At 50.4% G+C, this 104,006-nt stretch carries 89 protein-coding genes, 4 tRNA genes and 1 other annotated feature; of the genes, 70 read left to right on the forward strand and 23 right to left on the reverse strand.

Translation table 11 applies throughout. The features are described from left to right. The 3 genes from DW817_RS10705 to DW817_RS08200 all read right to left on the reverse strand — a co-directional run. Positions 1–188, reverse strand: a 188-nt coding sequence (locus tag DW817_RS10705; protein ID WP_207802115.1) for a hypothetical protein, incomplete at its 3' end; no start/stop codon positions are given. Between the two features lie 72 nt (positions 189–260). Then, the gene (locus DW817_RS08195; RefSeq protein ID WP_120112027.1) at positions 261–1,085 is read right to left on the reverse strand and encodes a MetQ/NlpA family ABC transporter substrate-binding protein; all 825 of its coding nucleotides are present in this window, start codon (positions 1,083–1,085) and stop codon (positions 261–263) included. 68 nt (positions 1,086–1,153) lie between these two features. Beyond that, entirely contained in the window at positions 1,154–2,272 is a 1,119-nt protein-coding gene (locus DW817_RS08200) for a 5-methyltetrahydropteroyltriglutamate--homocysteine S-methyltransferase (RefSeq protein ID WP_120112031.1), read from the reverse strand. 780 nt (positions 2,273–3,052) lie between these two features. Between DW817_RS08200 and DW817_RS08205 the strand changes: the two genes are divergently transcribed. The 4 genes from DW817_RS08205 to DW817_RS08220 all read left to right on the forward strand — a co-directional run bounded on the left by DW817_RS08205 (position 3,053) and on the right by DW817_RS08220 (position 5,639). Continuing rightward, the gene (locus DW817_RS08205) at positions 3,053–3,841 is read left to right on the forward strand and encodes a ParA family protein (protein WP_014129187.1); all 789 of its coding nucleotides are present in this window, start codon (positions 3,053–3,055) and stop codon (positions 3,839–3,841) included. Beyond that, positions 3,831–4,811, forward strand: a complete 981-nt coding sequence (locus DW817_RS08210; protein WP_009015011.1) for a ParB/RepB/Spo0J family partition protein — start codon at positions 3,831–3,833, stop codon at positions 4,809–4,811. Before DW817_RS08205 ends, DW817_RS08210 begins: the two co-directional genes overlap by 11 nt. A 72-nt stretch (positions 4,812–4,883) precedes the next feature. Next, positions 4,884–5,510, forward strand: a complete 627-nt coding sequence (locus DW817_RS08215) for a DUF554 domain-containing protein (RefSeq protein ID WP_243634105.1) — start codon at positions 4,884–4,886, stop codon at positions 5,508–5,510. Positions 5,511–5,562: 52 nt separating this feature from the next. Beyond that, a tRNA-Val gene (locus tag DW817_RS08220) sits at positions 5,563–5,639 on the forward strand. Positions 5,640–5,948: 309 nt separating this feature from the next. On the opposite strand, the gene DW817_RS08225 is transcribed toward DW817_RS08220, so the two are convergent. Further along, positions 5,949–6,548 (reverse strand): GNAT family N-acetyltransferase, encoded by a 600-nt coding sequence (locus DW817_RS08225; RefSeq protein WP_120112035.1) that lies wholly within the window; start codon positions 6,546–6,548, stop codon positions 5,949–5,951. A gap of 252 nt (positions 6,549–6,800) precedes the next feature. Here DW817_RS08225 and DW817_RS08230 point away from each other — a divergent pair, with 252 nt between their 5' ends. The 9 genes from DW817_RS08230 (at position 6,801) to DW817_RS08270 (ending at position 17,341) form a co-directional block, all read left to right on the forward strand. Beyond that, positions 6,801–8,072 (forward strand): S-layer homology domain-containing protein, encoded by a 1,272-nt coding sequence (locus DW817_RS08230; RefSeq protein WP_120112039.1) that lies wholly within the window; start codon positions 6,801–6,803, stop codon positions 8,070–8,072. A 364-nt stretch (positions 8,073–8,436) separates the two neighbouring features. Continuing rightward, positions 8,437–9,384 (forward strand): NAD-dependent epimerase/dehydratase family protein, encoded by a 948-nt coding sequence (locus DW817_RS08235; RefSeq protein WP_009015015.1) that lies wholly within the window; start codon positions 8,437–8,439, stop codon positions 9,382–9,384. After that, the gene (locus DW817_RS08240; RefSeq protein ID WP_009015016.1) at positions 9,381–10,862 is read left to right on the forward strand and encodes a glycosyltransferase family 39 protein; all 1,482 of its coding nucleotides are present in this window, start codon (positions 9,381–9,383) and stop codon (positions 10,860–10,862) included. The genes DW817_RS08235 and DW817_RS08240 overlap by 4 nt, the downstream gene beginning before the upstream one ends. Positions 10,863–10,953: 91 nt before the next feature. Next, entirely contained in the window at positions 10,954–12,441 is a 1,488-nt protein-coding gene (locus DW817_RS08245) for a cell wall metabolism sensor histidine kinase WalK (protein WP_014129184.1), read from the forward strand. Beyond that, entirely contained in the window at positions 12,438–13,127 is a 690-nt protein-coding gene (locus tag DW817_RS08250) for a response regulator transcription factor (protein ID WP_009015018.1), read from the forward strand. The genes DW817_RS08245 and DW817_RS08250 overlap by 4 nt, the downstream gene beginning before the upstream one ends. Before the next feature lie 283 nt (positions 13,128–13,410). Continuing rightward, positions 13,411–14,355, forward strand: coding sequence for a LysR family transcriptional regulator (locus DW817_RS08255; protein WP_014129182.1), 945 nt, complete (start codon positions 13,411–13,413; stop codon positions 14,353–14,355). A 129-nt stretch (positions 14,356–14,484) separates the two neighbouring features. Next, on the forward strand, positions 14,485–15,453 hold the full coding sequence (locus tag DW817_RS08260; protein WP_009015020.1) for a stalk domain-containing protein: 969 nt from the start codon (positions 14,485–14,487) through the stop codon (positions 15,451–15,453). Between the two features lie 216 nt (positions 15,454–15,669). Continuing rightward, positions 15,670–16,413 carry a DUF3824 domain-containing protein gene (locus DW817_RS08265; RefSeq protein WP_009015021.1) on the forward strand — a complete coding sequence of 248 codons (744 nt, stop codon included), beginning with the start codon at positions 15,670–15,672 and terminating at the stop codon, positions 16,411–16,413. Positions 16,414–16,570: 157 nt separating this feature from the next. Further along, positions 16,571–17,341: a carboxymuconolactone decarboxylase family protein gene (locus tag DW817_RS08270; protein ID WP_009015022.1), complete on the forward strand. Its 771-nt coding sequence runs from the start codon at positions 16,571–16,573 to the stop codon at positions 17,339–17,341. 210 nt (positions 17,342–17,551) lie between these two features. On the opposite strand, the gene DW817_RS08275 is transcribed toward DW817_RS08270, so the two are convergent. Next, the gene (locus DW817_RS08275) at positions 17,552–18,778 is read right to left on the reverse strand and encodes an aminotransferase class I/II-fold pyridoxal phosphate-dependent enzyme (RefSeq protein WP_009015023.1); all 1,227 of its coding nucleotides are present in this window, start codon (positions 18,776–18,778) and stop codon (positions 17,552–17,554) included. Positions 18,779–18,927: 149 nt separating this feature from the next. Beyond that, positions 18,928–19,941, reverse strand: coding sequence for an asparaginase (locus DW817_RS08280; RefSeq protein ID WP_009015024.1), 1,014 nt, complete (start codon positions 19,939–19,941; stop codon positions 18,928–18,930). A gap of 696 nt (positions 19,942–20,637) precedes the next feature. Between DW817_RS08280 and DW817_RS08285 the strand changes: the two genes are divergently transcribed. From DW817_RS08285 to DW817_RS08300, 4 genes are all read left to right on the forward strand, one after another. Beyond that, positions 20,638–21,108, forward strand: coding sequence for a hypothetical protein (locus DW817_RS08285; protein WP_016459871.1), 471 nt, complete (start codon positions 20,638–20,640; stop codon positions 21,106–21,108). 136 nt (positions 21,109–21,244) lie between these two features. After that, a complete protein-coding gene (locus tag DW817_RS08290) occupies positions 21,245–22,450 on the forward strand; it encodes a GTPase (protein WP_009015026.1) in 1,206 nt (401 codons plus the stop codon). Then, complete coding sequence (locus DW817_RS08295) at positions 22,434–23,477, forward strand: GTPase domain-containing protein (protein ID WP_009015027.1); 1,044 nt, start codon at positions 22,434–22,436, stop codon at positions 23,475–23,477. Before DW817_RS08290 ends, DW817_RS08295 begins: the two co-directional genes overlap by 17 nt. A gap of 20 nt (positions 23,478–23,497) precedes the next feature. Continuing rightward, positions 23,498–24,931, forward strand: coding sequence for an amidohydrolase (locus DW817_RS08300; RefSeq protein ID WP_014129179.1), 1,434 nt, complete (start codon positions 23,498–23,500; stop codon positions 24,929–24,931). Between the two features lie 52 nt (positions 24,932–24,983). Here the strand turns inward: DW817_RS08300 and DW817_RS08305 are convergent, their stop codons facing one another. Further along, the gene (locus DW817_RS08305) at positions 24,984–25,979 is read right to left on the reverse strand and encodes a LysR family transcriptional regulator (RefSeq protein ID WP_014129178.1); all 996 of its coding nucleotides are present in this window, start codon (positions 25,977–25,979) and stop codon (positions 24,984–24,986) included. Positions 25,980–26,144: 165 nt separating this feature from the next. Here DW817_RS08305 and DW817_RS08310 point away from each other — a divergent pair, with 165 nt between their 5' ends. The 12 genes from DW817_RS08310 to DW817_RS10630 all read left to right on the forward strand — a co-directional run bounded on the left by DW817_RS08310 (position 26,145) and on the right by DW817_RS10630 (position 38,093). Then, positions 26,145–27,482 carry a GntP family permease gene (locus DW817_RS08310; protein ID WP_009015030.1) on the forward strand — a complete coding sequence of 446 codons (1,338 nt, stop codon included), beginning with the start codon at positions 26,145–26,147 and terminating at the stop codon, positions 27,480–27,482. A 190-nt stretch (positions 27,483–27,672) separates the two neighbouring features. Then, entirely contained in the window at positions 27,673–28,626 is a 954-nt protein-coding gene (locus DW817_RS08315) for an L-lactate dehydrogenase (RefSeq protein ID WP_120112042.1), read from the forward strand. 120 nt (positions 28,627–28,746) lie between these two features. Then, entirely contained in the window at positions 28,747–29,547 is an 801-nt protein-coding gene (murI, locus tag DW817_RS08320) for a glutamate racemase (protein ID WP_021737252.1), read from the forward strand. A 65-nt stretch (positions 29,548–29,612) separates the two neighbouring features. Then, a tRNA-Thr gene (locus DW817_RS08325) sits at positions 29,613–29,688 on the forward strand. A 164-nt stretch (positions 29,689–29,852) separates the two neighbouring features. Further along, complete coding sequence (locus DW817_RS08330) at positions 29,853–30,794, forward strand: YybS family protein (protein WP_120112046.1); 942 nt, start codon at positions 29,853–29,855, stop codon at positions 30,792–30,794. Between the two features lie 11 nt (positions 30,795–30,805). Continuing rightward, entirely contained in the window at positions 30,806–32,854 is a 2,049-nt protein-coding gene (locus DW817_RS08335) for a DHH family phosphoesterase (RefSeq protein WP_009015034.1), read from the forward strand. Continuing rightward, entirely contained in the window at positions 32,814–33,266 is a 453-nt protein-coding gene (rplI, locus tag DW817_RS08340; protein WP_009015035.1) for a 50S ribosomal protein L9, read from the forward strand. Before DW817_RS08335 ends, rplI begins: the two co-directional genes overlap by 41 nt. A gap of 3 nt (positions 33,267–33,269) precedes the next feature. Next, positions 33,270–34,625 (forward strand): replicative DNA helicase, encoded by a 1,356-nt coding sequence (gene dnaB / locus DW817_RS08345; RefSeq protein WP_009015036.1) that lies wholly within the window; start codon positions 33,270–33,272, stop codon positions 34,623–34,625. 308 nt (positions 34,626–34,933) lie between these two features. Further along, positions 34,934–36,226 (forward strand): adenylosuccinate lyase, encoded by a 1,293-nt coding sequence (gene purB / locus DW817_RS08350; protein ID WP_009015037.1) that lies wholly within the window; start codon positions 34,934–34,936, stop codon positions 36,224–36,226. 21 nt (positions 36,227–36,247) lie between these two features. Continuing rightward, positions 36,248–37,543 carry an adenylosuccinate synthase gene (locus DW817_RS08355; protein ID WP_009015038.1) on the forward strand — a complete coding sequence of 432 codons (1,296 nt, stop codon included), beginning with the start codon at positions 36,248–36,250 and terminating at the stop codon, positions 37,541–37,543. A gap of 74 nt (positions 37,544–37,617) precedes the next feature. Continuing rightward, positions 37,618–37,693: transfer RNA gene (locus DW817_RS08360), tRNA-Lys, on the forward strand. Between the two features lie 253 nt (positions 37,694–37,946). Beyond that, complete coding sequence (locus DW817_RS10630; RefSeq protein WP_014129174.1) at positions 37,947–38,093, forward strand: hypothetical protein; 147 nt, start codon at positions 37,947–37,949, stop codon at positions 38,091–38,093. Positions 38,094–38,141: 48 nt separating this feature from the next. Here the strand turns inward: DW817_RS10630 and leuB are convergent, their stop codons facing one another. From leuB to fumC, 6 genes are all read right to left on the reverse strand, one after another. Continuing rightward, on the reverse strand, positions 38,142–39,212 hold the full coding sequence (gene leuB / locus DW817_RS08365; protein ID WP_009015039.1) for a 3-isopropylmalate dehydrogenase: 1,071 nt from the start codon (positions 39,210–39,212) through the stop codon (positions 38,142–38,144). Continuing rightward, positions 39,209–39,700: a 3-isopropylmalate dehydratase small subunit gene (locus DW817_RS08370; protein WP_009015040.1), complete on the reverse strand. Its 492-nt coding sequence runs from the start codon at positions 39,698–39,700 to the stop codon at positions 39,209–39,211. The genes leuB and DW817_RS08370 overlap by 4 nt, the downstream gene beginning before the upstream one ends. A 1-nt stretch (position 39,701) precedes the next feature. After that, the gene (gene leuC / locus DW817_RS08375) at positions 39,702–40,958 is read right to left on the reverse strand and encodes a 3-isopropylmalate dehydratase large subunit (RefSeq protein WP_009015041.1); all 1,257 of its coding nucleotides are present in this window, start codon (positions 40,956–40,958) and stop codon (positions 39,702–39,704) included. Between the two features lie 30 nt (positions 40,959–40,988). Next, on the reverse strand, positions 40,989–42,731 hold the full coding sequence (locus tag DW817_RS08380) for a 2-isopropylmalate synthase (protein WP_120112049.1): 1,743 nt from the start codon (positions 42,729–42,731) through the stop codon (positions 40,989–40,991). A gap of 47 nt (positions 42,732–42,778) precedes the next feature. After that, positions 42,779–43,038: a binding site (T-box leader), on the reverse strand. A gap of 194 nt (positions 43,039–43,232) precedes the next feature. Further along, on the reverse strand, positions 43,233–43,517 hold the full coding sequence (locus tag DW817_RS08385; RefSeq protein WP_009015043.1) for a TIGR04076 family protein: 285 nt from the start codon (positions 43,515–43,517) through the stop codon (positions 43,233–43,235). Between the two features lies 1 nt (position 43,518). Next, complete coding sequence (gene fumC / locus DW817_RS08390) at positions 43,519–44,913, reverse strand: class II fumarate hydratase (RefSeq protein WP_120112053.1); 1,395 nt, start codon at positions 44,911–44,913, stop codon at positions 43,519–43,521. 197 nt (positions 44,914–45,110) lie between these two features. Between fumC and DW817_RS08395 the strand changes: the two genes are divergently transcribed. After that, complete coding sequence (locus DW817_RS08395) at positions 45,111–45,704, forward strand: LysE family translocator (RefSeq protein WP_120112057.1); 594 nt, start codon at positions 45,111–45,113, stop codon at positions 45,702–45,704. On the opposite strand, the gene DW817_RS08400 is transcribed toward DW817_RS08395, so the two are convergent. The 4 genes from DW817_RS08400 to DW817_RS08420 all read right to left on the reverse strand — a co-directional run bounded on the left by DW817_RS08400 (position 45,701) and on the right by DW817_RS08420 (position 52,421). Continuing rightward, entirely contained in the window at positions 45,701–47,095 is a 1,395-nt protein-coding gene (locus DW817_RS08400) for an MATE family efflux transporter (RefSeq protein WP_021737247.1), read from the reverse strand. The two genes, DW817_RS08395 and DW817_RS08400, sit on opposite strands and share 4 nt — an antisense overlap. A 531-nt stretch (positions 47,096–47,626) precedes the next feature. Beyond that, the gene (locus DW817_RS08410) at positions 47,627–50,683 is read right to left on the reverse strand and encodes an efflux RND transporter permease subunit (protein WP_120112064.1); all 3,057 of its coding nucleotides are present in this window, start codon (positions 50,681–50,683) and stop codon (positions 47,627–47,629) included. Continuing rightward, positions 50,683–51,795 (reverse strand): efflux RND transporter periplasmic adaptor subunit, encoded by a 1,113-nt coding sequence (locus tag DW817_RS08415; RefSeq protein ID WP_009015335.1) that lies wholly within the window; start codon positions 51,793–51,795, stop codon positions 50,683–50,685. Before DW817_RS08415 ends, DW817_RS08410 begins: the two co-directional genes overlap by 1 nt. After that, positions 51,792–52,421, reverse strand: coding sequence for a TetR/AcrR family transcriptional regulator (locus DW817_RS08420; RefSeq protein WP_021737246.1), 630 nt, complete (start codon positions 52,419–52,421; stop codon positions 51,792–51,794). The genes DW817_RS08415 and DW817_RS08420 overlap by 4 nt, the downstream gene beginning before the upstream one ends. Positions 52,422–52,596: 175 nt before the next feature. On the opposite strand from DW817_RS08420, the gene DW817_RS08425 reads away from it, so the two are divergent. The 3 genes from DW817_RS08425 to serA all read left to right on the forward strand — a co-directional run bounded on the left by DW817_RS08425 (position 52,597) and on the right by serA (position 56,245). Further along, complete coding sequence (locus DW817_RS08425) at positions 52,597–53,367, forward strand: C39 family peptidase (RefSeq protein ID WP_009015333.1); 771 nt, start codon at positions 52,597–52,599, stop codon at positions 53,365–53,367. A gap of 1 nt (position 53,368) precedes the next feature. Then, positions 53,369–54,352, forward strand: a complete 984-nt coding sequence (locus DW817_RS08430; RefSeq protein ID WP_009015332.1) for a DNA recombination protein RmuC — start codon at positions 53,369–53,371, stop codon at positions 54,350–54,352. A gap of 303 nt (positions 54,353–54,655) precedes the next feature. After that, a complete protein-coding gene (gene serA / locus DW817_RS08435) occupies positions 54,656–56,245 on the forward strand; it encodes a phosphoglycerate dehydrogenase (protein WP_009015331.1) in 1,590 nt (529 codons plus the stop codon). A gap of 63 nt (positions 56,246–56,308) precedes the next feature. Here serA and DW817_RS08440 read toward each other — a convergent pair whose 3' ends face one another. Then, positions 56,309–57,256, reverse strand: coding sequence for a LysR family transcriptional regulator (locus DW817_RS08440; protein ID WP_009015330.1), 948 nt, complete (start codon positions 57,254–57,256; stop codon positions 56,309–56,311). Between the two features lie 206 nt (positions 57,257–57,462). On the opposite strand from DW817_RS08440, the gene DW817_RS08445 reads away from it, so the two are divergent. Continuing rightward, complete coding sequence (locus DW817_RS08445) at positions 57,463–58,869, forward strand: sodium:alanine symporter family protein (protein WP_009015329.1); 1,407 nt, start codon at positions 57,463–57,465, stop codon at positions 58,867–58,869. A gap of 26 nt (positions 58,870–58,895) precedes the next feature. Further along, positions 58,896–59,828, forward strand: a complete 933-nt coding sequence (glsA, locus tag DW817_RS08450) for a glutaminase A (RefSeq protein ID WP_009015328.1) — start codon at positions 58,896–58,898, stop codon at positions 59,826–59,828. Positions 59,829–59,894: 66 nt separating this feature from the next. Here the strand turns inward: glsA and DW817_RS08455 are convergent, their stop codons facing one another. After that, complete coding sequence (locus tag DW817_RS08455; RefSeq protein WP_120112067.1) at positions 59,895–60,128, reverse strand: helix-turn-helix domain-containing protein; 234 nt, start codon at positions 60,126–60,128, stop codon at positions 59,895–59,897. Positions 60,129–60,446: 318 nt separating this feature from the next. On the opposite strand from DW817_RS08455, the gene DW817_RS08460 reads away from it, so the two are divergent. From DW817_RS08460 to DW817_RS08485, 5 genes are all read left to right on the forward strand, one after another. Further along, positions 60,447–61,049, forward strand: coding sequence for a DNA-3-methyladenine glycosylase I (locus DW817_RS08460; RefSeq protein ID WP_021737273.1), 603 nt, complete (start codon positions 60,447–60,449; stop codon positions 61,047–61,049). Between the two features lie 23 nt (positions 61,050–61,072). Continuing rightward, a complete protein-coding gene (locus tag DW817_RS08465; protein WP_120112071.1) occupies positions 61,073–61,951 on the forward strand; it encodes a DMT family transporter in 879 nt (292 codons plus the stop codon). A 172-nt stretch (positions 61,952–62,123) separates the two neighbouring features. Next, complete coding sequence (locus DW817_RS08470; protein ID WP_009015324.1) at positions 62,124–63,419, forward strand: O-acetylhomoserine aminocarboxypropyltransferase/cysteine synthase family protein; 1,296 nt, start codon at positions 62,124–62,126, stop codon at positions 63,417–63,419. Between the two features lie 707 nt (positions 63,420–64,126). Next, on the forward strand, positions 64,127–65,536 hold the full coding sequence (locus DW817_RS08480) for a WG repeat-containing protein (protein ID WP_120112075.1): 1,410 nt from the start codon (positions 64,127–64,129) through the stop codon (positions 65,534–65,536). Between the two features lie 367 nt (positions 65,537–65,903). Then, the gene (locus tag DW817_RS08485) at positions 65,904–66,344 is read left to right on the forward strand and encodes an Hsp20/alpha crystallin family protein (RefSeq protein WP_009015322.1); all 441 of its coding nucleotides are present in this window, start codon (positions 65,904–65,906) and stop codon (positions 66,342–66,344) included. An 83-nt stretch (positions 66,345–66,427) separates the two neighbouring features. Here the strand turns inward: DW817_RS08485 and DW817_RS08490 are convergent, their stop codons facing one another. Beyond that, positions 66,428–70,696 carry an acyl-CoA dehydratase activase-related protein gene (locus DW817_RS08490; protein ID WP_009015321.1) on the reverse strand — a complete coding sequence of 1,423 codons (4,269 nt, stop codon included), beginning with the start codon at positions 70,694–70,696 and terminating at the stop codon, positions 66,428–66,430. A gap of 327 nt (positions 70,697–71,023) precedes the next feature. Here DW817_RS08490 and DW817_RS08495 point away from each other — a divergent pair, with 327 nt between their 5' ends. The 13 genes from DW817_RS08495 to DW817_RS08555 all read left to right on the forward strand — a co-directional run bounded on the left by DW817_RS08495 (position 71,024) and on the right by DW817_RS08555 (position 84,018). Further along, positions 71,024–72,634, forward strand: coding sequence for a polysaccharide biosynthesis protein (locus DW817_RS08495; protein ID WP_016459940.1), 1,611 nt, complete (start codon positions 71,024–71,026; stop codon positions 72,632–72,634). A 749-nt stretch (positions 72,635–73,383) separates the two neighbouring features. Next, positions 73,384–74,346: a M23 family metallopeptidase gene (locus DW817_RS08500; protein ID WP_009015315.1), complete on the forward strand. Its 963-nt coding sequence runs from the start codon at positions 73,384–73,386 to the stop codon at positions 74,344–74,346. Between the two features lie 124 nt (positions 74,347–74,470). After that, positions 74,471–75,322 (forward strand): NAD(P)/FAD-dependent oxidoreductase, encoded by an 852-nt coding sequence (locus tag DW817_RS08505; RefSeq protein WP_009015314.1) that lies wholly within the window; start codon positions 74,471–74,473, stop codon positions 75,320–75,322. Then, positions 75,322–76,311: a hypothetical protein gene (locus tag DW817_RS08510; protein ID WP_120112079.1), complete on the forward strand. Its 990-nt coding sequence runs from the start codon at positions 75,322–75,324 to the stop codon at positions 76,309–76,311. The genes DW817_RS08505 and DW817_RS08510 overlap by 1 nt, the downstream gene beginning before the upstream one ends. 51 nt (positions 76,312–76,362) lie before the next feature. Then, complete coding sequence (locus DW817_RS08515) at positions 76,363–76,830, forward strand: peptidylprolyl isomerase (RefSeq protein ID WP_009015312.1); 468 nt, start codon at positions 76,363–76,365, stop codon at positions 76,828–76,830. Further along, the gene (locus DW817_RS08520) at positions 76,830–77,120 is read left to right on the forward strand and encodes a GIY-YIG nuclease family protein (RefSeq protein ID WP_009015311.1); all 291 of its coding nucleotides are present in this window, start codon (positions 76,830–76,832) and stop codon (positions 77,118–77,120) included. Before DW817_RS08515 ends, DW817_RS08520 begins: the two co-directional genes overlap by 1 nt. Before the next feature lie 474 nt (positions 77,121–77,594). Next, positions 77,595–77,792 (forward strand): cold shock domain-containing protein, encoded by a 198-nt coding sequence (locus DW817_RS08525; protein ID WP_009015310.1) that lies wholly within the window; start codon positions 77,595–77,597, stop codon positions 77,790–77,792. A 90-nt stretch (positions 77,793–77,882) separates the two neighbouring features. Beyond that, the gene (locus DW817_RS08530; protein ID WP_021737257.1) at positions 77,883–78,638 is read left to right on the forward strand and encodes an SDR family NAD(P)-dependent oxidoreductase; all 756 of its coding nucleotides are present in this window, start codon (positions 77,883–77,885) and stop codon (positions 78,636–78,638) included. Between the two features lie 69 nt (positions 78,639–78,707). Beyond that, positions 78,708–80,063 carry a branched-chain amino acid transport system II carrier protein gene (gene brnQ / locus DW817_RS08535; RefSeq protein ID WP_009015308.1) on the forward strand — a complete coding sequence of 452 codons (1,356 nt, stop codon included), beginning with the start codon at positions 78,708–78,710 and terminating at the stop codon, positions 80,061–80,063. A gap of 155 nt (positions 80,064–80,218) precedes the next feature. Further along, positions 80,219–80,824, forward strand: a complete 606-nt coding sequence (locus DW817_RS08540; RefSeq protein WP_014129154.1) for an outer membrane beta-barrel protein — start codon at positions 80,219–80,221, stop codon at positions 80,822–80,824. Between the two features lie 121 nt (positions 80,825–80,945). Beyond that, positions 80,946–81,269 (forward strand): helix-turn-helix transcriptional regulator, encoded by a 324-nt coding sequence (locus DW817_RS08545; protein WP_120112083.1) that lies wholly within the window; start codon positions 80,946–80,948, stop codon positions 81,267–81,269. A 100-nt stretch (positions 81,270–81,369) separates the two neighbouring features. Then, positions 81,370–82,734, forward strand: coding sequence for an aldehyde dehydrogenase (locus DW817_RS08550; protein WP_120112086.1), 1,365 nt, complete (start codon positions 81,370–81,372; stop codon positions 82,732–82,734). A gap of 108 nt (positions 82,735–82,842) precedes the next feature. Further along, positions 82,843–84,018, forward strand: a complete 1,176-nt coding sequence (locus DW817_RS08555) for an iron-containing alcohol dehydrogenase (protein ID WP_009015304.1) — start codon at positions 82,843–82,845, stop codon at positions 84,016–84,018. A gap of 338 nt (positions 84,019–84,356) precedes the next feature. On the opposite strand, the gene DW817_RS08560 is transcribed toward DW817_RS08555, so the two are convergent. Together DW817_RS08560 and DW817_RS08565 are read right to left on the reverse strand one after the other, a co-directional pair. Beyond that, a tRNA-Arg gene (locus DW817_RS08560) sits at positions 84,357–84,433 on the reverse strand. A gap of 73 nt (positions 84,434–84,506) precedes the next feature. Continuing rightward, positions 84,507–85,025 (reverse strand): flavin reductase family protein, encoded by a 519-nt coding sequence (locus DW817_RS08565; RefSeq protein WP_009015303.1) that lies wholly within the window; start codon positions 85,023–85,025, stop codon positions 84,507–84,509. Between the two features lie 119 nt (positions 85,026–85,144). Here DW817_RS08565 and DW817_RS08570 point away from each other — a divergent pair, with 119 nt between their 5' ends. Further along, positions 85,145–85,570: a hypothetical protein gene (locus DW817_RS08570; protein ID WP_021737271.1), complete on the forward strand. Its 426-nt coding sequence runs from the start codon at positions 85,145–85,147 to the stop codon at positions 85,568–85,570. Between the two features lie 14 nt (positions 85,571–85,584). Beyond that, positions 85,585–86,541, forward strand: a complete 957-nt coding sequence (locus DW817_RS08575) for a CYTH domain-containing protein (protein WP_021737261.1) — start codon at positions 85,585–85,587, stop codon at positions 86,539–86,541. Positions 86,542–86,679: 138 nt separating this feature from the next. Here the strand turns inward: DW817_RS08575 and DW817_RS08580 are convergent, their stop codons facing one another. Continuing rightward, complete coding sequence (locus DW817_RS08580; protein ID WP_120112090.1) at positions 86,680–87,798, reverse strand: hypothetical protein; 1,119 nt, start codon at positions 87,796–87,798, stop codon at positions 86,680–86,682. A 217-nt stretch (positions 87,799–88,015) separates the two neighbouring features. On the opposite strand from DW817_RS08580, the gene clpB reads away from it, so the two are divergent. From clpB to DW817_RS08655, 15 genes are all read left to right on the forward strand, one after another. Then, positions 88,016–90,559, forward strand: coding sequence for an ATP-dependent chaperone ClpB (gene clpB / locus DW817_RS08585; RefSeq protein WP_165851882.1), 2,544 nt, complete (start codon positions 88,016–88,018; stop codon positions 90,557–90,559). Between the two features lie 158 nt (positions 90,560–90,717). After that, positions 90,718–91,284, forward strand: coding sequence for a hypothetical protein (locus DW817_RS08590; RefSeq protein ID WP_009015298.1), 567 nt, complete (start codon positions 90,718–90,720; stop codon positions 91,282–91,284). A gap of 935 nt (positions 91,285–92,219) precedes the next feature. Beyond that, positions 92,220–93,218 carry a hypothetical protein gene (locus tag DW817_RS08595; RefSeq protein WP_014129146.1) on the forward strand — a complete coding sequence of 333 codons (999 nt, stop codon included), beginning with the start codon at positions 92,220–92,222 and terminating at the stop codon, positions 93,216–93,218. 15 nt (positions 93,219–93,233) lie between these two features. Continuing rightward, positions 93,234–94,598: a phosphomannomutase/phosphoglucomutase gene (locus DW817_RS08600; RefSeq protein WP_009016323.1), complete on the forward strand. Its 1,365-nt coding sequence runs from the start codon at positions 93,234–93,236 to the stop codon at positions 94,596–94,598. A gap of 12 nt (positions 94,599–94,610) precedes the next feature. Next, on the forward strand, positions 94,611–95,597 hold the full coding sequence (galE, locus tag DW817_RS08605) for a UDP-glucose 4-epimerase GalE (RefSeq protein ID WP_021737258.1): 987 nt from the start codon (positions 94,611–94,613) through the stop codon (positions 95,595–95,597). Positions 95,598–95,602: 5 nt separating this feature from the next. After that, complete coding sequence (locus DW817_RS08610; RefSeq protein WP_009016325.1) at positions 95,603–97,537, forward strand: ABC-F family ATP-binding cassette domain-containing protein; 1,935 nt, start codon at positions 95,603–95,605, stop codon at positions 97,535–97,537. Further along, a complete protein-coding gene (locus tag DW817_RS08615) occupies positions 97,534–98,235 on the forward strand; it encodes a uracil-DNA glycosylase (RefSeq protein WP_009016326.1) in 702 nt (233 codons plus the stop codon). The genes DW817_RS08610 and DW817_RS08615 overlap by 4 nt, the downstream gene beginning before the upstream one ends. A 17-nt stretch (positions 98,236–98,252) precedes the next feature. After that, positions 98,253–99,017: a threonine/serine exporter ThrE family protein gene (locus DW817_RS08620; RefSeq protein ID WP_009016327.1), complete on the forward strand. Its 765-nt coding sequence runs from the start codon at positions 98,253–98,255 to the stop codon at positions 99,015–99,017. Between the two features lie 11 nt (positions 99,018–99,028). Continuing rightward, positions 99,029–99,514, forward strand: a complete 486-nt coding sequence (locus tag DW817_RS08625) for a threonine/serine exporter family protein (protein WP_009016328.1) — start codon at positions 99,029–99,031, stop codon at positions 99,512–99,514. Positions 99,515–99,768: 254 nt separating this feature from the next. Then, positions 99,769–100,113, forward strand: a complete 345-nt coding sequence (locus tag DW817_RS08630; protein WP_009016329.1) for a cupin domain-containing protein — start codon at positions 99,769–99,771, stop codon at positions 100,111–100,113. Between the two features lie 443 nt (positions 100,114–100,556). Further along, positions 100,557–100,811, forward strand: a complete 255-nt coding sequence (locus DW817_RS08635) for a ribosomal L7Ae/L30e/S12e/Gadd45 family protein (RefSeq protein WP_009016330.1) — start codon at positions 100,557–100,559, stop codon at positions 100,809–100,811. A 61-nt stretch (positions 100,812–100,872) separates the two neighbouring features. Beyond that, positions 100,873–101,256 carry a 30S ribosomal protein S12 gene (rpsL, locus tag DW817_RS08640; RefSeq protein WP_009016331.1) on the forward strand — a complete coding sequence of 128 codons (384 nt, stop codon included), beginning with the start codon at positions 100,873–100,875 and terminating at the stop codon, positions 101,254–101,256. A gap of 41 nt (positions 101,257–101,297) precedes the next feature. Continuing rightward, positions 101,298–101,768, forward strand: coding sequence for a 30S ribosomal protein S7 (rpsG, locus tag DW817_RS08645; RefSeq protein ID WP_009016332.1), 471 nt, complete (start codon positions 101,298–101,300; stop codon positions 101,766–101,768). Between the two features lie 35 nt (positions 101,769–101,803). Further along, a complete protein-coding gene (fusA, locus tag DW817_RS08650) occupies positions 101,804–103,888 on the forward strand; it encodes an elongation factor G (RefSeq protein WP_009016333.1) in 2,085 nt (694 codons plus the stop codon). A 26-nt stretch (positions 103,889–103,914) separates the two neighbouring features. Then, on the forward strand, positions 103,915–104,006 hold a 92-nt coding region (locus tag DW817_RS08655; RefSeq protein WP_018294844.1), incomplete at its 3' end, for a GTP-binding protein.

Here is a 104,006-nt window from a genome sequence, read left to right on the forward strand (position 1 = left end):
CGCATCTGGACGGTCACTTTAGCGCCCCAAAATAAATTATAGAACCTAAAAAGCGGCCTCTCCTTTGCCGGGTCGCTGCCTATTATGATGCCCTGCAAAGTACCAAACTTTCTCGAGAGGAATGGTACTGGCTCAATGAGGAAGCCATCCGCAGGCTGCAAGAAGAAGGTACAACAAAAATGGGCCAAAGGCCCCTCCCCTACGACAAAAAGAACCGACCAGAAGGAATAATCTTCTTTCTGATCGGTTCTTTTTTTACATTATTTTGCAGGAATGATGGTTCCTTTGAACTTTTCTCCAATGAATTTCTTTACTGCGTCGGAATGGAAAAGGTCCGCAATCTTTTTATAGGTCGGGTTGTCCTTATCTTTTTCGCGAGCAGCAAGGACCATGACTGCAAGGGGCTCATCATCCTTTTCCCAGAAAAGGCCCTGTTTCTTGACATCCATTCCGCTGCTCATGACATAGTTCATGGTAATGACGGCAAGGTCTACATCATCCAGACTGCGGGGCAGCTGAGCTGCTTCCAGTTCTTTGAATTTGAGGTGCTTTGGATTTTCTGCCACATCGGCTGCTGTTGCTTTGAAACCGACGCCTTCCTTTAGCTTGATGAGACCTGCTTTTTCAAGAAGGACGAGGCCACGCCCGCCGTTTGTTGGGTCATTGGGGATGGCCACGACGCTGCCGTCAGGAACGGCATTGATATCATGAATCTTGTTGGAATAGATGCCCATACGCATGAGAATGGTATTGCCAATAGGAACGAGCTTGGCATTGTTCTGCTTGGCAAAATTTGCCAGAAATGGTGCGTGCTGATAGCTGTTGAGGTCTAAATCACCTTCCGCCAAGGCTTTGTCCGGCGTAATATAATCAGAGAATTCGATGACTTCCACATTGATTCCCTGCTTTTTTGCTTCGTCAGCGACGGCGTGCACAACGTCGGCATGAGGACCGGCCGTCGCACCAATCTTGATGACCTTGTTCTGCGGCGTACTGGCTTCTTTCTTTTCACTGCTGCCGCAGCCGTTTACGAGAGCGAGCCCGAGAAGACTGACAGCAAGAAGGGTAAGAACGCGTTTTTGCATAGAAAAGACTTCCTTTCTGATTCGACTAGATGTTTCACGTGAAACATTGCTTTTAGGATAAGCGGAACTCAATCGGCATCGGGCCAGACTTCACGGGCAATGCTGCGGATAAGGGTGAGCTTCTTCCACTCGTCTTCTTCCGTGAGGAGATTGCCTTCTTCCGTGGAAGCAAAGCCGCATTGCGGGCTAAGGGCCAGCTGATCCAGGGGAACCAGAGCGCTTGCTTCCTTGATCCGTCTTTTGATGGCTTCCGAATTTTCAAGGTCTGCCGATTTTGAGGTAACAAGGCCCAGAACAACCTTTTGGTCCTTGATATGGTGGAGCGGATTGAAGTCCCCTGCCCTATCCGTATCGTATTCGAGAAAGAATCCATCGACAGGACAGTGCGCAAAGAGGGTCTTGGCAATGGGCCCATATCCGCCGGAAGAAAACCAGGTGGAACGGAAATTGCCGCGGCAGATATGCATGGTAATGACCATATCCTTGGGTTTAACGGCAAGGACCTTGTTGAGGACCTTGACATATTCTTTGGCAATATGGTCCAGGTCAAAACCGCGTTTGGCATAGGCTTCGCGTTTATCTTCATCACAGAATTCGCCCCAGGACGTATCGTCCAGCTGGAGATAACGGCAGCCTGCGTCGTAGAAGGCCAGGACCGCTTTTTGGTAGGCAGCGGCAATGTCTTCAAAAAGCACGGCTTCATCGCGATAGCGTTCAATCGGTGTGTAGGATTCCGTCCGCACGCAGGCGATGAGGTGAAGCATGGATGGAGAAGGAATGGTCATCTTGGCTAGGGTCTCCCCTGCTGCCTTTTTAAGAAAACGGAAATGATTCAGGAAGGGATGGTCCGTAAAATCAATTTTCCCTGTAATGGCGATGGTGGATGCTTTAGGCTGCGCACCCTTAAATGCAACGGACCAATGATCGGCATGGACTTCCGTGACACCATCAAGGGCAGCCAAAAAGTCCAGATGCCAGTAGCGGCGACGGAATTCGCCGTCTGTGACGGCTTTGAGGCCGCAGGCTTTTTCCTTTTCTACAAGGTCAAGGATGGCCTCATCTTCGGCTTTCGAGAGTGCTTCTAGGGAAAGGGTCCCTTCTTCAAAGGCTTTTCTTGCCGCTTTGAGAGAGGCCGGTCTCAGGAAGCTTCCAACAATATCGTAACGAAATGGTGCGGTGGCAGTCATTGTATCGTCCCCTTTTGCTCTAATATTCTGATTCATAGTATTGATGTAGGGTATTGTATCTCATCAAGGATTATTTGTATAATCCCAAAAAAGAATGAATGGATATAACTTTAACGCATAGCGAAATCAGCATACCTCAATTTATCATAAGAAAAAACGAATAATAGATGGGAAGAAACGGATGCGTCAATTATAGGAAATGTTGATGACAGTCGCACATCTGTCCATTTAGTTGTGGAAGCTGTTAAAAATAAAAGTGAAAGATTGTAATCTGGCAAAAGCATATAAGTGACCTTTTGGGTAACGGCATCAAATCGGAAGAATAGAAACGGGCTCATATGATTAGACCTGTTTCTGAGGATATAAATAAGTATCGGAGCAGAAGAAAAACTTCTTTGGTACGCCATTACTGTCTTAGTATCCATAGGAAGGAGGCTTTATGCGATCATACGCTGGGAAAAGCTCGATCCATGACCAAATGCTGATCTTCTGGGATGGCTCCAGAAGGGGGAATCCTATGGATACGAGGGAGGAATAGAAACGGGGAACGGTGGTGTCCCAATGGGAAGGCTTTTAAAACATGGGAATTAGGCGAATGTTTCACGTGAAACATTCGCCTAATTCTCCGAGACAGCTAAAAAATGGGAGACAGGCACCAAAAAGAATGGATTTAAGATTTTTTTTTGAATGTTTCACGTGAAACATTCAAAAAAATGGACAAGGTGAACAGGGATTTTTCCCCTTGATGATGTAATTTGTGATAGAATAGGACGTGAACCTATGAATAAGGAGAGAAAAAATGTCATGACGCAGATCATTGCCATCGCCAACCAAAAGGGGGGTGTCGGTAAGACAACAACAAGTATCAACCTTGCAGCCTGTCTTGCAAACACGAGAACGAGAGTCCTCCTTGTGGACCTTGATTCCCAAGGAAATGCAACAAGCGGCCTTGGAATCGATAAAAATACCCTTGAAAAAGATATGTATGATGTCCTCATCCATGGAATCCATATGGATAAGGTCGTTGTAGAAACAAAATGGAAAAATCTCAGCGTGGCTCCGGCTACAATGAACCTGGCCGGCGCGGAGATTGAATTGATTGAGAAGAAAAACCGGGCCTTAAGTCTAAAAAAACAGTTGGATAAGGTCAAGGAAAGTTATGACTATGTCCTAATTGACTGCCCGCCTTCCTTAAGCTTATTGACTATCAATGCCCTTACAGCGGCAGACTCAGTACTGATTCCCATCCAGTGTGAATTCTACGCCTTGGAAGGGGTCACCCAGCTCATCCAGACCGTTGATCGTATTCGGGAAACGAGCAACCCTAATCTTTCCGTAGAAGGAATTGTCATGACCATGGCGGATACGAGAACGAACCTTTCCAATGATGTTGTGACAGCCGTCCATGAGCATTTCCCAGATCTTCTTTATAAGACGATGATTCCTCGCAGTGTACGCCTTGGAGAAGCACCTAGCTACGGGGAACCCATCATTGCCTATGATCCGAAATGCAAGGCTTCTGATGCATATCGGGCTCTATCAAGGGAGGTGAAGCGCCGTGCCAAGTAAAAGAGGATTGGGGAAAAATGGTCTTGATGTGATGTTTGAACCGGTTAAGAAAGTGGTCAAAGAACGGCAGGCGGGTGAAAATGTAGGGGAATTGGCTGTTAAAAACTTAATTCCCAATCCCTACCAGCCGCGTCACACTTTTGATGAAAAGGCTTTGGAAGAACTTACCCAATCGGTTCAGGAAAGCGGCATTATCCAACCCCTTATTGTCCGCAAAAAGGGGAGAACCTATGAAATTGTTGCCGGAGAGCGCCGTTGGCGAGCTGCCAAGGCAGCGGGGCTCGTCAAGGTTCCTGTTGTCATCCGTGATTATGATGACGCCACTATGATGGAAGTCGCTCTTGTTGAAAACATGCAGCGCAGCGATCTTGACCCCATAGAAGAGGCTCGGGGCATCAAGAATATGATGGACGCTCTTAAGGTCACTCAAGAAGAAGCGGCCAAACGCCTTGGTATGAGCCGGGCTGCTTTGGCAAACAGTCTGCGGCTTTTAAAGCTTCCTGAAGGAGCGGCCCAACTGGTGACGGATAAAAAATTGACTGCGGGTCAAGTTCGTCCGCTCCTTAGTTTGACGGATCCCCAGCAAATTGATAAGCTCGCGCTTCGTGCAGCAGAAGAAGGTTGGTCTGCTCGTATGGTAGAAGAATACGTTACCAGTGAAAAGGAAGGCCTTTCTGAAAAGGAACAAGCTGAGAAACTGGAAGCCCAACAGACCGCTAAAAATGGGAAAAAAGCGAAGGATAAAGCAAGACGGTCTGTCAAGGAAAGTCAAAGCATCTATGTGAAGGCTATCCAAGAAGATCTAACCCAATATTTTGGGACAAAAGTCAAGGTCCAGCCTGATAAGAAGGAACATGGAGGCCGTATCGTCATTGAATACTATAATGAAGGCGATCTGGAACGGGTCATGGAACTTCTAAAAAAAGAAGGACCTGCTTTGCAAGAAGAAGGAAAACCGTTTACGGTGTAGGTGAAGCATCATGATGGGAACAGGTACGGTGGTCAATGCTGTGGCCATTGTGCAGGTGGAGCTCTGGGTCTTTTGGCGGGACGCGGCATCAAAGTTCGGTACCAGGAGACCGTTATCCATGGACTGAGTCTCTGTGTAATGGTCCTGGGACTCAAGATGGCTCTTGCTGGGCAGCATACCCTTTTTGTCATTTCTGGTCTCGTCCTGGGAATCCTCGTAGGGGAGGCGCTGAATATTGAGGGAAAACTGGAACAAGTAGGCCTTTATCTGGGAAAACGGTTTTCCCAAAAAGGGGAGACCGGAGCCTTTGCAAAAGGATTCTTAACGACAAGCCTTATTTATTGTGTTGGTGCCATGGCTATTGTTGGATCCATTCAAGATGGATTAAATGGGGATGCATCAACGCTGTATACAAAAGCGATGATTGATGGTCTGAGCGCCATCATGTATGGTGCCAATATGGGAGCGGGGGTTATGGCATCTGCTTTATCTGTCTTTTTTTATCAAGGGACACTGACACTTCTTTCCAGTTTCATTGGACCTTTTGTTACAGATGCAGTGGCCCAAGAGATTTCGGCAGCAGGGGGAATCCTTATTTTTGGTATCGGACTTACAATGTCAAAGATAATAGCGATGCGAGTAGGAAATATGATTCCTGGCCTATTTATTGTTGCCGTTATGACGTATTTTTTTGGATAGGAATGAAGACTTGTCAATTTCTTCTCTAAGGAGTATAATGGACGGGTACATCGGGGTTATAGCTCAGTTGGTTAGAGCGCATCGCTCACATCGATGAGGTCTACGGTTCGAACCCGCATAACCCCACCAATTGAATCCCTATAGGGCACGCGGAAGCGGCCCTTTTTTTATAAAGAAATGGGGCCCAGTGGATCAACCACTGGGCCCCATTTCTTTTCGCATGCTGGTAAAGGGGAAAATTAGTTGACAGGAATTTTTTAAAGAACTCTCATCTCAATACTTGCGTAAAAATCATTTCTCAATGGATTTTTCTTAAAATACGACTCAATCTATAAGGAAAACAATAAAAACGCTCAGAAAGGATTTTTGAAGGGATATGAGGAATCCCTCAAAAATAAGAAGATTCTTCTCTCCCTATTACCCCATCCATCATTTTGTTCATTTTGCAGATAGTTCAGGATAGGGAGTAAAGGGATGAGGCGATTTGTCATGGCGGCCAATCATCTTTTCCATCCAAATCATATCATAATAGCGACCGAATTTAAATCCACATTGATGAAAGCGGCCGACAACTGTATAGCCTAGGTGCTCATGGAAATGAGGACTATCTAGGCTTAAAAAGGGATCTGGTTTCTTTTCGTTAGATGGATAGGCGATGCAGGCATTTAGATTCAGGATTCCCATGGATTGAGCAGACTTTTCGAGAGCATGGTAAAGGGCTTTTCCTACTCCATGATGTCGCATATTCTTTTTTACGTAGATGCTGGTCTCTGCACAGTGGCGGTAAGCAGATCTGGGATTAAATGCGCTTAAGTAGGCATATCCTACGACTTCTTGGTTTTCTTCACAGACAAGGTAAGGATATTGCTGAAGGGTAAGGACGATTCGCTCTCGAAATTCCTTTAAAGAGGGAACCGTTTTTTCAAATGTTATGGCTGTTTCTTGGATATAAGGAGCATAAATCAAACGCAAAAGCGCAGCATCATCCGGACTTGCAGGACGGATGACAAGAGGAGGGAATGAAACAAAGGGCTTCATCGATTACATCTTCTTTCAGTATTAGATAAGAGTCATTATAGCACGCGGAAAAGCAATGGAACCCATATATTTTTTCTATCTAGGACGGAGCCGGATAGAAGGCCGTAAGGATAATAAAAAAGGGCTTGTCAAAAGCGGCAATGTCCGGTATACTAATCATGTTAGATTAAACTAACTAAAACAAAAAATAGTAAGCGAAGGAAACTTGGAAACTTTGCTTACTCCGTTCTTTTGGTGTAAAAGGAGGAAACAATGAAAAAACAATTTGTCACAGCCCTGGTTCTTGCCCTGGGAATCAGCGGCACGGCACTTGCAGCCAATCCTTTTTCTGACGTTCCCGCTGGTCATTGGGCTTATGCCGCGGTTGCCAAGCTGGCCGCGGCAGGGATTGTCGATGGTTATCCTGACGGCACCTATAAAGGCGACCGTACCATGACCCGTTATGAAATGGCCCAGATTGTTGCAAAGGCACTGGCTAAGGGAGCTATCGGTGCTGATGATAAGCTTGTTGGTGAATTTGCCGATGAGCTCGATAATCTTGGAGTTAGAGTAGCAAAACTCGAAAAGAATGCGGATCATGTTCGTGTGACTGGCGAGGTCCAGATGAGCTATGCAAGCAATAAAGGCGGTATATTCAAGGACGATGGGGAAAGCAATTCTGAATCGGACCTGAGGACCCGTCTTTGGTTCACTGGTGAAGTGAACGATAACTGGCACTATACGGCCATGCTTGAAAATCATCAGTATTTTCAGGGCAAGAATGAATCTGGTGACAGTGACACCGATTTCCAGCGAGCCTTCTTGGAAGGAAATATTGGAGTTGTCGGTATCAAAGCTGGCCGCTATGATGAATTCCTCGGCAATGGCAATATCTATGATAGCCAGGTCGACGCGGTTCGGGCGACCGTACCTTTCGGTAATGCCTATATCACGGCAGCCTATGGAAAAATGGCCAGTGAAAGTGATTTTGGCTGGAACGATGATACGGATGCTTCCGTTGCTGATACGTTCTACCAAGCGGAGTTGGGCGGGACTTGGGGCAACCTCAATCTGGCGGCTTCCTACCTTAAGGCCAAGGACGTTAAATTTGAAGATTTTGGCCTGAATGGTGACAATAAAATTTGGACGGTTGGCGCTGATTATACCGCTGGCAAGCTGAATCTTTCCGGTATGTACCTGAAAGGTGATAAAGATGTCCTTCTTTCCGAATATCGAGACGGCGATGATGACGGTTACGTCGTTGGTCTGACCTATGGCGGTGCTGAGGAAGATAAGCCGGGCAGCTGGGGCCTGATTGCAACTTATTATGATCAGTCTGCTCCGACGGTTATTGCCCACACTATGGATGGTGCATGGGATGCCTTTGCAGGTTATGGCTTCAAAGGCTATAAGGTGGGAGCCAACTTGACCCTTGCCAAGAATATGGTGGCTGAAGTTGACTACTATGATTTGAAGGGCAAACGGGGAGAAACCTCCGATAAACATGCCCGTACGCTCTGGAGCCAGCTCGTTGTTACTTTCTAATGATAAGCTCCCCTTTGGGAATTTTATCTAATATAGGGTCGTTCCTGGAGCGCAACGGGAACAATTTCTGAAAAGGGCAACCGTCTTCATTGCAAGAATCGTGTGCCTGTGTCACCCCAACTTAACATCAATGTTACCTTAAAAAGTCTCCTTGGATGATCCGGGGAGACTTTTTTATTGTTTCACGTGAAACAATATGTTTTGTATATGGCTGTTCTTCCTGATCGTATTTCGTCAAGACAATCAAGGCGGCTTCCTTACAAGGATTTTGCAGGGGCTTACGGAAAGCTTATTCCTTTGTTTAGGCTTTGTTTAGATTCAGCTTTTATACTGATGAAAATCAAGGAATCAAAGGAGTGGTCCCATGAACGTGCTGGTCACTGGAGGAGCCGGATTCATCGGCAATCACACTGTAAGGTATCTAATCGAAAAAGGATATGATGTAACCGTTGTCGACGATCTTTCGCGAGGCAATGCAGGACTGCTTCCTTTGGAAGCTCATTTTTATCCAATCGATATCCTGACGCCTCAGTTTCAGGAATTTATGGCAGCCAGACATTTTGACGCGGTGATCCATTTGGCCGCCCAAATTGAAGTTGCTTCTTCGGAACGAGATCCGCTGCGGGATGCCTCCCTTAATATTGGTGGGACCCTTGCCGTCTTGGAAGGTGCCAGAAAGGCCCATGTCAGCCGGTTCGTCTTTGCCTCTTCCGCAGCCGTTTATGGTCATCCGTCAGAAGCACTCCTGCCGCTGGCGGAAGAAGCGCCTTTATGTCCGCTGTCTCCTTATGGATTGAGCAAGGTGACGGCAGAAAACTATATCCGTATGCTGGCACCTTCTTTTTCTATGGAATGGGTGATTCTTCGCTTTGCCAATGTATATGGAGAGCGGGAAGTCCGTAAGGATCCCGGTGGTGTTATTCAGATTTTTGCCAATCAGATTGCGCGTCATCGCCCCATCACCCTTTTTGGAGCAACTGATCCTACCAGGGATTGGATCTATGTCCGTGACGTAGCCGAAGCTCTTGCAAAGAGCCTTGTAACAATACGTGGTGATGCGGTCTACAATATTAGTACGGGAAAAGAAGTTTCCTTGAAAACGGTACTGGCGATGCTCGAAAGGACAGCCGGGTACAGTGTTCCTCATGAACAAGGTCCTAAGCGGTACGGAGACATCCATCGTTCCGTGCTGAGCTGCGCAAAGGCAAGGACTTTATTGGCATGGATCCCAAAGATGACCTTGGAAGAAGGACTTTTTCGAACCTTTCGGTTTGCTCAGGATCAAGCCCGTCAGGAGGAAGTTCAGTCATGAAAAAAGAACGTGCTTATCCTTGGCTCCTTTTGGTCTTAGGGGCCATCCTTTTATTTGCCGGGAACCAGGACCTTCTTGTGACCGACCCGGTTGAATCAAATTATGCTGAAACCGCGCTTGAAATGCTTCGAAGTGGGGATTGGTTTTCCCCAATGATCTATGGTCATTATTGGTATGACAAGCCCATTTTTTATTATTGGGAACTGCTCCTTTCCTTTAAGCTATTTGGCGTAACTTCCTTTGCTGCACGCCTTGGTTCTGCTTTATTTGGCCTTCTAGGGATTGAGCTGTCCTACTTTTTTGTGAAGCGGTTGTATTCAGCTAAACGGGCCATGGCGGCTTCTTTGCTCCTTTTGACCAGTGCTGAATATTTTTACATTGGAAAGGCCATCATTACGGATATGACGCTCTTTGTCTTTTTAGAAATGACACTGATGGCATTTTATCTAGGCTATACGCAGAAAAAATCCAGCTGGTACTATGCGGCCTATACGGCCGCTGCCATCGGGACCTTGGTCAAAGGCCCGATAGGACTGGGGCTTCCTGGCCTTATCATCCTTTTTTTCCTCTGGTGGCGGCGGGACATAAAAGCCTTGGCGCACATGAAACTGGTTTCCGGAGGGCTTCTCTATTTGATCTTGACCGGCCTTTGGTATGGACCCATGACGGTCCTGCATGGTCATGACTTTCTTCTGAATTTCTTTGGCGTCCATAATTTTTTGAGGGCTACCGTTTCGGAACACCCACGCCAAAATGTTTGGTACTACTATTTCTTTGTTTTTCTTTTGGGCTGGGCCCCTTGGTCTTTTACCCTGCCCCTTTCAGGATCAAGGCGGGAGTGGACCCTTAAAATCCGGAATTTCTGCAGGCATGCAGCCTATCAGAAAAAGCTCCCCGAAGTGGATGTTCGGACGGCTTTTTTTGCCTCCTGGGCTTTTGTGACGGTTTTTATCTTTGAACTTGTCCAGACAAAATATATGACCTATACGTTTCCTTATATGCTGCCGTTTGCCGTCTTCTTTTCCTCCTTTTTGGTCCAACATGAACGGCTTGTAAAAGGACTGGCGGGAGGCGCTTTGACCGTGTATCTGATTCTTACTTATATGGTAGCCATCCCGCAATGCCGGAAAGCTTCTGCTTATGATGCGGCCCAGATAGTTAGAACCATGATCAGAAATGACACAACAGTCGTTACCTATGGCGGACGCTATCCGGTTTCCCTTACCTATTATTCGGGTTATGTGGCCAAACGGCTCAAATGGAAGGATGAAATTCCAGAGCTGCTTCCGGGCGCATTGGACTGGAACGCAAAGAACATGATGCCTTTTGCTTCTATAGAATCCCTTTCAGAAGATAAGGACATCCTTGCCGTTGTGCGGAGCGGGGACCTGCAAGATTTTGAGACAGATATTGACGGAATCTGGGAATGCGTCCATGATGATGGAATGTGGATGGTTCTTAGAAAAGTTGTACGATGACCCCGATAAAGGGGATTCCTCTTAGCAGGAATCCCTTCTTTTTGTAGTATAATAAAAAAGTGGATTCCAGCGTGTTTGTGTAGGAGGACGCATGATACATATACGAGATTTTTCCATAAAAAAGCGGCTGCTGTTTTCTAATTTTTTCATGATCATCATCCCCGTGATCTTTATGGCCCTGTTAAGTGCCCTTGTCTTCTTGAGCCTTCAGTTTGGTAATTTGAATCGGTCAACAATCCTCTCCTTTCTTTGGCCGGAAAGTGGGCCGACACTTTCAACCCAATTTGAATTGACCCGGTTCCGTGTCCGAGCCGATCAGTTTAAGAAAAAGAGCAAGGACCTCGTGGACTCTGCCCATCATCTGGAGGCGTTGGGATGTCGGGTGGTCATCGTTGGAAAGCAGGGTGCCATCATCTATCAAACAGAAGATACACAGGGCATGGAAACCCTTTCCCAAGCACTTTCGGAAGCTCCCAGCGGAAGAGGTTCCATCTCCTGGGGGGAAAAGGGCCTTGCGTTCCATTATTTTTCTGATGAGAGTGGGGTCCGTCTTGCCGTAATTGGAGAAGGGCCTTTGGTCGTGGACGGGGAACTGATCGATATCAGTTCCAAGGCTCTACTAAAAAAGAGCTTTTATGTGGTCTGCGGCTTGGTTACCTTGCTGATCCTCATCATTGGCTGGAAGCTGTCCCGGTATCTTGGCAGACAGATCATTGAACCGCTGCAGGTCCTGCAGGTGACGGCCAGTCATATTGCCCAAGGGGATCTTGATACGCCGGTTCCTGTAGATAGCGAAGACGAAATTGGGATGACGATGATGGCCTTTGAACTGACGCGCCGCCAGCTTAAGATGGCACGGGAAACCCGGGATCGATATGAACGGAACCGCAAGGAAATGATTGCAGGAATTTCCCATGACCTTTCAACCCCTCTGACCAAGATCGAAGGGTATGCCTGCGGCCTGCGAGACGGGATTGCAGATACACCGGAGAAAAAAGACCATTATTTTCGGATGATCATTGATACGGCAAGGCATATGGGAAACTTGGTCCAAAGCTTGTTCCTTTTTTCCAAGCTGGACCTGGGGCAGATGGAATACCATATGGAGAAGGTTCCTCTTAAGGCATATTTGGAAGACTATGTTGAGGAACAGTCGGAACACTTCAAGAGCCAAGGACTCTTACTCAAGGTGGAGGCTCCCCGGGAGGAATGCGTAGTCCTTCTTGACCGGATTCAGTTTTCCCGGATTGTAACGAACCTTCTTTCCAACAGCATCAAATATAAGACGGCTGATTTGGGGCATGTGGTCATGAGTTTGTCGGTTCCAAGGAAACAGTGGGTTCAGCTGGCTTTTAGCGATGATGGGCCAGGGGTTGCGCCCAGTGATTTAAGCCATCTGTTTGAAAGTTTCTACCGTACTGATAAAGCAAGGACCAATCCGGCCAAGGGTAGTGGACTTGGGCTTGCCGTCGTACGGGAGCTAGTGAAGGGAATGAAGGGTATCATTTGGGCTGAAAATGAAACGCCCCATGGCTTGAAGATTGTCATGGAGTTTCCATTAGCAAAGGAGGAAGCATGAAAAAGGTACTGATTATCGAGGATGATAAAGGGATTGCTGAACTGGAGAGGGATTATTTGGAAGCCAATGGATTTGAAGTCCAGATGGCATTTACGGGTCTTTCGGGAAAAAAAGCAGCCCTGAGTTCTCCTGTTGATTTGATTCTTTTGGATATTATGCTTCCCGGAGAAGATGGTTTCCAGGTTTGCCGCGAAATCCGAGCAGAAAAAGATATCCCTATCCTGATGGTCTCCGCAAGACAGGAAGATATCGATAAAATCAGGGGATTGGGACTGGGTGCCGACGACTATATTGTCAAACCCTTTAGTCCAACTGAACTCGTGGCCCGGGTTAAAAGCCATATTTCCCGTTATGAACAGCTGACCAATCGGGAGTCTAGTAGGCCCCAAGTGCTTCGCTGCGGAAACCTGGTCATAGACTTATCTTCACATCAGGTCTTTTTACAGGATAAAGAAATCCTTCTTCCCAACAAAGAATTTGAACTGCTTGCTTTTCTTGCCAAGAATCCAGGCATCGTATTCAGCAAGGATACGCTCTTTGAGCGGGTATGGGGCGAAGATTCCTTGGGTGATACCTCTACTGTCTCCGTTCATATCAATCGAATCCGGGAAAAGATTGAGGAGGATTCATCCAAACCGTACTATATTGAAACGGTTTGGGGTGCCGGTTACCGTTTTCGCCGGTAATGACAAAGAACCCCTGCGCACGCCGCTGCGCAGGGGTTCTTTGTCATTAGAAAAGGAAAATGTTGAAAGGGGGTTCACTCATGCAGTGCACAAGAGAGAAGATAATCGTGGAGGCCCTTCCACTCTCGTGATCTCCATACATGGCATCAAAGGAAGTCGCGGTTCCTTTGATGGTCATACTCTACCATGAAAGAGGAGATTCTACAATAGATTAAAAGGAAATATATAGAGCATCACAATTATTTATTTGTGATATAATAACCTCATCTTGGAGGTGATGTGATTGGATACGGACTCGGAAATGTTTCTCCTTGCCGCGGAGGAACTGAACTTTACCCGTGCCGCTAAACGGGCCTATGTGACTCAGCAGTGCTTGAGTGCCCATATCAAGAAACTGGAAATACGAATGGGGGCGCCCCTTTTTGAACGAGTCCCTTACATGGCGCTGACCCCTGCCGGTAAGGTTCTTTATCGCTCCCTGCGCCGCATTGAATTGATTGAGCGATCCTGCCGGGAAAATATCGAAGCCATTCGGGAAGGGACGCAGGGGGAAGTGACCCTTGGCATGAATGCCGGGCGTGTCCAGTTCTTTCTGCCGCGTTTGTATGAAGCATACCATCGAAAATTTCCTCATGTGACGCTGAAGGTGGTCATTGATGATGTGAAAAACCAAGCTCGTCGCCTTCTTGATGGGAAAATTGACTTTCTGGTAGGCGTCAACTGTCCCGTGGACAGGGATCTTGTCTTCACCCCGTTAAAGGAAGAGAAGGTTTTTTTCCTTGCAACGGATTCCTACCTTAAAGCCCACGCCAAAAGTCCAGGCGCTTATCCCAAGACACTGCGGACCGGCATCATCGACATGAAGGAGTATGATACGCTCCCTCTCGTACAGAATGCGGAAGCAAGTACCCTTGTCACCGTTGTGGAGCGTTATGAAAAAAAGCGGAACCTCGTTCAGGATACGCTTGTGAGGGTCAGCGATTCCAATGCGCAGATCCGGCTTTGCGGGACGGGGCTTGTAGGGATGTACCTGGCGGAAAGTCTTGTCGAAATGGCCCGTTTCCACGGAGCGGAAACAGCGGGAAATCCCCTGCGTATTCTTGCCATCAAGGAGCTGACAGAAACCTTGCGTCTTGATCTTGTCACGCACCGTGAGGCAGATCAACCGCTTTATATCCGTCAACTGGAAGTCATGATCCGGGATGTGTTTGCCTCTGATAAGGGCTGATCTTGAAAGGATAGATGCTTAGGACAAACCGCTGAGCGGCAGACGAAGGAAGCGATTTATCCCTGCATTGTCTATTCTTTGTGGTACAATGAAAAGAGAACATCGTTACGATAGAAAGAAGGAATTGCTATGAATCAAAGACTGACAGCCCTTGTTCTTTGCGGCTTTCTTGCCGCTCCTTCCCTTAGCTTTGCCGCCGCCGCTTCCCCTAGCGCGTCTAAAGACGCGGCTCCGGCAGCTGTAGTAAAAAGCAGTCCGAAGGAGGAGGTTGGCGTCTTCCAGAAAGACCATGTCCTCATTGTAAACGGCAAGACCCTTGATGCCGCCTCATTGCCAACGCCAGTTCTTGTGCGTCAAAAGGAAACCATGGTTCCACTGCGTCTTGTGGCAGAAGCATTGGGGTATACTGTTTCCTGGAATCCAGAAACGGCATCTTCCAAACTGGATATGAGTATTGCGTCCATGGAATTTCGTCCCGGTGAAACCCTCTATCAGAGAAAAGGCAAGCTTAAAGTTATAAACCTTGATGCCGCGTATAAATTTACGAATGCGCCCCAGGTCGTTGAGGGCGTGACATACGTTCCCGTGTCCCTTTTTGGTGTCTTTTTCAATGAGGTAAAGATTGAAGGCAAAACGATTTCCATTACCGTACAAAAATCCCAGCTTCAGGATGCGGCACGTCTGTTAACAGAAGCCGCTGCTGAAAAAAGCCAAACACAAGCCCCCAATCCCATGGTGGAATACAGCTCCCTGACCGAAATGGAAAAGAAGGTGGGGCATACGATTAAGGTACCGGCTTCTTTGAAAAATAAAAAGGTTGCCGGCATGTATCTCTTTTCGGATGGCCTTGCCCAGATCAACTATGCAGATGGATCCCTGTACAGGACACAAAAGGGATCGGCTGGTGATATCAGTGGGGATTACACCAAGTATGCCGTTGATACCCATTGGATCGATGGTTCCTATAAAATCCGCGGCCGCGGTGATAAAGATGCCTACCGGACCCTTACTTGGGAAGATGGCATCTATACCTATTCCTATCATTCCCAGAGCGCGCTGACCAAAGCGGCTGCCAATCAAATCGTTCGTGGAAAATAACGCCTTGTGCCTTAAGGGGCTGTGAAGCTGTATGAGCTTTTCATCGTTTCACAGCCCTTTTCATTTGTTTTTAAAATTTTTATGACATGTAATAAGATGTTCAAGTTTCTTTCATAGGGACTTCATGCGTTCCCTCTATGATAAGGTTCAACAACACGGATTCAATAAAACGGGCAGATCCCGTTACCTTATCCGGAAAAAGGGAGGAATCTTATCATGGATGAGAAAAAAATTGAAAAATGGGAATGTGTGTCAAAGAAAATGACCGCCCTTTGCAAAAAAGGGTTTTCACCCCGCAACCTTAAGAAAGGGGCAGCCGTGGTTGTTCTTGTTGCTGTAGCTGCGGGAGCAGGAAAGGTGACCTTGAAAAAGATGCGTTTTGACCGTCGGCAGGCGGAAGCTGCTGCCAAAGTGGAACTTGCCCAAAAACTGGCAGTGGAGCGAAATGAACCCCTTCTTTCAAGTGATGAAGTGCTCGGTAAGATTGCGAGCCTGCTCGGTACTGATGAAGGGAGCGTTACGCTGAAAGGACTGCGCCTTGCAGAGGCAAAACCTGATTTGCGGGAGCACAAAGAGCATAAAGATAAAGAAAAAAGGGATCATGACCGCAAGTTCTTCAAAAAAGATCATGACAATCGTGACCGTGTAAGGGGAGGGGAGGACCCAAGGACGCCTCAATTGACCCCTCAGGAAGGCCCCAATAAGGCATCTGATCAGGCCCCCGCTCCTACGGGCGGCAATCCTGCTGATTTTGCTGCACCGACTGCACAAAACAAGGCACTTCCTCCTCAAGGCATGCAGCCTATGGCAGGACCGATGGGTTCCCATCGTCCTGTATTCTACGAAGCCAGAGTGGATCAAGGAAATATGAGTTATGAGTTCCTTCTAAACGCACAGACTGGGGAAATCCTCCACAGCAAGGTTCATCAAAAGGGCATTGTGGAAAAGCTTTTTTCCTGATGCCTCAAGGGTAATGAGCACCATCTCCTTGCCTATGCTTTTGGAGCATGGGCAAGGATGAAAAAGAAGTATTGGAAATGGGTATTCAATCTCTTTATACTCAAAGGCAGCGATATCTGTGCAAAGGACTGCGTAATCAATAAGGAGTTGAATCTATATGGAGAAAAAGATTGTCCAGACTGCTGGACGGACCCAATTAGGGGATTTTGCCCCGCTTTTTGCCGAGGCCAATGATGATTTTCTTTTTGGCAAGGTGTGGAACGACCCCAGTGTGGATGTCAAAACGCGCTGCATTATTACGGTGACGAGCCTTGTGTCCATGGGGATAACGGATGGATCCTTGTCTTACCATCTCCAAAATGCCAAGAATCATGGTGTCAGCAAAGCGGAAATCGCCGGTATCTTGACCCAGGTTGGCTTTTATGCAGGCTGGCCCAAGGCCTGGGCTGCTTTTGGACTTGCTGGGGCTGTATGGAAAGATGCGGCTCCCGCCCTTACTGAAAAGGAGCGGTTTGCTCAAGAGCTCATGTTTCCGATTGGTGGGCCAAATGACGCCTATGCCAAATATTTCAAGGGGCAAAGCTATCTGGCCCCTGTTTCGACGGAACAGGTTCCCATTTACAATGTGACCTTTGAACCTAAATGCCGGAATAACTGGCATATCCACCACGCCGATAAAGGAGGGGGCCAGCTTCTCATCTGTGTCGGCGGAAAAGGTATCTATCAAGCTTGGGGGAAGAAACCCGTCCTCATGCTGCCAGGATCGGTCGTTCACATTCCAGCGGGGGTCAAGCACTGGCATGGTGCCGTGACCGATGCCTGGTTCAGCCATCTGGCCATGGATCCCGAAGGCGTCAATACATCCAATGAGTGGCTTGAGGAAGTGTCGGATGCGCAATATGAAAAAACTTTGGCTGCTTTAACGTAAATCGAAGGCAGGACGGAATCAGACGGTGGGGAACTTGCTGAACGGGGATTACGAAGAAAGAAGGTCCTCATCATGAAAAAACTCATTCTCTTCTTACTGGGATGGGGCAAAGCCGGCGACACGTGGCTGCAGTAATGAAAATATCCTGTATATGCTTTTTTCTTATGAATAGGGCTCCGCTAAAAAAGATCCTTTTTAGCGGAGCCTTGTTTATGGAATTTGCTGCCAAGCTTCTTTGAGAAGGGAAAGAACCTGCTGAAGCTGAGGCTTTGTGTGGGCTGCTGAAAGCGTGAGACGCAGCCTGGCGGTACCCATGGGAACAGACGGCGGTCGGATAGCAGATAGCAGGATGCCTCTTTCCTTGAGAAAGGCATCAATGGCGGCTGCTCTTTCTACAGACCCAACTATAATGGGAATCAGGGGCGTTATTCCTGGAAGAACGGGGAGCTTCAAGGTGTGGAGTCCCTCCCGCATGAACCTTGTGTGTTCGCGCAGTGTTTTCATGAGGATGGGCCCTTCTTCCTGAAGGACTTGGAGTGCGGCATAAGCCGCCGCTGTATCATGGGGGCTGATGAAGGTGCTAAAAACAAAGGGCCTGGCGCGGCAAGTAAGGTAGGCAATGATTTCCTTGGAGGAAGCCACATAGCCTCCTTCTGAGGCGAGGCTTTTACTGAGAGTCCCTGTTTGGATATCGATGGTGCCTTGAAGACCAAAATAGGCTTCCGTTCCTCTTCCACCAGGTCCAATGACGCCTTCTGCGTGGGCGTCGTCCACCATCAGGAGCGTTCCATATCGATTTTTGAGCGCTGCCAGTTCCGGCAGCCTGCAAAGGTCGCCATCCATACTGAAAACGCCGTCTGTAACAATGAGTTTGACAGCTGTTTGATTGCTGGCGTAGGCAGCTAGCTTTTGTTCCAGGTCCGTCATATCATTATGACGATAGACGATGACCTCGGCGCCACTGATCCGGCAGCCATCGATGATGCTGGCATGGTTCAGCTCATCACTGAAAACAAGGTCACCTTTTTTGAGAAGTGTGTAGAGGGCGCCTAAGTTCGCCAGGTAGCCGGTATTGAAAAGAAGCGCTGCTTCACAGCCTTTGAAGCGGGCAAGTTTTTTTTCAAGGTCACTTCCTCGGGCGATTCCTCCTGAAATGAGGCGCGATCCCGTGGAGGACGTTCCCCCTTTTATCAAGGCGTCAGCCGCGGCCTGCAGTACTTTTGGATGGTGGGTCAAGCCGAGATAATTGTTGCTTGAAAAGACGGTATAGATCTGGCCGCTGCGGCTTCTTGCCGTAACGGGACCAATCATGTCAAGGTCTGTGATGGTCCGCGCAAGACCGGCTGCGTGCAGGGTGCGGAGCCTTTTTTCGACGCGGTGCCGAAGGCGTGCTCCAGAGGAGCTGGCAAGGGGAGCATGAGAATATGTGGATTGCAATGGGGAACCCTCCTTAGGTCGATAGGATAGGAGTAGTATAGCCCCAATCAAAAAATATGTATACCATTTTAATAAATAAGGTTAACGTAAATAGGAAAGAAAATACAGGGGAAAGACTGGCTTTCCCCTGTGGTTGCTAGACCTTACCTTCAGTTTTTCTCTAGGGCCGGATTGGCAAGGCTCCACATAAGTTTGGTGACGGCTGCTTCTAAGGTCATGGGACCGCCTGATTCGACCCCTGCTTGGGCGGCGAGGATCCCCATGGGATAAAGGGACAGGTCAACTCCATCAAAAAGGCACTGGGAGACACAGACCATACGTACTCCGGCCTTGATGGCTCGGCGGATGGCGGGCAGGAGGTTATCCCGGCCTGTATTGACGCCGCCCGCGCCATAGCATTCAAGGACGATGCCCTTGTAGCCGCGTTGGACCGCATAGTCGATGATGTCAGGTTTGAGTCCAGGCGTGACCGTAAGTGCCATGACTTTCTCTTCCATCTTGCTTTCAACACGGAACCCTCCCACATTCCGTCGGTCGGGGAGGTTCTTTTTAATGCCGTTTTTATCAAAAAAGAGAACCGGTGCTTCATTGACGCTCTCAAAAGCATTGAAATTGCGGGTAAAGATTTTTTTGCAGCAGTCGCCTTTGATGACTTTATTGCCAAAGGCGACAAATACGCCGGGAAGGCCGCTTGACGCGATGGTAAAGGCCAGTTCCAAGTTGCTGCGGGCATCGGAGTTGGATAGTGACAAAGGTACTTGTGAGCCGGTGAGGACGACTGGTTTTCCCAGATTTACAAGCATGTAGGAGAGCGCAGAGGCTGTGTAGGCCATGGTATCCGTTCCATGGGTAAGGACGAAGCCATCATATTCCGTATAGTTATCCCCAATAAGGGTCGCCCAGCTGCTCCAGTCTTGCGGGACCACATTGCTGGAATCGATCTTGGTCAGGTCTTTTACGGTAATTTCTCCAAGCGTGCGCAGCTCAGGGACGGATGTAAGGATGTCATTGCCGGAAAGGGTAGGCTCCAGGCCATCTTCCGTGGCAACGCAGGAAATGGTGCCGCCTGTCGTCAAAAAGAGGATTTTTTTCATTTCGATGTGGGGCAGGATACCCCGGCTTTTTAGGTCGGGGAGAAATGCCCCATTCACCTCACTTTCCAAAATAAATAGATTTCCAGTAAAATAATGATTACAGCAAACTCGGTGATATCACATGAGAACGAGTAAGGCACCAGATCTGCAAAACCAAATAAAGATGGTAACCCTTCGCAGCATCTGCCCCTCTAACAGAAAATCCTGAATCGGCAGATGACAGAAAAATCCCGTCAAGGCTGTAAATTTGTTCCTCCATATGTTCTTGACCATTGGTCTTGGGACGTGCTCCTGCCCTTCCATAAAGAGCGGCGAAAGCCAGCAGTGAACCAATCGGAGCTCTTTTAAGGATGAGAAACAGTCTTATTATATCATAAGTAGGTCTTTTATGACCGATTTGGGAAAAGGACAATAATGGCAATCATGGTGTTTAGAAGGAAGGCCCAAAGGACCTTCCTTCATCCCAATTTTGTTCTTACCCTCCTTTTTTATTATTTTGATGACATCTGATATAATCCATTCTATGGGAGATCTTCCCTTGTCCTGATATTCGTGCCGTCAACACTATCTTAACAATAGGGGGCTCTCCTTTATTTTGCAAGTATTATGTATACCCTATCAAGAAACATTTTACGCTTAGGGAAAGGCCCCTTTCCTCCGCTCCGTTCTTTTGATAAAATATAACTTATAGGGGAACTCTGGGGAATCAGGGTTCCTTCTTTCTTTTTTTGGGGAATGGCCCCAACAGAAAATGAGGTGAGAAACATGGAAAAACAAAGACTGTGGATCAGGTGGCTTGGAGGGAGCCTTTTGACGATTTCCCTGCTTTTTTTCAGCAACGGGAACGTAAGTGCGGCGAAAATTCTTACAAAATACGGATCCCTGCCGCTTTACAGGGAAGATCTCATGCCCCTTACGGTAGAGCGTCCTTCTTTTTATGATGACCCGCCCCTTTGGACCATCCGGCTGCGCAATCAGCCGCAGGGACTGTTGGCGCCTGAAACTGGATTTTATCGTCCTATTTATGGCATCATGCGCAGGAGGACCCCTGTCTTTCGCACGGTACGGCCCCTCCTCCCGCCCCAAAGCGCCCACCTTCCTACGGCTGTGGGGCCCGAGGAAAAGCAGCCATTTTTGGTGCGCCAGCCCCGTCCCTACAGCGGCACGCCCCAGCGTCAGGCTGCCTCTTTTCCTTCAAGACCGGGGGCTGTCCAAATTTTTGTCCCTAAACCTTGAGTCTCAAAGTAGGATGGGAATCGGGGGAAGTTTCCGCAGGAAGTGCCCTGCTTATGCTATAATAAAAGATAATCTATCCCAATTTGGAACATCCCATTGGGCCTGGGGCCCATAGCACGCAAAGGACGGTGGAAAGATGAAGCTTTCCCAGCTTAGAAAAGCATATTTGATGGACCTTGCGAGCCGTTTTACAGGTCCGTTCCATAAGAAAAAGGCTGCCTCTTTTCGCACGGACGCGGTCAAACCAACTGCCCCTGCCTCCAAGATTCCCCATGATGTCTATGGTGAACTTGCTTTTCGTTTTTTGGAAGCCTGGCAGAAAGAAAAGGAACAAAAAGTTCGGATTTGCCTTTTTGGGCAGCCCGGTGCCGGCAAAAGTTCCCTTATCAATGAACTGATAGGGGAGAAAAAAGCCAAGGTTGGAACCGGGACGGATACGACCAAGGAGGCCCAAGTCATCGAATCGGGAAGTGTTGTCTACGTGGACCTGCCTGGCTATGATACGGCGCGTTTTCCCAAAAAAGGCTATTTCAGCCATTTTGATCCCCTCCAATACGACCTTTTTCTCTGCATTTTTTCGGGCAAGCTTACGGAGGCTGATACAGAATTTTTTTCCCGTCTCCAGCGGCTGGGCAGGGTCTGCCTTTTTGTGCGCAATAAGATCGATGGGCTTTATGCTCCTTTTCGGTCCTTAAAAAGTCTTGAAGAGGAAATCCAAAAAGATGTCCGTCATCAGGTAGGACCTTGTGCTCCGCTTTATTTTACGAGCTGCCGAAAGGATTGGGGCAATGCCCAAAAACGAGGCATCCCGAATCTTCAGGAAGCCATCATGGATCATTTGGAGCCGGCTTTGAAAGACCGGTATGCCCGTCATGCAAAAGCGTATACGGAGCATACCCTTCTTTTGAAGCGTCGGGCGGCAGACCGTCGGGTGCGTAAGTATACAGCCATGGCGGCCGCCAACGGCCTTAATCCTGTTGTCGGTATGGATGCTGTTATTGACGCGCGTATCCTCAAGGAAATGTATCAGGGAATCCGGACGGATTTTGGCTTAGGGAAATGGGATCTTCCTATCGAAGGAAACCGAGTAAATCTTGTAAAAAAAGTGGCCGGTGGGGTTACAGGCGAGCGCGTGACCAAGGGCCTGAGCCTCCTCTTACGCAAACGGGCCGGAGAGAAGGCAGCCAAATTTATTCCCCTTGCCGGGGCCGCTGCCGCTTCATTGATGAATGCGGGCAGTATGTATTATGTTGGAAAAGAATATGTCAGGATCTGTTACGAGTATGCCCGCAGACGGCTCCAGACAGAAATCGAGTGGGGGACCCATGAGCACAGAACGTGAAGATATCAAGAAAATTGAAAAAGAAATTGATGAGGAGAATGTGCGCATTGTCCTTTTTGGCCAACCTGGAAGCGGGAAATCAAGCCTGATCAATGCCGTCTGCGGACGGGAGGCTGTAAAGACGGGTGAACTGATGGAACCGACGACCGACGCTGTGGTTGTGGAAAATGGGGATGTGACGTTTATCGATCTTCCTGGCTATGGAACGGATGGATTCCCGGAAGAAGCTTTTCTCGAACGGTTCCGGCCTTTTCAATACGACCTTTTTCTCTGCGTCTTTTCTGATAAGCTGCGGGCTGCTGACACACGGCTATTCTGCATGTTGGAAGCCCTGAAAAAGCCCTGCATCTTTGTTCGCAGCAAAATTGACTTGATCTATGAGGAAGGCCGGACCTTGGAAGAGTGTGAGGCCGTTATCCGCCGTGATGTGGAAACGCAGCTGGGTACGCGGGATATCGATCTGGTTTTTGTGTCGGCCCGTAGGGATCGGCCGGTGGGCATCGATGTCCTGAATGATGTCATCATGAGCAAGATGAATGAAGCTCGGAGAGAAAAATATATCCTGACAGCTGAAGCGCGGACAAAGGAACAGCTTGAGGCCAAAAAGGCGGCGGCCATGACTTTTGTCAAGCGCAGTGCTACTTATTCTGCGTATAATGGACTCAATCCTATCATCGCTGTTGATGCGGCTGTGGATTTTATGATCTTGTATCAGCTTTATAACAACATTCGGGAGACCTTTGGCATTACGGAAGAAATCATTGCGTCAAGCAAAAAAGTGTCTGATAAGGATAAACGCCTTGTCCTAGGCGGCATGAGCAGGGAAGGCATCAATCTTATCCTAAAGAATGCAGGTCGGCAGCTCGTGGCCCGGACCTTTCTCAAAGTCGTTCCCGTTGTGGGGCAGGCGACGGCGGCCCTTATTGGCTACAAACTTGTGAACAAGACGGGCCGTGATTATGTCAATGCCTGTTATGAACTTGCCCGGGAGCGGCTGCTGTCGGCCCTTGATGCCCGGAGATCATAACAAGGAAAAGAGGTAGCAGCATGGAACAGACAGCATATCTTCCCCATAACTACGAGGAAAAACTAAAGGCCCTCAATGCCGTGATCTGGGACGCGGCTGAACTGAAATTTGCCGAGACAAAATCGGCTAAGGCCATGACGGATTTTCTGCGTCAGGAAGGCTTTACCGTAAAAGAAGGTCTTGCTGGCATGAAAACCTCCTATGTAGCGGAATTTGGGTCTGGGCATCCCATTATCGGCATCCTCGCCGAATATGACGCCCTGTCCGGTCTTAGCCAAGAACTTGACGTGGCAGAAAAAAAGCCACGGTCTGGGACCTCGTGCGGACACGGCTGCGGCCACTGTCTTTTGGGAACGGCCGCCATTGGAGCTGGTCTTTTGCTCCGGGATTATTTAAAAGCCCATCCTGACAAGGGGACGGTGCGGGTCTATGGCTGTCCTGCCGAAGAAGGCGGAAGCGGGAAGGCCTATATGGCGAGGGAAGGCCTTTTTGACGATGTGGATGCTGCCTTTACGTGGCATCCGGCAACGATGAATGCTGTTGCAACAGGCAGTAACCAAGCCAATATCCAGGCGGCCTTTACCTTTACCGGTCAGGCTTCCCACGCGGCAGCCTCTCCAGAAAAGGGCCGCAGTGCCCTTGACGCGGTGGAACTGATGAATGTGGGCGTGAACTATCTTCGGGAACATATGGCAGATTATGAACGCGTCCATTATGCAGTCCTTGATACGGGCGGGGTTTCCCCGAATGTCGTTCAGGAGCATGCCGAGGTTCTCTATCTTATCCGCAGCAAGAGCAACGCCGAAGCGAAACGGCTTTATAAAAGGGTACAGAAGATTGCCCAAGGGGCGGCTCTTATGACGGAAACATCCGTTTCCCTCCGTTTTGACAAGGCCGTATCAAATTTGGTGCGGAACGATACGCTTGCAGCGGTTATGCATGAAGCCATGGTGGAAGTGGGCGCACCGAAACGCACGGCGGAAGAAAAAGCGTATTTGGAAAAATTCCAAAAGACCGTGCCAGAAGAAAATATCCTTCATGATCCGGGTATGACGCCCCTTCTTGATCGGGAGTTTTTGGAAAATCTTATCAAGAAGGATCGTTTTGGAGAATTCATTGTTCCCTTCCAGCCCAATTCCATTACTCAAATGGGATCGTCTGATACAGGGGACGTAAGTTATGTGACTCCTCTTGCCCAGTGCTACACGGCAACCTTCCCTATTGGTACAACCGCTCATTCCTGGCAGTGGGTGGCTATGGGTCAGAGTCCAGTAGCTCTTTCGGGGATGTACTACGCGGCTCGCGTCATGGCGGAAAGCACGAAGAAAGTCATGGAAGAGCCTGCACTTCTTGACCGGGCCAAACAGGAACTGTCCGGCCGGCTGGGTGGAACATCCTATGAATGCCCCATCCCCAAGGATGTGTGGCCAACCAAATACGCAAAAATAAAATAAGGACACGGAAGGAACCCTGCAGCAGTGAGAAATCTGTTGCAGGGTTCCTTTTTTATCTACTGATCATTGTGTTTTGCAGTTTTTGCAGCTGTAAAGCTACATAGGCATTCTCAAGATGGATGAATTTTTTGAGCAGATCCTTGAATTCATCAACATAATGAAGACTTTGGCTATCCCTATGGGATACAATAACATTTGTTAACTCATAGGTAAGTCCTTTGATGCGAAGGATATGCAGTCTTTCCTTTGTCGGAAGTATCCCTGTCCAATCGAGCTGCTGCAGGTTCAATTGGGCACAAATGGTTGAATAGTGACCGCTTCTGCATAAATCAATCATAATGCTGAAGTTGCTGACCTGAATAGGCAGGGAGGCAGCAATATGCTTTTGCATCAGAAAATTTGAGACGGCTGTCGTCGTAGTGGAAGCAGAATGTCCAAGGACAAGAGGAATTCCTGGAAGGGATGCCAAATCGATGCCCTCTTGATAAGCTTTTACTAAGAGTGCGTTCGTTTTATCTCCGTAATAGGTACGAAGCAATGTTTCCGGAACAACTAGATAGAGAGGTTCCCTTTCCAGTTCAATTTTGTCGAATAAAGGATGTTCCTTTGCATCGACGCCGAGAAACAAGTCGATTTCTCCACTGAGGAGAAGGTCTTCCAACTTATGGGTATCATTGAGACGAACCTGGACATCCACGTTAGGGTATTGTTTCTGAAACTCGGGAACCATGGATGGAACGAGAATGGTCCCTCTTGTTGTTGGAATCCCAAGACGAATGGTGCCGCGCGTTCCCTGACTGATATCTGCCAGTTCATTTTTCATCCTATATTCGAGTGCTTTTATTCGTGATAGATAGCGCAGCATGGCAGCCCCTTCCGCGGTCAATTCCAAGTGAGGACGACGGCGAAACAGCGTGACGTGATGATGGGCTTCAAGCCTCTTGATATGGTCGCTTAAGCATTGTGGAGTAACAAAGGCCCGCTCTGCCGCTCGGGAAAAGTTGAGCTCTTCAGCTGCTAATAGAAACATTTCATAGCCAATCAGCATGGGATATCCCCCTTTCTTCTTCTCATTATAGTGGTTTATCCCTTTATATCAAGTTTTTGCTTTAAATTCATCATGATTTTTACTGTTTTACATTTAAAAGAAAAGCATGCTATATATAGCGTATCAAGAATGAATCGGAATCTATGATGAAGGGAAGGGGTTCTTATGTCCAATTTACTCATTTTTGTTGTCGGTCTTGCTATTATGCTTTTGTGTATGATGAGAACTAAGTGGGGACCTTTTGTATGTATGCTTCTTGCCAGTCTTGCCATCGGGATCGGGTGCGGTCTGGGAACGGACAAAACCATCGCCTCGATTGTGGATGGCTTTGCCAAGACCTGCAAAAATATCGGCCTTATGGTTATTTTTGGCACTATTTTAGGCATTTACCTGGAAAAATCACGTGCCTGCCAAAGGATTGCGGAAACGCTTCTTCAAATAACAGGGAAAGATCGGGCTGCCGGCGCACTAGCGGCTACAGGATATGTCATTGCCATCCCTGTTTTCTGTGATGTTGCCCTTGTACTTCTGTCCCCACTTATTAAGTCAGTTGCACGGAAAAGTGGAAAGAACGCTTGTTCCATGGGCGTAGTGACTGCTTGTTCCCTTTTGGCAACCAATGCTTTTGTGGCACCGACACCGGCGCCGCTTGCCATTATTGCCATTTTAGGGCTGGATATTGGAACGTCCATTTTATGGGGCATGCCAGCTGCGCTGTTCGTGACAGTTTGCGTATGGGCTTTTGGGGAATACTATTTGGAACGGAAACCGGCTTCGTGGTATACGGAACTTCCGCGGGATATTTCTGCTCAAGAAGAGACGAACGATGAGTCAGCTCCCATGCCCAGTTTCGGAGCAGCCCTCACGCCCATACTGCTCCCGATAGTGTTGATCTTGATTCGCTCAGTAGGTAGGATCTTTTTGGAAAAAGGCTCAGTCCTTGTTTCCCTTTTGAACTTTTTTGGTGATAAAAATATTGCGCTTTGCGTAGGGATTGTTTCATCCGTTATTCTTTTAGGGAATTTCCTGCCGAAAGATAAAAAATATGCACCCATGACGGACGCACTCCGTACCTCGGGGCCTATTGTCTTTATTACGGCTGCAGGCGGTGCTTTGGCAAATATTGTTGGGGTTACTGGCGTTGGTAAGATCCTTGCTGAAAGTCTGGCCGCCTCTCCCATTCCTGTATTCCTAATTCCTTTTCTGATCACGGGTCTTTCAAAATTTGCCCAAGGATCTGCTTCCGTTGCTGGAATCATGGCGGCAGGGCTTACACTGCCCCTTTGTGAAACGGGGCTCCTGTCTCCCCTGCAGGCGTTTCTTTCCATCAGTGCTGGCTCTGCTTTGGGGTCCCATGTCAATAATAGCTTTACTTGGGTTTTTAGTGAATTCATGGGCTATGATATCCGAACAACCATGAAATCTCTCTGTGTCTGTCAAAATGTGGTCATGTCTTTATCCGGTTTATTGGCAGCTTACGTAATCGGCTCGCTGGTGGGCTGACTTCTTATCTAGATTTTATTTTTTTTGCTGACTGGGGCTCCTTAGGGAGTCCCCTTTTTTATGCGCTAAATCGTCCAATTATTTTTGCAAGTGGGACTATTTCCCTATCCATTGAATCCCTGGAAAAGGTGGCCTACAATAGAGGAGAACTGTACGTGAAAGAAATACATATTGTGAAAGGAGCTTTGCTATGAATCCTGAAATCAATGCTCGAAAGATTGCCATTGTTGGCTGCGGTATGGTCGGGGCTACAAGTGCCTTTGCCCTGATGGAACAGGGACTTTTTTCGGAACTGGTCCTTGTCGATGTGAACCGGGAACGGGCGGAAGGGGAAGCCATGGATATCGGTCACGGCATGATCTTTGCGTCCCCTATGAACATCTACGCTGGAGACTATGATGATATCATGGATGCCTCCATCATTGTCATTACGGCGGGCGCCAGCCAGAAGGTGGGCGAAACGCGCCTTGATCTGGTAAAAAAGAATGCCGCCATTTTTAGCACGATCATTCCTGAGATTGCCAAACGCAATTATCAAGGCATTCTCCTTATCGTGGCCAATCCCGTTGATATCCTGACCCATGTCGCGCAAAAGCTGTCCGGCTTTTCTCGGAGCCGCGTCTTTGGGAGCGGGACCGTCCTTGATACGGGCCGCCTTAAATATCTTTTGGGTCAGCACCTAGACGTGGATCCTCGGAACATTGATGCTTATATCATCGGAGAACATGGTGACAGCGAAATCCCGGTTTGGAGCAGTGCCTATGTATCCGGTATGCCGCTCAGCCGCTTCTGCGAATTTCGCGGCCATCATGACCATAAAGCCTCCATGGAGCACTTGGCTCAGTCTGTCAAGGATAGTGCTTATGAAATCATCAAGAAGAAAAAGGCAACCTATTATGGCATTGCCATGGGGGTGCGCCGTATCTGCAGTGCCATCATCCGAGATGAAAAGAGCGTGCTTCCTGTATCCGTTTATCTTGATGGGGAATTTGGCCTTTCGGGAGCAACCCTCAGCGTGCCTGCCATCGTAGGGGCCAAGGGGATTGAAAAAGTGGTTCCCATTTCCCTGAGCAAAGAAGAAGGAGACGCCCTGCAAAAGTCTGCCGAGATCCTTAAGGAAACAGCGGCCACAATTGGATATTGAGGCAATTTGAAAGCAAGGAAAAATCGCCCGATTCCTCCTAAAAAAGCATTCCAAGTGGTGCCTGATATGGTATAATACCGGTTATGACTGATGTAGATGGTTAAATCTTGGAGGGATAGCATGGAGAAGGATAGGCCCATTGGTGTCATTGATTCCGGTGTCGGCGGCCTGACGGTCCTCAAATGGTTGCAGAAGAAAATGCCCCACGAGCAGTTTATCTTTATCGGGGATACGGCCCGTACGCCTTACGGGGATCGGCCGCGGGAAGAAATCCAGCGGTTTGTGAAGGAAATGACCGATTGCTTGGCCCGTCGGAAGATCAAGGAACTGGTTGTTGCCTGCAATACCATTACGGTTCTTGGCCTTGATACGATTCGCAATGGCTATGACTTTGATGTGATTGGCATGGCTAAGGGGGCGTCCAATATCAGGGAAGTCACCCATAACAATAAAGTCGGCTTTTTTGCGACGGACTTTACGGTTTCCACCGGGGCCCATAAGCGGGAAATCGAGCGTCTTGACCCCGGTGTTGAAGTGTTTGGCCTTGGCTGTCCAAAACTTGTGCCGCTCATTGAAAGTGAAAAATTTGGTCGTCCGGAAATGCAGGAAGCCATCAAGGAATATGTGGATGCCATGAAGGTCCATGGGATTGATACCCTCCTGCTGTCCTGTACGCACTATCCTTTCCTCCACGATGAGATTGCGGCCGCTTTTGGACCTCAGGTGACGGTCCTTGATCCAGCGGAAATGACGACGGATGAGGCTATTAAGCATCTCCAAAACAAAGGACTCCTCAAAACAGAAGGGGAAGGATCCCTGGAAGTTTGCTTTACGGCGGATCTTGCCCGTTGCAAGCGGCTTGCTTCCCGTATGCTTGACCTGGCCCATGCCCGATTTCACCTGATTGACCTTGAGTCCTGATTTGCGAAAAAATAAAGAGAAGGCTTGACCAACATCAGGGAATATGATAAAATTCATTCGTTAGTGCTACTGTAGCTCAGTTGGTAGAGCGGCTGATTCGTAATCAGCAGGTCGCAGGTTCAAATCCTGTCGGTAGCTCCATCTTAAAAGATTGGCCCCCGGTTTCCGGGGGCCTTTTTAGTGTCGTTTTTCTTTTAAGGCTACCTATGGATGACACTTATATCCTTCCCAGCAGGGACCGGAAAAGGTGACAATCCTCTGTAAATGGTGTAAAATAAAAAGACGTATCTATAAGGAGGAACACCATGATTCGACGGAAAACTTCAGCCATTGTGGAGTCAGGCATCCTGGCGGCCATTGCGGTGATTTTTACCCTCATCGGCAATTATATTCCCGTTCTCGATGTTATCGTAAGCGTTTGGTGGCCCCTTCCTATCATCTTATGCGGAAGGCGTAATGGACTGATGTGGAGCGTCCTCTGCCTTTTGGTTACCGGTGCTGTTGTTGCTGTTCTCATCAGTCCCCTCCAGGCCGTTACCCAGGTCCTTATTCTGGGCATCTTGGGCCTTGTCATGGGGGAAGGGATGCGGCGTCAGAAGTCCCCTGCCAGTGTCCTCTTATGGGGGAGTCTGGGGGCCCTTTTATCTGTTGTTCTCAGCGGCCTTGCAGCCTATTTCCTCATGGGCATCAATGTGGTGGAATCCTTTACCCATGCCATTGCGGAATCTGTTCAAATGACCAAGGACATCTATGATACGCTGGGGGTTTCCGGAATCATGACCACAGAATCCTTGGAACGGATGCAGCATATGCTGAGTCTCGTCCTTCCGGCTGGACTGCTCCTTAGCTGTCCCATTTCGGCCTTCGTCAATTATTGGGCGGCTCGGAAGGTCCTTTCCCGGTTAGGCGATCCCTACCCTTGGTTCCCTCCTTTTGCCACGTGGACCTTGCCGCGTTGGATCTTGGGAGGGTACGGACTGGGTATGGCAACGCTGCTTTATTTTCGCGGAGATGAGACCAGCTATGGCTTCCTGGGAAGCTACACCCTTTTTACCGTGGCAAGCATGCTGCTCTTGCTGCAGGGACTCAGTGTGGTTCTTTGGTACGTACAGGTTCGGGGAAAACCGCGTTTTTGGTTTCCCTTGGCAGTCCTTACCAGTTTCGTGATTCCCCTTGTTTCCCAGTTCCTCGTGGTCATGGGAGCCATTGAGATGGTAACGGACCAGCGCAAACTGCGCAAAAGATAGGAGAATCGACCATGAAAGACGAAGAACGAGCCAAATTATGGCGTACCCTTCGGGTCGCGGCGGCCATCCTCGGCACCCTTTGTGTCGTCTATGGCTTTTATGTTAACCAGGTGATTTGGACAGCTGCTGGTTTTACTGCTGTCCTTCTCGTCTATTATTTCAGTTCCCGCAGCAGTAAGCTCCGGGAGGCATGGTTCAACCATGCCATGACGACGGTGGTGCGGAATATTGAGCGGGCCAACCATTACGCCGTTCAGCGCCTGCCTGTAGGAATTGCCGTATTTGACCAGGAAGGCCACTTACAGTGGAAAAACCGACTCTTCAATGAGTACATCAATGTGGATGCCCCTTTGGGCTCCCTTTTTGATAAGATCCTGCCACCGCCGGAAAATAATTTTGCGACCCTCCGGGTCCGTGATTCCGATAAGAGCATCAAAATTGGCGACCGCATCTATTCCATGCTGGTCCGTCCCATCCAGACAACAGAAGAAGCTGGCAGTGACACGGGTGTTGTCATCTACCTGTATGATGTGACCAATAAGGAGCGGCAGCAACGCCGCTATGAGGATGAGCGCCCCGTTGTGGCTTATGTCCAGTTCGATAACTACGCCGATGCCCTAAAGGGCCTCAATGAAAGTGACCGGGCAAGCCTGGTGGTTGCCATCACGAAGGCCATCAACTCCTGGGCGGAAGAAGTCAACGGTTATTCTCTTAAGTATTCTGAAGATCTCTATCTTGTAGGCATCAACAGGAAAGGTCTTGTCGATACCATCAATCGGAAGTTTCCCCTCCTTGACAAGGTACGGGAAATCAAGATCAATCCGCGGATTACACCGACCGTCAGTATTGGTGTGGCAAGCGGCATGAAGACCCTTTCGGAAATGGCTCAAAAGGCCCAGTCCTGTTTGGACCTTGCTTTGGGGCGCGGCGGAGATCAGGCCGTTGTCTCCATTGGTGAGGAAGTGAGCTTTTATGGTGCCCGCGGGAGCGTGCAGGCGAAAAATACCCGCGTGCGGGCCCGGATTGTCGCCCAGGCCATTCACGAACTTATGACAAATGCCGATAAGGTCTTTATCATGGGGCACGTCAACGAGGACTATGATGCCATTGGTGCGGCCATTGGCGTGGCCAAGATGGCTCGGACCTTGGGCAAGGAGTGCTATATTGTCTGGAGTGGTCAGGGGACGGCTGTAGATAACATTGAAAACGTAACCCACGGCAATAATCCCTACGAGGATCTCATCATCAGTGAAGAGGTTGCCATGGAGCAGCGTACGCCGGGCAGTCTCCTGGTTTTGGTAGACCATCATCGGGCCATGCTCACGGCGGCACCAAAACTCCTTGCTGCCATCAGGCGGCGCGTGATCATCGATCACCATCGCCGGGCTGAAGATGTCATTGAGGAAGTGATGCTGCAGTACATGGAGCCGTCCACCTCCTCGACAAGTGAAATGGTTACGGAAATCCTGCAGTATTTCCAGGAACGCATGGAAATCAGCCCGCTGGAGGCCTCCGTCCTTTATGCTGGGATCGTTGTTGACACCAAGAACTTTGCTGTCCAGACCGGTGAACGGACCTTTGAGGCCGCGGCCTATCTGAGGCGCTATGGTGCCGATCCTCATGCCGTATCCCAGCTTTTTAAAGAAGATGACGCCTCTGTTATCCTCCGGGCCAAGATCATTACGGAAATGAAGAAACCCATTCCGGGTCTTGCTGTTTCGGTTCATTCCGGCGGTGCCCAGAATGACCGCAATGTTTCCGTTGTTGTCGCCCAAGCAGCCGATGAGCTGCTGACCATGAATGATATCCATGTCAGCGCCGTTCTCAATGAGAGCGACGATGGCGTCAGTATTTCGGCCCGCAGTGACGGGTCCGTCAATGTCCAGACCATGATGGAAGAACTCGGCGGCGGCGGTCATCAGACTGTAGCCGGTGTCCAGATTAAGGGCGCCAAGGCCGAGGACCTGATTCCGAAGATCATTGAGATGGCAAAAGAACAAATGAAGGAGAGCGATTCCGATGAAGGTAATTCTGCTGAAGGACGTAAAGAAGTTGGGTAAAAAAGGTGAAATCATTGAGACGGCTGAAGGGTATGGCCGCAACTATCTCATTCCCCGGGGCTTTGCCCAGGAAGCAACGGCCCGTAACCTGAACCAGGCCAAGGCCGATCAAAAGGTAGCAGCCCATCGCAAGGCTCAGGCCCATGATGAAGCGGTCGTACTGGCCTCGCAGCTGGAAAAAGTGGTACTTCATCTGGCCGTCAAGGTCGGTGAAAATGGTAAGCTCTTCGGTTCCATTGCTTCCAAGGATGTGGCAGATGCACTTCTTGCCCAGACGGGAATGGAAGGCATTGATCGCCGTAAGATTGAAATCCCGGAGACCATCAAGAGCCCTGGTGAATATACGGCTACGGCTAAACTCCTGCCGGAAGTGACAGCTAAGTTCAAGGTCGTCGTAGAAGCAAAGGCTTAAGTCATGGAAGACCGGATTCCCCCTCAAAATGTGGAGGCCGAGCAGAGTGTGCTGGGGGCCATGCTCATCAGTCGCGAGGCCATTGAAAAGGCCTGTGAGATCCTGCGGGAAGATGATTTCTATCGTCAGGATGATCGCATCGTTTTTGGCGCCATCAAGGACCTCCATGAACGCAATGAGGCGGTTGACCTCGTTACGGTCATTGAGGAACTCCGCAAAAAGGGCAAGCTTGATGCAGTTGGCGGTTCACAGACCATCACTAACCTTTCCAACGCTGTTCCGACGGCGGCGAACGTGGAATACCATGCCAAGATTGTGGAGGAAAAATCCCTGCGCCGGCAGCTGATCAATGCGGCAACGGATATTGCGGCTACGGGCTATGAAGAAGATACCGACATTGCCCGGACCATCGACGAGGCAGAACAGAAGATCCTTTCTGTTGCCAACCGGACCCAAACCGGTGGGATTGTCAAAATCCGTGATATTGTGCGCGGCGCTATGGAACGCATCGAGGAACTATATGATTCAAAGGAAGCTTTTACGGGGCTTCCTACAGGATTTACGGATTTTGATAAGATGACGAGCGGACTTCAGCCGTCAGACCTCATCATTGTCGCTGCCCGTCCATCCATGGGTAAATCTTCCTTGGTGCTCAATATTGCGGAACATGTGGGAATCAAGGGTCATAAATCCGTTATCTTTTTCTCCTTGGAAATGAGCAAAGAGCAGCTGGTCCAGCGTATGCTCTGCAGTCAGGCTGGCATTGATGCTTCCCGTCTGCGGATTGGGCAGCTCCAGGATCAGGAATGGCCGAATCTCATTGCCGCTGCTGACCGGCTCAGCAATGCCAGTATCATGTTGGATGATACGCCGGGTATGACGGCGATGGAAATGCGGTCCAAGGCACGGCGCTGGAAGGCTGAAAACGGACTTGACCTGATTATTGTCGATTATCTGCAGCTCATGCAGGGCTCGTCGAAACGGGCCAGTGACAATCGTCAGCAGGAGATGAGTGAGATTTCACGGTCCCTCAAAGGCCTTGCAAGGGAACTGAATGTACCGGTCATTGCCCTCAGTCAGCTCAGCCGCAGTGTTGAGTCGCGGACCAGCAAGCGGCCGATGCTCAGCGACCTTCGTGAATCAGGAGCCCTCGAACAGGATGCCGATATTGTCTGCTTCATCTATCGTGACGATTACTATAATCCTGATACGGAACAAAAGAATGTGGCAGAACTCATCGTAGCCAAGCATCGTAATGGTCCGGTGGGAACGGTCAATCTCTTTTTCCAGAAGGATACGACACACTTTTTCGACCTTACGCCGGAGCATCTGGCCCAGATGGCCGACCAGCAAGGATGATTCAAGGGGACTGCACAGGCAGTCCTCTTTTTTTGAGGACTCATAATGTGAACGATTTTAGGAAAAAATCTATTTTTTGTTCAGAAGAAATAAATGGAGGACTTATGTCGCCGGAAAGGAAGAGCAGCCTTCATCTTTCTTGAATTTTCTCCTATTCTTATCTTAAGAAAAGTCAAGGTAAGTCCCATTCTTATATGAGAAGTCATTGCGACTCGTTCGGAAAAATGATACAATGAGAGGGCGGCCATAATGGTGCGCTGTATTGTCATGCAATGTTACAGGAAGCATTTTGCTAAGGAGGAAGTACTGTGATTCCACGTTATACGGGTAAAGAAATGGGGTCCATCTGGACGGAAGAAAATGAAGACCGGACCATGGTCAAGGTTGAGATTCTTGCCTGTGAAGCCATGAACAAATTGGGTATTGTCCCTGATGATGCTCTTCATGACATCCAGACCAAGGCTGATTTTGAACTGGATCGGGTCCATGAAATCGAAAAGGTGACAAACCACGATATCATCTCCCTGCTCACCAATGTAGCGGAACACGTAGGCGATGCCTCCAAATATATCCATAAAGGGCTTACGTCCAGTGACGTCAAGGATACGGCCATGGGTGTCATGATGAAGCATTCCTGCGAGCTTCTGATCGATCTGGAAAAGAAGCTCCATGAAGTCCTGAAACGTCAGGCCCAAACCTATCGGAACACGATCTGTGTGGGAAGAACCCATGGAATCCATGCCGAACCTATGACCTTTGGCCTGAAATTCCTTCTTTGGATGGATGAAACGGAACGCAACATCGAACGCTTGGAACTGGCGAAGAAATACATTTCTGTCGGTAAGCTCAGCGGTGCTGTCGGCACCTATTCCAATATCGATCCCTTTGTTGAAAAATATGTCTGCGAAAAATTAGGACTGGAACCGGTTCGCCTGGCTACCCAGGTCGTGCAGCGGGACCGTCATGCTTTTTATCTGACGACGATTGCTGTCTGCGGGGCTTCCCTTGAAAAAATGGCTACGGAAATCCGTGCCCTGCAGCGGACGGACATCCGTGAAGCAGAAGAATATTTTGCACCTGGACAGAAGGGTTCTTCCGCCATGCCGCATAAGCGCAATCCGATTACGTGCGAAAAGATCTGTGGCCTTGCCCGTGTGCTCCGCGGCAATGCCCAGGCTGCCCTTGAAAATGTGGCACTTTGGCATGAACGCGATATTTCCCATTCTTCCGTGGAACGGATTATTCTGCCGGACAGCACGATTCTTCTGGACCATATGCTCCGCAAGATGACCAATATTCTCGATAAGCTCCTTGTTTATCCTGATGCCATGATTCGCAACCTCAATAAGACGGGCGGTCTTATCTTCAGCCAGAACCTTTTGGTCGCTCTTGTTGGCAAAGGTGTCCTGCGCGAGGATGCCTACAAGTGGGTTCAGCGCAATGCCATGGCCCGCTGGCTGGAAGGGGCTGATTTCAAGACCAACGTTGAAGCCGACCCTGATATCGAAAAATACCTCACGAAAGAAGAAATTGAAGCCTGCTTTGAACCCAAGCATATGCTTAAGCATATTGATGATATCTACGCCCGCTATGGGATGTAAGATCTAGGTAAGGAGAACGTTATGTCATCTATCGTTGTAATCGGCTCCCAATGGGGCGATGAAGGAAAAGGCAAGATTGTGGATTTTTTGGCCCAGCGTGCCGATGTAGTGGTCCGTTATTCCGGCGGCTCCAACGCAGGCCATACGGTTGTTGTCAATGATGTTGCCTATAAACTGAGATTATTGCCAAGCGGCATCCTCTATAAGGATAAAACTTGCATCTTGGGTAACGGCGTTGTCATCAACCCCCGCGTCGTCCTGGAAGAAATCCGGGGCATGCAGGCCAAAGGCGTTGATACGACGAATCTGCTCATCAGTGACCGGGCCCATGTCGTCTTCCCCTATCATGAAAAACAGGATGAACTGCAGGAACTGGCTTTGGGGGCGAACAAGATTGGTACGACCAAGGGCGGGATCGGACCTTGTTACATGGATAAGTATGCCCGTACAGGGATTCGTGTCTGTGATCTCATGAACAAAGAGGTCCTTGCTGAAAAACTGAAACGGACCCTTTCCGCAAAAAACAAACTTTTTACGGAATACTACAAGGCAGAACCTTTGGCTTATGAACCGATGCTGAAGGCCTATCTTGAATATGCCGAAGCGCTCCGTCCCCATGTATGTGACACGAGTGTCGCCTTAGGAGACTTTTTTGACGAAGGAAGAAAGGTTCTTTTTGAAGGCGCCCAAGCCACTTTCCTTGATATCGATTATGGGACGTTCCCCTACGTTACAAGTTCCAACCCGACAGCCGGCAATGCGGCTACGGGCAGCGGCGTAGGCCCTCGTTTCATTGACCATGTAGTCGGTGTTGTCAAAGCTTATACGACCCGTGTTGGCGAAGGTCCTTTTGTCTGCGAACTTTTTGATACAGATGGCCCCGGTACGTATCTTAGGGAAACGGGCCATGAATTTGGGACCGTTACGGGCCGTCCCCGCCGCTGCGGCTGGCTCGATGCCTTTATGGTCAAATATGCGGCACGCATCAACAGCATGGACAGCTTAGCCATTACGCGTCTGGATATCCTTGATGGTCTGGATGAAATCAAGATGTGCACAGGCTGGGAAATCGACGGCAAGCCCATCAAATATATTCCGGCCGACCTTTCCATCCTGGCCAAGGCAAAACCTGTCTACGAAACCTTCAAGGGCTGGAAATGCGACATCAGCAGCGTCCGTTCCTATGAAGACCTGCCGCAGGAAGCGCAGACCTACCTGAACCGTCTGAGTGAAGTGGTCGGCGTTGAAATCGGCATTGTTTCCGTTGGTCCGAACCGTGATCAAACCTTTACCCTCAAATCCTTCTTTGAAGACTGAGGCTGGAGCGGGAAATTCCCCCTTGACAAAAGGCGGAAAAACCCGTTACAATATTAGGGCTGTGAAAAGCCAATGATTCACTAGCTCAGTTGGTAGAGCACCTGACTTTTAATCAGGGTGTCCCGGGTTCGAATCCCGGGTGGATCACCATTTGAAAAGGACTGCGAACCCCTTGCCTATTGGCAGGGGGTTCGTTTTTAGGTTCATGCTGCTGAAAAGAAAAATGAGACAGATAGAGGTTCTTGAGCTTTTCCCGGGATGGAACAAGAAAAGGCACGAGGCGTTCCCTGTTTCCTCATGGAAAGAGCCATGAATTTTTGATGGCAGAAACCAATTTTTATCGACAGAACCGTCCTGTTGATGTATAATATCTATTATTTCACTAGGAAAGGAAGGACGGCGTATGACACGTGATGGCAGGGATCTTATCGTATTCCTTCTGCTGACGGTTCTTTTGATGGGCGGCATAATGATCTTGAAACCGGGTCAGGGCACGCTGCCTGCAGCCGATGTAACAACGACCGCAACACCCAAACAGCAGGCTAAATAAGGCAAAAAAGAAGGCAGGAACGTGGTTTGTTCCTGTCTTTTTTAATTTCTAGACAATTTGATCCAAGATGATACCAGTCATGGTGTCCGTATCAGCTTTCTTGAAGCCGTCCTTGTAGAGGTCCGGTGTCCGCCAGCCGTCAAGAAGCGCCGCGTCGACAGCTTTTTCAATGGCTTGGGCGGCTGCTTCCTCTCCTAAGGCATAGCGAAACAGCATCGCCGCAGAAAGGATAGTAGCACAGGGGTTGGCGATTCCTTTACCAGCAATATCGGGAGCCGATCCGTGGATTGGCTCAAAGAGGCTTGTCTTTTCACCGACTGAGGCCGACGGCATCATACCGATGGAGCCGCCCAATACAGCCGCTTCATCGCTCAGGATATCGCCAAAGAGGTTGCTTGTCACGATGACGTCAAACTGGGTGGGACGGGCTGCCAGCTGCATGGCGCAGTTATCAACGTACATATGGTTCAGTGCTACATCGGGATAGGCCTTGTGCTCTTTTGTGACTGTGCGGCGCCAGAGCCGGCTTGTGGCAAGGACGTTGCTCTTATCGACGCTGGTGACCTTTTTGCGGCGGCCCTGGGCGGCCTTGAAGGCAAAGCGGCTGATACGCTCCACTTCGGGGACGCTGTAGTTTTCAAGGTCCCAGGCTCGTTCCACGCCGTCATGGATTTCCGATTCGCAGCGGTCACCAAAATAGATGCCGCCAATGAGTTCGCGCACGATGAGGACATCCGTGCCCGTCACGATATCGGGCTTCAAGGGCGAATAGGGCGCAAGGACAGGGGAGACATGGACGGGACGCAGGTTGACATAAAGCCCTAGAGCCTTGCGCAGGCCGAGGACGGCTTTTTCCGGCCGTTTGAGGGGATCTACATTGTCCCATTTGTCGCCGCCTACGGCACCAAAAAGGACCGCATCGGCGTTTTGGGCTGCTTCTACCGTTTCCTTGGGAAGAGGGTCCCCGCAGGCATCATAGGCGGTTCCACCGGCCATCTTTTGATCAAGGGAAAGGTCCAGGTGATAGATGGCTGCGGTCTTTTTGAGGACCTTTACCGCGGCGTCCGTAATTTCGCCGCCAATGCCGTCACCAGGGATAACAACGATCTTTTTTTTCATTGGGCATGCTCCTTTACATAGGCAATGAGCCCACCGGCCGAGGCAATGCCTTGGATGAAGTCCGGCAGGGGCGGCGCCTTGAAGGTGTCGCCTGTGGTCTTATCGGCAATGGTACCCGTGCTGATATCGACGCTTAGGATGTCTCCTTTTCGAATCTTTTTGACATCGTTGCCAATTTCCAGGACAGGAAGGCCGACGTTGATGGCGTTGCGGTAAAAGATCCGGGCAAAGCTTGCGGCAATGATGACGGGCACGCCCGATGCCTTGATGGCAATGGGAGCATGCTCGCGGGAAGAGCCGCAACCAAAGTTCCAGCCGCCGACCATGATATCGCCGGCCTTTACCTCTTTGGCAAAGCTTTCGTCAATGTCGACCATGCAGTGGGAGGCCAGTTCCTTGGGATCAAAGGAATTGAGGTAGCGGGCGGGAATGATGACGTCCGTATCGATATTGTCTCCATAGGTCCAAGTTTTTCCTTCGTATTTCATCTTATTTGACCTCCTTTGGGGCGGCAATCTTTCCTAAAATCGCACTGGCTGCTGCGACTTGCGGACCTGCTAGATAAACTTCGCTGTCCACGTGGCCCATGCGGCCCCGGAAATTGCGGTTTGTCGTCGATACGCAGCGTTCACCGGCGGCCAGGATGCCCATGTAGCCGCCCAGGCAAGGACCGCAGGTCGGCGTCGAAACAACGCAGCCGGCGTCGATGAAGGTATCGATGTAGCCTTTTTTCATGGCTTCCTTGTAGACTTCCTGGCTGCCGGGAATAACGATGCAGCGCACATCTGGATGGACAGTACGGCCTTCAAGGATCTTGGCTGCAATGGCAAGATCTTCCAGACGGCCGTTCGTGCAGGAACCGATGACGACCTGGTCGATGGGAATGTCTCCAAAGGTGCCAATAGCTTTGGTGTTTCCTGGCAGGTGGGGGAAGGCAACGACGGGGGTAAGGGCTGTTAGATCGATGGTCACGGTCCGTTTATAGACAGCGTCACTGTCTGCTGTAACAATTTCATAGTCTTCAACACGGCCTTGTTCGTAGGCCTTGGTCTTTTCATCGACGGGGAAGATGCCGTTTTTCGCGCCTGCTTCAATGGCCATATTGGCCATGGTGAAGCGGTCCGTCATGGAAAGCTCAGCAATGCCGTCGCCCGTAAATTCCAGGGACTGGTAGAGGGCCCCGTCGACGCCAATCATGCCGATAAGGGTCAGCATGACATCCTTACCCGTAATATCCGCCGGTTTTTTTCCTGTAATGATGACCTTAATGGCTTCCGGTACCTTGAACCAGCACGTGCCCGTTGCCATGGCAGCGCCCAGGTCTGTTGACCCCACACCGGTGGCAAAGCCGCCCAGGGCGCCGTAGGTGCAGGTGTGGGAGTCGGCGCCGATGGTGAGCATGCCCGGTCCGACAATACCCTTTTCCGGCAGAATGACGTGTTCGATGCCGGCTCGTCCAGTTTCATAATAATGGGTGATATGATGGGCTTTGGCGAAGTCACGGACAATCTTGGCAAGGCCGGCGGATTTAATGTCCTTGTTGGGAATGAAGTGGTCCGGGACAAGGACGATGCGGTCCTTATCAAAGACGGGGCGCCCAATCTTTTCAAATTCCTTGATGGCCGGCGGTGCTGTAATATCGTTTGCAAGGACGCGGTCGAGTCGGCAGGTGATGAGGTCACCTGGTTTAACGAGGTCCTTTCCTGCGTGTTTGGCGAGGATTTTTTGTGTCATGGTCATTCCCATCGTGCATACATCCTTTCTTTTACCCTAAATTTAGCGGGCACTGGCCGCTTGGTGGAAAGCATTGACTGCCTCTTCAGAGGAGATGAGGCCAGCGCCATAGACATGGTCCTTGGCGTCTTTGCGGCGGTTCAGGGCACTGATGAAGGCCTTGATGGAGGCCGTCATCGTATCCGTGTCGACGCCGGCACCCCAGGTTGTGACGCCTTTTTCATCTGTAATGCCAAAGTAGGCAATGCCCCGTGATTCAGCGACCCGGTCCAGGTCGTGTTCGCTGTACGTAAGGTCCGTCACGGTAAAGTGGAAAGCCCGGCAGAGGGCATCCTTGACGGCGTCGAGCTGGCCATTGCCGGCTCCTTCAAGGATCACGTCGCGGCCGGCAGCCCGGACGAGGACTTTGCCCTGCCATTTTCCGTCCTTCTTGCGGAAGAGCGTATCCTGCAGTTCAATGGGAAGGCTCTTATCGACGTAATGATCCTTAAAGAGATTGAAGATTTCATCGGGCTTCAATTCCTGGTGCTTATGATCGGAAACGTCTTTTACAAAGTAGCTGAAGTCTTCCCGCATCGCTTTTGGCATATCGATGCCATAGGCTGTTTCCATGATGTAGGCGACGCCGCCCTTGCCGCTTTGGCTGTTGATGCGGATAACATCGGCATCATAGGTGCGGCCCACATCGTGGGGATTGATATAAAGGTACGGGCACGTCCAGTACGGGTCATTGTGCTCCTTACGATATTTCATGCCTTTGGCAATGGCATCCTGATGGGAGCCGGAGAAGGCGGCAAAGACAAGCTTTCCGGCGTAGGGCTGACGCTCACTGACATGCATGCGCGTTACTTCCTCATAGGTCTTTACAAGGTCCGGCATATTGGAAAAATCAAGCTGCGGATCGATGCCCAAGGCATAGAGGTTCATGCCGATGGTGACGATGTCCGCGTTGCCTGTCCGTTCGCCGTTGCCAAAGAGCGTTCCTTCTACGCGGTTCGCACCGGCGAGCATGGCCATTTCTGCATCGGCAACACCAGTGCCGCGGTCATTGTGGGGATGGACGGAAAGGACAACGGCATCACGGTAGGAAAGGTTCTGGGAAAGATAGGCCACTTGGGCGGCAAAGATATGGGGCATGGACATCTGCACCGTCGATGGCAGGTTGATGATGACCTTCCGGTCTGGCTGCGGTTTCCACACGTCGAGGACTGCGTTGCAGACTTCCAGGGCGTATTCTGGTTCCGTCCCCGTAAAGCTTTCTGGTGAATACTCAAAGCGGTAAGACGCGTGGGCTTCTTCCGTGAGGCGCTGCAAAAGACGCGCCCCATTAACGGCAATTTCCTTGATTTCCTCCTTTGATTTGTGGAAGACTTGCTCCCTTTGCGCGACGCTCGTCGAATTGTAGACGTGGACGATGGCGCTTTTGACGCCTTTCAGGGCTTCAAAAGTCTTTTTGATGATGTGTTCCCGTGCCTGGGTGAGGACCTGGACCGTCACATCGTCAGGGATGAGATCATGGTCAACCAAATAGCGGAGGAAGTCATATTCCGTTTCTGACGCGGCAGGAAATCCGACTTCAATTTCCTTGAACCCCATGGCGACGAGGGTCTTGTAGAAGCGAATCTTCTCTTGGAGGCTCATGGGAATCACGAGGGCCTGGTTGCCGTCGCGCAGGTCCACGCTGCACCAAATAGGGGCTTTTTTGGGCGCGTCGGCCATGGCCCAGCTCATATCGACGACAGGGGGCAGATAATAGCCCTTTTTGTAAGCTTCTACATGTTTCATGATGATGTCCTCCTTACAGGCAATAAAAAAATCTTTCTTCTCTCTTTGTGAGAGACGAAAGATTCAAATCTTGCGCGGTACCACTCCACTTCACACCATTTGGTGTGCCCTTAGCCGGTACGGATGACGTGTCCATCGATACCGCCCTGATTGATAACGGTCAGGAGCCGGCTTCCCCTACTGTCATGCGCGGGTTCAGGAAAGTTGCTCAGGGATCAGTTCGGTTTCGGTCCGCCGCTGCCTTGCACCACCCGGCAGCTCTCTGGAGGTTTTCCTGAAACGTACTCTTTCCCTTCAATGCATCTCTTGCTTTGAAATTATGGTTCAGATAGTATCATGAAAAAAGACAAAAATCAAGAAAAATTTTAAGGATAATACTAAAGCATGCTTTTTGCAAATAAAAGTGTAACCTATAATACAACTGGCCTTGATGAGCCAAAGAAAAGGCATGCAGGCGGGGCCTAATGAAAGGGGGCTGCCCAAAGGGGCAGCCCCATCCAGTTATTTTTTTTGTGGGGAGGGATTGGTTCGCATCTCAATTTCAAAGATGTTGATGACCTCAGCATCAGGACAGGCAACACGGAAACGGTTTCCCTTCATGCCGGGAAGGGTGCCGCCGTAGCGGAGAATATCGATATAGGGAAAGAGGGCATGCTGGGCCATGGGGCACAGGCGGCCCCGGTCATGGTCCCAGGACAGTTCCATACCCTTTACATGGCCGTGGTGGCAAGGGGCCTCCCCTTTTTTATCAACGACACGAATGATGATTTCACAGCGTTTTGTCATCTTACACCATCTTTTCTGGATGGAAATGGGCATCAAAGTCCGTTTCTGTCATGTAGTCCAATTCGAGGATGGCTTCCTTGAGGGAAAGATCCTTCTTGTGGGCCAGTTTAGCGACTTCCGCCGCCTTTTCATAGCCGATATAGGGGGTCAGGGCCGTAACTAGCATGAGGGAGCGGTGGAGGTTTTCCTTCATCTTAGCTTTATTTGCCTTGATGCCGAGGGCGCAGTGGATGCGGAATGATTCCATGGCGTCTCCCAAAAGCCGCACGGACTGGAGGAAGTTATAGATTGTAACGGGAAGGAAGACATTCAACTGGAAGTTTCCTTGGGACGCGGCGAACCCAATGGCTGCATCATTGCCCATGACTTGGACGGCAACCATGGTGACAGCTTCGCATTGGGTGGGGTTGACCTTGCCCGGCATGATGGAAGATCCTGGTTCATTGGCGGGAATGGTGATTTCGCCAAGTCCGTCCCGGGGTCCGCTGGCCAGCCAGCGCACGTCGTTGGCAATCTTCATGAGATTGGCGGCTAAGGCCTTGAGGGCGCCGTGACTGAAGACCATGTCGTCAAGGCTTGTGAGAGCATGGAACTTATTGGGGGCGGTTTTAAAGGCATAGCCTGTATTTTGGGCGATATAGGCGGCAACGGTCCGATCAAAGTCTTTTGGTGCATTAAGCCCTGTCCCGACGGCCGTTCCTCCTAGCGCCAGTTCAAGGAGCCCTTTTTCTGAGGTCTTGAGTTCATCACGGCTGCGTTCAAGCATGGTTCGCCAGCCCGAGATTTCCTGGGAAAAGGCAATGGGAACCGCATCCTGGAGATGGGTCCGGCCTGTTGTGACAATGCCCCGATGTTTCTTTTCAAGGTCCTTGAAGGTCTTTATGAGCGCGTCAAGGCGAGGAAAAAGATGTTCTTCGATGACCTTTATGGCGGCAATGTGCATGGCCGTCGGGAAGGTATCATTTGAGCTTTGGGATTTATTGACGTCGTCATTGGGGTGAAGGCATGTCTTTTTGGCAAGCTCATTTCCCCTGTGGGCAATGACTTCGTTGATGTTCATGTTGCTCTGGGTGCCGCTTCCGGTTTGCCAGACCGCAAGGGGAAAGTTGCCGTCGAGACTGCCGTCAAGGATCTCTTCGCAGGCTTTTTCAATGAGTACGGCTTTTTCCTTAGGGAGCGTTCCCAGCTCACAGTTTGCTTGGGCTGCTGATTTTTTGAGGATGGCGAAGGCGGAAATCACTTCAGGCGGCATCTTTTCCGTGCCAATGCGGAAGTTCTCAAAGCTGCGCTGCGTCTGGGCACCCCAATATTTATCGCAGGGGACGAGGATTTCCCCCATGGAATCATGTTCTTTCCGAAGGGCAGGGCCCTTTGCCGACTTTTTTGTATCGCTCATGATGATCGACCTCCCTTTTTTGTCCTTATCTTGCCATTGTATCATATCCCGCAGGCTTTGCCGTGAAAAATTGGAGCTCTGCATTCTCTTTTGCACATTTCTGCTGCTTTTTCAGGATTCCAAAATATTTTTCTTGCCCTATTGCTGCCTTTTCGCCTACAATGGGACCTATCAGCATGTTGGAAAGGAGCCTTGGTATGGATCTTGCGGCCTATCTATCTTTTTGTTTTGTCATGAGCTTTACTCCCGGTCCCAATAATCTCATGAGCCTTGCCCAGAGCCGAGAGCGGACTTTTCGAGGCGCCCTGCCTTTTTTGCTGGGACTTCATGTTAGTCTCTTTTCTATGTGTACGGTCATCTATCTATTTATTCATGCCTTGGAAGATATCCTGCCTTTGATGGATCTTCCCCTGCGCATCTTGGGAGCCCTCTATCTTGTGTATCTGACGGTGCGCCTTTTCATGAAAAACGGAAGGAAAAAGACAAAGACCATCGATTCCAAACGGCTCTTTTTCTCCGCCTTGCTCCTGAATTGGACCAATGTCAAAGTCGCTCTCTTTATGATGGTGGGCTATACGTCTTTTCTGCTTCCCGGTGGAGGCGGCCCTGTTTGGACCTTTCTTCTCGGCATGGTCATGAACCTTATGTGCAGTGCCGCCAATTTTACTTGGGCCCTAGGCGGCTCCCTCTTGGATCGCTTTTTCAAGGCTCACGAAAAGCCTGTCTCTTTGATGATTGCGTCCTTGCTTCTCTATTCTGCCGTAAAGATCCTTTTCCCCAGTCTCTTTTAGGATTGGGGACTTTCGTTAATGGCTGCAAGACGTCGGCTGAAGATCCATCTGGCTAGGAAGAAGGTCGCCATCTCCGCTGCTGTCTGGCTTTCAATAAGGCCCATATAGCCGAGGAAAGCACCCATGGCATGCATCAAGGGGATGTAGATGATGGCTTGGCGCAAGGCTGCCACAAGAAGGGTTGTTCTGCCGTCTCCCAGGGCTTGGAGGGAAAAGGTGATGTGGAAATTAAGGAAGGCAAAGGGCGAGGCCAGACAGCGGAAACGTAGGAAGAGAGCCCCTAACGCAAGGGTCTCAAGGCCGATGGCACTTTCTGGCTTGGCCGCAATGAAAAGGCTTGCAATGGGAACCGCGGCGAGCTCATAAAAGAGCACGCAAAGGAGCGAAAAGAGAAGGCCTGCGCGGCGCGCCATCTTGATGAACGCCTTCATGCGTATGAATTTTCTGGCCCCATAATGATAGGCCACAAGGGGCAGCATGCCTTGGCAGATGCCAAGGCCTGTATTGAGAGGAATCCGTTCAGCCTTCATGACGATGCCAAGGGCCGCCAGGGGTGCGTCGCCAAAGCCTGCCATGAGGTGGTTTAAAAAGAGGTTTGATGTATCAAAAAGCAGGTTCGTAAGGGCTGAAGGAAAACCCACGGAAAGGACGGAACGAATCTTCTCCTTGCTGGGCAATCCTTCAGGAAAGGTATAGGCAAGAGAGCTTTTCTTTGCAGTTTTTACGAGAGATAAGAGAAAGTAGCCTAGGGAAATCAGGTTTGAAAGGAGGGTGGCAAGGGCCGCCCCTGTCAGTTCCTCTCCTTGAGGAAGGAGAACGAACATGAAGAGGGGGTCAAGGATAATATTGAGGATGGCTCCTAGGGAAAGGCCAAAACTTGCTTTTTTGGCAAAGCCGACGCTTCGGAAAAGCTGGGCCAAGGTGCCTGATAGGACGGTCGGAAGGGTACCTAAGGTGACGACAAGAAAAAGGTAGGTCTCCGTATAGGCGTAGGTGGCAGGGGATGCCCCTAAAAGAACCAAGATGGGGCGGCGCAGGAAATAGAGGGTGAGGGAAAAAACAAGGGCCCCTGCAAGGCTTCCATAAAGGGAAAAGGCGCTTACCTGACGGGCACTTTTTTCGTCTCCTTCCCCAAGACAGCGGGACATGAGGCTGCCTCCGCCGACACCAAAAAGGTTGCTCAAGGCGACTGTAATGGCAAAGACGGGAAAAACCAGAGATACGGCGGCAATCATATACGGATTGCCTGTACGGCCGACAAAAAAGGCATCGGCGAGATTATAGATAAGGGTAATAAGCTGACTGATAATGGTTGGAATGGCCATGGCCGCAAGGGCTTTTGGCACCGAGGCTTCTTCAAAAAGGGCCTGGTTTTGGTCACGAAGAGACATAGGGAACGCTCCTTTCAGGTTCAGCTCCTATTGTAGCATGGAAAAAAGAAAAGAGACTGCGGAAAAAATGAGCGGTTCATTCCTTCGCAGTCTCTTTTTGTGCCGTCTTAGGCTTCGCCAAAATACTCCTTGAGTGTTTCCATGCCCGTCCGGTAGGTCGGAATGCCGCCTATGGCCATGCGGGCGTGGGTCTTGATTGCCCAAGGGATAAAGGAGCGCCCTCTCTATGAAAAAAGTGCCTGCGAGAATAGGGGGAACATTTCTTCGCAGGCTCGCGTTTGTTTATTCATTATGGGTTTATTACGTTATTGGCAAGAACCGTGACTTTGATAACATAATGGTTATACAGCCTCAAGGTTTTTATTCCATTAGCTTCTTGCCTGATAGCTGGGCGCTGGAGGTGACGACACGTGGTTAGGAGGGGAAGCGCCCAGGCGTCAACTATCGTAAATCGTGAGACGGGCTATCGTACGATACGGCATGAGCCCCTTGCCTCATATCGATCCTTTTTTAAAGCAAGGGGCTCACGTGCTACATCAAATCGGAGCGATTTTTGCTTCGAGTGGATTTAATCCTAAAGACTGTGCAGTAAAGCGTCGGCAAAAAGAGCAGGGTGAGGGCCGTAGCTCCCGTAAGGCCGCAGGCCATGGCAATGGCCATGGCGTTCCAGAAGGGACTGGCAAACATGGGGACAAGACCCAGGATGGTTGTGAGCGCGGCCAGCATGATGGGACGGAAGCGCACCAGGGAGGCCTCGACAACGGCTTCGTAAGGTGTCATGCCAGCTTCTTCATGGAGGTCAATCTGCTGGATGATGACCATGGAGTTGCGGATGACCGTGCCAATAAGGGCAAAGGAACCTACTTCTGCCATAACACCCATGGGTGCATTGAAAAGGAGCAGTCCCAGGGCAATCCCGGTAATGCACAGGGGCGCCGTTGCAAGGATGACAAAGAGCTTGCGGATGTCTTTCATTTGGAACATGAGAAGGATCAGCATCAGCACGAGCATGCCCGGGATTGGTCCCAGAAGGTACTGGGTGGCCTGCGTGCTGCTTTCCAGTGGCCCATCGATGGCAATGGTAACGCCTGGCGGGAGGCTTTCCCGAAGGCCTTCCATATCTTTCCAGATGGTTTTTGCCACGTCATTTCCTGTAACCCCTTTGCCGACATCTGCACCGATGGTAATGGTGGGCTGCAGATTGCGGCGCCAAATCATGTTGTTTTCCATAGTCGGGGTGATACGGGCTACCTGCGAGAGCGGAATGGAGCCCGATGCGGTGGGAATGGTGATGGCCTCCATGTCGCTTAAGGAATTGCGGTCCTTTTTGTCAAGCTGGAAGACCAAGGGTCGGATTTGGTCGCCGTCATAATACTGGGCGAAGGAATATCCGGAGACATTGGCGTATAGGACACTAGCTACCGTACTTCTTGTCAGGCCCAATTGCTTGAGACGGTCATTATCGATTTCAATCTTGACCGCCGGGGCCTTTTCCATCCAGTCGAAGATGGTCATGGTGACATTGGGATTCTTTTCCATTTCATCCCGAACCTTAGCTGCATAGGTACGGCATAGATCCGCTGTCGGGGCGGAAACACGGAACATGACGGGATAATCCTTCGGCGGTCCGAGAGGAATCGACTTGGAATAGGCTGTTACTTCCGGCAGCTCCATTTTGATGATCTTATCAATCTTTTTGGCAACGCGTTCCCGGGCCTTAACGTCCTTTGCAACCGTGACGAGCTGGGCATAGTTGTCACGGGGCTGGACGGGATTTAGAACGAGAATGAAACGAGGGGAACTTTTGCCGATATAGGCCGAATAGTGATCGACATCAGGGTCACCGTCGATCGCCTTCATGAGGGTATTCATGGCACGGTCACTTTCCTTGATGCCGGCGCCTTCGGGGAGGTGAAGCTCTGTAATGACCTCAGGACGCACCGATTCGGGAAAGAACTCCTGTTTGACGAGGGAGAGAAGGCCTATGGATCCCAGCAGGCAGGTGAGGGAGCCGGCGATGACCGTCTTGCGGTGGGCCAGGCACCAATCGATGATACGGCGGAACTTATTGTAAAAAGGTGTGTCATAACTTTCCTGTTCAATCACTTTAGGCCTGATCCATTCATAGCCCAAGGTGGGGGCAACGGTTTGGGAAACAAACCAGGAGAACATGAGGGTCATGGTGATGACCGGGAAAAGGGAGCCCGCAAATTCCGATACATTTGAATTCGCAAAGGCAATAGGAAGAAAACTGGCACAGGTGATCATGGTCCCAAAGCAAAGGGTCATGCCGTTTGTCTTAAAGGCGTAGGTGGCTGCTTCAAGGCGGTCCATGCCTTCGCTCATCTTGACTTCCATGAGCTCGACAACGACAATCGCGTCATCAACGAGCATTCCAAGGGAGATGATCAGGGCCCCTAGGGAAATCTTGTGCAGATCGATTCCCATGAGGTACATCCCTACAAAGGAGCCCATAAGGACAAGGGGAATACAGACGGAAATGACATAGCCGCATTGGCGCCCCATGGAAAAAAGGCTCACAACAAGGACGATGAGGATGGCTTCATAGAGCCCTTCCGTAAATTCACTGATGGAGTCCTCAACAACCTTGGGTTGGTTAGCTACTTGGGAAAGATCCATTCCCAAGGGCAGTTCTGCCTGCATTTTTGCTGTCAGTTTTTCTAAATTATGGCCCAAGGTAATATTATTGCCGCCATCTTTCATGGAAATGGCGATGCCGATAGCTTCTTTGCCGTTGGCATACATCTTGGGTTCAGGCGGGTCGGGGTATTCCTGGGTTACGCTGGCAATATCCCCCAAACGGAAGGTCCGTCCGCCTTGTGTAATCAGGATGCTGCGGATTTCATCAAGGGCCTTTGTCATGCCTGTAACCCGAATCTGGACGTTGTCCCCTTTGGCATCGACAGTTCCTGTGGCCGCCATGGCCGTTTCACCGCGGATGGCGCTGGTGACGCTGTCAAGGGAAAGTCCCAGCTCGGCGAGTTTGGTATTGGACATGCGGATGTAGATGTTCATGGGCTGCTCACCAATGAGTTCCACTTTGGATACATCGGGAACGGTGTAAAACTGGCGCTTTAGCTCTTCAGCCTTGGCGCGCAGGTCTTCCTTGGAGAAGCTGTCCGATGTGAGAGCATAGATATTGCCGTAGACATCATCAAAACGATCATCGAAGTAAGGCCCATAGATGCCGTCCGGCAGTTCTGACTGATGATCGATGACATAATTGCGAACTTCCAGCCAATGTTTGCGAACCTCGCTGTTGGGGACCTGTTCTTTTAGGATGACGTTTACGACTGAAACGCCGGGGCGGGAATAGCTCGTAATATAGTCGATGTCCGGTGTGGCTTGGACCATCTTGTCCAGCTTGCTGGTCACAAGTTCCTGCATTTCATCCGCCGTGGCCCCGGGCCAGGCCGCGGAAATGACCATCTGGCGGACGACAAAGTTTGGGTCTTCACTGCGGCCCAAACTGTGGAAGGAAAAGATGCCGGCGATGAAAATGAGAACCGTAAAGAAATAGACGACTTGCCGGTGCTTGACGCACCAACGGGATAAATTGAAGTTCATCAGGTGTCACTTCCTTCCACTTTGACCTCCATCCCTTCCTTGAGTTTGCTGATGCCGCCCGTGACGATGCAGTCGCCTTCTGTCAGGCCATCGGTAATCGTAACCGTGTCATCTTCGTAACTGCCCAAGGTAACAGGATGCAGAAAGACGCGGCCATCCGTGACAACCCAGATGCCAGTTTTCCCGGCAGCTTCATAGAGGGCGGAACGAGGAACCATGAGGGCGGCTGTGCCTTTTTTCATTAAAGCCACTTTTGCGGTCATACCAAGCTGCGCCCCTTGAGGCATTTCCGTGAGGGAAACCCGGACCTTGTAGGTCTTTGTAGCAGGGTCTGCCATGGGGGAGATGTAACGAACCGTACCTGCTGCTTCTTCGTTATGAAGGGCCCAGAAAGTTACCGTGACGGGAGTTCCTGGTGCAATGGACGCAAGTCGGCTTTCGGGAACGAAAATCTCCACTTCCCGCTGTCCGTCCTGAATGACGGTTGCCATGGGGCTTCCCGCTGTGGCTACTTGTCCCACTTCGCCGGAAAGGGCGGCTACGACGCCGTCATGATCGGCCGTAAGTTCTGTATAGCTGAGCTGGTTCTGGGCCGTTTGGAGACTGGCTGATGCCTGGGAAAGGGCGGCACTGGCGGCTTCTTCCTCGGTCCGATACTGGTCCCACAAGGAGGCGCTGACGGCTCCCTCTTCATAGAGGGCTTCGTAGCGGCTGGCATTGTCGCGGGCAAGCTTGGCTCGGCTGGCGGCGGCATTTACGGCTGCTTCAGCGTTCCTGACCTGTTCCCTTACATCCTTTGGATCAATGGTCATGAGGACGTCGCCGGCTTTTACCGTATCGCCGAGGTTTACGAGGCGTTTGGTGATGCGCCCGTTTACCTGGAAGGAAAGGACGGATTCATATTTGCCTCGGACTGTGCCAGGATAGGTGTAGGTCCCACTCGTTTCATCCGTACCGACCGTTATGGTCCTTACATAAGGAATGGTCTTGGCGGTCTTGGGTGGGAAAAGGATCTGGTAGAGAGCGCGCCCCAAAAGGATGAGGAAGAAGAACGCGGCAATCAGGGCAATCCGTTTTTTATGATGGGCCATATAGGCTTTGATTTGATTCATGGCTTGGGACTCCTTTCTGCTCTTTTCATGGGTGTCATGACAAAATCGATGAGTTCATCGAGGACTTCTTCTGTTGGTCTTTGATCGGGGTTAAGGGGAGTTGCCCGGTCCTTGACAAGGTAGAGGGTTTCCGTAATGGATTCCACCGTAAAGACGATATGGGAAAGCGCCCTCTCATCGGGAAATGGGTTCAGGAGACCTTCTTCGGCAGCCTTTTGGAAAAGGGATTTCAAATAGTTCCCCATGGAAAGGATCCGCTGCCAAACCGTATCATCAAGAAGGCCCGAGGGCATGATGAGTTCCTTGTAGCAAAGATCGAGATGGCCTGACGGATCAAGCTGGGTACGGAGCAGGGCCTTTAGGAAATAATGAATTTTTTGCAGGGAATCAAGAGGGGTCTCTTTCGTTTCCTGCTTGAGGTCATCAATGATCGAGAGCTGTCGGTCCACGACAGCGCGGTATAGGTCTTTCTTGCCTCCAAAGTAATAGGAAATAAGGGCGGGACTGCAGCCGGCCTTTTCTCCTAGTTCCTTGATGGTGACGGGATAATACCCTTTTTGTGTAAACAGCGCTTCCGCCGCTGTAATAAGGGCCCTGATCGTAAGGCTGGGATCCCTTTTTTTCATGGCAATCTTCCTTTCTATTAATTGATTAATTGATTAATTAATTAATAGTATACCACTCCTTTTTTGTTTTGTAGAGTAGGAAAGAGGCTAGGGGCTACCAAAAATGAAAAAACTTGTTATAATAAAAAGGAATTTACAAACAAAAGTTTGAATAATGGAAAGAAGGCGACCTATCATGAAGTTACTACATCCAGCAGCGCTGTTTTTGACCTTTGTCCTTACTGCGGGAAGCGCGGTGGCTTTTGCAGCCCCGGATCTTACGGAAGCCCTAAAAAAAGACGGTGGCGGTCCAGCTGCCTATCTTCATCAATTCGATCAAAAGGATTCCCCCTATTATGTCCATCCTGATTTTTACCGGATGAAGTCTCACGGCTCATTGCTTCTCCTTTCCCACTACCGGACGCATCAGCAGGAGACGGAATATACCTGCGGCCCGGCAGCGGCACTTACGGTCGCTGACTATTATCTTGGCAAATCGCCTCATAGTGAAATGGAAATCGCCCGCATCATGGAAACGCATCCGTGGGGAATGGAAGATGTAGGAACAAATACAAGGGGAATGGTGCGTTATTTTACCGGTATGGGCTGGACGGTCCATTCTTCCCTCACGGATGGTTCCCCGGAAACCTATGAGGCCTTTGTGGCCTTTGTGAAGCAGAACCTTTCCCAAGGCATTCCTATTATGGTTGAAAATGTGGATTGGGGCGGTCATTGGCGCGTTATTATCGGGTTTGATTCCCTTGGAGATGACAAGGGGGCCAATGATGTCCTGATCATGGCCGATCCCTATGACACAACCGATCATTTGCAGGATGGCTACGGCATTGTCCCCAGCCAGCGCTTTTATTATACGTGGTTTGATGCTAAGCTCTTTCGCCCTGGTGAAGCGGATCGGCAGTGGCTGACAGCTGTCCCGCCCCAAAAACTGAAGAAAGGAACGCATTGATATGGAATTGCTCCTTCTTGCCCTCTTGTTGGGGGCCCTCCTTTTTACCATCATCCTGCTCTTCCAGATGCAGCGTTCGCTCAGGGAACGGGATGCCTACGAGGCCGAGGTAGCCCGGCAGAATGCAGAACAGCTGCGTTCGAGCCTTGATCAGAAGGTGACCTTGTCCATGAGCGTTGTCAGCGACCGACTTCAGCAGGTGAGCCGCAGCTTGGGAACGCTCCAGAGCCTTTCCCAGAATGTAGGGGATCTTAAGAAGGTGATGGGGAATGTCAAAAATCGCGGCATTTGGGGTGAAATGCAGTTGGCGCGCCTGCTTAGCGATATGCTGGCCCCTGATCAGTATGGAACGAATGTAGCCATCCGGCCAAGAAGTCAGGAACGGGTGGAATTTGCCATCTGTCTTCCCGGGAAGGATGGAAAGACGCCTGTCTGGCTTCCTATTGATGCAAAACTGCCCCAAGAAGATTACCTGCGTCTTCTGGAAGCCCGTGAAACGGATGATGAAGATGCCGCGCAGCAGGCCTTAAAAGGATTGGCGGCCCGGGTAAAGCAGGAAGCCCGGGATATTCGGGATAAATATATTGCCCCGCCGTACTCAACGGATTTTGGCATCCTCTATCTGCCCCTTGAAGGGCTCTTTGCGGAAGTGACCTCTGTGCCCGGCCTTTTGTCGGAACTGCAGCAGAAATATCGCGTGACCGTGGCCGGTCCAACAACGCTTGCTGCACTCATCAACAGCCTGCTCATGGGATTTAGGACCCTGATGGTGGAGAAAAAGACGAGTGAAGTCTGGCGTTTTGTTGTCAGGATCCAGCAGGATATGGAAAGCTTTGATCTTGCTGTGGACCGGGCCCAGAAAAAAATAGACGATGCGGCTTCTGCCTTGGAGGCCGTATCCCAGCGTTCCAAAATCCTGAAGGACCATCTTGCCCGAGCCGAAAAATTTTCAAATGCTCTTGACAAACAAAACGAAAGAAACTAAAATACAGAACATAAAGTTTAAAACATTTAATTAATATCATTAAAATTATTGATGAAGGAGAATAGTACAGGTCTCCCATCCTCCAAGAGAGCCGCGATAAGGTGGAACGCGGCAGGGTGGGTCTTGGAATCCGCTCCGGAAATGATAGGGAAAGAACCTATCCGGGCAGTGCGGCCGTTACCCCGTTTGAAGGCCCATTGGGTAAAACAAGGTGGCACCACGTGAGAGCTTCTCCCGTCCTTGGCGACTGTTGTCGCAGGGATGGGAGTTTTCTTTTTACGGGCGCCGAGAGGAGGAAGCATCATGGAAAAACAAAAAGTGCTTGTCGCGGAACGGATCTCGGATAAGGGGGTGGTCTGCCTAAAGGCTGAGAAGGCCCTTGATGTGACCGTTGATTTTGACATCAAGCGGGAGGATCTCTTACAGGTTATTGGGAATTATGATGCCCTCATTGTCCGCAGCGTGACAAAGGTCAACGAGGAGCTGTATGATGCGGCAAAAAAACTCAAGGTGATTGGCCGGGCTGGCAATGGTGTGGATAATATCGATCTTGACGGTGCCACCAAACGGGGCATCATTGTGGTCAATACGCCGGAAGCCAATATCATTTCGGCCGCTGAACATACCATCGGTCTCCTGCTTGCAAGCTGCCGCAATACGGTCCGGGCCAACAAGATGCTTGAAGAAGGCATCTGGGAACGCAAGGACCTCAAAGGCAGCGAGCTCTATCATAAAACGCTTGGCATCATTGGGCTTGGCCGCATTGGGGCTCTTGTTACAAAGCGCATGCATGCCTTTGATATGCGCGTCATTGCCTATGATCCTTATATCCCTGATTCCCGTTTTCAGCGCCTTGGTGTGGAAAAATGTGAGACCTTGGATGATTTGCTGAAAGAAGCGGATGTCATTACCATCCACACGCCTAAGACGGAAGAGACGGTCAATATGCTGGGCGCGGCTGAATGGAAGAAGTGCAAGAAAGGTGTTCGCGTCGTCAACTGTGCCCGCGGCGGGCTTTACAATGAACAGGACCTTGCCGAAGCAGTGAAGGAAGGAATCGTAGCAAGCGTCGGGCTTGACGTTGTGGTGGATGAACCCAATCCCATCTCTCCCCTCATCGGGATGCCTCAATGCGTTGTGACGCCCCACCTTGGGGCCAGCACTTTTGAGGCTCAGGATAAGGTGGGCCTTGCCATAGCCGAGGAAGTCATCAATGTCCTTGGCGGCAAGATGGTTCCCAACGCCGTGAACCTTCCTGCCATTGCGGCAACGGAACTGGAAGATCTGCGGGGCTACCTTGCACTGGGGGATGCCTTGGGAAAACTTTACTATCAATTGAAAAAAGCACCGGTGGACCGGCTGGAGATTGTTTATGAAGGGGCCGCGGCCCAGCAGGAGACGCAGATGGTGACCCGCAGCATCCTTCAAGGTCTCTTGTCACCGGTCCTGCGGGAACGGGTCAATATGGTCAATGCTGAACTGGCCGCTGAAACGCGGGGCATTACTGTGACAGAAGGCAAGGTCAAGGGGGAGGGCCGCATGAACCGAGTGGCTGTCCGCATTGGGGCTGGTAAGGAGAGCTTTACGGCAGCTGGCATGGTGACGCCGGATAATCAGCCTCATATTACGGAAGTCGAGGGCTATCAGTTCGATACGATTCCGGCGCCTTACATGATTTTTGCCCGCAATGATGATAAACCGGGGATGATTGGTCAGATTGGGACCCTTTTGGGCGCCGGACACGTCAACATTGCGACCATGCAGGTCAGCCGTAAGAAAAAAGAAGGGACTGCCATGATGGTACTCACCGTCGACAGCGCGGTCGATGGGGCTACCCTTGAGATTGTACGGAACCTTGACGGTATCAGTGATGCCCAGTTGGTCCGCCTCTGATCGGAACTGCAAAAAAGGACTGGAAGAGAAGGAAAATCCTTCTTTTCCAGTCCTTTTTCAAGGTTAGTCGATATCCGCCATCTCCATTCTTTTGAAGCGGGTGGACACAAGGTCGAGGAAATCCTGCTCCATCTGGGAAGGTTTGGTCTCTTTTTTTCGAATGGCGCCAAAGCGGAACCGTTCCTCGCAGCCAAGGAGCGGTACGGAGATGACACCGTAGAGGGAATCTTGGTCCCGGAATTCCATGATGCCCACAGTAAAGAAATTGGTTCGCGACAGGAGGCGCATCTGTTCCTGACGGTCATTGACGTAGATGATCTTGCGAGCGTTGTTCAGGTCGATGGGGCCTGATTCCGTCGTCAGATGATAGATAAAATCCTCATACTGGCCAATGTAGCGGACAAAGCCGTAGTCGACAAGTTCTCGGATGTCGATGCCATGGCGTCCAACGGTGCGGATGAGTTCATGTTCCGAGGAAAGGCATACATAAGGCCGAAAGGTGGCAAGGGGTTCATAGATAAGGCCCTGCTCCTCAAAGTTCCTAGCAAGATCGTCCGCCTCTTTTCCGGCCATATGAAGGATGCCGATGTTGGAGCGGTTTTCCTTTACATCTTGGACGACATCGAGGGTGGCTCCTTCACAGAGCCGGCCCGTAAAACTGTCAATGTCCTGATAGCGTCGGCAAATCTCGTTGTAGCACTCTGCTGTATGGGAAAATCGGGTCATGCTAACATTGAGGCAGCTTTTTTCGATGCGGTGGGCATTCACCATGTTCTGGAGGCGGTCCATTTCCTTGAGGATGACCTGACAGTGGAGGAGGATGCGCTGACCGTCGACAGTGAGTTTTGTCCCGTGGCTGGTTCGGCGGAAGAGGGTAAGCCCCATTTCCTTTTCCAGCTGGCGGATGATGTGGCTCAGCTGGGGTTGGGAAATATAGGCGGCTTTGGCTGCTTGGGTAATGGAGCCGTATTTGGCGACGGCAGCAAAATAGCGTAAATTATTTGTATCCATGGTGATTTCCTTTACTCATTGGTTCCGATGCTGTGATATGGCTATTATATCATAGGAATGAGGGGGAAAGAGATTTTCATGAGGGCCATTTATAAATGCAATACCCCACATGCAGCATTCCAATTATCGCTGATGCCCCCGTTTTCATTATAATAGAAATGAAAATATTCGAACTATTGTTAAAACAGTGAAAAGGAAGTGCGAACATGGTAGAAATCCTTGATGCAATCGACAGTGTCCTCTATTATCCCATCCTGCTTGTGGTCATGGCCGCGGCCGGTCTTTATTTCAGCCTCCGCATGGGCTTTGTCCAGATTCACCGGCTCCCCGAGGGGATGCGTCTTGTCATGGCAAAACCGACGGATGAAAAGGGAACGAGCCCTTTTCAGGCGCTGATGGTCTCTTCGGCTGCCTGCGTTGGAACGGGCAACATTATCGGAATCTCTACGGCAATCTGCCTCGGCGGTCCTGGCGCCGTCTTCTGGATGACCGTCATGGCCCTTATTGGGGCCGCATCATCTTTTGTAGAGTGCACCTTGGCGCAGATCTATAAGCGGAAAAATTCCGATGGGACAAGCTATGGCGGACCGGCTTATTACATCGAAGATGCCCTCCACAACAAGACGCTTGCCACGGCTTTTGTTGTCTTTCTGCTTCTGACCTATTCTTTTGGTTTTAACCTTGTCTGCTCCTACAATGTACAGTCTACTTTCTCTGTCTACAGTTTCTATGATCCCAGCGTGACGCCCGCCATCATCGGGGCCATCCTTGCCATCTTGTGTGGGGCCTGTGTCATGGGGGGTGCCAAACGAATCGAAAAAGCGGCCAGCATCCTTGTGCCCTTCATGGGTGTGGCCTATGTCATTGTAACGGCCATCGTCCTTGTCATGAATCTTGGCATGATCCCCTATGTCATTTCCATGATCCTCGAAGACGCATTCAATTTCAAGGCTATCCTTAGCGGTGTAGCAGGCAGCTGCCTTGTCATGGGCATCAAACGCGGCCTGTATTCCAATGAATCAGGGGTCGGATCCGCACCAAACGCCGCCGCTTCAGCCATCGTATCCCATCCGGTCAAGCAGGGCCTCGTGCAGATGCTTACGGTCTATATCGATACGATCATCCTCTGCAATGCCACGGCCTTCATGTGCTTTGTTTCCGGTGTGGTCCCTACCAAGGAAGCCGCTGGTGCGGTTTGGGTACAAAACTCCCTTTTCAGCGAGCTGGGGCATTTTGGACCGCTCTTTATTACTGTGGCTATGTTGATTTTCTCCTTTACGACCCTCATCGGCAATATCTATTATTGTGAAAATGGACTTGCGTACCTGAATGGTAAGAAGATGCCGAGCCCGTCCTTTATGAGAGGATTCCACATCTATGCCATCCTTATTGTCTTTATTGGGGCCATCATTCCCATGACGGCAGCTTGGAGTCTTGCCGATATCACCATGGGCGGCATGACCCTCATCAATCTGCCGGCCTGTGTTGCCCTATCCGGCGTTGTCATCAAGGCCTACAAAGACTACGAAAAGCAAAAAGCGCAGGGTCTTGATCCGGTCTTTAAAGCGGAATCCATCGGGATGGACCCCGAGGAACTTGATTTCTGGAAATGATTTCATTGAGAAAGGGGTTACACACTATGGCAGTTGACGTACAATCCATCTTGGAAATGGCTCTCGAAAAAGGACGCAACGTCCTTTATGAAGGTAAGGTGGCAAGCTACATCCCAGAACTTGCCAAGGCCGATTCGTCCAACCTTGGCGTCTGTCTCATGAAAAAAGATGGGACCATCTATAAGGCCGGGGATTACAACATTCCCTTCACCATGCAGAGCATTTCCAAGACTTTTTCCCTTATCTTGGCGCTCCAGACGGCGGGTTACGATAAAGTCTTCAGTAAAATTGGCATGGAGCCAACTGGTGATCGCTTTGATAGCATCCTGCAGCTGGAATTAAAGGATTGGCGTCCTTTTAATCCCATGATCAATGCGGGTGCCATCGTTACGGCAAGCTGTGTAGAAACGGAAGATCCCTTCGGCAGTTTCCTGGAACTTGTCCGTAAAGTCTGCAATAATCCTCGCATCAGTCTCAATGAAGAAGTCTATCAGTCTGAAAAACGAACGGGGACGCGGAATCGTTCCATTGCTTTTCTCCTAAAGAGCGACAATGTCCTTGATGGAGAACCGGAAGATATCCTCGATATTTACTTCCGCATGTGCTCTGTCATGGTAACGGCCAAGGATCTTGCCCGTTATGGTATGGTCCTTTCCAACCACGGCATCGATCCTGATACAGGTGAGCAGCTAATCGATCCCACCATTGTACGGATTGTGACGACCCTCATGATGCTCTGCGGCATGTATGATGAATCGGGCGAATATGCAGTTAAGGTCGGACTGCCCAGTAAAAGTGGTGTCGGCGGCGGCATCGTGGCCATTTCCCGTAAAGGGGTGGGCATTGGTACCTTTGGGCCGATGCTCAATAAAAAGGGAAACTCCGTCGGCGGTGAAAAGATCCTGCAGGTCCTTTCCCGGGAACTGGGGCTTCACGTTTTTGACCTGGCAACCTTCTGATGCTGAAAGGGTCAGGACTTTCGAATAAAAAAGATGACCAGCTCCTTTGGGAACCGGTCATCTTTTTTATTCTTCCCCTTTGTCAGAACCGAATTGGCTACCTCCGCTGGTGACCCATTTTTCAAGGTCAGAAAGCCGGAATTTCCACTGCTTTCCAATTTTGACTGCTGGAATGCCGCGCTTTTCACGCAGCCAGGAACGAACCGTAACCACACTGACCCCTAGGTAATTTGCTGCCTGTTCAATAGAGACCCATTTATCCATGGGATCGACTTGATGCGTACTGTTTTCTTTGGGCATATGATTTCTCCCTCCCCATAAGTGCGTCTACTCTTCTGCCAGGCAAATCTTGGACCTGACACGCTAAAATGGAACGATAGCTTCCAGGAGCTCCATCATCCCGGATGACAGCCATGATTTTTCCCATCAATAACGAAAGCTATCAAAGAATAGAGTCGTTTTTCATTTGCTATTATTATATACTGAAAGCCTAGTAAAAAACAATTATTATTTCGGAAAAAACTTGAACAAATAGTCTAAAAGGACACTTCTCGGGAAGCGGTTTTCTTTCCAGCCAACTCATGGTACAATGCGAAGAGAATCTTTTGGGAGGGCAACATGAGCTGTCACGCTTGGTGTACGATCAATCCGTTGATGAAGGCCTATCATGATCAGGAATGGGGCGTTCCGCTCCATGATGATCGGGCCCTTTTTGAATTCTTGATGCTTGAGGCCCTGCAGTGCGGACTGAGTTGGGATCTTATCCTCAAAAAACGGGAGGCCTTGAAAGAGGCATTTAGGGGGTTTGACCCTCTGACCATTGCCACTTTTGGGGAACGCGACGTGACCCGTATCATGGCCACGGACGGTGTTATCCATTCGGAACGCAAGATTCGTGCCGTCATCAAAAATGCCCGGGCCTATCTTGCCGTTGCCAAGGAATATGGCAGTTTTGACCGCTATCTTTGGGGGTATACAAAGGGAAAGACCCTCTTTTACAAAGGGCATGGGACAGGGACCCTCCCGACCGCCAATGGCCTATCCAGGGCTATCAGCCGGGACCTTAAGAAGCGGGGCTTTTCCTTTGTCGGACCTGTCACCATTTATTCCTATCTTGAAGCTGTCGGCGTCATCAACGATCATGATGAATCATGTCCTCGCTATCAAGCGCTCTTTAGCCTCAGCGATGCGGTCTGGGCCGATCCCTTTGAAGAAAGCTGACCTTTTTGGAAAGGACCACGATTATGAAAAAAACACATCAATATGGGGTGATGCTTGTTCTTGTTGGGGCAACGCTATGGGGAAGCAGCAGCAACAGTTTGGAATACCTCATGACTTATCAACATTTTTCCTGGGATACGGTCCTTGCAATCCGCATGGTTGTCACGGCCGCGGTCTTTCTTTTGATCAGCGGCCTGCGTGGGGAAAAGCTCCTGGAACCTGTCAAAAAGGATTTTTTGAGGCTCCTTCGCTTTACGGTCTTGGGTCTTTATACCATGCAGCTTCCTTTTACGATTGCCATCCATTACAGCAATGCAGCAACGGGAACGGTCCTGCAGTATCTCATGCCCGTTATCCTGCTGGGTTATTACCTTATTTTGGAACGACGGCGTCCTCGTCGGCGGGAAGCAGTGGCCGCTTTCCTTGCCATTGTCGGAACCTTCCTCATTGCGACAAAAGGGGAGGGAGCAGCGCTTGCCATCTCTCGGGAAGCCCTTTTCTGGGGTATCCTGAGCGCCTTTGGCATGGCGTTTTATACGGCTTTTGCCGCCGATCTCCTGCACCGCTATTCGACCTTTCTGATCATTGGCTGGGGGAGCCTGGGTAACGCCCTGCTCCTTATGGCCCTCAACCATCCAACCCTTGAAGGAACCCTGTGGACGGGAGGTACTTTTGCCGCTTTTGGTGTCATCATTGTCCTGGGAACCCTCATTGCCTATACGGTGTACCTTGAAAGCACGAAATATATCCCCGCCTCGGAAACCGGTGCCCTTGCGGCTTTTGAACCGCTGTCCGCTTATGCGGTATCCATCCTGTTTATGGGAAACCGCGTGGGTTTTGTGGAAATGGCGGGTGCCCTGTGCATCATGGTCATGGTATGGATGCTTTCCAAAAAGGCTTGAGCAGATGAATCATCATACGACTCATCATACGAACGTCCAAGCAAACTGTAACATTTGGTATAGTCAAATCTTCCTTGGTGGAGAACTTGCCTAACTAGTTGACAGGTCATTTTGTACCCCCTATAATCAATTCATATTTTAAGACTATGAATTGATTATAGGGGGTATTGTGATGAGTGAAGGAAAAGCGTATCATTTTGAAACACTGCAGCTCCATGTAGGGCAGGAACAGCCGGACCCATCGACCGGGGCCCGTGCCGTACCGATTTACATGAGTACATCCTACGTCTTTAAGGATTCTGCCCAAGCATCGGACCGTTTTGCCTTGAAGGATGCTGGTTTCATTTACAGCCGGCTGGGGGATCCAACAAGCGATGTCCTTGAAAAACGCCTTGCTGCACTGGAAGGCGGCGTGGGAGCACTTGTGACCGCAACGGGGGCAGCGGCCATCAGCTATACTATCCAGGCCCTTTGCCATAAGGATGACCACATTGTGGCCGCAACAACCATCTATGGCGGGACTTATAACCTTTTCGCCCATACCTTGCCTGACTTTGGTATTGAAACGACCTTTGTCGATCCGACAAAGGGTTCATCCGTTTTTGAAGGGGCCATCCGGGAAAATACGCAGCTCCTTTACATTGAGACCGTAGGCAATCCGAATGCCAACCTCATTGACATCGGCGCCGTGGCGGAGATTGCCCATAAACATGGAATCCCCCTTGTGGTGGATAATACCTTTGCTACGCCTTATCTCGTCCGCCCTTTTGAGTTTGGTGCCGACATCGTTGTCCACTCGGCGACAAAATTCATTGGCGGTCATGGTACGACCCTGGGCGGGGTTATTGTGGACAGCGGCAAATTTGATTGGGCTGCATCGGGTAAATTCCCTTGGCTTGTGGAGGCAAATCCCAGCTATCATGGTCTGAGCTTTACGCGTGATGTGGGAGCGGCTGCTTTTGTTACTTATGTTCGGGCTGTCATTCTCCGCGACTTGGGAGCTACCCTGTCTCCTTTTGCGGCTTTTATGCTCCTTCAGGGAACGGAGACCCTTTCCCTGCGTGTAGAGCGGCAAGTGGAAAATGCCCTTAAGGTTGTCGACTTCCTTGCCCATGATCCCCATGTAGCCAAGGTGAATCATCCTTCCCTTGACAATCATCCCGATCATGAACTCTATCGGAGATATTTCCCCCATGGCGGGATCAGCATCTTTACTTTTGAAATCAAGGGCGGTCCAGAAGCGGCCCGTACCTTCATCGATCATCTGAAGGTCTTCTCCCTTCTGGCAAATGTAGCAGATGTGAAGAGCCTTGTAATCCATCCGGCCTCAACAACCCATTCACAGATGACGGAAGAAGAACTCCTTAGTTCAGGGATTACGCCGTCAACAATCCGTCTTTCCATTGGGGCGGAACATATTGATGATATCTTGGAAGATCTCAAAACAGGCTTTGCTGCCTTAGACTAAGAGTTTCTTGTTCGTCGTACAAATCGCGCCGATTCTTCAGATTACGGTGCCTTCATTGCTTACTTCTTATTTTAGGGACGCAATCGAGGATGACGATTCGTACGACGATACGTTCCTGATTGGGGGATACCTTACGCCTGGGCGCTCCCCCTCCTAACCACGTGTCGTCACCTCCCGCACCCAGCTTATCAAAGCGGAAGATTTTTTCAATCTTCGGCCCATATGGCCCCATCTACTTTGTCGCCCGCGACCTCAATCTCCTCGACGTACCGGCCTCTGGCCGCAAGGAAACTCACGCGTCGCCGCTTTGTTTTTGGAGGCACCGCTTCGGAGAACCTTTGCGCAACAGCTCCCGCGTCGCTGCGCTATCAGATTGCTGACGTCTCAGGTCCGCCGTCGTCGCTGAGGCCGGGAGCTCCTCGTATCTGGACCCATCTGATCCGAATTTGTAAAAAGCAAATGGAAAAAGACCATAAGTGGAAAACTAACAACTGCTTCCTAAATGAATCCTAGCTGGGGGAAGATTGCTGCTGTACAGCAGTTGCGTTGTCTTTGTAAATAGCAAAACCATAGGAAAAGAGACTGCGAAGAAATGAACCGCTCATTTTTTTACCGTCTCTTTTTTTCTTGTCTGGCACGGGGCCTATCCTTCGTGATACAATAGGCGCAGAAGGAAGCCGTTTTTTGCATCGGAGGTGTTATATATTATGAAAAATAAAATCAAACGAGGGTTCCTGCTCCTTGTGGGACTCATGGCATGCGCTCATGCTGTGCTTGCAGCGGACCATTTGGCCATTGTGACCCAAAAGGGCAGGGCAGGCGTCATTGACCTGCAGGGACGAGTGGTTCTGCCCTTGGAATATAAAAAAATCGAAGTGGAACAAGGAGAAACAGATGCTGTCATCCTTGTTGAAAAGGATGGAAAATACGGAATGTATGACCGACAGGGCAAGGTCATCATCGCTCCAACCTTTAAGAAGGTGGGACCCTTCAGCGATGGAATGCTTGCGGCCCGGGACCGGGAAGGATGGACATTTTATGACCGTCAGGGCAAGGCCCTTGCTTCCCATTATGATGAGGTGGGTCCTTTTTCCGAAGGCCTTGCGGCTGTGAAAACGGATGGAAAATGGGGCTATATCGATAAACAGGGAGCTTATATCCTTAAGCCCCAGTATAGGAAGGCCCAGCCTTTTAAAGAAGGGTATGCAGCCGTCAAGCTTCAGGACCGCTGGATGTATGTTAAAAAAGACGGAACCGCCCTTCTTGTTGGAAAGGCAAAGACTGTCAGTGACATGAGCCAGGGCGTGGGCATTATCGATGGCAGCTGGCTTATGGACACAACGGGTGCCCGCTACGCCAAATTGAAGGCCTATGACTATGTTGGCTCTTTTGATGAAGGTGGATTGGCCCGTGTTGGGGTGAGGCGCCGTCACCGCTCTGTCTTTGACTATGTTTCCATTGGCTGGGGCTGGGGCGGACACTGGGGTGTCGGCTTCCCGGGCTGGGGCTGGGGTCCCTTTGATTTTGGCTGGGGCTGGAGCGATGCAGGATACCATCATCATGGATGGGGCGGCGGCATTTCTATCATTCCAGGGGAAGTCATCCATCCGTCGAACCTTTATATGGGTGCCATCAATAAGCAGGGGCAGGAAGTCATTCCCGCAAATTACCGGGCCCTATCACCTTTCCGTGAAGGCCGCGCTTTGATTGTTGACCGTGAAGGCCGCTTTGGGATGATTGACCGCAGCGGAAAAGTGGTCATCCCAGCTTCCTATGATGAATTGGGACCCTTTGAAAAAGACCGTGCTCCCTTTGCCTATGATAAGCACTGGGGATTTATCGACGAAACCAACAAGATCGTCATTGAAAACCGCTTTACGAAGGTGACCCCTTTTGTCTCTGATGCTGCAGCCGTTCTTGAAGGCGGGAAGGCTGCCCTTATTGACCGCAGCGGTGCAAATCTTGTCGCGCCCCAGGAGGCGTACAGTGACGTAGGGACCTATGCCCAGGATCGCTCTCCAGTTATGGATAAGAAGAGCGGGAAATGGGGATATATGGACGGAAAAGGAAATCTTGTCATTCCTTCAATGTATGATGAAGCTGGAATTTTTGACTAAGCATTACAAAAAAATAGAAATTATGTTGACATAAATGTGATATTGTGCCATAATAGTGCACAGCCATTCAAATGAGCTCGGCAGCATGCGGATACCGGGGAAACAAGGGACCTCGGATTCGCTGGCGCCCTGCATCGTACGATATTTTTCCCGGAACGGATTGGTTCCGGGTTCTTTTTTTTCGAAAAAAGTCAAAAAGATTAAAATAATTAGCACTCAACTATTGACAGTGCTAAAAAAGCGTGCTATGATAATCCCAGAACGAAGGAAAGGAAGCCCCCCCAGAAGGAGCAGGGTTCCTTTCCACCGTTCCAAGAAATGAAAAGACCTGTGTGAAGGCCGTAATATTTGATTGGAGGAATGACTTATGTTACTGCCGAGCATTTTTAATGACAATGTGTTTGATGATTTTATGGATGGCTTTGATTCCTTTATGGACCGCAGCGCCCTTTATGGAAAACATGGTAAGAACCTCATGAAGACCGATGTCCGTGATGTGGGTGACCATTATGAACTCGATATGGATCTGCCGGGCTTCAAGAAGGATGAAATCCATGCAGAACTCGAAAATGGCTATCTGACCATTTCTGCCGAAAAGAGCCTTGATAAGGACGAAAAGGACAAGGCAGGCCATTATATCCGCCGCGAACGGAGCTTCGGCCGTTCGAGCCGTACTTTCTTCGTCGGTGACGGTGTGAAGGAAAGCGACATCAAGGCAAAATATGCTGACGGGATCCTGAAGCTGTCGATTCCCAAGAAGGAGTTGCCGCAGTCTGAAAACAAAAAAATGATTGCCATTGAAGGCTGATCAAGAACGCTGGGAATTTTTTCCCAGCGTTCTTTTATGCAAAAAAATCGTGGGACCGGAGTTCCGGTTCCACGATTTTTTATTTACAGCATAATCTCACCTTGGAAGGCTTCTTCTTTTTGTGCCTCTTTTCTTGGGGTGGGTGCCTTGCTGGTCTTGATATTTTCAACAAAAAGCAGGAGACGGTTCGTGACATTGACATCGCTGACGCCGCTATCAAAATCCAGACTCAGGAGGTTCATTTCCGGATAAAGGGTCTTGACCTTTTTTTCAATGCCCTTGGCGATGATGTGGTTGGCAATGCAGCCAAAGGGTTGGAGACTGATGACATTGGGAATGCCTCTTTTGGCAAATCCAATAACTTCAGCCGGCAGCAGCCAGCCTTCTCCAAACTGGGCAGCCATGTTGATAATGCCCTTGCCGTCATTGGCCATCTCGTAGATGTCTTCAAAAGGAGTGAAATAGGGGAAAGCACGGCCAATCTTGTTGACTTTATCGATGATCTTGACAATTTGGAGATAGATAAAATCCACCAGGAGATGGGGAATCCGGTCATGCTTGAGGTCAAACTTATCATTGGTCAGCCGATTGACGAAGGCCTGCATGAAAAAGGGCGTCATAAGGGGCGGCATCACCTCAATATGATGGTCCATGAGCCAGCCTGTGATATTCTTGTGGGCAAAGGCGTTGAACTTGAGGTAGATTTCTCCAACAATCCCGACTTGAGGCAGTTTTACATTGGGTTTGACGGCATCCGTAAATTCCTGGGCCGCTTCCTTGAGCAGTTTCAAAAGCCCCTTGGAATGGTTCTTTTCGATTTGCACCTTGGCGAGGTCGAGGTACTTGCTGCGCAGTTTTTCTGCCAATCCCTTCTTTTTTTCACGGACGACTGCAGCATTATAGAATTTTGACAGGCAGTCCGAGAAGAGGATGGTTGTAACCGTGATCTTAGCAATCTTCAGCCAGTTGATATGGAATCCAGGCTGATCGTTTTGGATACTGCTGCTCGTTGCAAGGGAAATGACAGGAACATCCTTGAACCCTGCAGAAACGAGGGCATGCTTGATCAGACCGAAATAGTTTGAAGCTCGGCACTGACCGCCCGTCTGGGTAATGGCAACGGCCGTCTTTTGAAGATCATATTTCCCTGATTTCAAAGCTTCCACGAAATCCCCCACAACAAGGGTTGCCGGATAGCAGACCTCGTTGTTGGCAAAGCGCAGGCCCATGTCGGCGGATAGCCCCGTGCTCTGGGGCAGGGTCTCTACGTGATAGCCCAAAACCTTCATGACAGACGGAATGAGCGGTGACAAGGTGGGGGTAAAGTATGGCGTCAGGATGGTGTAGTCCTTCATGCTCTTTTCAAAGCGCGGCGTGTCGATAAAAGGCTCGGCCCGGCGTTTGCTGTCTTCATTGTAACGAATGCTTTCCACAACGGACCGGACGCGGAGTTTCAGGGAGCCGATGTTCGATACATCATCAATCTTGAGGAGCGTCAGGGCTTTTCCATGGCGCTGCAAAAGACCGCGAATCTCATCTTGGAGGAAGGCGTCAGGTCCACAGCCAAAGCTCGTCATTTCCATGAAGTGGATGGTGTTGTCCTGACGGGCTACCCAGTCAGCGGATTTTAGGATGCGGTTGATATAGGCCCACTGCTTGATGAGGTACGTGTCGTTGATATCGATGGATTCGTTGCCTCGTACCAGGTCTTCATTGATGACGTTGATGCCCATGGCGGCAATGGTGTCGCTGAGTTTATGTTGGACCAGGGGATCGGCATGGTAAGGCCGGCCTGCAAGGAGAATGGTGAGTTTTCCTTGTCGGCGGCTTTTTTCGAGAATCTCCTCGTTCTTTTCCTGGATCTTTCGGCGGTACTCATCTTGGGCCTTGAGGGCGCTGGCAATGGCCTTATCGGCCGTGAAACGGTCAAAGCCAATATAGGAGAGGTATTTTCGGAGCTGCTTTTTGAGCAGTTTTTCGTCTTGGAAGTTGATGGGCGGAGCGTCGATGGGAATCTGTGTTTCCGTGACACTTTTGATGACGTCGGAGTACCCCGAGACAACTGGGCAGTTATAGCTGTTGATTTGCCGCTTATCATCCTGCTGTTCATAGATGACGTAGGGCATGAAGATCCGATTGACCCGCTTTTGGATGAGGTTCAGGATATGGCCATGGACAAGTTTGGCGGGAAAACAGATGTTGTCGCTCATCACGTCATGAAGCCCTGTCTCATAAAGGTGCAGGGTGGACGGGTCAGAAAGCTGGACCTTTAGGCCGCAGGACGTAAATAGGGCATGCCAGAAAGGATAGTCCTCATACATATTAAGGGTCCGCGGCAGCCCAATGGTGCGTTCCGCCTCCTCGTTGATGGGCCGGTTAAAGAGCAGATCGTACTTATAGGTGTAGATATTCTCACCAGGGGTCACATCATCGCCATTATTGGTAAAGTATTTTTCGCATTTGTTGCCCGAATAATAGATGGATCCATTATCGAATTGATACTTCTTGATGAGGCAGTTGTTTTCGCAGCCGTGACAGGTCAGCTGGGCATCCTTGAAGGAAGCAACATGGATCATATCATCTACGGTTGCCTGACCATGGCCCTTGGTTTTAGCATAAAGGGCACAGCCATAGGCTCCCATGATTTCAGGGATGTTGCTGCGATGGACCTTGGTCCCTGTGAGGATTTCAAAGGCCCGGACTACGGCATCGTTTTTCATGGTGCCCCCTTGGAGCACAATCTCATTGCCCAGTTCCTGTGGGCTCTTGAGTTTAAGGACCTTATACAGGCAGTTCTTCACAACTGAATAGGCAAGACCGGCCGCAATGTCTGCGCTGGTGACCCCTTCGCGGAGGCTTTGCTTGACTTTGGAGTTCATAAAGACCGTGCAGCGCGTTCCCAAATCGCAGGGATGCTGGGCCTTGCAGGCGAGGTCCGCAAATTCACTGACGCTGTAGTTGAGGCCCTTGGCAAAAGTCTGGAGAAAGGTCCCGCAGCCGGAGGAACAGGATTCATTCAGCTCCATGCGGTTCAGTACGCCGTGATCGACAAAGATGGCTTTCATGTCCTGACCGCCAATATCGAGGATGAAGGAAACCTTGTCGTTGATTTTCTTGGCTGCCAAATAGTGGGCAATGGTTTCGATGATGCCCGTGTTGAGGCTGAAGGCTGCCTTGATAAGGTCTTCGCCATAGCCTGTAGAGCAGCTTCCCATGATGCGGGGATTGGCCCCAACGGCCAGGCATTTCGTATAAAAATCGGCAAAAGCCTCACGCACCGCTCCTACGGGGTTGCCGTTATTGGGGCCGTAGTGGGTATAAAGGATGCGGTCGTTTTCGTCGGTCACGACAAGTTTCGTCGTGGTCGAACCGGAATCGATGCCGACAAAGACTTTGTCCGTATCTTTGGTCAGGGGCGACAGAATAATCTGGTCCGCTTCCTTTTCCTTTTTCCAGTCGGCATATTCTTTTTCATCATGGAAGATGGGTGGCACCGTATCGGTGACCCGGACAGCGTCCTTAGGAGCAGAAGCAATCCGGTCGCAGAGTTTCTGCAAGCTCGTTGACGGGGCGTCCTCTGCACTGAGGGCAGTCCCGTAAGCCGGGATAAGGTTTGCCTTATCGGGAACAATGAACTCTACATAGGGGACGTGAAGCGCATCCATCAAAGCTTTGCGGAGGCTCGGCATGAAGGTGAGCGGTCCGCCGCACAGAAGGATCTTCGGCTTGATTGTGCAGCCATGGGAAAGGGTCGTAATGACCTGTACAGCGACGGCATGATAGATTGACGCCGCAATGTCCTCACGGCTTACACCTTTACTGAGGAGGTTTTGGATATCCGTCTTGGCAAAAACGCCGCAGCGGGAAGCAATATAGTGGACGTGTTCCGCTTTTTCGGCAAGCTCGTTCAGTTTGTCAATGGGCACGTCAAGGAGTACGGCCATTTGGTCAAGAAAAGCCCCTGTCCCGCCGGCACAGTTCCCGTTCATGCGCAGGTCACACGTGCCATCGGGTTTGATGTAGACAATCTTGGCGTCTTCCCCACCAATATCGATGAGGGTGGCTACTTCAGGGTATTTTTCCTTGACAAATTTGGTCGCGGCGATGACTTCCTGCTCGAAAGCAAGCTTGAATTTTTCCGCAATCCCCATGCCAACGGAGCCCGTCACTTTGATTTTGACGGCCGCCTCTCCGATGGCTGCGGTAAGTTCGGACAGCTCTTCCTTGAGGACTCCCATGATATTGGCTTGGTGCCTCTTGTAACGGGAGAAAACAACTTGTTTGCTGCCATCCAGAACGACCATTTTAGCAGTAGTGGAACCAATGTCCAACCCTACTTGATAAGTACTCATGATACACCTCTAAAACAATAGGTCTTAACAGCTAATTATACCATATTTCCTAGCGTGGAATGATGGATTTCCCCTATTTTTCTATATTTTCTTCCTAAAATAAATGGAAATAAAAAATATACAGTTGAAGGTATATCAATGGTACATCAAAAAAGGGTCTTTGTCTATAGGAATCAAAGGGAAAAAGAGCTTGGTCCGTGTTCAAAAACGCGGGAAAGTCCCTGTGCGATTGCACTTTTTCTCTTAAATATGATAGAATGATGTGCTATACGCTATGCAATGGATACAAGCCTTTGGCTTATCATGACAAAGAAGGATGGTCGCGGCATGAGTGAAGAAGTGACAAAGTCCCAGGGCAATAACAAGTTCCTCAAAGGGACGTTGATCCTTACCATTTCCAGTATTGTTGTCAAGGTCATAGGAGCCCTCAATTGGGTTATCCTTTCCCGAATCATGGGTGGGGAGGGCATTGGACTCTATCAGATGGGATTTCCTATCTATTTGATGGCCATTACGGTCTCTTCGGCAGGAATCCCAGTGGCCATTTCCATCATTACGGCAGAAAAGGTGGCTATGGAAGACTATGGAGGCGCGCAGCGCGTCTTTCATGTTTCCCTGAAGATGCTGTTTTGCACGGGGCTCCTTTTTTCCCTGCTCCTTGTGGTGCTGGCCCACTGGCTTGTGGAAACGGTCCTTCCTGATGCACGTGCCTATTATTCCATCATCGCCCTGGCTCCGGCCGTTTTTTTCGTTACGTTTCTCGCCAGTTTCCGCGGTTATTTCCAGGGCTGGCAGATCATGACGCCGACCGCCTGCTCGGAAATCACGGAACAGGTTGTACGGGTTGGAACCATGATTGTCTTTTCTGCCCTGCTCTTGCCTTACGGTCTTACTTACGCCGCTGCCGGCGCCAGCATGGGGGCGGGAGCAGGCGCTTTCTGCGGGCTCCTTGTTTTGATGGGCTTTTATCTAAAGCTCAAGAAGAAGTTTTTCCCCAAAGGGGTGGACAGGACGCCCAAGACGCAGGAGTCAGCGGGCTATATTATGAAGCGTCTTATTGCCCTAGCCCTGCCGGTTTCCATGTCAAGCCTCATGCTTCCCATAGTGTCTAACCTTGACATGATGATTGTGCCAACCCGGCTGAAGATCGGCGGTTGGGACGCCCCGGGCGAGGCAACGACCCTTTTTGGCTACCTTTCTGGCATGGCCGTGCCGCTTATCAACATGTCAACAATCCTTACGGCTGCTCTTTCCATCAGCCTTGTGCCGGCTATCAGTGAGTCCCGGACCCTTTCTGATGAAGCGGGCATTCGCAGCAAGGTGGCAACGGCTTTTACGGTGGCCTCGGTCATCACCATTCCCTGCAGCGTCGGCCTTCACGTTTTGGGCGGACGGGTGGCTGCCCTCATCTATAACGCACCGGCAGCAGGACCGGCCATTGAAATCATGAGCTGGGCCATCTTCCTTTTGGGCCTCCATCAGGTGTCGACGGGCATCCTTCAGGGCCTTGGCAAGACCCGCATCCCTGTCATCAATATGATCATCGCAGCCATCGTCAAGGTCTTCCTCAACTGGAACCTGACGGCGATGCCAACCCTCGGAATCAAGGGATCGAGTTGGGCAACCGTTGCCGATATTGGGATTGCAGCCCTTCTTAACCTCTTTTTCATTAAGAAGTATACAGCCTTTACCTTTGAAGGGCGGCAGCTTCTTAAGACTGCCCTTTGTGCAGCGGTCATGGGAGGCGCTGTAATGCTCGTCCTTTCCCTTGTCAGCCGCGGCGGGCTGGCGCTTTTCCTCAGCATCTTGGTTGCAGTGCCCGTCTATATCCTGATGCTCCTCTTGCTAAAGACTTTGACAGAAGAAGAACTGCTGGAAATCCCTTTCCTCGGCCGACGCATGGCGTGGCTGGGTCATAAATTGGGGCTTTTGAAATAGGCCGCAGGAAGGTTCCACAGAAAACAAAACATGGCTGTTCCTTATTCGTTTACGGCAAAAGGCCGGGGATCCATTGTCTCTATGGATCTCCGGCCTTTTTTGTATTTTCATGATATTCCACTAAGGAATACCATGACCTTCTCATTTCGAAGTTCATATCAAAACGGATTGAGTTCCGTAACTGTTTCCTGACAGCAAGGGCACCGGAAGCGGTGCCCCTCGAAGAGGACAGTGCGCCTGGCATTCGGCTGCATAGGCACCGTTCTTAGGCGAGTTCGGTACGTGCCATAGACATGCATTGGCTTTACGCAGCAAGGGCAGAGAAGATCGATATGACGCTTCTGGCTGGTGACCACCCATGCCGTGGAATCATCCAAAGGATCTTCAGGGAAGAAAACAAGGTAATCTGGGTCTTGACAAAACAGGTCTGCTTGAATAATGTACTAAATAGAGGACATCTCAATTCTCCTTTATTTTGGTTTGGTCACCTTACATTTTGGAGAATTTGATGTCCTTTTTCAATATTTATTTGTCTATGACCCCACAAATTTTAGTGAAGAACCAATAAAATGCCTCCCAGATCCTTTCCCTAAGGACCCTTGGTCAGCGTTTTTCATCTGTACGCAGTGCGAAAAACGCCGACCGGGAGCTTTTTTTGTGATAATTTTGGGGCAACCCTTGTCTTTTGGAAAGGTTTATGATATAAAACATTACGAAATTTCAATGAAAGAAGCGTAGGGCAAAGAGCCATGATGGATAAACATGCAATAAAAGAAAAAGGAAAGCAGCTGATTGATCACCTCCCGGGATGGGGCGACATCCATGGGGCGTTTACTTGGCAGGACCGGCAGGGAAAGCGTCACCAGCTTTCAGTGGGACCCAAGCTGGTGACGCTTGCCGCCTTAAGCACTGCCTTTTGTGCAGTCGCCCTTGCCGTCTGTGCAGGCCTGCTTTCCCGGGCCTGGGCCGAACAGGAAGAACTCCAGCATTACCGGGCCGATTACGGGGTCTATACGGAACGCCTGGCCAAGCTTATGGATAACAATGAAAAACTTCAGCGGGAACTTTCCCAAGTGGCTAAATTGGAAGCGGCTGTCCGAGAAAAACTGAAAGCAGACGGCGTGAAGATTGGCGAAGAATCGGTGGACCAAAAGTCCCAGGAACTGGACCAGGGAGGCAAAGGCGGCCCCTCAACGGACGATCAGCTCCAGGTCCTTGAAGTACAGGACGAAATCAACTGGAAACGCCTTGCCTACAAAAAAGAAAACCTCACCAATATGCTTCTTGCCCTTTCAAGTACGGGTGACGGGACCTATGGCTGGCCCCTTGACGGCGGAGAAATCAGTTCCTTTTATGGGCTGCGGGCCGATCCCTTTGGCGGTGGCTCCGAGTACCATTCCGGTCTTGATATTGCAGCGGACTTTGGCGCACCTGTAAAGGCTGCCGCGGCAGGCACCGTGACAGCGGCCGGACTCAATGGCGGCTACGGGCGTTTTATCAGTATTGACCATGGGTCCGGGATGTCGACAGCCTATGGCCACATGAGTGCCCTTGCCGTTACAGTGGGGCAGCAGGTGTCCCGCGGACAGGTCATTGGCTACGTGGGCAGCAGCGGCTACAGTACAGGCCCGCATCTGCATTTTGAAGTCCGGGAAAACGGGCAGACGGAAAATCCCCTGCAGTTTGCCGTACCGCCCAGGACCCGTTCATAAGCGTTTTTTTAGGCTGCCCTCTGGGCGGCCTATTTTTCTGTCCCCTCCATATGATATAATGAAAAGCGATGCAGGCAGTTTCAGCTCCTGCAGATCCAACTCGCACAACCCAAGGAGAATCCCTATGATTTATGATCTTGCTATCGTTGGCGGCGGACCGGCTGGCCTCAGTGCCGCGGTCACGGCGAAAAACCGCAATTTATCGACTGTTCTGTTTGATCCGGGCAGTTTTGGCCTTGCGTTGCAAAAGGCTTCCCACATCACAAATTACCTTGGCTTTCCCGACATTTCAGGCAAGGCGCTCATGCAAGCCTTCTTGGACCATGCCAAAAAAGCCGGAACGGAAATCGTATCTGAAAAAATCCTTAGCATCATGAACCTGGACGGCCATTTTTATCTTGCCACGCCAAGCGGCGTAACCGAGGCAAAGACTGTTATCCTCGCCTTGGGCATTCCCCGTTCAGCCCAGCTTATGGGAGAAGCAGACCTTGTGGGGACAGGAATCAGTTACTGCGCGACCTGCGACGGGAACTTTTATCGGAACCGTCCCATTGGCGTCATCTGTACCGTTCCTGCCCAGTGGCACGAAGTGGAATTTTTGGCAGGTCTTGCAAGTCAGGTGACAGCCTATGTGACGTTTGATGTGGAAGGCCCTGTTCCGGGCAATGTGACCGTACGGAAGGACCGCCCCAAGAGTGTTGCAAAGGACGGGCAGGAGCTTGTACTGCAGGCTGATGATGCCCAGCGGATGGACGGCCTTTTCATCCTTCGGGAAAGTGACCCTGTAACCCGCCTTTTGCCAGAACTTGCCATGGAAGGAAACACCATCAAGGTGAATAAACGTCTGGAAACGAATATTCCCGGTGTCTATGCTGCCGGTGACTGCATTGGACAGCCCCTGCAGATCAGTAAAGCCACGGGCGACGGTCTTGTCGCTGTCTTTGGCGCGGCAGATTACTTGAGGAAAAAGGGCTGATGAAAGGCTCGGCTTTTCTTTCCTTGATCCTTGCCGCCCTGCTGACCGCTGGCTGCAGTGGGGAAAAGAAAGATCAAAAGACTCCCGATGTCGTGCCTGCTGAAAATACCCAGCGGGAAACCAAGACCACGACAACCGGTGAAAACGATCATGGTGCCCGAATCGAATTTGTAACGCGGGAACATAAGATGGAACGGGTCCTGTTTTCCGGCGGCTATCTCCGCAGTTTGCCTGAAGAAAGCCCGACAGCCATCGTCCGGGAAGTCCCGCAAGGCAGTGAAGGCATGATTTACGGAAAACGTGTCTTAGGAAAAAAGGAATGGGCCAAAGTTACGACGCGCGATGGCGTGACCGGTTGGTATACCATTCCGGAGACGGCGCTTAAGGCAGGTCAGCAGGCAACCCTTGAAGAAATCAGCAAGGTCCATCGCAGCACCTATCCTCAGATTATCGGAGGGGTGGCATCTGATGTCGCACTTGCCATCAATCGGGAAATCGGCCGTTATCTCGATGTGTACCGCTTTGTGACGGGACCTGTGGGCAGTGATCTTTCCTGCCATGTAACCTATAACCGGCGGAACATCCTGAGCTTTTATTTTTCCGGACCGCCTATCCGCTACCGGGCTTACAGTGTGAAATCCATCAATGATGGTCCTAGCTGGAAGGAAGTGGAGCGCTATGCGTTCGTGTCCCCCCTGTGGGGAGGCGCCGACCCACGCATCATGACCAGCGCTGTGACAGACATCCAGTACGCCATGACTTTTGATCTTGCAAGCGGCCGCCGTCTGACCCTTAGTGATTTTATTGGAAAGGAGAACCTAGCTAAGGCACGTGCCCTTGTCGAAGCCTTTGGCGGCGACGCGGCCTTTGAAGAAGATAACTTCTATGTCGACGATAAGGGACAGCTTTTCCTCTTCGCCGAAAGAACCCAGCCCCAGCCGGGACGGGAAGCCCTGAATCTTTCCCGCCTTGTCGTGCGGGATTATTGACAGCAGTTTGGCCGCTCTTTGAGTCGGCCCAGAATATAATCAAAGAGGTGCATGATGAACAAGAAAGTTAGATTTTCAACAACCTTGGGCGATTTTACAGCTGAACTTTTTGAGGACAAAGCGCCCAAGACGGCCCAGAATTTCATTGATCTTGCAGAAAAAGGGTTCTATGACGGTGTTATTTTCCACCGGGTCATTGATGATTTCATGATCCAGGGCGGAGATCCAACCGGTACAGGCATGGGCGGCCCAGGCTACCAGATCGACGATGAATTTGGACCAGGACTCAAACATGACGGGGAAGGCATTCTTTCCATGGCCAATGCTGGGCCCAATACAGGCGGCAGCCAGTTCTTCATTACCCTTGTGCCAACGCCGTGGCTCGATGGCCATCACGCCATTTTCGGCAAGATCGTGGAAGGCATGGACATTGTCCATAAGATCGGGTCCACACCGACGGATTTCCAGGACCGTCCGCTTGAAGACGTGGTCATGAATAAGGTGGAAATCCTGAAATAATGGCAGCTTACGTGTACATGGTTCGCTGTGCCAATGGCTCCCTATATACGGGGTGGACCACGGACCTATCAGCACGGCTGAAGGCCCATGTATCAGGAAAAGGAGCCAAGTTTACGCATGCTTTCCATGCCCTTTCCATGGTTTACTATGAAGAGCTCCCCGGAAAAAGTGAAGCCTTGAAACGGGAATGCGCTATCAAGAAACTGACGAAAAAGGAAAAGGAAGCCCTTGTCAAAACTTTTGCGGCTGGCTCCCTACCCCTTTCTGCTTGCAAGGCAAAGAACCCCTAAGCGGCACTCCTGCTGACAAGATCTCGAGAAAATGGATTACGCATTTTTTCGAGGTCTTTCTTTTTGTCTCATCTGAGCGGCCTTTTTGCCCGTAAGAAAGGGACTGGACAGGTTCCTTTTTCGTCAGCGGCAATCTTCTATGAGGCTATCAGCGCAGTGAAAACATTCTTAAAGACAGAGGGACACCTCCATCATGAAAGGAGGGACGTTTGCGTCTCAGATAAACAAGACGAAAATTGTTTCGAAAGTTCTGAAAACAGGAGCTTTTTTTATGCCCTATTGCTCTTATGCCCATGGAAACCATAGGAAGTACGGGAACTGTTTTGAAAAAATCACTGGACAATCTTCTTGTAAAAGCGTGGGGAGTATGATAGAATGAACCTCAGAAAAAGCGGACTTAATGAATGTTACGACAATGAGTTTTGACATACGTTTGGTGTGGTTTTTCGCAATATTTTTTAGGAGGCCAAGTAGATGACTGGCAAAGTTAAATGGTTTAATGCTGAAAAGGGTTATGGCTTTATTGAACGTGAAGACGGCGGCGACGTATTCGTTCATTTCTCCGCAATTCAGGGCGAAGGCTTCAAGACCCTGGAAGAAGGCCAGGCTGTTGAATTCGACGTTGTCGAAGGCAACCGCGGTGAACAAGCTGCAAACGTTGTTAAGCTGTAAGATATAAATCGTATCTGAAGGAAACAACAAGAAGCGGAAGGCGTTTCACTTAGGTGAAACGCCTTTTTTGATATGGAAAGGAGAATCGCCGTGTACGCATACGGAATGGAAGAAAAACGGGGCATCATCACAGGCGGTACGTCCGGGATTGGTCTTGCGGCAGCCAAAATGCTTGTCCGTGACGGAGCCCATGTCTTTATTGTGGGTCGGGACGCGGAAAAGGGCAAGGCCGCCCTTACGGCCCTTTCTGATGGCAAGGGTAAGGCCACCTACGTTGAAGCGGATGTAAGTACCCTTGAGGGCTGTCAAAAAGTAGTGGAGGCTGCAGGGGAAGGGAATGCTAAAGTGGATTTCCTTGTTAACTGTGCCGGCATGTACCAGGAAGAAGCCCTTCAGGATATTACGGAGGCATCCTACAGTAAGATGATGGATGAAAATGTAAAGAGTACAATCTTCCTTACAAAGGCGGTTCTTTCCCTGCTCAGTGACGACAGTCCTTCCATCCTCAACATTGCATCCGATGCTGCCCTTGAAGGCAATTATGGCTGCGCCGTTTATGCTGCAAGTAAAGGGGCTGTCGTCGCCTTTACCCGTTCCGCGGCGCTTGATCTTTCGCCTTGGGTCCGCGTTAACTGCCTCTGCCCCGGTGATGTCAATACGCCCCTTGTAAAAAAACAGCTGGAAGAAGGGGGCTATACGGTCGAGAGCATGGCCTCCATTTATCCTGTGGGACGCATTGGCGAACCCGAAGAAGTGGCCCACATGATCTGCGCCGTCCTTTCTCCGCTAAATGGCTTTATGACAGGCGCCATCCTTTCCGTCGATGGGGGCCTGACGGCAAAATAACCAGCCCCGCTTTCTCTAACAATTTTGCTTATCCTTGATTTTTCAATTGCGATCCATAAGGAGAACTTCATGAAACAACTGACCCGTGCTCAATATTTCTTTTTGGGATCCATGCTCTTTGGCATGATGTTTGGTGCAGGGAACCTGATTTTCCCGGTCCATCTGGGACAGCTTGCCGGGAGCCATTTTTGGCTTGCAAACTGGGGCTTTATTTCGACAGGTGTCTTTATGCCCTTCATTGGTCTCATTGCTCTGGGAATTTCTGGCGCCACAAGCGTCGAAGACCTGGCAAACCGCATCCATCCCACCTTTTCCAAGATCTTTACCGTGTTGCTCTATCTCACCATTGGTCCATGTTTTGCGCTTCCTCGAACGGCTTCTGTATCCTTCCAGATCGGGGTGGCTCCTTTTGTGCCTCCCGGTTCAGAAACCCTGATTATGGCACTTTTTACGGGAGTCTTCATGGCCCTTGCGCTTCTTATGGGACTGAAACCATCTAAGCTTATTGTTTACATTGGCAAGTTCCTGAATCCCGCGTTCCTTCTTTTTCTTGCACTTCTTGTGGCTGTGGCCCTTATCCATCCCATGGGCTCCTACAGTGCCATGATGCCGCATGGAGCCTATGTATCCCAGCCTTATCTTACGGGGTTCAAGGAAGGCTATAACACCATGGATGTTCTTGCCGTCCTTGCTTTTGCCATTGTTGTCATCAATACCCTGCAGAGTCTGGGCATGACGGACCGCACGGCCATGACAGGCGATATCTTTAAGGTTGGCGTGATCGTAACGGTCCTCATGACAGTCATCTATACGGCAATCACCTGGCTTGGTGTTTCAAGTATGGGGGCTTTGACCCTTTCTGATAATGGCGGCATTGCCCTTGCGGAAATTGCGGCCTATTACTTTGGCCCCTTGGGACAGCTGCTCCAGGCCATCATCGTGACCCTTGCCTGTTTCAAGACGGCGATTGGGCTCATTACGAGTTGTTCTGAAGCTTTCCATACCCTGTTTCCCAAAGGACCGGGTTATCGGACCTACTGCTATATCATGGCGGGATTTTCCTTTGTTGTGGCAAACGTGGGCCTTACCCAGATCATTAGCTTAGCCATTCCCGTCCTCATGTTCATCTATCCCCTTGCCATTGCCCTCATTCTGTCGACCTATGCGGCGTATTTCTTTCACCATGATACGCGTTTTTATAAATGGCCGGCTGCCTTTACAATCCTTGCTGCCTTGGGGGATGCCCTAAGCGTCCTTTCCCCGGCGATTAAGGAAACCGGTTTTGTAAAAACGATTCTTTCGTTCCACGCCATGCTGCCTTTTTCTGCAGATGGCATGGCCTGGGTCGTGCCGACCTTCCTCGGGTTGGTCGTGGCCCTGATCCACGTCAAACTGACGGGTGAAAAGCCTCTTTCCCTAGGCTGACTGCATTGCGCCTGATCCTTTTTGGGTCAGGCTTTTTTTGTTTAGATGGGTCTTCTGTAACACCGCAGCCCCCCTTCCTTCACAAAAGACCATTTTTTTGTTATAATAAAGTGTCAATAAAATCGTCAACTCATTGGATAAGGAGGGATTTCCCTATGAAGAAGAACATCATGCTGGCCCTTGTATTAGGCCTGATCCCTGCCAGCCTCGCGGCTGCTTCCCCGCTTGCTGAAATTGCACCGGGCCGTGCACAGATCGATGCCAATGTGACCCTCGGCAGTTCCCTTAAAGGAGAACGGGACGGGCATACAATCGACTTTGACGGCGATACCCGCTATCGTGTTGGAGCGACTGTAGGCATCAGCGATGGACTTGGCCTGGACTATACCTATGCTTCTCATGAAGGCGATGATAACGCTTCAGTCCAGAGTCATCAGGTTAATCTGGTCTACCAGTTCAACCCCTATCTTTACGGTTTTGGTGGCTACGTCCGCAATCGTGCCCATCATCGTGGCTATACGGATAATACCAATGGCTTCCAGGTTGGTGCAACAGGCCGTCTGCCCCTTGGCAAGACCACGCCGTGGGCTAAGTTTGGCATTGGCAATACGATTACCCAATATGAAGTCGGTGTTGGCTATGCCATTACGGATAACTGGGAAGCCAATGTTTCCTATAATGACAGTAAGTACAAGGATTTCAGCGGCGATACGGACGTAAAGACTCATGGCGTCAATGTCGGCGTTTCCTACAAATTCTAATAAAGAGTATAGAGCCGTGCCTTTGGCATGGCTCTTTTTTCGTTGACAAGAAATTGGCTTCAGCCTATTATGTTTATGTGATTAAACGAATAAACGGATAGGCGGAAAGGAGCCCTCGCTCATGAAAGAGAAAGACCTTGCCATTATGGAACAGTTTCGGAAATGTATCCCCATCTTTTCTGTTCTCAATGATACCAAACGGCAGGAAATCATCCTTATCCTTACGGATTTTCCTGGGGAAGGGCTGACCGTAAACGGGATTACGGAACGAATTGACCTTTCAAGACCGGCGGTTTCCCATCACCTGAAAGTCCTCAAACAAGCAGGAGTCATTGGTGTTAGAAGCTGCGGCGTTGAAAATCATTATTACCTCACGTTCAAGGCCGCCCTTAGGAACCTAAAAATCCTTGTTGCCCAGGTTGAAGCAAGCTGCGACCTTCGCTGAAAAAGCCGGATAGGCACCATCTCCTACTTTTTGCTATGTTGCCCCAGCAAATCATAGCACCGTCACAATCTGACGGCATTGCTTCAGAGGAGTAAAGCACATGGAATTTCATGACATCGTGATTCAGCAAAAGTCTTATTTTGACTCGAATTCAACAAAAAGTATAGCCTTTCGCAAGATTATGCTGAAAAAATTGATGGATGTCCTTGATGAACGGGAAGATCTTCTTTTGGAAGCTCTGCATAAGGATCTTGGTAAATCACGGGGCGAAGGGTATATGACAGAAGTTGGCATGGTCCGTAGCGAAATCAAGGAAGCCCTGATCAATGTCGAGGCTTGGAGCCATCCTAAAAAGGCAGATGGCTCGCTCCTGACTTTCTTTCCCGCGACGAATCATATTTATACCGAACCGTATGGCGTGGTGCTCATCATCGCGCCTTGGAACTATCCCCTGAATCTTACGCTGATGCCCCTTGTGGGAGCGATTGCGGCAGGAAACTGTGCCATTGTGAAGTGTTCCCCGGAAAGTGTCCATACGAGCCGTGCCATCAAAGATCTTCTTGCGGACCTTTTCCCACCGGAATATATCTATTGTCCGGAGGCAGACTTGCCCTTTGAGACCCTTTGGCAGGAAAGGTACGACATGATTTTTTTCACCGGCAGTCCAGCAGCAGGCAGGATCGTCATGAAGGCTGCCAGCGAGCATTTGACGCCCGTCATCTTGGAATTGGGTGGCAAGAGTCCCTGCCTTGTCGATGCCTCGGCGAACATCGATCTTGCGGCACGGCGCATCGTCTGGGGAAAATTCATGAATGCCGGTCAAACCTGCATTGCCGTGGACTACGTTGTCGTACAGGAAAGTGTAAAGGACGCGCTTCTTGCTGCCATGACAAAAGAGATTGGAAAGCGCTATCCCCATGCTGAAAAAAGTGATGCTTATCCGTCCATCATCAATCAGCGGCATTACGACCGGCTTATTGGCCTCATGAAAACAGAATCTAGCCTTATTGGCGGTGCTGTGAACGCGGAAAAACGCAGGATTGCACCTACCTTGATGCCTGAGGCGGATTTTGATCATCCCATCATGGAAGATGAAATCTTTGGGCCCTTGCTTCCCATAATTGCTGTAAAAGACATGCAAAACGCCGTAGCGCACATCAAAACGCTGCCTAACCCCTTGGCTTGTTATGTGTTCACAGAAAACAAGGCGGTTGCAGAAGCGGTCATTGCCAATCTTTCTTTTGGCGGCGGCTGCATCAACGATACCCTTCTTCACGTGACAAACCCAAACCTACCCTTTGGCGGGGTGGGAAATAGCGGCATGGGAAGTTATCATGGAAAGGCAAGCTTTGATGCTTTTTCCCATAAAAAAAGCATCGTCAAGAACACGACACGCTTTGACATTTCCTTGCGCTATGCCCCGTTTACGGAAAGAAAAGTAAAATGGCTGAAACGCTTCTTCTAGGCTGCATGCATGCGCCAAAGGCATGAAAGAGAATAAAAAAGAAGCATTGGAAAGGGCCCAGCCCATCCGATACAATAAAATCAATGCTAGAACAAAGGAGGAATCCCCATGCTTGGAGAATTCATGTATCATAATCCAACAACGCTCTATTTTGGCTCACAGTCCTTGGAAAACCTGGACCGTGAACTGCCCCTTTATGGACCGAATGTCCTTTTGGTCTATGGCGGCGGTTCCATCAAGAAAAATGGCATCTATGATGCCGTTCTCTCCTACCTAAAAAAGAACCATAAGGTGGTTACGGAAGTTCCCGGCGTCATGCCGAATCCAACGGCTGAAAAGCTTCGGGAAGGCGCCAAAGCGGCCAAAGACAGCAAGGCGGACTTGATCCTTGCCGTTGGCGGCGGATCTTGCTGCGATTTTGCCAAAGGAGTTGCCGTTTCCGCCTATGCTGATGATGATCCCTGGGAAAAGTTCTATGTCCGTTTTGAAGAACCGAAAAAGGAAGACCGGATCGTCCCTGTTGCCTGTATACTGACCATGGTGGGAACCGGGTCTGAGATGAACGCTGGTTCCGTCATTACAAACCATGAAGAAAAGCGTAAAGTAGGGCACGTTTTTGCTGATGCACGCGTTTTCCCCCGTTTTTCCATCCTGAACCCTGAATTTACGTTTACCCTCCCAAAGAGGCAGATGGTAGCTGGGATCTATGATATGTTCAACCATATCTGCGAACAGTATTTTTCTGGCTATGATGATAATACCTCTGATTACCTTGCCGAAGGCCTCATGCGTTCTGTTATTGCCGCCTCCCGCATTGCCATTCAAAACCCCAAGGATTACGAAGCCCGCAGCAACCTCATGTGGACGGCAACGTGGGCCCTTAATACGCTCATTGGTATGGGAAAGACCCAGGACTGGATGGTCCATATGCTGGGACAGGCTGTCGGTGCCTATACGGACGCTACTCATGGCATGACCCTTTCAGCCGTTTCTCTTGCCTATTACCGTTTCCTCCTGCCCTATGGCCTCAGTAAGTTCAAACGTTTTGCTGTGAACGTGTGGCAGATCTGCCCCGACGGCAAGTCGGATGAAACCATTGCCAAAGAGGGGCTTGCCGCTATGGAGGCGTGGATGAAGGAAATTGGTGTCGCCTTGAAGCTTGGCGAAGTGGGCGCCACGGAAGCGATGATTGACGGCATTGCTGATGCGACCTTTATTTTGAAGGGCGGTTATAAAGTCCTGACCAAGGATGAAGTCAAAGCCATTCTCAAAGCAAGTTTTTAAGGAAAAAATGAACTGGGAGCCGTGTCCCTGACATAGAAGAAAGGCGTCAACTTGCGTTTATTTTCAAGTTGACGCCTTTTTCGTTTGCTGCCATTTTTCCAGGGCCTTGCTGCAAAGCATCGTTTTGCGGGCCCTGAAACGGTATGGAAAGGCCGCAGCCGAAGGCAGATATAGGGCTCGGCTTAGGGTGGAGTCTTCCCACCGTTTTTTTGATGGAGAATGCAAAAACAAGGGACAATCGATTCCACAAGCAGTTTCCCGTCCCTATAGGGGTACGTTCACAGGAAGCCCCATATAAAAAAGAACGCCCTTGTTGGACGTTCCCTACGTTATACAATTGGTGCGATTGGCGCGAGTCGAACGCGCGACCCTCTGCTTAGGAGGCAGATGCTCTATCCATCTGAGCTACAACCGCATAACAGTGTTATTATACCAGATAGTCCCTAAAAAAACAAAGGCGGGGACACATCATGTGTTCCCGCTGCACCTTATTTCACGATATAGGCACTCGTGATTTCCGCGATGTACTGGATATGACGGTCTTTGTTGCCGTTTTGATCTGCTGGATACCATTTGCCTTCCTGTTGAGCCAGGTTTTCCAGGGCTTCGACCTGGCGGAAGAGAACCTTGCATTCAAAGGTTAGGGGCAGTTCCTTGAATGCCGGTGCCTTGACAGTTTCACCTTGCTGTACCGTCAGGCTGAGGGTCTTGATTTTATCAAGGTCACGCCCCGATTTTGATCCGCAGACCTTGATGATTTCAGGATCAACGGCGCCCAGGGGGACATTCACCGTAAATTCTCCTGACGCATCGAGATAGTCCCGGGTCAAGCGGCTTTCCCGTACATAGACCGTGAGGACGGGCTTTCCCCAGTTGGTGCCCAGGGCGCCCCAGCCGATGACCATCGTGTTCATGGCGCCTTTTTTTTCGGTTGAAAGGAGAACGCCTTTGGGGAGGGCCTTCATCAAGGCTTCAGCATAGGAAAAAGGTTCAATGTGTTCATTCATGGGAATGTACCTTCTTTCTTATCATTCTTACGTTTTCATTATAACAAAAGCTGTCAATGGTGCTTGCAAGGCCGGAAGGCCTTCGCTATACTGAAAGAGAAAATGAAAGGAGGATTCCTATGAAAAAGACTGTTATTTCCTTCCTGATGGCTGGCTTGCTTCTTATAGGCATGCCCGCCCTTGCTCAGGAAGGAGATTTGCCTGATCCCGAGTGGCAGGCTGTTGTCACGGAACAGGGCGGCACCCGCTGGGATCTTGATACAGCGACCATCATGAAGCGCGGTGAGGGCCGCGTGGCAGGCTTCCGCAAGACCCAGCCCGATGGTTCGTATGCGCTTACCCTCGGCCTTTTTACGAAGGATCGCCGTATGGCGCCCATTATGAAGCTTTCTGTAACGAAGGATCATGAGATCAAGGAGCGGTGGCGCGCGGAAAAAGAGGAGTGGGTGACCATTGAACCAGGTTCCGTCTTGGAGAAGATTTATGATGCTGTCTGGAAAGCCCCTGTTTCTGAACCCCTTTCAAAAGATTCGGATCACGCCTAAGGAAAGGAACTGAAATGGGAAAGGAAATCGAAATGAAGCTCCTGACGACCCGGGCGGGATGCCACAGGCTCTTTGCCGCTAGGACCGTCACGAAAACCGCTCTTCCGGTAACGGAAAAGCGTCTTAGCCTCAAAAATATATATTATGATACAAAAGATGGTGCCTTGAACCGGGAACGCATGGCCTACCGCGTGCGTGTCACCAATGGCAGCGCTTATGAAGCGACCATCAAAACAAAAGGTACATCCACAGGAGGCTTTTCTGTCCGCGGTGAATATACCGTGCCCCTAAAGGACGAAACGCCTGTGACGGAAGGTTTTCCTCCCGAAGTGACGAGGCGCCTGAAGGACCTGCTTCATGGGGAATCACTTGTTCCAACCGTGACGATCACTTTTGCGCGCCACGCCATGGACCTTGCGGCAGGAAAAAGCCGTGTCGAGCTCTCCCTTGATGAAGGCATCATAGAAAGCGGCGACCGTTCCCAATCCCTTAGGGAGGTGGAATTTGAACTCAAAGAAGGGGACCCTGCTGCCCTTTTTGAGCTTGTCAGCCATCTTGCAGGTGAAATCCCCCTCTATCCGGAAGACCGGAGTAAGCTCGAACGAGGCCTTTTCCTTCTTGCAGGAAAGACACCCCAAGAGTCCTGCGACGATGCTGTTAAAGTGCCAAAGACCTTTGCAGATGCTGCGCGTTTCCTTAGGGAAATCCTTCATGACCTAGGTGGTTTCTTTAACGGCACTGGAAAGAAAGCACCTATTGCTGACCGCCTGATCCTTTTTGCCGATTTTTGGGAAGAAAAGGCCTTGGGCGGGGACGAGGCGGCGCGCCTTCGGGAAGCGGCAGCCCATTTTGAAACGGATGACGCTGCCTATCTGGAAGAAGATCTTGAAGAGGGACGGATTGCCGCGCTGCTTTGGCAGTGCCTTGCGAAGGTCTACACCAAATCCCATGAGGAAGAAAGCTATTTTTAGCGGGAACTTCCACGGGCAAAAAAATAAAAGTCAAAAAATCAAAAAAAGTATTTGACATTTTGACTTTTGGTGAGTACAATAAACCCAGGAAGTGCGAAATGACTTCCTGGGTCTTTTCCTTTGAAAGATCCTGTTTTCTTAGAAGGGATGGGGCGATGTAACCCAAGTCAAGATCATGATGAGCTTTATGATGGCCTCTGGCAGGGCCCACATGGCAGCGGCTGCCGCAAGAACGGCCAGAAGTCCGATGATGAGATGCAGTTTCTTTGAGAAGCGGTCCATCAGGACTTCCGTATTGAGCAGTTCGTAGCAGCGTTGGAGCACCTTTAGTTTGGTGTTGATATTTTCCCGCCATACGTCAGCCCGCAAAAGATACATGTACCGGGCGTAGACGCGGGCGTTGAAGACATCCTCTGTGACTTGGAGGGCGTTATCAACATTGCTCGTAAGGACGCTCATGTCGGCCATGACTTCCATGAGCTCATTGCGGACCTTGCGGAAGGTCTTGGCCTTACCGCGGGATCCGGGTTCGGTTGCTTTGTCGATTTCGTCGTATGTGCTGTCGATGGCTTTCCGGAGGGCATCATCGTAGTAGCGCAGTTCGAGGAACTGGGCATTGGCAAATTCAAGGAGGTCCGGCAGGTCCGTGCTTCCCGTCCGATCCAGCATAATCGCCGTATCCCACGTCAGGTAGATGACATCGTCCTTGCTGTAGGAGAAGCGGTTTACGAGGGCATCCTTCCTCGTTTCTTCGCTAAGCGGCGTCTTGTCCTTCATGATAAGGGCCGCCAGGTCCCAATCGGGGAGCTTGTCCTTGAAATAGTAGACGACAAAATCCTCATCAAAGTCGGAAATGCGCATCTTCGTGCACGCCGGCCGGATCGTATCCGTGATGGCATCGATGTATTCGCGGACCACGTTTTCTGGCAAGGAGTCGACGGCAATGGTCAGGTTTTGGTATTTTTCATAGGAAATGTCTTCCGGGACTTCCAAATGAAAGATAAGACTGACGACGCCAATGTCAAAGATGCGGGCCTTGATGACCGCTGTGTATTGGTCCCCGGCAAATTCCATATCATGGGTTCCCAATTCAACAAGGACCGGGGGATTCTGAAAACTGATGGAGTTTGGTGCACTCTTTTCAAATCGCAGACGGGATGCAATCTTGTTCCGGCTGGTCCAGATGGCTTCCACGACATTGAGGTCGATTTCATCGGCGACGTCGAAAAGGTGGTAAAGGATAATGGATGAATTCATAAAAGCCTCCTTAACTAGGCAGCAAAAAAAGCAAAGTTCCTATCATCCTTTTTCGACAGCAGCCTTGTTTTTCCTTCCTATCAGGAAGATTACATAAAGGCGTTTTGCACGCCTTCCCCTTTGGGGGATTGGTAACAGGGGTATTTCCCCATTTTCGTGGCCCTTGGGCCCTTATCCATAGAATAAAAATTTTAGGCAGCATGCGGAGGTGTTTATGATGCAGCCAGAACGTTTCAGTGAAGAAGTCAAAAGTTTATTGGAAGCCAGTCAGCAGCAAGCTGTCATGAACTATAACCAAGAGGTGGGAACCGTCCATCTCCTGTCAGCCATGATGAGCGAACCTGATAGTTTCCTCCATTATGTCTTAAAGAGCCTTCATATCGAGGAAAACGACTTCAGTCGTGACCTTGACCATTTGGTGAAGGCCGTCCCGTCTGTGAAGGGAACGGACCAGCTTAGTATGTCCACGGGGATGGCAAGGGTCTTTGCCCTCGCGGAAAAAGCAGCCGGCCAAAATAAGATTACCGGAGCCCATCTGCTGGCTGCCCTCTGTGAAGATGGCGATAGCGATGTGGTTTCCCTCTGCCGCAAGTACGGCATTACCCGTTCGGCCATCCGTGGTCTCGTCGACCGCTATGAAGGCGGCAAGGACAGTGACGAAAACCGCAAGACCTTGGAAAAATATGGGCAGGATCTGACGGCTAAGGCCCGCAAGGGAGCCCTTGATCCGGTCATTGGTCGTGACGATGAGATCCGCCGTACCGTTGAGATCCTGTCTCGTCGGAAAAAGAACAACCCTGTCCTCATTGGGGAACCGGGTGTTGGCAAGACGGCTATTGTAGAAGGCCTTGCCCGCCGGATCGTGGCAGGCGACGTGCCTGAATCCTTAAAGAACAAGACCCTCTATGCCCTGGATCTTGCGTCCCTTGTTGCTGGGGCCAAGTACCGCGGTGAATTTGAAGAACGCTTGAAGAAAGTCCTCAAGATTGTTGCCGATTCGGCTGGACAGATCATCATGTTCATCGATGAACTCCATACCGTCGTTGGAGCCGGTGCCTCCGAAGGGTCCATGGATGCCGGAAATATCCTGAAACCGATGCTGGCCCGCGGTGAACTCCGCTGTATTGGGGCCACGACCCTTAATGAGTATCGAAAGTATATTGAAAAAGACAGTGCCTTGGAACGCCGGTTCCAGCCTGTCCTTGTCAAGGAACCAAGTGTCGAGGATACGGTTTCCATCCTGCGTGGCTTGAAGGAACGGTACGAAGTCCATCATGGGGTCCGCATCAAGGATTCTGCCCTTGTAGCTGCGGCTGCGCTTTCAAACCGCTATATCAGTGAACGCTTCCTGCCGGATAAGGCTATCGACCTCGTCGATGAAGCGGCAGCCCGTCTGCGTACGGAAATTGATTCCATGCCGACGGAACTGGATGAAAGCCGCCGCCGTATGCTTCAGCTCCAGATTGAGGAACAGGCCCTTTCCAAAGAAGAAGATAAGCAGTCGGCTGACCGTCTCGAAAAGATCCGTGAGGAACTGAAAGAGATGAAAGCAAAGAACGATAAGATGACAGCTCGCTGGCAGGAAGAAAAGGCCGGCATTGCCAAGGTTCGCCAGGTCAAAAAAGCCATTGACCAGGTGAAGAAGGACATGGAAACGGCCGAGCACGACTATGATCTCAACAAGCTTGCCGAACTCAAGTATGGCCGTCTGCCGGAACTGCAGAAACAGCTCCAGGAACTGGAAAAAGAAGAGCATGCAGAAGACCGTCTTCTCAAGGAAGAAGTCGACGAAGACGATATCGCCAAAGTCGTCAGCACCTGGACGGGGATCCCTGTGAGCCGCCTTATGGAAGGCGAAAAGAAGAAACTGGCTCACCTGGATGAAATCCTCCATCAGCGGGTCATCGGTCAGGATGAAGCTGTGAAGGCTGTCTCCGAAGCCGTTATCCGCGCTCGTGCTGGTATCAAGGATCCCAATAAGCCCATTGGTTCCTTTATCTTCCTGGGCCCAACGGGCGTCGGCAAGACGGAACTTGCCAAGAGCCTTGCCGAAGTGCTCTTCAACGATGAAAAGAGCATCATCCGCATCGATATGAGTGAATATATGGAAAAGCATACCGTAAGCCGCTTGATTGGTGCGCCTCCGGGATATGTAGGCTATGAAGAAGGGGGTCAGCTCACGGAAGCCGTGCGCCGTCATCCTTATTCGGTTATCCTTTTTGATGAAATCGAAAAAGCTCATGCCGACGTCTTCAACGTGCTCCTCCAGGTCCTTGATGATGGCCGCCTGACCGATGGCCAGGGCCGTGTCATCGACTTCAAGAATACCCTCATCATCATGACGAGCAACCTTGGATCCCATGAAATCATGGAACATAAAGGTGAAATCAGCCATGAAGAAGTGCGCAGTATGCTGATGAAGTTCTTCCGTCCGGAATTCCTGAACCGTGTGGATGACATTGTTGTCTTCAAACCGCTCGGCGAGGATCAGATCCGCAGCATTGTCCGCCTCATTCTGGGTCAGCTGGGCAAACGCCTGCAAAGTCAGATGGAACTCACCCTTGAGGCCACTGATGAAGCTGTCGATGCCCTTGCCAAGGAAGGCTTCGATCCTGCCTTTGGCGCTCGTCCGTTAAAGCGCCTCATCGTTCATAGTGTGGAAACCATCGTCAGCCAGAAGATTGTCCAAGGAGACATTGTAAGCGGCGATCATCTGAAAGTCGTCTTGAAAAACGGTAAAATTGACGTGGTAAAGGCGTAAGCCTTGACTGCTGGGAAGGACCCCTTCTTCCCAGCATTTTTACGTTTATTGGGATTTTTTGGGAAAAACCTTTGTGAACTCGTCGTAAATGAGTTCACAGAGTAGGGGTTCCGTTGTATAATAAGAAGGAATTTGATGAATCGCCAAGGAGGATTTCCATGAAAAAATTACTCACCCTTGTCACGCTTCTTATGACGCTCCTTGCCGTTCCTTTTACGGCAAGTGCTGAGCGCAGCGGCGCCAAAGCAAGCGGCGTTCCTTTCAATAAGACCAAGGTTGTCTATCTAAAAAGTCTCGAAAAGACTGATGGGGAATTTGTTAAGAATAACCCCCAATTCAGACGCGATGAGGATGCGGTCCGCCTCACCTATCTTGGGCTCCAGAAATCCTTGAAGGATGAAGGGGTGACGCTTTATAACAATCCAGTCATGCTGCCCGACCGTTACCTGAGAAAGACCCTGACCATGCAGGTCGTTGTCAATTTTGCAGGGACTGTGCCCCTCGAAGGAGAAGCGGCTCAGGAAGCCATCAAGGACAAACGGGAACCGGTGGAATCCCTTGTCTCCCTTTCCTTCCTTGTCACCAAAGGAGAGGCACCGGTCTACCGTATGACCGACGTGCGTACGAGTAAGGAAAAGAACTTGGAAAAACTCATCCGGGATATGACAAAAGATGTAGCAAATGAAATCACGAATAATCGTATGAAACTAAAAGATGTAAAATAAGAACGCCGAGAGGCTGTGAGAAATGAGTACATCATTTCTCACAGCCTCTTTTTGTATGGCTTGGGAGTGGGGGATTATGATGTTCAGGTGGTGTGATGCTGTGATGCAGGGCCGCACTGCTGTTCTGCCACTAAAATCGGTGCAGCCGAATCTTTTGTCTTTGGAATTTGAATCCATCAAAAGACTGTACAGCCGACCCTAAACCGTTCCTTCTTTAAAGGGGGAGGGACCGAATCCATTCGCCCGGAAACATGGCCCTGCGCCCTTGTGCTTTGCCCCAATGCGGGCTTGGGACTCGGGCATATTTGCCTTGCTAGCTGCTTGCAAGGAAACGTCGCTGCGGTTTCTCATCCACCACCGAAATCGGGAAATCCGAATTGGATAACCGTATGGATATTTCCCACACAACATGAGTGCTAATAAATTATATTATCGGCCCCGTCGTACACGAAAACGGTTCCTTTACCTTCGCAGCTGCAATGGATTTATACTGGTGCGGCTGTCAAAGGCGGGGTATCGTTTTCGAGTCAATGCGGAAGATGGCTATAGAGGATCAGCCGTATCATGTTCCGTCTTTTTGACTACGCAGATGGGCCGATATGGGCTTCAGGCGAATCATGTTTCCTTTAAAAACCGAAAAAATTCCAAGAAGTGGCCCATCCGCCGAAGGCATTTTTTTGGGCGTCTTAAAAATGAGATTGTGGTACGTACCTTCTTGCGACGGGGCATGTCATCATCGGCATCAGATCAATCTTTTTAAAGCCAATGACGACACGTAGCCGCATCGAATCGGCGCGATTTCCGCGCCGAGTAAAACTACAGACCTCTACCCTTGCGACAAACCCATTTAAAAGATATAATTCTATGAGTATCATCGTGAGACCAGCCCGGTTATCCGCCCTGTGTCCCCCTTGAGGAAAGGATGGACGATATCTATGCCGATACCTCTTGCTCTTTGGGCTGCTGCCGGAATCGGAGCAGCGGGCATGAAGCTCTACATGAACCTGAACAGTCCTGAAACCGTCGTGCGCAATGCAACGGAGCGTTATAACGAAGAACGCTATAAATTCTATAAACAAATGGAAAGGCTCGTTCCCCTCATCGAGGAATTGGGCCGTTTGAAGTTATCTACGTGGTCCAAGTATACCGCGATGTTTGACACGCTGGATAAGCTCATCAACCTCCCCGGTCATTATACCTATAAGAGCCACAAGAACCTCCACATGCTGCCCCAGGATGTGCGCAAGCTGCGGAAGGTGGCAGACGTCGTAAAACGAATCCATACGGATCATCTTGATATTGAAGGGACAGGGATGCTGACTATTGTTGCTCTTCAAGGCGGGGCGGCCAGTGATTACAGCCAGACGGCCCTGGCCGAAGGGGAGTCGCGCCTCATTCTCGAACAAATCATGGAGCAGCCCCTTTATACGTCAGAATGCGGCGTCCTTGACGAAGAGCAGGTCCTGTGCGCCGTCATGGATTTTCCCAAAGTCATGCCCCGTGGTTATTTCAAGGACCGTCATGGCAGAAAGCGGGAACGCAAGGTTTCCAAACGGGCGGCCCGCCGCTACAAGGAATTGACGGATAAGGAATCGGTCCGTCTTGCTGACGCGACGGCGCGGGCTGATCGCCTTTTTCATGTTGTGACCCATGTCCTGGGCTATATGAAGCCGCTCAAAAAGGAACATGATGAACAGCTTGATTTTTTTACGGCCCTCATCAAGAAAAACAACGATTACGATCAGTTTACGCTCGAACAGAAGGATCGTCTCAATTTTGGCGTTACCTTAGGATTTGTCCTGCGTGAACTGGCCCGGACCGATATCATCATCAAGAACGGGAATGTTCCCATCATCAATACTTCGGCCCTGCGGGCGGTTTATGCCCGGGCCAAAGATTTGATGCCTGCGGAAGAAATGCCCTATCAGATATAAGAAAGGAAGAATTCTATGATCAGTACAAAAGGTTTCAAAGCCTATGATATCCGCGGCGTCGTTCCCAGCGACGTCAATGAGGAACTTGCTTACGCCTTGGGCCGCAGTCTTGCCTTTTACCTCAAGGCAAAGACCCTTGTCATAGGTCACGACATCCGTCTGAGCGGGCCCAGCCTGCGCGACGCCGCTGTACGTGGGATGCGTGACATGGGGACACATGTCATCGATCTTGGTCAGTGCGGTACGGAAATGATTTATTTTGCGGTTGCCCATCTTAAGGCTGATGGCGGCATGATGATTACAGCAAGCCATAATCCTGCCGAATATAACGGGATGAAGCTTGTCCGCAGCGAGTCCCGGCCCATTTCGGGAGACACGGGATTAAAGGACCTTGCGGCCATGGTCACAGATCCTGATTTTGAAACAAAATATCCCAAAGCCGCACGGCAGGGAAGCTATGAGCAGGTGGACATTGTCCCAAGTTATGTGGATCATCTCCTTAGCTATATCGACACTAAAGAGATTGCTCCCCTAAACATCGTGGCTAACCCCGGAAATGGCGGAGCCGGTCCCATTGTAAAGGAACTGGCAAAACACCTGCCCTGTCACTTTACGTATCTTAATGACACGCCGGACGGACATTTCCCCAATGGAGTTCCTAATCCGCTCCTTGTTGAAAACCGTGATGCCACCAGCGACGCTGTCCGCCGGGAAGGGGCCGATCTTGGCATTGCCTGGGACGGGGATTTTGACCGCTGCTTCTTCTTTGATGAAAATGGACGCTTCATCGAAGGGTATTATCTTGTCGGTCTTTTTGCCTCTTACTTCCTCAAGAAGCATCCCGGTGCCAAGATCCTCTTTGACCCGCGCTTGATCTGGAATACAGAGGACATCATTGCCCGTGAAGGGGGCTATCCTGTCCGCTGCAAGAGCGGTCATGCCTTCATCAAGGAATGTATGCGTCGGGAACATGTTCTTTATGGCGGAGAAATGAGTGCCCATCACTATTTCGCCGATTTTTCCTACTGCGACAGCGGGATGATTCCTTGGCTTCTTGTCATTTCTCTCATGTCGACATCAGGCCTTAGTCTTGCTGAAATGGTGGACGCTCGCATCCGCGAATATCCCTGCAGCGGAGAAATCAACCGCAAAGTGGGGAATGCCGATGCCATCATGGAATCCCTGTCGACGCGCTTTAAATCCGGCATCCAGGACCGTATGGACGGGCTTAGCGTCGTCTATGATGAATGGCGCTTCAACCTTCGTAAATCCAATACGGAACCTGTGGTGCGTCTCAATGTTGAAACAAGAGGAGATCGGGAACTTCTCGAACAAAAGACCCGTGAACTTCTGGACCTTATCCAGGGCGAGAAAGCATAAGGAGGCAGCAGTATGAACGTTCTTGTTACGGGCGGGGCCGGTTACATCGGTTCCCATGTCATTGATGATCTCATCAAATCTGGTTATACACCGATTGTTTATGATAATTTCAGTACCGGTCATGCCGAAGCGGTTCCCGAAACGGTACAGCTTATCCAAGGGGACCTTCACGATTTCACCTTCTTGAAGCATATCATGGGCCAATATGAAATCGATGCCGTCCTGCACTTTGCTGCAAGTTCCCAGGTCGGCGAGTCCATGGTCGATCCGGGAAAATATTACTATAACAATGTGGCTGGTACTTTGGGTCTTCTTGACGCCATGCGGGAAAGTGGCGTCGAGTATATCGTCTTTTCGTCGACGGCGGCCGTTTACGGGGAACCGGACCAGGTTCCTATTACGGAAGACATGCCCCTTCATCCAACGAATGTCTATGGCCGGACAAAACTCATGATTGAAAACATGCTGCGTGACTACAGCATGGCCTACGGCCTTCATTATGTAGCCCTGCGCTACTTCAATGCTGCTGGCGCGTCCCTTTTGGGAAATATCGGGGAAGACCATAATCCGGAAACCCATCTCATTCCCCTGACCATCCAAGCCGCTCTGGGTAAGCGCGATGCTATTTCCATCTTTGGTACGGACTACGACACCCCTGACGGCACGTGCCTCAGGGACTACATCCATGTGAAGGACCTGGCCTCCGCTCATATCCTTGCCCTGAACCATCTTGTCAAGGGCGGTGCAAGTCGGGTCTATAATCTGGGAACCAAGACGGGACTTTCTGTCCGGGAAATCATCAATGCCGTCAAGGAAGTAACGGGCCGTGACTTCATGGTAAAGGAAGAAAAACGCCGTGCTGGCGATCCTGCGCGGCTCATTGCCTCCAGCGAAAAAATTGCAAAGGAACTCCATTGGAAGCCCGAACACAGCAGCGTCAAGGAAATTGTGGAGACGGCATGGCGCTGGCATAGCGGCCACCCCAATGGATATCGCTGAGCCTTATGGATATCCTGGTAACCGTCGATCATCTCGCCAAAAGCTTTGGCGCTCATGATATCTTTGACAAGGTGAGCTTTACCATTCGCCAAGGGGAAAAGCTAGGCCTTGTCGGTGTCAACGGCAGCGGCAAGACGACGCTCCTGCGCTGCCTCATGGATCCCTCCTTTGCCGATAAGGGAACCGTCCAATATGCAGGGGAAATTCGCGTTGGCTATGTGGAACAGGGGTTTGACAATATCGAAGACGAAACCATCTGGGAGTTCATGCTCCGTTCCTGCCCGGATATTCTTTCCCTCCGGGAAACGATGAAGGAACTTGAGCGGGAAAGCGGCGAAAAGACAGGTGATGCCCTAAAGGATGTCCTGGACCGTTATGGTCGGGTGGAAACCCGCTATGCCCACTTGGACGGTTATCACTACGAAAATAACATCAAGCGGGTCCTGATGGGACTGGGCTATCCAGAATCCACCTGGGAGCACAACGCCCTGGCCCTTTCGGGCGGACAGAAAACGCGCCTTCAGCTGGCGGCGGCTCTTGTCAATTCGCCGGATCTGCTCATCCTCGACGAACCGACGAACCACCTGGATATTGTCATGAGTGAATGGCTGGAAAAATATCTTCGTGAGTTCCGCGGTGGTGTCCTCATCATCTCTCATGATCGGGCCTTCCTTGATGCCGTTGTGGAAGGCATCCTTGAAATGGAAGGGGGGACCCTGCACCGCTATAAAGGAAACTATTCCCGCTATGTGGAGCAAAAAGAGCTCCAGGTTCTCTCCCAGACCCGGGCTTATGAAGCGCAGCAGGAAACCATCCGACGCACGGAAGAGTATATCCGGCGCTACAAGGCCGGCATCAAAAGCAAGATGGCTCGGGGACGTCAGTCCCAGCTGGACCGGATGGAACGCATTGACGCACCCGTAAAGGAAGAATCTTTTACGCTGCGTCTGCCCCATGCCGCTGAATCCGCGGAAAAGGTCATCATGTTGGAACACCTTTCCGTTGGCTATGAAGGAAACGCCCTTTTAAGCGACATTGACCTGGTCCTGCGCCGCGGGGAAAAGGTGGCCATCATCGGGCCCAATGGGAGCGGCAAGTCAACCCTCCTAAAAACCATCCTTCAGGAAATCCCGCCCCTTCACGGCGAAGCAAAGATTGGAAACCGCGTGAAGATTGGCTACTTTTCCCAAAGCTATGAGCGCCTTGATTCCCAGCAGACCATTCTTGACAACTTCCTTACGGAGTATGGCATGACGGACGAACAGACGCGCCGTCTATTGGGCAGTATGCTCTTTCGCGGGGAAGACGTCTATAAAACCATCGGGAGCCTTTCCGGCGGTCAGAAAGCTCGTCTGGTCCTCTTGAAACTGGTTCTTGACGGGGCCAATTGCCTCGTTCTTGACGAACCGACGAACCATCTTGATATCATGGCCAAAGAAGCCGTCGAAGCCGCCCTTGAGACCTTTGACGGGACGGTTCTTCTCGTCACTCACGACCGCTATCTCGTTAATGAAGTGGCAGGCCGCATCTGGGCTGTTGAAAAGGGGCACCTCACGAATTATAACGGCAATTACGACTTCTATCTGGAAGAACGGGACAAACGCCAACAGCGGGAAGCGCCGCTTCCGGAATCCTCTCATCGAGCGCCGAAGGAAGAACCGGTAAAACCTGATGGATCAAAGCACCGCCCCCATGAGGAAAAATCCAAAAACCAGCGGATCTATACGCCGGCTGAGGCGGAAAAACTCCTGCCTGAAGTAGAACTGAAAATCCGTGAACACGAGGCTCTGCAAAAGGTCCTAAGTCAGCAGATTGCCGATCCTGAAAACCAGATGGACCTTGAAAAAAGTGCGGCCCTTGCCGCGGAATACGAAAAGGAGCAACAGCTCATTGATGGCTTCATGGAAAAATGGGAAGCTCTTATGGAGGCCCTTGAATGACAGCATTATCCATTGACAGTTTCATAAAAGCCCTGCAGGGCTATCACAGCGATACGGCCTTCAACCCATGGGCCGATTACGACCCCCAGTGTGACATTGGGCCCCAGGCACCCCTCATCCGGGCAGCCAATCTGAAGCGCTATTTGACGCTCCGCCAAAAGGCACGCTTTCTTTTTATTGCCGAAGGACTGGGTTATCAAGGCGGGCACTTTTCAGGCATGGCCATGACGAGTGAGCGCATCCTTTTGGGTCATCACCCTAACGTGCGGCCCCATGTGGTTCTTGGCGAGGATTACCCTTGCCAAAGGACAAGCAATCCCGAGTCGCCCCTGTTAAACCGCATGCAGCGGGAAAAAGGCTTCAATGAACCGACGGCGACCGTCATGTGGGGGGAACTTGCGGCCCAAGAACTGGCCCCTTTCCAGACGATTTTGTGGAATATTTATCCCTTCCATCCCTATAAACCATCGGGCATCCTGACAAACCGCACGCCGACGCCAAAAGAGCTTGACGAAGGCATTGACTTTGCTCGTATGATCCTTGCCCTTGTGCCGGGGATGCGCGTCATTGCCATTGGCCGAAAAAGTGCGGACACGCTCCAGAAGTATGGCGTAGCCTGCGACGCGGTTCCTCATCCTTCCATGGGTGGGGCCACGCGCTTTCGCAGCGCTGTGGACGCCTTGTTTGAATCTGAATAGGTATTTTTGGAGGTAACATGGAAAGCACCATTGCCAGTATGACTAAGGAAGAGGTCCTCAAGATTTCCCTCACGTGCGGGAAACTGCTCCTGACAAGCGGCGCCGAAACCTATCGTGTGGAAGATACGATGACGCGCATCTGCGCCCTCAGGGATATGCAGATTGCTGCCGTCAGCACGCCGTCATGGATCATGGTGGGCGACGAAACCGTGGACGGGACCAGTATGGTCTCCCGCGTTACGCGGCGGGGGACGGATCTCACCCTCATCAGCGAAGTGAACAACATTTCCTATCATATGCCCACGTGGGACCATTCCTTTGCCGAAACCATGGCCATGCTTGATGAATTGAGTGCCCGCCCGTCACCGACCGCACTCTACAGCATGGTTTGGTCCGGTTTTGCCGGCGGCTTTTTTGCCGGCGTCATTGGTGGCAATTTCTGGGATTTTGTGGCAGCCTTCTTGGGCTCCTTCCTTTCTATGGCCTTCATCTGCCTCGTGCGGCCCTTCCGCCCCAGCAGTTTTTGGGAAACGACTATGGCAGGCGTCATCATCTGTTTTGTCACCTATATGTGTCATCTGTTCATTCCTGGTGTCACTATGGAATTTGCCATTGGCGGCGGAATCATGCCCTATTTGCCCGGTATGGCTTTTACCAACGGAATCCGGGACTTCATGGCCGGTGACCTCATGAGCGGAACGAGCCGGGCCGGCGAGGCCATTTTCCTTGTTGGCGGCATTGCCATCGGCATTGCGGCCTTCCTTGGCATCGTCTATCTTTAAGGAGGACTGCCATGAACGTCATCCTGACCATCGTCATCAAGACCATCTGCTCCTTTTTCGGAACCGTGGCTTTTGGCAAGATCTTCAACTGTCCTAAACACTGCCTCTATAAAGCGGGCTTTGTCGGCGCTGTGGGTTTTGGCGTCTACATCATTCTCCTCAGCGGTTTTGGCGTCAGTTCCATGCTCAGCAATTTTGCTGGAACCGTAGCCCTTTCTATCTGCAGTGAGCTCTTTGCCCGCTGGTACAAGGAACCTGTGCCTGTTTTTTCCATTCCTGGCGTCATTCCTCTTGTGCCGGGGCTGCCCCTTTATCGGGCCATGAACTATACGATGCAAAACGGCTACAGCATGGGTATGCATACCTTTGTCTCGGCGGCCCTTGACGCAACGGCCATCGCCATGGGTATTCTCCTTATCTCAGGTCTTGCCAAGGTTTATAAGACCAGTAAACGCCTTGTGTCGAAAAAGGTCCATCATCATTCCGAACGCTTGTAAAAAACGATTGCTTATAAACCGCGGGAGTCCTTCCTTGGAAGGACTCTTTTTGATTGGGCGCCTTACGATCTTTTGCCTTACAGTCTTTTAGCATCACAGCATCTTAGTTTCCTTCCATTTTTTCGCCCGACAGCCAGAACTGAAGGCTCGTGACAGCCCTTTAGAACAGGCCTCGAAGAAAACAGCTTGACAGCTTTCCCCTTTGCGCCCCGCCAGAAAAAAGATTATAATATCCCCAAAAGGAGGAATGCCCCATGGCCATCTATCATACGCTTACAAGAACAGTAAAGGAAAACCCCCAGACGGGAAGCATCATCAGTGATGCCATCATGGATCCAGAGACCCTCGGCAAGGGGGTCAAGATGTTTGCCCAAGTTACGCTGAAGCCGGGCTGTGCCGTTCCTATTCATCAGCATGTCGGCAACAATGAAACGTATTATCTGATTCAAGGCAGCGGCGAGTATACGGACGAAGACAAAAAATTCACCGTCAAAGCAGGCGACGTGACCTTCTGCGCTGATGGCGGCACCCATGGTCTCTTGAACACGGGAAAGGAAGACCTCGTCTTCGTCGCCCTTATTGCCAATACCATCGCCTAAGGCATTTTTGGGAAGGCGGCCTGGCAGGCTGCTATCTCTAAAAAATCGGAGCCAGCTACGCCTTATCAAAGGGCTGCGGGCAGCAAAGCATAAAAAGAGAAGCGGAGGAAGAAATGAGCGAATCCTTTCTTTCCCCGTCTTTTTTTAAAATAGTTAATGAAAGTTTTAAATAAATAAGATGAAATATATTCAAAACATTAATAAGGAAGCGTAACATTTTTCTTTCATTCTTACCTAAAAATCCTCAAAAATGCACAGAAAAACCCTTTCTTTGCCCTTCTTTCCAGTCCGCGGTGAGGATATATGACACACTAGGAACCGTGTAAACAAAGAATGGCATAAAATAAGGCGTACAGCGCCCAAAATTTTCTTGACAGGGTACGCGAGGAATGCTAGAATAGCATGGTGTCACAGGAGAAACTATGTCTTGACGGAGGTGCGCAATGTTTTTGGAAGAAGTAAAAAACGGCGCTCCGACTGTGGTGGGAGTAAAACAGACCCAGAAGGCCCTCGTCAAGGAAACTGCCCGCGGCGTCATCGTGGCGATGGATGCCAGCGATCACATCACAGGCCCCGTCAGGGCCTTGTGCGGGATTCATCAGGTTCCTGTGGAAACGGTCCCGACCATGCAGGAATTGGGCAAGGCCTGTGGGATCCACGTGGGAGCAGCCGTGGCGGCTGTTCTTGAAACTCGGTAAAATCTTCCGCTTGGGAGATTTTAATACATTAAATCTTATTCTTGAGAAAGGAGGTGCCGGAATGCCTACAATCAATCAGTTGATTCGTAAAGGTAGACAAGTTGTTACTCAAAAATCCACGGCGCCAGCATTGAAAAATTCACCGCAAAAACGCGGTGTCTGCACGAGAGTGTACACCACCACTCCGAAGAAACCTAACTCTGCTCTTCGTAAGGTTGCTCGTGTCCGCTTGACCAATGGTATCGAAGTTACTGCTTACATTCCTGGTATTGGCCATAACCTGCAGGAGCACAGCGTAGTCCTCATCAGAGGCGGAAGAGTCAAGGACCTTCCTGGTGTTCGTTATCATATCATTCGTGGCGCATTGGATACTGCCGGTGTTGCTGATCGCGCACAGGCTCGTTCCAAATACGGCGCTAAACGCCCGAAAGCAGCTAAGAAATAAGCACAATGCGTGAATGATTCATAACGAAGGAGGAATTACAGATGCCGAGAAAAGGTCCTGTAACGAAAAGAGACGTATTACCGGATCCAGTATATGGTTCCAAATTATTAACCAGATTCATCAACAAGATTATGCTCGACGGCAAAAAAGGTGTCGCTGAACGCATTGTCTATGATGCATTTGATCTGATCCATTCCAAAACGGGCAAAGACCCCATGGAAGTTTTCGACGCTGCCATGAAGAACGTCATGCCTACGCTGGAAGTTAAAGCTCGCCGCGTCGGCGGTGCCAACTACCAGGTTCCTGTTGAAGTCCGCGCTGACCGCAAGACCACTCTGGGGATTCGCTGGCTCGTCAACTATTCCCGCCTGCGTGGTGAAAAGACGATGTACGAACGTGTTGCCGGCGAACTGATGGACGCTGCCAACAACACCGGTGCTTCCGTCAAAAAGCGTGAAGATACGCACAAGATGGCCGAAGCCAACAGAGCGTTTGCACATTATCGTTGGTAATCTTTACAACCAATCATTACAAGGAGGAGTAATCTGTGGGCAGAGAGTTTCCCTTAGATAAAATCAGAAATATCGGCATCATGGCACACATTGATGCCGGTAAAACGACCACCACGGAACGTATCCTGTTCTATACCGGTAAGACCCATAAGATCGGCGAAGTCCACGACGGCGCCGCTACCATGGACTGGATGGTTCAGGAACAGGAACGTGGGATCACGATTACTTCTGCTGCAACGACCTGTACCTGGAAAGGACATTCCATCAACATCATTGATACCCCGGGCCACGTTGACTTCACGGTTGAAGTTGAACGTTCCCTGCGTGTACTCGACGGCTCCGTTGCCGTATTCAGTGCCAAGGGCGGTGTTGAACCCCAGTCCGAAACCGTATGGCGTCAGGCAGAAGAATACAATGTACCGCGTATCGCGTACATGAACAAGATGGATACGACGGGCGCTGACTTCTTCAACGCTGTCCAGATGATGAAAGATCGTCTCGGCGCAAATGCTGTGCCTATCCAGATTCCGATGGGTGCTGAAGATCAGTTCGTCGGCCTCATCGACCTCGTCAAGATGCAGGCTATCGTCTATGGCGATGACCTTGGCAAAGACGAAGAATTCGAGCCGATTCCTGAAGAATACGTTGAAGAAGCCCAGAAATGGCGCCAGAACCTCTTGGAAGCCGTTGCTGAAGGCGACGACGACCTGATGGAAAAATACCTTGAAGGCGAAGACCTTACGGAAGATGAAATCAATGCCACCATCCGTAAGATGACCTGTGCCTGCAAGATGTTCCCTGTCACCTGCGGTTCTTCCTATAAGAACAAAGGCGTGCAGCCCCTTCTGGATGCCATCATTGCTTACATGCCGGCTCCGACCGATGTGGCTGACATCAAGGGCGTGGATCCTGAAACGGGCGAAGAAACAACTCGTCCTTCCAGCGATGATGCTCCCTTTGCTGCCCTTGCCTTCAAGATCGCAACCGACCCCTATGTTGGCCGCCTGGCTTTCTTCCGTGTCTACTCCGGTAAACTGACGGCTGGCTCCTACGTCTACAACTCTTCCAAAGGCAAGAGAGAACGTATCGGCCGTATCCTGCGCATGCACTCCAACCATAGAACGGAAATCGAAGAAGTCTATGCTGGTGATATCGCAGCTGCCGTTGGCCTGAAAGATACGGGCACGGGCGATACGCTCTGCGATGAAAAGGCTCCGGTCATTCTCGAATCCATGGTCTTCCCTGAACCGGTTATTTCTGTAGCCATCGAACCGAAGACCAAGGCCGACCAGGAAAAGATGGGCATTGCCCTTGGCAAACTTGCTGAAGAAGACCCGACCTTCCGTGTCCGCACGGATCCCGAATCTTCCCAGACCATCATCTCCGGTATGGGTGAACTCCACCTTGATATCATCGTCGACCGTCTGAAGAGAGAATTCCACGTTGACTGCACTGTAGGCAATCCCCAGGTTGCCTATCGTGAAACCATCCGCAAGGCTGTTAAGAGCGAAGGTAAATTCGTTCGTCAGTCCGGTGGTAAAGGTCAGTATGGTCATTGCTGGCTTGAACTGACTCCGCTCAAACCGGGCGAAGGCTTCAAATTTGAAAACAAGATTGTTGGCGGTGCCATTCCTAAGGAATACATTGCACCTGTTCAGGCTGGTGTTGAAGAAGCCATGGAAAACGGTGTTGTGGCTGGCTATCCGATGGTTGATATCGGTGTTACCGTTTACGACGGTTCCTACCACGAAGTCGACTCTTCTGAAATGGCATTTAAGATTGCTGGTTCCATGGGCTTTAAGTCCGGTGCCGCCAAAGCTGACCCTGTTCTGCTCGAACCGTACATGAAAGTTGAAGTGACGGTCCCTGAAGAATACATGGGCGACGTTATCGGCGACCTGAACTCCCGCCGTGGCCGCATCGAAGGCATGGAAGCAAGAAACGGCGCCCAAATCATTTCCGCTTTCGTTCCCCTGTCTGAAATGTTCGGGTATGCAACGGACCTTCGTTCCAAGACCCAGGGCCGTGGCAACTACTCCATGGAAGTCGACCATTACGAAGAAGTTCCTAAGAACATCGCGGAAGCGATTGTTGCCAAAAATAAGGGAACGGCTGAATAAGCCCCAATTTTAGGAGGATTAGTACAATGGCTAAAGAGAAATTTGAAAGAACTAAACCCCATGTTAACATTGGTACCATTGGTCACGTTGACCATGGCAAGACGACCCTGACCGCTGC

It is taken from the genome of Acidaminococcus sp. AM33-14BH, from assembly GCF_003603525.1.
Classification (GTDB): domain Bacteria; phylum Bacillota; class Negativicutes; order Acidaminococcales; family Acidaminococcaceae; genus Acidaminococcus; species Acidaminococcus intestini.

Coding starts and splice junctions, on each gene's coding strand:
- DW817_RS08195 (WP_120112027.1), bottom strand. CDS start 1,085: ATGCAAAAACGCGTTCTTACCCTTCTTGCTGTCAGTCTTCTCGGGCTC.
- DW817_RS08200 (WP_120112031.1), bottom strand. CDS start 2,272: ATGACTGCCACCGCACCATTTCGTTACGATATTGTTGGAAGCTTCCTG.
- DW817_RS08205 (WP_014129187.1), top strand. CDS start 3,053: ATGAATAAGGAGAGAAAAAATGTCATGACGCAGATCATTGCCATCGCC.
- DW817_RS08225 (WP_120112035.1), bottom strand. CDS start 6,548: ATGAAGCCCTTTGTTTCATTCCCTCCTCTTGTCATCCGTCCTGCAAGT.
- DW817_RS08230 (WP_120112039.1), top strand. CDS start 6,801: ATGAAAAAACAATTTGTCACAGCCCTGGTTCTTGCCCTGGGAATCAGC.
- DW817_RS08235 (WP_009015015.1), top strand. CDS start 8,437: ATGAACGTGCTGGTCACTGGAGGAGCCGGATTCATCGGCAATCACACT.
- DW817_RS08240 (WP_009015016.1), top strand. CDS start 9,381: ATGAAAAAAGAACGTGCTTATCCTTGGCTCCTTTTGGTCTTAGGGGCC.
- DW817_RS08245 (WP_014129184.1), top strand. CDS start 10,954: ATGATACATATACGAGATTTTTCCATAAAAAAGCGGCTGCTGTTTTCT.
- DW817_RS08250 (WP_009015018.1), top strand. CDS start 12,438: ATGAAAAAGGTACTGATTATCGAGGATGATAAAGGGATTGCTGAACTG.
- DW817_RS08260 (WP_009015020.1), top strand. CDS start 14,485: ATGAATCAAAGACTGACAGCCCTTGTTCTTTGCGGCTTTCTTGCCGCT.
- DW817_RS08265 (WP_009015021.1), top strand. CDS start 15,670: ATGGATGAGAAAAAAATTGAAAAATGGGAATGTGTGTCAAAGAAAATG.
- DW817_RS08270 (WP_009015022.1), top strand. CDS start 16,571: ATGGAGAAAAAGATTGTCCAGACTGCTGGACGGACCCAATTAGGGGAT.
- DW817_RS08285 (WP_016459871.1), top strand. CDS start 20,638: ATGGAAAAACAAAGACTGTGGATCAGGTGGCTTGGAGGGAGCCTTTTG.
- DW817_RS08290 (WP_009015026.1), top strand. CDS start 21,245: ATGAAGCTTTCCCAGCTTAGAAAAGCATATTTGATGGACCTTGCGAGC.
- DW817_RS08295 (WP_009015027.1), top strand. CDS start 22,434: ATGAGCACAGAACGTGAAGATATCAAGAAAATTGAAAAAGAAATTGAT.
- DW817_RS08300 (WP_014129179.1), top strand. CDS start 23,498: ATGGAACAGACAGCATATCTTCCCCATAACTACGAGGAAAAACTAAAG.
- DW817_RS08305 (WP_014129178.1), bottom strand. CDS start 25,979: ATGCTGATTGGCTATGAAATGTTTCTATTAGCAGCTGAAGAGCTCAAC.
- DW817_RS08310 (WP_009015030.1), top strand. CDS start 26,145: ATGTCCAATTTACTCATTTTTGTTGTCGGTCTTGCTATTATGCTTTTG.
- DW817_RS08315 (WP_120112042.1), top strand. CDS start 27,673: ATGAATCCTGAAATCAATGCTCGAAAGATTGCCATTGTTGGCTGCGGT.
- murI (WP_021737252.1), top strand. CDS start 28,747: ATGGAGAAGGATAGGCCCATTGGTGTCATTGATTCCGGTGTCGGCGGC.
- DW817_RS08330 (WP_120112046.1), top strand. CDS start 29,853: ATGATTCGACGGAAAACTTCAGCCATTGTGGAGTCAGGCATCCTGGCG.
- DW817_RS08335 (WP_009015034.1), top strand. CDS start 30,806: ATGAAAGACGAAGAACGAGCCAAATTATGGCGTACCCTTCGGGTCGCG.
- rplI (WP_009015035.1), top strand. CDS start 32,814: ATGAAGGTAATTCTGCTGAAGGACGTAAAGAAGTTGGGTAAAAAAGGT.
- dnaB (WP_009015036.1), top strand. CDS start 33,270: ATGGAAGACCGGATTCCCCCTCAAAATGTGGAGGCCGAGCAGAGTGTG.
- DW817_RS08355 (WP_009015038.1), top strand. CDS start 36,248: ATGTCATCTATCGTTGTAATCGGCTCCCAATGGGGCGATGAAGGAAAA.
- DW817_RS10630 (WP_014129174.1), top strand. CDS start 37,947: ATGACACGTGATGGCAGGGATCTTATCGTATTCCTTCTGCTGACGGTT.
- leuB (WP_009015039.1), bottom strand. CDS start 39,212: ATGAAAAAAAAGATCGTTGTTATCCCTGGTGACGGCATTGGCGGCGAA.
- DW817_RS08370 (WP_009015040.1), bottom strand. CDS start 39,700: ATGAAATACGAAGGAAAAACTTGGACCTATGGAGACAATATCGATACG.
- leuC (WP_009015041.1), bottom strand. CDS start 40,958: ATGGGAATGACCATGACACAAAAAATCCTCGCCAAACACGCAGGAAAG.
- DW817_RS08380 (WP_120112049.1), bottom strand. CDS start 42,731: ATGAAACATGTAGAAGCTTACAAAAAGGGCTATTATCTGCCCCCTGTC.
- DW817_RS08385 (WP_009015043.1), bottom strand. CDS start 43,517: ATGACAAAACGCTGTGAAATCATCATTCGTGTCGTTGATAAAAAAGGG.
- fumC (WP_120112053.1), bottom strand. CDS start 44,913: ATGAGCGATACAAAAAAGTCGGCAAAGGGCCCTGCCCTTCGGAAAGAA.
- DW817_RS08395 (WP_120112057.1), top strand. CDS start 45,111: ATGGATCTTGCGGCCTATCTATCTTTTTGTTTTGTCATGAGCTTTACT.
- DW817_RS08400 (WP_021737247.1), bottom strand. CDS start 47,095: ATGTCTCTTCGTGACCAAAACCAGGCCCTTTTTGAAGAAGCCTCGGTG.
- DW817_RS08410 (WP_120112064.1), bottom strand. CDS start 50,683: ATGAACTTCAATTTATCCCGTTGGTGCGTCAAGCACCGGCAAGTCGTC.
- DW817_RS08415 (WP_009015335.1), bottom strand. CDS start 51,795: ATGAATCAAATCAAAGCCTATATGGCCCATCATAAAAAACGGATTGCC.
- DW817_RS08420 (WP_021737246.1), bottom strand. CDS start 52,421: ATGAAAAAAAGGGATCCCAGCCTTACGATCAGGGCCCTTATTACAGCG.
- DW817_RS08425 (WP_009015333.1), top strand. CDS start 52,597: ATGAAGTTACTACATCCAGCAGCGCTGTTTTTGACCTTTGTCCTTACT.
- DW817_RS08430 (WP_009015332.1), top strand. CDS start 53,369: ATGGAATTGCTCCTTCTTGCCCTCTTGTTGGGGGCCCTCCTTTTTACC.
- serA (WP_009015331.1), top strand. CDS start 54,656: ATGGAAAAACAAAAAGTGCTTGTCGCGGAACGGATCTCGGATAAGGGG.
- DW817_RS08440 (WP_009015330.1), bottom strand. CDS start 57,256: ATGGATACAAATAATTTACGCTATTTTGCTGCCGTCGCCAAATACGGC.
- DW817_RS08445 (WP_009015329.1), top strand. CDS start 57,463: ATGGTAGAAATCCTTGATGCAATCGACAGTGTCCTCTATTATCCCATC.
- glsA (WP_009015328.1), top strand. CDS start 58,896: ATGGCAGTTGACGTACAATCCATCTTGGAAATGGCTCTCGAAAAAGGA.
- DW817_RS08455 (WP_120112067.1), bottom strand. CDS start 60,128: ATGCCCAAAGAAAACAGTACGCATCAAGTCGATCCCATGGATAAATGG.
- DW817_RS08460 (WP_021737273.1), top strand. CDS start 60,447: ATGAGCTGTCACGCTTGGTGTACGATCAATCCGTTGATGAAGGCCTAT.
- DW817_RS08465 (WP_120112071.1), top strand. CDS start 61,073: ATGAAAAAAACACATCAATATGGGGTGATGCTTGTTCTTGTTGGGGCA.
- DW817_RS08470 (WP_009015324.1), top strand. CDS start 62,124: ATGAGTGAAGGAAAAGCGTATCATTTTGAAACACTGCAGCTCCATGTA.
- DW817_RS08480 (WP_120112075.1), top strand. CDS start 64,127: ATGAAAAATAAAATCAAACGAGGGTTCCTGCTCCTTGTGGGACTCATG.
- DW817_RS08485 (WP_009015322.1), top strand. CDS start 65,904: ATGTTACTGCCGAGCATTTTTAATGACAATGTGTTTGATGATTTTATG.
- DW817_RS08490 (WP_009015321.1), bottom strand. CDS start 70,696: ATGAGTACTTATCAAGTAGGGTTGGACATTGGTTCCACTACTGCTAAA.
- DW817_RS08495 (WP_016459940.1), top strand. CDS start 71,024: ATGAGTGAAGAAGTGACAAAGTCCCAGGGCAATAACAAGTTCCTCAAA.
- DW817_RS08500 (WP_009015315.1), top strand. CDS start 73,384: ATGATGGATAAACATGCAATAAAAGAAAAAGGAAAGCAGCTGATTGAT.
- DW817_RS08505 (WP_009015314.1), top strand. CDS start 74,471: ATGATTTATGATCTTGCTATCGTTGGCGGCGGACCGGCTGGCCTCAGT.
- DW817_RS08510 (WP_120112079.1), top strand. CDS start 75,322: ATGAAAGGCTCGGCTTTTCTTTCCTTGATCCTTGCCGCCCTGCTGACC.
- DW817_RS08515 (WP_009015312.1), top strand. CDS start 76,363: ATGATGAACAAGAAAGTTAGATTTTCAACAACCTTGGGCGATTTTACA.
- DW817_RS08520 (WP_009015311.1), top strand. CDS start 76,830: ATGGCAGCTTACGTGTACATGGTTCGCTGTGCCAATGGCTCCCTATAT.
- DW817_RS08525 (WP_009015310.1), top strand. CDS start 77,595: ATGACTGGCAAAGTTAAATGGTTTAATGCTGAAAAGGGTTATGGCTTT.
- brnQ (WP_009015308.1), top strand. CDS start 78,708: ATGAAACAACTGACCCGTGCTCAATATTTCTTTTTGGGATCCATGCTC.
- DW817_RS08540 (WP_014129154.1), top strand. CDS start 80,219: ATGAAGAAGAACATCATGCTGGCCCTTGTATTAGGCCTGATCCCTGCC.
- DW817_RS08545 (WP_120112083.1), top strand. CDS start 80,946: ATGAAAGAGAAAGACCTTGCCATTATGGAACAGTTTCGGAAATGTATC.
- DW817_RS08550 (WP_120112086.1), top strand. CDS start 81,370: ATGGAATTTCATGACATCGTGATTCAGCAAAAGTCTTATTTTGACTCG.
- DW817_RS08555 (WP_009015304.1), top strand. CDS start 82,843: ATGCTTGGAGAATTCATGTATCATAATCCAACAACGCTCTATTTTGGC.
- DW817_RS08565 (WP_009015303.1), bottom strand. CDS start 85,025: ATGAATGAACACATTGAACCTTTTTCCTATGCTGAAGCCTTGATGAAG.
- DW817_RS08570 (WP_021737271.1), top strand. CDS start 85,145: ATGAAAAAGACTGTTATTTCCTTCCTGATGGCTGGCTTGCTTCTTATA.
- DW817_RS08575 (WP_021737261.1), top strand. CDS start 85,585: ATGGGAAAGGAAATCGAAATGAAGCTCCTGACGACCCGGGCGGGATGC.
- DW817_RS08580 (WP_120112090.1), bottom strand. CDS start 87,798: ATGAATTCATCCATTATCCTTTACCACCTTTTCGACGTCGCCGATGAA.
- clpB (WP_165851882.1), top strand. CDS start 88,016: ATGCAGCCAGAACGTTTCAGTGAAGAAGTCAAAAGTTTATTGGAAGCC.
- DW817_RS08590 (WP_009015298.1), top strand. CDS start 90,718: ATGAAAAAATTACTCACCCTTGTCACGCTTCTTATGACGCTCCTTGCC.
- DW817_RS08595 (WP_014129146.1), top strand. CDS start 92,220: ATGCCGATACCTCTTGCTCTTTGGGCTGCTGCCGGAATCGGAGCAGCG.
- DW817_RS08600 (WP_009016323.1), top strand. CDS start 93,234: ATGATCAGTACAAAAGGTTTCAAAGCCTATGATATCCGCGGCGTCGTT.
- galE (WP_021737258.1), top strand. CDS start 94,611: ATGAACGTTCTTGTTACGGGCGGGGCCGGTTACATCGGTTCCCATGTC.
- DW817_RS08610 (WP_009016325.1), top strand. CDS start 95,603: ATGGATATCCTGGTAACCGTCGATCATCTCGCCAAAAGCTTTGGCGCT.
- DW817_RS08615 (WP_009016326.1), top strand. CDS start 97,534: ATGACAGCATTATCCATTGACAGTTTCATAAAAGCCCTGCAGGGCTAT.
- DW817_RS08620 (WP_009016327.1), top strand. CDS start 98,253: ATGGAAAGCACCATTGCCAGTATGACTAAGGAAGAGGTCCTCAAGATT.
- DW817_RS08625 (WP_009016328.1), top strand. CDS start 99,029: ATGAACGTCATCCTGACCATCGTCATCAAGACCATCTGCTCCTTTTTC.
- DW817_RS08630 (WP_009016329.1), top strand. CDS start 99,769: ATGGCCATCTATCATACGCTTACAAGAACAGTAAAGGAAAACCCCCAG.
- DW817_RS08635 (WP_009016330.1), top strand. CDS start 100,557: ATGTTTTTGGAAGAAGTAAAAAACGGCGCTCCGACTGTGGTGGGAGTA.
- rpsL (WP_009016331.1), top strand. CDS start 100,873: ATGCCTACAATCAATCAGTTGATTCGTAAAGGTAGACAAGTTGTTACT.
- rpsG (WP_009016332.1), top strand. CDS start 101,298: ATGCCGAGAAAAGGTCCTGTAACGAAAAGAGACGTATTACCGGATCCA.